At 49.9% G+C, this 115,343-nt stretch carries 112 protein-coding genes, 2 tRNA genes, 1 other RNA gene, 3 pseudogenes and 1 other annotated feature (2 of these 119 running past the window's edge); of the genes and pseudogenes, 62 read left to right on the top strand and 56 right to left on the bottom strand.

The features are described from left to right. The 3 genes from rluB to rnm form a co-directional block, all read right to left on the bottom strand. Positions 1 to 150: the start of a 23S rRNA pseudouridine(2605) synthase RluB gene (rluB, locus tag OGV75_RS17345; RefSeq protein WP_006684306.1), read on the bottom strand. Its footprint begins 726 nt before the window's first position; 150 of the gene's 876 nt are visible here — the first part of the coding sequence; the start codon lies at positions 148 to 150; its stop codon lies off the left edge, out of view. A 100-nt stretch (positions 151 to 250) separates the two neighbouring features. After that, entirely contained in the window at positions 251 to 871 is a 621-nt protein-coding gene (locus OGV75_RS17350) for an L-threonylcarbamoyladenylate synthase (protein WP_016153256.1), read from the bottom strand. Continuing rightward, positions 868 to 1,746 (bottom strand): RNase RNM, encoded by an 879-nt coding sequence (gene rnm, locus OGV75_RS17355; protein ID WP_029139558.1) that lies wholly within the window; start codon positions 1,744 to 1,746, stop codon positions 868 to 870. The genes OGV75_RS17350 and rnm overlap by 4 nt, the downstream gene beginning before the upstream one ends. A gap of 135 nt (positions 1,747 to 1,881) precedes the next feature. Here rnm and trpL point away from each other — a divergent pair, with 135 nt between their 5' ends. From trpL to trpA, 6 genes are all read left to right on the top strand, one after another. Beyond that, positions 1,882 to 1,926 (top strand): trp operon leader peptide, encoded by a 45-nt coding sequence (trpL, locus tag OGV75_RS17360; protein WP_012905981.1) that lies wholly within the window; start codon positions 1,882 to 1,884, stop codon positions 1,924 to 1,926. Next, positions 1,903 to 1,997, top strand: a sequence feature (Trp leader region). (Overlaps the previous gene by 24 nt.) 23 nt (positions 1,998 to 2,020) lie before the next feature. After that, positions 2,021 to 3,583, top strand: coding sequence for an anthranilate synthase component 1 (locus tag OGV75_RS17365; RefSeq protein ID WP_016156654.1), 1,563 nt, complete (start codon positions 2,021 to 2,023; stop codon positions 3,581 to 3,583). Beyond that, positions 3,583 to 5,178, top strand: a complete 1,596-nt coding sequence (trpD, locus tag OGV75_RS17370) for a bifunctional anthranilate synthase glutamate amidotransferase component TrpG/anthranilate phosphoribosyltransferase TrpD (RefSeq protein ID WP_286480958.1) — start codon at positions 3,583 to 3,585, stop codon at positions 5,176 to 5,178. Before OGV75_RS17365 ends, trpD begins: the two co-directional genes overlap by 1 nt. A gap of 3 nt (positions 5,179 to 5,181) precedes the next feature. Next, positions 5,182 to 6,540: a bifunctional indole-3-glycerol-phosphate synthase TrpC/phosphoribosylanthranilate isomerase TrpF gene (gene trpCF, locus OGV75_RS17375; protein ID WP_142417601.1), complete on the top strand. Its 1,359-nt coding sequence runs from the start codon at positions 5,182 to 5,184 to the stop codon at positions 6,538 to 6,540. A gap of 10 nt (positions 6,541 to 6,550) precedes the next feature. Then, complete coding sequence (gene trpB / locus OGV75_RS17380) at positions 6,551 to 7,744, top strand: tryptophan synthase subunit beta (protein WP_003020645.1); 1,194 nt, start codon at positions 6,551 to 6,553, stop codon at positions 7,742 to 7,744. After that, positions 7,744 to 8,550 (top strand): tryptophan synthase subunit alpha, encoded by an 807-nt coding sequence (gene trpA / locus OGV75_RS17385; RefSeq protein WP_049269468.1) that lies wholly within the window; start codon positions 7,744 to 7,746, stop codon positions 8,548 to 8,550. The genes trpB and trpA overlap by 1 nt, the downstream gene beginning before the upstream one ends. A gap of 32 nt (positions 8,551 to 8,582) precedes the next feature. Here the strand turns inward: trpA and OGV75_RS17390 are convergent, their stop codons facing one another. The 3 genes from OGV75_RS17390 to ompW form a co-directional block, all read right to left on the bottom strand. Beyond that, on the bottom strand, positions 8,583 to 10,055 hold the full coding sequence (locus tag OGV75_RS17390) for a GGDEF domain-containing protein (protein WP_286480959.1): 1,473 nt from the start codon (positions 10,053 to 10,055) through the stop codon (positions 8,583 to 8,585). A gap of 185 nt (positions 10,056 to 10,240) precedes the next feature. Then, entirely contained in the window at positions 10,241 to 10,516 is a 276-nt protein-coding gene (locus OGV75_RS17395) for a hypothetical protein (RefSeq protein WP_200013655.1), read from the bottom strand. Between the two features lie 132 nt (positions 10,517 to 10,648). Next, complete coding sequence (ompW, locus tag OGV75_RS17400) at positions 10,649 to 11,287, bottom strand: outer membrane protein OmpW (protein ID WP_016153263.1); 639 nt, start codon at positions 11,285 to 11,287, stop codon at positions 10,649 to 10,651. Positions 11,288 to 11,570: 283 nt separating this feature from the next. On the opposite strand from ompW, the pseudogene OGV75_RS17405 reads away from it, so the two are divergent. The 4 genes and pseudogenes from OGV75_RS17405 to yciA form a co-directional block, all read left to right on the top strand. Next, positions 11,571 to 11,657: pseudogene (locus tag OGV75_RS17405) on the top strand (YkgJ family cysteine cluster protein); the annotation flags it as partial. Positions 11,658 to 11,685: 28 nt separating this feature from the next. Next, a complete protein-coding gene (locus OGV75_RS17410; protein ID WP_016153264.1) occupies positions 11,686 to 12,429 on the top strand; it encodes a YciC family protein in 744 nt (247 codons plus the stop codon). Positions 12,430 to 12,483: 54 nt separating this feature from the next. Then, entirely contained in the window at positions 12,484 to 13,023 is a 540-nt protein-coding gene (locus OGV75_RS17415; protein ID WP_019076883.1) for a septation protein A, read from the top strand. A 165-nt stretch (positions 13,024 to 13,188) separates the two neighbouring features. Then, the gene (gene yciA, locus OGV75_RS17420; RefSeq protein WP_016153266.1) at positions 13,189 to 13,590 is read left to right on the top strand and encodes an acyl-CoA thioester hydrolase YciA; all 402 of its coding nucleotides are present in this window, start codon (positions 13,189 to 13,191) and stop codon (positions 13,588 to 13,590) included. A 75-nt stretch (positions 13,591 to 13,665) separates the two neighbouring features. Here the strand turns inward: yciA and tonB are convergent, their stop codons facing one another. Continuing rightward, on the bottom strand, positions 13,666 to 14,382 hold the full coding sequence (tonB, locus tag OGV75_RS17425) for a TonB system transport protein TonB (RefSeq protein ID WP_016156660.1): 717 nt from the start codon (positions 14,380 to 14,382) through the stop codon (positions 13,666 to 13,668). A gap of 90 nt (positions 14,383 to 14,472) precedes the next feature. On the opposite strand from tonB, the gene OGV75_RS17430 reads away from it, so the two are divergent. Continuing rightward, positions 14,473 to 15,993 (top strand): recombinase family protein, encoded by a 1,521-nt coding sequence (locus OGV75_RS17430; RefSeq protein WP_250791632.1) that lies wholly within the window; start codon positions 14,473 to 14,475, stop codon positions 15,991 to 15,993. Between the two features lie 31 nt (positions 15,994 to 16,024). On the opposite strand, the gene OGV75_RS17435 is transcribed toward OGV75_RS17430, so the two are convergent. From OGV75_RS17435 to OGV75_RS17470, 8 genes are all read right to left on the bottom strand, one after another. Beyond that, a complete protein-coding gene (locus OGV75_RS17435) occupies positions 16,025 to 16,795 on the bottom strand; it encodes a phage baseplate protein (protein WP_250791630.1) in 771 nt (256 codons plus the stop codon). A gap of 181 nt (positions 16,796 to 16,976) precedes the next feature. Next, on the bottom strand, positions 16,977 to 19,052 hold the full coding sequence (locus OGV75_RS17440; protein ID WP_250791628.1) for a tape measure protein: 2,076 nt from the start codon (positions 19,050 to 19,052) through the stop codon (positions 16,977 to 16,979). Positions 19,053 to 19,211: 159 nt separating this feature from the next. Further along, positions 19,212 to 19,427: a hypothetical protein gene (locus OGV75_RS17445; protein WP_250791626.1), complete on the bottom strand. Its 216-nt coding sequence runs from the start codon at positions 19,425 to 19,427 to the stop codon at positions 19,212 to 19,214. Between the two features lie 16 nt (positions 19,428 to 19,443). Then, a complete protein-coding gene (locus tag OGV75_RS17450; protein ID WP_250791625.1) occupies positions 19,444 to 20,169 on the bottom strand; it encodes a transposase in 726 nt (241 codons plus the stop codon). A 607-nt stretch (positions 20,170 to 20,776) separates the two neighbouring features. Further along, a complete protein-coding gene (locus OGV75_RS17455) occupies positions 20,777 to 21,097 on the bottom strand; it encodes a hypothetical protein (protein WP_250791623.1) in 321 nt (106 codons plus the stop codon). Between the two features lie 146 nt (positions 21,098 to 21,243). After that, positions 21,244 to 21,459 (bottom strand): hypothetical protein, encoded by a 216-nt coding sequence (locus OGV75_RS17460; RefSeq protein WP_250791621.1) that lies wholly within the window; start codon positions 21,457 to 21,459, stop codon positions 21,244 to 21,246. After that, on the bottom strand, positions 21,459 to 21,680 hold the full coding sequence (locus OGV75_RS17465) for a hypothetical protein (protein WP_250791616.1): 222 nt from the start codon (positions 21,678 to 21,680) through the stop codon (positions 21,459 to 21,461). Before OGV75_RS17465 ends, OGV75_RS17460 begins: the two co-directional genes overlap by 1 nt. After that, entirely contained in the window at positions 21,680 to 21,970 is a 291-nt protein-coding gene (locus OGV75_RS17470) for a hypothetical protein (protein WP_250791609.1), read from the bottom strand. Before OGV75_RS17470 ends, OGV75_RS17465 begins: the two co-directional genes overlap by 1 nt. A 137-nt stretch (positions 21,971 to 22,107) precedes the next feature. Here OGV75_RS17470 and OGV75_RS17475 point away from each other — a divergent pair, with 137 nt between their 5' ends. Beyond that, the gene (locus OGV75_RS17475; RefSeq protein WP_250791602.1) at positions 22,108 to 22,293 is read left to right on the top strand and encodes a hypothetical protein; all 186 of its coding nucleotides are present in this window, start codon (positions 22,108 to 22,110) and stop codon (positions 22,291 to 22,293) included. A gap of 25 nt (positions 22,294 to 22,318) precedes the next feature. Here OGV75_RS17475 and OGV75_RS17480 read toward each other — a convergent pair whose 3' ends face one another. The 3 genes from OGV75_RS17480 to OGV75_RS17490 all read right to left on the bottom strand — a co-directional run bounded on the left by OGV75_RS17480 (position 22,319) and on the right by OGV75_RS17490 (position 25,758). Then, entirely contained in the window at positions 22,319 to 22,609 is a 291-nt protein-coding gene (locus tag OGV75_RS17480) for a hypothetical protein (RefSeq protein WP_250791593.1), read from the bottom strand. Next, entirely contained in the window at positions 22,609 to 23,556 is a 948-nt protein-coding gene (locus OGV75_RS17485; protein ID WP_286480962.1) for a helix-turn-helix domain-containing protein, read from the bottom strand. The genes OGV75_RS17480 and OGV75_RS17485 overlap by 1 nt, the downstream gene beginning before the upstream one ends. 1,524 nt (positions 23,557 to 25,080) lie before the next feature. Beyond that, positions 25,081 to 25,758, bottom strand: a complete 678-nt coding sequence (locus OGV75_RS17490) for a hypothetical protein (RefSeq protein ID WP_250791584.1) — start codon at positions 25,756 to 25,758, stop codon at positions 25,081 to 25,083. Positions 25,759 to 26,110: 352 nt separating this feature from the next. On the opposite strand from OGV75_RS17490, the gene OGV75_RS17495 reads away from it, so the two are divergent. After that, entirely contained in the window at positions 26,111 to 26,407 is a 297-nt protein-coding gene (locus tag OGV75_RS17495) for a YciI family protein (protein ID WP_003020675.1), read from the top strand. A 51-nt stretch (positions 26,408 to 26,458) separates the two neighbouring features. Here the strand turns inward: OGV75_RS17495 and OGV75_RS17500 are convergent, their stop codons facing one another. Continuing rightward, positions 26,459 to 26,632, bottom strand: a complete 174-nt coding sequence (locus OGV75_RS17500) for a YciY family protein (RefSeq protein ID WP_016153268.1) — start codon at positions 26,630 to 26,632, stop codon at positions 26,459 to 26,461. Positions 26,633 to 26,774: 142 nt separating this feature from the next. Between OGV75_RS17500 and cls the strand changes: the two genes are divergently transcribed. Both cls and OGV75_RS17510 read left to right on the top strand, forming a co-directional pair. After that, positions 26,775 to 28,235: a cardiolipin synthase gene (gene cls, locus OGV75_RS17505; protein ID WP_016156727.1), complete on the top strand. Its 1,461-nt coding sequence runs from the start codon at positions 26,775 to 26,777 to the stop codon at positions 28,233 to 28,235. 34 nt (positions 28,236 to 28,269) lie between these two features. Further along, the gene (locus tag OGV75_RS17510; protein WP_003020691.1) at positions 28,270 to 28,599 is read left to right on the top strand and encodes an HI1450 family dsDNA-mimic protein; all 330 of its coding nucleotides are present in this window, start codon (positions 28,270 to 28,272) and stop codon (positions 28,597 to 28,599) included. A gap of 36 nt (positions 28,600 to 28,635) precedes the next feature. Here the strand turns inward: OGV75_RS17510 and OGV75_RS17515 are convergent, their stop codons facing one another. The 7 genes from OGV75_RS17515 to ychE all read right to left on the bottom strand — a co-directional run bounded on the left by OGV75_RS17515 (position 28,636) and on the right by ychE (position 36,561). Next, the gene (locus tag OGV75_RS17515) at positions 28,636 to 29,472 is read right to left on the bottom strand and encodes an ion transporter (RefSeq protein ID WP_049269434.1); all 837 of its coding nucleotides are present in this window, start codon (positions 29,470 to 29,472) and stop codon (positions 28,636 to 28,638) included. Positions 29,473 to 29,518: 46 nt separating this feature from the next. Further along, the gene (gene oppF / locus OGV75_RS17520) at positions 29,519 to 30,523 is read right to left on the bottom strand and encodes a murein tripeptide/oligopeptide ABC transporter ATP-binding protein OppF (RefSeq protein WP_016156729.1); all 1,005 of its coding nucleotides are present in this window, start codon (positions 30,521 to 30,523) and stop codon (positions 29,519 to 29,521) included. Beyond that, a complete protein-coding gene (gene oppD, locus OGV75_RS17525) occupies positions 30,520 to 31,533 on the bottom strand; it encodes a murein tripeptide/oligopeptide ABC transporter ATP-binding protein OppD (RefSeq protein ID WP_003833364.1) in 1,014 nt (337 codons plus the stop codon). Before oppD ends, oppF begins: the two co-directional genes overlap by 4 nt. An 11-nt stretch (positions 31,534 to 31,544) precedes the next feature. Then, positions 31,545 to 32,453: an oligopeptide ABC transporter permease OppC gene (oppC, locus tag OGV75_RS17530; protein ID WP_003020701.1), complete on the bottom strand. Its 909-nt coding sequence runs from the start codon at positions 32,451 to 32,453 to the stop codon at positions 31,545 to 31,547. A 14-nt stretch (positions 32,454 to 32,467) separates the two neighbouring features. Continuing rightward, the gene (gene oppB / locus OGV75_RS17535; RefSeq protein ID WP_003020708.1) at positions 32,468 to 33,388 is read right to left on the bottom strand and encodes an oligopeptide ABC transporter permease OppB; all 921 of its coding nucleotides are present in this window, start codon (positions 33,386 to 33,388) and stop codon (positions 32,468 to 32,470) included. A gap of 121 nt (positions 33,389 to 33,509) precedes the next feature. Beyond that, positions 33,510 to 35,141 carry an oligopeptide ABC transporter substrate-binding protein OppA gene (oppA, locus tag OGV75_RS17540; protein ID WP_016153271.1) on the bottom strand — a complete coding sequence of 544 codons (1,632 nt, stop codon included), beginning with the start codon at positions 35,139 to 35,141 and terminating at the stop codon, positions 33,510 to 33,512. Positions 35,142 to 35,913: 772 nt separating this feature from the next. Next, positions 35,914 to 36,561: an NAAT family transporter YchE gene (gene ychE / locus OGV75_RS17545; RefSeq protein WP_003020714.1), complete on the bottom strand. Its 648-nt coding sequence runs from the start codon at positions 36,559 to 36,561 to the stop codon at positions 35,914 to 35,916. 487 nt (positions 36,562 to 37,048) lie between these two features. Here ychE and adhE point away from each other — a divergent pair, with 487 nt between their 5' ends. Then, the gene (adhE, locus tag OGV75_RS17550) at positions 37,049 to 39,727 is read left to right on the top strand and encodes a bifunctional acetaldehyde-CoA/alcohol dehydrogenase (protein ID WP_016153272.1); all 2,679 of its coding nucleotides are present in this window, start codon (positions 37,049 to 37,051) and stop codon (positions 39,725 to 39,727) included. A gap of 236 nt (positions 39,728 to 39,963) precedes the next feature. Here adhE and tdk read toward each other — a convergent pair whose 3' ends face one another. Next, positions 39,964 to 40,581, bottom strand: coding sequence for a thymidine kinase (gene tdk, locus OGV75_RS17555; RefSeq protein WP_019076935.1), 618 nt, complete (start codon positions 40,579 to 40,581; stop codon positions 39,964 to 39,966). Between the two features lie 623 nt (positions 40,582 to 41,204). On the opposite strand from tdk, the gene hns reads away from it, so the two are divergent. Beyond that, a complete protein-coding gene (gene hns / locus OGV75_RS17560; RefSeq protein ID WP_003020723.1) occupies positions 41,205 to 41,618 on the top strand; it encodes a histone-like nucleoid-structuring protein H-NS in 414 nt (137 codons plus the stop codon). A gap of 137 nt (positions 41,619 to 41,755) precedes the next feature. Here hns and galU read toward each other — a convergent pair whose 3' ends face one another. The 3 genes from galU to rssA all read right to left on the bottom strand — a co-directional run bounded on the left by galU (position 41,756) and on the right by rssA (position 44,884). Next, a complete protein-coding gene (galU, locus tag OGV75_RS17565; RefSeq protein ID WP_016153274.1) occupies positions 41,756 to 42,664 on the bottom strand; it encodes a UTP--glucose-1-phosphate uridylyltransferase GalU in 909 nt (302 codons plus the stop codon). A 204-nt stretch (positions 42,665 to 42,868) separates the two neighbouring features. Further along, positions 42,869 to 43,882 carry a two-component system response regulator RssB gene (rssB, locus tag OGV75_RS17570; RefSeq protein ID WP_016153275.1) on the bottom strand — a complete coding sequence of 338 codons (1,014 nt, stop codon included), beginning with the start codon at positions 43,880 to 43,882 and terminating at the stop codon, positions 42,869 to 42,871. 90 nt (positions 43,883 to 43,972) lie between these two features. Continuing rightward, a complete protein-coding gene (rssA, locus tag OGV75_RS17575; protein ID WP_016156731.1) occupies positions 43,973 to 44,884 on the bottom strand; it encodes a patatin-like phospholipase RssA in 912 nt (303 codons plus the stop codon). A gap of 111 nt (positions 44,885 to 44,995) precedes the next feature. Between rssA and OGV75_RS17580 the strand changes: the two genes are divergently transcribed. The 5 genes from OGV75_RS17580 to OGV75_RS17600 all read left to right on the top strand — a co-directional run bounded on the left by OGV75_RS17580 (position 44,996) and on the right by OGV75_RS17600 (position 46,887). Next, positions 44,996 to 45,451, top strand: coding sequence for a YchJ family protein (locus OGV75_RS17580; protein ID WP_029139563.1), 456 nt, complete (start codon positions 44,996 to 44,998; stop codon positions 45,449 to 45,451). A 55-nt stretch (positions 45,452 to 45,506) separates the two neighbouring features. Continuing rightward, positions 45,507 to 46,349, top strand: a complete 843-nt coding sequence (purU, locus tag OGV75_RS17585; protein ID WP_016153278.1) for a formyltetrahydrofolate deformylase — start codon at positions 45,507 to 45,509, stop codon at positions 46,347 to 46,349. 156 nt (positions 46,350 to 46,505) lie between these two features. Then, positions 46,506 to 46,590 (top strand) — tRNA-Tyr (locus OGV75_RS17590). 36 nt (positions 46,591 to 46,626) lie between these two features. Further along, a tRNA-Tyr gene (locus tag OGV75_RS17595) sits at positions 46,627 to 46,711 on the top strand. A 44-nt stretch (positions 46,712 to 46,755) separates the two neighbouring features. Beyond that, positions 46,756 to 46,887, top strand: a non-coding RNA gene (locus OGV75_RS17600) — RtT sRNA. A gap of 166 nt (positions 46,888 to 47,053) precedes the next feature. On the opposite strand, the gene narI is transcribed toward OGV75_RS17600, so the two are convergent. The 5 genes from narI to OGV75_RS17625 form a co-directional block, all read right to left on the bottom strand. After that, on the bottom strand, positions 47,054 to 47,731 hold the full coding sequence (gene narI, locus OGV75_RS17605) for a respiratory nitrate reductase subunit gamma (protein WP_016153281.1): 678 nt from the start codon (positions 47,729 to 47,731) through the stop codon (positions 47,054 to 47,056). Next, positions 47,731 to 48,441 carry a nitrate reductase molybdenum cofactor assembly chaperone gene (gene narJ / locus OGV75_RS17610; protein WP_016153282.1) on the bottom strand — a complete coding sequence of 237 codons (711 nt, stop codon included), beginning with the start codon at positions 48,439 to 48,441 and terminating at the stop codon, positions 47,731 to 47,733. The genes narI and narJ overlap by 1 nt, the downstream gene beginning before the upstream one ends. Continuing rightward, entirely contained in the window at positions 48,438 to 49,976 is a 1,539-nt protein-coding gene (narH, locus tag OGV75_RS17615; RefSeq protein WP_286480963.1) for a nitrate reductase subunit beta, read from the bottom strand. The genes narJ and narH overlap by 4 nt, the downstream gene beginning before the upstream one ends. Continuing rightward, on the bottom strand, positions 49,973 to 53,716 hold the full coding sequence (locus OGV75_RS17620) for a nitrate reductase subunit alpha (RefSeq protein ID WP_047358964.1): 3,744 nt from the start codon (positions 53,714 to 53,716) through the stop codon (positions 49,973 to 49,975). Before OGV75_RS17620 ends, narH begins: the two co-directional genes overlap by 4 nt. A gap of 395 nt (positions 53,717 to 54,111) precedes the next feature. Beyond that, entirely contained in the window at positions 54,112 to 55,503 is a 1,392-nt protein-coding gene (locus tag OGV75_RS17625) for a NarK family nitrate/nitrite MFS transporter (RefSeq protein ID WP_016153284.1), read from the bottom strand. A gap of 340 nt (positions 55,504 to 55,843) precedes the next feature. Between OGV75_RS17625 and narX the strand changes: the two genes are divergently transcribed. Then, positions 55,844 to 57,640 carry a nitrate/nitrite two-component system sensor histidine kinase NarX gene (gene narX / locus OGV75_RS17630; RefSeq protein WP_016156734.1) on the top strand — a complete coding sequence of 599 codons (1,797 nt, stop codon included), beginning with the start codon at positions 55,844 to 55,846 and terminating at the stop codon, positions 57,638 to 57,640. After that, a complete protein-coding gene (gene narL, locus OGV75_RS17635; RefSeq protein ID WP_003020756.1) occupies positions 57,633 to 58,283 on the top strand; it encodes a two-component system response regulator NarL in 651 nt (216 codons plus the stop codon). The genes narX and narL overlap by 8 nt, the downstream gene beginning before the upstream one ends. Before the next feature lie 21 nt (positions 58,284 to 58,304). On the opposite strand, the gene OGV75_RS17640 is transcribed toward narL, so the two are convergent. Next, entirely contained in the window at positions 58,305 to 59,690 is a 1,386-nt protein-coding gene (locus OGV75_RS17640; protein WP_286480964.1) for a YchO/YchP family invasin, read from the bottom strand. 175 nt (positions 59,691 to 59,865) lie between these two features. On the opposite strand from OGV75_RS17640, the gene OGV75_RS17645 reads away from it, so the two are divergent. Beyond that, positions 59,866 to 60,219, top strand: coding sequence for a DsrE/DsrF/TusD sulfur relay family protein (locus OGV75_RS17645; RefSeq protein WP_049042858.1), 354 nt, complete (start codon positions 59,866 to 59,868; stop codon positions 60,217 to 60,219). A gap of 262 nt (positions 60,220 to 60,481) precedes the next feature. Then, positions 60,482 to 60,727 (top strand): DUF1883 domain-containing protein, encoded by a 246-nt coding sequence (locus OGV75_RS17650; protein ID WP_286480965.1) that lies wholly within the window; start codon positions 60,482 to 60,484, stop codon positions 60,725 to 60,727. A 54-nt stretch (positions 60,728 to 60,781) separates the two neighbouring features. Here the strand turns inward: OGV75_RS17650 and OGV75_RS17655 are convergent, their stop codons facing one another. Together OGV75_RS17655 and chaB are read right to left on the bottom strand one after the other, a co-directional pair. Then, positions 60,782 to 61,477, bottom strand: a complete 696-nt coding sequence (locus tag OGV75_RS17655) for a gamma-glutamylcyclotransferase (protein ID WP_016156738.1) — start codon at positions 61,475 to 61,477, stop codon at positions 60,782 to 60,784. Positions 61,478 to 61,673: 196 nt separating this feature from the next. After that, positions 61,674 to 61,904 carry a putative cation transport regulator ChaB gene (gene chaB / locus OGV75_RS17660; RefSeq protein ID WP_016153288.1) on the bottom strand — a complete coding sequence of 77 codons (231 nt, stop codon included), beginning with the start codon at positions 61,902 to 61,904 and terminating at the stop codon, positions 61,674 to 61,676. A 275-nt stretch (positions 61,905 to 62,179) separates the two neighbouring features. Here chaB and chaA point away from each other — a divergent pair, with 275 nt between their 5' ends. Beyond that, positions 62,180 to 63,280, top strand: coding sequence for a sodium-potassium/proton antiporter ChaA (gene chaA, locus OGV75_RS17665; RefSeq protein ID WP_049269389.1), 1,101 nt, complete (start codon positions 62,180 to 62,182; stop codon positions 63,278 to 63,280). A gap of 152 nt (positions 63,281 to 63,432) precedes the next feature. On the opposite strand, the gene kdsA is transcribed toward chaA, so the two are convergent. The 6 genes from kdsA to hemA are packed head-to-tail and all read right to left on the bottom strand — an operon-like array spanning position 63,433 to position 68,737. Further along, positions 63,433 to 64,287, bottom strand: coding sequence for a 3-deoxy-8-phosphooctulonate synthase (gene kdsA, locus OGV75_RS17670; protein WP_016156739.1), 855 nt, complete (start codon positions 64,285 to 64,287; stop codon positions 63,433 to 63,435). A gap of 35 nt (positions 64,288 to 64,322) precedes the next feature. Beyond that, positions 64,323 to 65,132, bottom strand: coding sequence for an invasion regulator SirB1 (sirB1, locus tag OGV75_RS17675; RefSeq protein ID WP_003020775.1), 810 nt, complete (start codon positions 65,130 to 65,132; stop codon positions 64,323 to 64,325). Between the two features lie 2 nt (positions 65,133 to 65,134). Next, the gene (gene sirB2, locus OGV75_RS17680; protein WP_053389598.1) at positions 65,135 to 65,527 is read right to left on the bottom strand and encodes an invasion regulator SirB2; all 393 of its coding nucleotides are present in this window, start codon (positions 65,525 to 65,527) and stop codon (positions 65,135 to 65,137) included. Continuing rightward, positions 65,524 to 66,357, bottom strand: a complete 834-nt coding sequence (gene prmC, locus OGV75_RS17685) for a peptide chain release factor N(5)-glutamine methyltransferase (RefSeq protein ID WP_286480966.1) — start codon at positions 66,355 to 66,357, stop codon at positions 65,524 to 65,526. Before prmC ends, sirB2 begins: the two co-directional genes overlap by 4 nt. After that, entirely contained in the window at positions 66,357 to 67,439 is a 1,083-nt protein-coding gene (gene prfA, locus OGV75_RS17690; protein WP_101700523.1) for a peptide chain release factor 1, read from the bottom strand. The genes prmC and prfA overlap by 1 nt, the downstream gene beginning before the upstream one ends. Positions 67,440 to 67,480: 41 nt before the next feature. Then, complete coding sequence (gene hemA, locus OGV75_RS17695) at positions 67,481 to 68,737, bottom strand: glutamyl-tRNA reductase (protein WP_016153294.1); 1,257 nt, start codon at positions 68,735 to 68,737, stop codon at positions 67,481 to 67,483. Positions 68,738 to 68,948: 211 nt separating this feature from the next. Between hemA and lolB the strand changes: the two genes are divergently transcribed. From lolB to dauA, 4 genes are all read left to right on the top strand, one after another. After that, positions 68,949 to 69,572: a lipoprotein insertase outer membrane protein LolB gene (gene lolB / locus OGV75_RS17700; RefSeq protein WP_053389608.1), complete on the top strand. Its 624-nt coding sequence runs from the start codon at positions 68,949 to 68,951 to the stop codon at positions 69,570 to 69,572. Continuing rightward, entirely contained in the window at positions 69,569 to 70,420 is an 852-nt protein-coding gene (ispE, locus tag OGV75_RS17705) for a 4-(cytidine 5'-diphospho)-2-C-methyl-D-erythritol kinase (RefSeq protein WP_047498056.1), read from the top strand. Before lolB ends, ispE begins: the two co-directional genes overlap by 4 nt. Positions 70,421 to 70,637: 217 nt before the next feature. Next, positions 70,638 to 71,585 carry a ribose-phosphate diphosphokinase gene (gene prs, locus OGV75_RS17710; RefSeq protein WP_001518537.1) on the top strand — a complete coding sequence of 316 codons (948 nt, stop codon included), beginning with the start codon at positions 70,638 to 70,640 and terminating at the stop codon, positions 71,583 to 71,585. Between the two features lie 124 nt (positions 71,586 to 71,709). After that, positions 71,710 to 73,392 carry a C4-dicarboxylic acid transporter DauA gene (dauA, locus tag OGV75_RS17715; protein ID WP_029139565.1) on the top strand — a complete coding sequence of 561 codons (1,683 nt, stop codon included), beginning with the start codon at positions 71,710 to 71,712 and terminating at the stop codon, positions 73,390 to 73,392. 97 nt (positions 73,393 to 73,489) lie between these two features. Here dauA and OGV75_RS17720 read toward each other — a convergent pair whose 3' ends face one another. Then, entirely contained in the window at positions 73,490 to 74,953 is a 1,464-nt protein-coding gene (locus tag OGV75_RS17720; protein ID WP_016156743.1) for a pyridoxal phosphate-dependent decarboxylase family protein, read from the bottom strand. Positions 74,954 to 74,968: 15 nt separating this feature from the next. Beyond that, complete coding sequence (locus OGV75_RS17725) at positions 74,969 to 76,354, bottom strand: diaminobutyrate--2-oxoglutarate transaminase (protein WP_286480967.1); 1,386 nt, start codon at positions 76,352 to 76,354, stop codon at positions 74,969 to 74,971. A gap of 611 nt (positions 76,355 to 76,965) precedes the next feature. Between OGV75_RS17725 and lysC the strand changes: the two genes are divergently transcribed. Next, positions 76,966 to 78,327 carry a lysine-sensitive aspartokinase 3 gene (gene lysC, locus OGV75_RS17730; protein ID WP_181599191.1) on the top strand — a complete coding sequence of 454 codons (1,362 nt, stop codon included), beginning with the start codon at positions 76,966 to 76,968 and terminating at the stop codon, positions 78,325 to 78,327. A 124-nt stretch (positions 78,328 to 78,451) separates the two neighbouring features. On the opposite strand, the gene ychH is transcribed toward lysC, so the two are convergent. Then, a complete protein-coding gene (gene ychH / locus OGV75_RS17735; protein ID WP_016153301.1) occupies positions 78,452 to 78,733 on the bottom strand; it encodes a stress-induced protein YchH in 282 nt (93 codons plus the stop codon). Positions 78,734 to 79,007: 274 nt separating this feature from the next. On the opposite strand from ychH, the gene pth reads away from it, so the two are divergent. The 3 genes and pseudogenes from pth to OGV75_RS17750 form a co-directional block, all read left to right on the top strand. Further along, positions 79,008 to 79,592 carry an aminoacyl-tRNA hydrolase gene (gene pth, locus OGV75_RS17740; RefSeq protein ID WP_046275292.1) on the top strand — a complete coding sequence of 195 codons (585 nt, stop codon included), beginning with the start codon at positions 79,008 to 79,010 and terminating at the stop codon, positions 79,590 to 79,592. A 115-nt stretch (positions 79,593 to 79,707) separates the two neighbouring features. Next, on the top strand, positions 79,708 to 80,802 hold the full coding sequence (gene ychF, locus OGV75_RS17745; RefSeq protein ID WP_016153303.1) for a redox-regulated ATPase YchF: 1,095 nt from the start codon (positions 79,708 to 79,710) through the stop codon (positions 80,800 to 80,802). Between the two features lie 221 nt (positions 80,803 to 81,023). Beyond that, positions 81,024 to 81,686: pseudogene (locus OGV75_RS17750) on the top strand (tyrosine-type recombinase/integrase); the annotation flags it as partial. A gap of 646 nt (positions 81,687 to 82,332) precedes the next feature. On the opposite strand, the gene OGV75_RS17755 reads toward OGV75_RS17750, so the two are convergent. Both OGV75_RS17755 and OGV75_RS17760 read right to left on the bottom strand, forming a co-directional pair. Next, positions 82,333 to 82,728, bottom strand: a complete 396-nt coding sequence (locus OGV75_RS17755; protein WP_047358262.1) for a VOC family protein — start codon at positions 82,726 to 82,728, stop codon at positions 82,333 to 82,335. A gap of 668 nt (positions 82,729 to 83,396) precedes the next feature. Beyond that, the gene (locus tag OGV75_RS17760; RefSeq protein WP_286480968.1) at positions 83,397 to 84,446 is read right to left on the bottom strand and encodes an alpha/beta hydrolase; all 1,050 of its coding nucleotides are present in this window, start codon (positions 84,444 to 84,446) and stop codon (positions 83,397 to 83,399) included. Between the two features lie 219 nt (positions 84,447 to 84,665). Between OGV75_RS17760 and OGV75_RS17765 the strand changes: the two genes are divergently transcribed. From OGV75_RS17765 to OGV75_RS23565, 13 genes are all read left to right on the top strand, one after another. Beyond that, a complete protein-coding gene (locus OGV75_RS17765; protein WP_016156746.1) occupies positions 84,666 to 85,346 on the top strand; it encodes a heavy metal response regulator transcription factor in 681 nt (226 codons plus the stop codon). A 15-nt stretch (positions 85,347 to 85,361) separates the two neighbouring features. Next, positions 85,362 to 86,831 (top strand): heavy metal sensor histidine kinase, encoded by a 1,470-nt coding sequence (locus OGV75_RS17770; protein WP_286480969.1) that lies wholly within the window; start codon positions 85,362 to 85,364, stop codon positions 86,829 to 86,831. A gap of 70 nt (positions 86,832 to 86,901) precedes the next feature. Continuing rightward, a complete protein-coding gene (locus OGV75_RS17775; protein ID WP_046275297.1) occupies positions 86,902 to 87,552 on the top strand; it encodes a flavodoxin in 651 nt (216 codons plus the stop codon). Positions 87,553 to 87,603: 51 nt separating this feature from the next. Continuing rightward, a complete protein-coding gene (locus tag OGV75_RS17780) occupies positions 87,604 to 88,251 on the top strand; it encodes a DUF4405 domain-containing protein (RefSeq protein WP_286480970.1) in 648 nt (215 codons plus the stop codon). 107 nt (positions 88,252 to 88,358) lie between these two features. After that, on the top strand, positions 88,359 to 88,838 hold the full coding sequence (locus OGV75_RS17785; RefSeq protein ID WP_016153327.1) for a (R)-mandelonitrile lyase: 480 nt from the start codon (positions 88,359 to 88,361) through the stop codon (positions 88,836 to 88,838). Beyond that, complete coding sequence (locus tag OGV75_RS17790; RefSeq protein ID WP_286480971.1) at positions 88,816 to 89,577, top strand: carboxymuconolactone decarboxylase family protein; 762 nt, start codon at positions 88,816 to 88,818, stop codon at positions 89,575 to 89,577. Before OGV75_RS17785 ends, OGV75_RS17790 begins: the two co-directional genes overlap by 23 nt. A gap of 135 nt (positions 89,578 to 89,712) precedes the next feature. Next, complete coding sequence (locus OGV75_RS17795; protein ID WP_047389853.1) at positions 89,713 to 90,777, top strand: alpha/beta hydrolase; 1,065 nt, start codon at positions 89,713 to 89,715, stop codon at positions 90,775 to 90,777. A gap of 364 nt (positions 90,778 to 91,141) precedes the next feature. Further along, a complete protein-coding gene (locus tag OGV75_RS17800) occupies positions 91,142 to 91,789 on the top strand; it encodes a thermostable hemolysin (protein ID WP_065554730.1) in 648 nt (215 codons plus the stop codon). Beyond that, positions 91,779 to 93,215, top strand: a complete 1,437-nt coding sequence (locus OGV75_RS17805; RefSeq protein WP_065554729.1) for an AMP-dependent synthetase/ligase — start codon at positions 91,779 to 91,781, stop codon at positions 93,213 to 93,215. The genes OGV75_RS17800 and OGV75_RS17805 overlap by 11 nt, the downstream gene beginning before the upstream one ends. Before the next feature lie 2 nt (positions 93,216 to 93,217). Beyond that, positions 93,218 to 93,883 carry an iron-containing redox enzyme family protein gene (locus tag OGV75_RS17810; protein ID WP_047416676.1) on the top strand — a complete coding sequence of 222 codons (666 nt, stop codon included), beginning with the start codon at positions 93,218 to 93,220 and terminating at the stop codon, positions 93,881 to 93,883. Continuing rightward, on the top strand, positions 93,846 to 94,676 hold the full coding sequence (locus OGV75_RS17815) for an SDR family oxidoreductase (protein ID WP_233618770.1): 831 nt from the start codon (positions 93,846 to 93,848) through the stop codon (positions 94,674 to 94,676). The genes OGV75_RS17810 and OGV75_RS17815 overlap by 38 nt, the downstream gene beginning before the upstream one ends. After that, positions 94,673 to 95,206 (top strand): tetratricopeptide repeat protein, encoded by a 534-nt coding sequence (locus tag OGV75_RS17820; protein ID WP_286480972.1) that lies wholly within the window; start codon positions 94,673 to 94,675, stop codon positions 95,204 to 95,206. Before OGV75_RS17815 ends, OGV75_RS17820 begins: the two co-directional genes overlap by 4 nt. Positions 95,207 to 95,574: 368 nt before the next feature. Then, the gene (locus tag OGV75_RS23565) at positions 95,575 to 95,748 is read left to right on the top strand and encodes a transposase (RefSeq protein ID WP_353622582.1); all 174 of its coding nucleotides are present in this window, start codon (positions 95,575 to 95,577) and stop codon (positions 95,746 to 95,748) included. Here the strand turns inward: OGV75_RS23565 and OGV75_RS17825 are convergent. Next, positions 95,691 to 95,903: pseudogene (locus OGV75_RS17825) on the bottom strand (LacI family DNA-binding transcriptional regulator); the annotation flags it as partial. The gene OGV75_RS23565 and the pseudogene OGV75_RS17825 overlap by 58 nt on opposite strands. Before the next feature lie 395 nt (positions 95,904 to 96,298). Between OGV75_RS17825 and OGV75_RS17830 the strand changes: the two are divergent. Together OGV75_RS17830 and OGV75_RS17835 are read left to right on the top strand one after the other, a co-directional pair. Beyond that, positions 96,299 to 97,150, top strand: a complete 852-nt coding sequence (locus OGV75_RS17830) for an aldo/keto reductase (protein WP_142417387.1) — start codon at positions 96,299 to 96,301, stop codon at positions 97,148 to 97,150. A gap of 26 nt (positions 97,151 to 97,176) precedes the next feature. Beyond that, positions 97,177 to 98,166, top strand: coding sequence for an aldo/keto reductase (locus OGV75_RS17835; RefSeq protein WP_286480973.1), 990 nt, complete (start codon positions 97,177 to 97,179; stop codon positions 98,164 to 98,166). Positions 98,167 to 98,190: 24 nt separating this feature from the next. On the opposite strand, the gene OGV75_RS17840 is transcribed toward OGV75_RS17835, so the two are convergent. Further along, the gene (locus OGV75_RS17840; protein ID WP_286480974.1) at positions 98,191 to 99,084 is read right to left on the bottom strand and encodes a LysR family transcriptional regulator; all 894 of its coding nucleotides are present in this window, start codon (positions 99,082 to 99,084) and stop codon (positions 98,191 to 98,193) included. A gap of 148 nt (positions 99,085 to 99,232) precedes the next feature. On the opposite strand from OGV75_RS17840, the gene OGV75_RS17845 reads away from it, so the two are divergent. Continuing rightward, the gene (locus tag OGV75_RS17845; RefSeq protein ID WP_286480975.1) at positions 99,233 to 100,024 is read left to right on the top strand and encodes an SDR family oxidoreductase; all 792 of its coding nucleotides are present in this window, start codon (positions 99,233 to 99,235) and stop codon (positions 100,022 to 100,024) included. 142 nt (positions 100,025 to 100,166) lie between these two features. On the opposite strand, the gene OGV75_RS17850 is transcribed toward OGV75_RS17845, so the two are convergent. The 5 genes from OGV75_RS17850 to ycgZ form a co-directional block, all read right to left on the bottom strand. Further along, a complete protein-coding gene (locus tag OGV75_RS17850) occupies positions 100,167 to 100,718 on the bottom strand; it encodes a LuxR C-terminal-related transcriptional regulator (protein ID WP_142417390.1) in 552 nt (183 codons plus the stop codon). Beyond that, entirely contained in the window at positions 100,718 to 100,963 is a 246-nt protein-coding gene (locus OGV75_RS17855; RefSeq protein WP_016156767.1) for a hypothetical protein, read from the bottom strand. The genes OGV75_RS17850 and OGV75_RS17855 overlap by 1 nt, the downstream gene beginning before the upstream one ends. A gap of 128 nt (positions 100,964 to 101,091) precedes the next feature. Beyond that, positions 101,092 to 101,358 (bottom strand): biofilm development regulator YmgB/AriR family protein, encoded by a 267-nt coding sequence (locus OGV75_RS17860; RefSeq protein WP_016153343.1) that lies wholly within the window; start codon positions 101,356 to 101,358, stop codon positions 101,092 to 101,094. 34 nt (positions 101,359 to 101,392) lie between these two features. Beyond that, positions 101,393 to 101,665: a hypothetical protein gene (locus tag OGV75_RS17865; protein ID WP_047358278.1), complete on the bottom strand. Its 273-nt coding sequence runs from the start codon at positions 101,663 to 101,665 to the stop codon at positions 101,393 to 101,395. Between the two features lie 42 nt (positions 101,666 to 101,707). Then, positions 101,708 to 101,944, bottom strand: a complete 237-nt coding sequence (gene ycgZ / locus OGV75_RS17870; RefSeq protein WP_016153345.1) for a regulatory protein YcgZ — start codon at positions 101,942 to 101,944, stop codon at positions 101,708 to 101,710. Positions 101,945 to 102,262: 318 nt separating this feature from the next. On the opposite strand from ycgZ, the gene OGV75_RS17875 reads away from it, so the two are divergent. The 11 genes from OGV75_RS17875 to OGV75_RS17925 form a co-directional block, all read left to right on the top strand. Further along, a complete protein-coding gene (locus OGV75_RS17875; protein WP_049282651.1) occupies positions 102,263 to 103,474 on the top strand; it encodes a diguanylate phosphodiesterase in 1,212 nt (403 codons plus the stop codon). Positions 103,475 to 103,695: 221 nt separating this feature from the next. Next, positions 103,696 to 104,427 (top strand): MerR family transcriptional regulator, encoded by a 732-nt coding sequence (locus tag OGV75_RS17880; RefSeq protein WP_032931597.1) that lies wholly within the window; start codon positions 103,696 to 103,698, stop codon positions 104,425 to 104,427. Positions 104,428 to 104,747: 320 nt separating this feature from the next. Beyond that, a complete protein-coding gene (locus OGV75_RS17885; protein WP_016153348.1) occupies positions 104,748 to 105,278 on the top strand; it encodes a Csu type fimbrial protein in 531 nt (176 codons plus the stop codon). A gap of 14 nt (positions 105,279 to 105,292) precedes the next feature. Next, entirely contained in the window at positions 105,293 to 106,015 is a 723-nt protein-coding gene (locus OGV75_RS17890) for a fimbrial biogenesis chaperone (RefSeq protein ID WP_115190519.1), read from the top strand. Positions 106,016 to 106,070: 55 nt separating this feature from the next. Further along, on the top strand, positions 106,071 to 108,356 hold the full coding sequence (locus tag OGV75_RS17895) for a fimbria/pilus outer membrane usher protein (protein ID WP_115190518.1): 2,286 nt from the start codon (positions 106,071 to 106,073) through the stop codon (positions 108,354 to 108,356). A gap of 13 nt (positions 108,357 to 108,369) precedes the next feature. Then, entirely contained in the window at positions 108,370 to 109,338 is a 969-nt protein-coding gene (locus OGV75_RS17900; protein WP_049269127.1) for a Csu type fimbrial protein, read from the top strand. Between the two features lie 321 nt (positions 109,339 to 109,659). Further along, complete coding sequence (locus OGV75_RS17905; RefSeq protein WP_016153352.1) at positions 109,660 to 110,934, top strand: Glu/Leu/Phe/Val family dehydrogenase; 1,275 nt, start codon at positions 109,660 to 109,662, stop codon at positions 110,932 to 110,934. 325 nt (positions 110,935 to 111,259) lie between these two features. Next, positions 111,260 to 112,330 carry a dihydroxyacetone kinase subunit DhaK gene (gene dhaK, locus OGV75_RS17910; RefSeq protein WP_016153353.1) on the top strand — a complete coding sequence of 357 codons (1,071 nt, stop codon included), beginning with the start codon at positions 111,260 to 111,262 and terminating at the stop codon, positions 112,328 to 112,330. Positions 112,331 to 112,341: 11 nt separating this feature from the next. Further along, the gene (gene dhaL / locus OGV75_RS17915; RefSeq protein ID WP_016153354.1) at positions 112,342 to 112,974 is read left to right on the top strand and encodes a dihydroxyacetone kinase subunit DhaL; all 633 of its coding nucleotides are present in this window, start codon (positions 112,342 to 112,344) and stop codon (positions 112,972 to 112,974) included. Positions 112,975 to 112,984: 10 nt separating this feature from the next. After that, a complete protein-coding gene (gene dhaM, locus OGV75_RS17920) occupies positions 112,985 to 114,415 on the top strand; it encodes a dihydroxyacetone kinase phosphoryl donor subunit DhaM (protein ID WP_286480976.1) in 1,431 nt (476 codons plus the stop codon). Between the two features lie 171 nt (positions 114,416 to 114,586). After that, on the top strand, positions 114,587 to 115,343 hold the 5' end (the start) of the coding sequence (locus OGV75_RS17925) for an alpha,alpha-trehalase (RefSeq protein ID WP_286480977.1). It continues 956 nt past the right edge of the window; the window shows 757 of its 1,713 coding nt (coding positions 1-757); it begins with the start codon at positions 114,587 to 114,589; the stop codon falls past the right edge of the window.

Below are 115,343 nucleotides of genomic sequence, written 5' to 3' on the forward strand. Positions count from 1 at the left end.
GATTTTCAGACCCGGCGTAACTTCAACGCGATCGCCGAGCGTGGCAATTTTGCCATCAACGCTCACGCGACCCGCGGCAATTATGGATTCAATTTCACGGCGAGAACCGTGGCCAGCGCGCGCCAGCACTTTTTGTAACTTTTCGCTCATAGAGCTTCCTTTAGATGTCGCCTTCACAGGCGTCGAACAGGAGAATCAACGGCGCCAGTCAGCGCCATTTTAAGGCCGCGTAGTATAGCGGTTCGCGCCCTTATAAGAAAGGTTTAACGTCGCCGACGCCTTCGCGCAATACCACCGGGGAATCATCGGTTAAATCAATGACCGTGGTTGGCTGCTGACCGAGATATCCACCGTGGATAATCAAATCCACCACTTTCTCCAGACGATCTTTGATTTCTTCCGGATCTGACTCGGTAAATTCGCTGCCCGGCAGCATCAGTGATGTAGAGAGCATAGGCTCGCCCAGCGCTTCCAGCAGCGCCAGCGCAATCGGATTCGAGGGTACACGCAAACCAATGGTCTTACGTTTTTCCTGCAACAGTCGACGTGGTACTTCTTTCGTCCCCTTCAGGATGAACGTGTAGTTGCCCGGCGTGTTGTTTTTAATTAAACGGAAGGCCACGTTGTCGACAAACGAATAGGTCGACAGTTCGGACAGGTCACGACACATCAGCGTAAAGTTGTGCCCGTCCGGCAGGTGACGGATGCGACAAATGCGCTCCATTGCGCCTTTATCTTCAATTTTGCAACCCAACGCATAGCCGGAATCAGTTGGATAGACGATCACCCCTCCTTTACGCACGATTTCAACGGCCTGATTGATCAGTCGCTGCTGTGGGTTTTCGGGATGAATATAAAAAAACTGGCTCATACTTTCCTCTCTGTGGTCTCGGGCTGTTCCCAAAGTTGCCAGACGCCTTCTACGCCTGCGGGCAACCAGAGTTTACGACCCAGCTCAATCCATGGGCAGGGTAGATGAAAATCAGACCCTTGCGATGCCCACAGTTGATGCTGACGCGCAAGCGTCGCCAGATGGGTGCGTTCATTGGGAGACTGCTGGCACTGTGCCACTTCCATCGCGTCGCCGTGATGTTCAGCAAAATGCGCAACCAGTCTTTTCAGCCACTTAGCGCTAAGATCGTACCGCCCAGGATGAGCCAGAACCGCCTTACCGCCAGAATGATGAATGACATCAATAGCTTGTTCTATTGTACACCACTGTGGCGGAACGTAACCGGTTTTCCCACGAGCAAGATATTTTTTAAAGACATCCGCCATGGTTGTGGCTTTTCCGCACTCCACCAGGAAACGCGCGAAATGCCCCCGAGTGATCGCCCCGCCATCAGCCAGGCGTAATGCCCCTTCCCACGCGCCGGGAATATGCGCTTTGTCGAGTCGTTCAGCAATCAGGCGCGCGCGCTGCTGACGACGTTCCGTTTGCTGCGCCAGAAATTCGCACATCATTGGATGGGCGATATCAATGTTCAGACCCACGATATGGATCTCATGGTTTTCCCAGACTGTTGATATCTCGACGCCAGGGATCAAATTTAACGCTAAACCCGCACGTGAAATTTCTTCTCTTGCCGCCGCAATACCCGCCGTGGTGTCATGATCGGTGATCGCCAGTGTACCGACTCGCATCTCTACCGCACGGTGTACTAAGGCTTCTGGCGTTAATCGCCCATCGGAGGCTGTAGTATGACTGTGCAGGTCATAAATCACTGCGTAATTCGTGTCGCTCAATGCGGCTCCCGTTTCACTAAATGTCTTAACCCGCCCATCATAGCGGTTTAGACAAATATACTGAAATCAGGTGTTGACTTTATTCCATCGAACTAGTTAACTAGTACGCAAGTTCACATGAAGAAGGTATCTGAGATGAAAGCAACATTTGTTCTGCACGGTTGGTGGCGCACTTCCTGATTTCGGGCAGTGTCTTACGTCTGCAATATGCAACCAGATACCCGGCCCGCCAAATGAGCGGGCTTTTTTTTGAACAAAATTAATGAGAATAACGATGCAAACACAAAAACCGACACTCGAACTGCTTGCCTGCGATGCCGCCTACCGTGAAAATCCGACGGCGCTGTTTCATCAGGTGTGTGGCGCACGTCCGGCAACGCTGCTGCTGGAATCTGCCGATATCGACAGCAAAGACGATCTGAAGAGCCTGCTGCTGGTCGACAGTGCATTACGCATTACCGCCATCGGTGACACTGTCACCATTCAGGCATTATCCGCTAACGGCGCATCGCTGCTGCCGCTGCTGGATGCTGCCCTGCCAGCGGGTGTTGAGAACAAACAACAGCCGAATGGTCGCCATCTGCGATTCCCTGCCGTTAGCCCGCTGCTGGATGAAGACGCCCGCTTATGTTCCCTTTCCGTATTTGATGCCTTCCGTTTATTGCAGGAGCTGGTTAATGTTCCTGCGCAAGAACGTGAAGCGATGTTCTTCGGCGGTCTGTTTTCCTACGACCTGGTTGCCGGTTTTGAAGATTTACCTCAGCTTGAAGCGGGCAACCGTTGCCCTGACTACTGCTTCTATCTGGCAGAAACGCTCATGGTCATCGACCATCAGAAGAAAAGCACCCGCATTCAGGCCAGCATATTTACCCCCAGCGATGCAGAAAAACAGCGTCTTAATGCCCGTCTGGCGCAACTGAGCCAGCAGCTTACCGAACCTGCGCCGCCGCTGCCCGTCACTGAAGTTCCACACATGCGCTGCGAATGCAATCAGAGCGATGAAGAGTTTGCCGCCGTGGTTCGTGGTATGCAAAAAGCCATTCGCGCTGGCGAAATTTTCCAGGTGGTTCCATCCCGTCGTTTCTCGCTGCCCTGCCCGTCACCGCTGGCGGCCTACTATGTGCTGAAGAAAAGTAACCCCAGCCCGTACATGTTTTTTATGCAGGACAACGATTTCACACTGTTCGGCGCCTCTCCGGAAAGCTCGCTGAAATACGATGCCACCAGCCGGCAGATTGAAATCTATCCGATTGCCGGGACCCGCCCACGCGGTCGTCGTGCGGACGGTTCGCTGGACCGCGATCTCGACAGCCGTATTGAGCTGGAGATGCGTACCGATCATAAAGAGCTTTCCGAACACCTGATGCTGGTAGACCTGGCGCGTAACGACCTGGCGCGCATCTGCACGCCTGGCAGCCGCTACGTTGCTGACCTCACCAAAGTGGATCGTTATTCCTTCGTTATGCACCTGGTTTCCCGCGTAGTCGGCGAGCTGCGTAGCGATCTGGATGTGCTGCATGCTTACCGCGCCTGTATGAACATGGGTACGCTAAGCGGAGCACCGAAAGTTCGCGCCATGCAGCTTATCGCCGAGGCCGAAGGCCGTCGTCGCGGCAGCTATGGCGGTGCAGTAGGTTACTTCACGGCCCATGGCGATCTGGATACCTGTATTGTGATTCGTTCCGCCCTCGTGGAAGACGGTATTGCCACCGTACAGGCTGGCGCCGGAATTGTTCTGGATTCCGTTGGGCAGTCAGAAGCCGATGAAACCCGTAATAAAGCGCGTGCGGTTCTGCGTGCTATCGCCACCGCACACCACGCACAGGAGACCTTCTAATGGCTGATATTCTGCTGCTCGATAATATCGACTCTTTTACCTATAACCTGGCAGATCAGCTGCGTACTAACGGTCATAACGTGGTGATTTACCGCAACCATATTCCGGCCCAGACATTAATAGACCGCTTAGCGACCATGAAAAATCCGGTGCTGATGCTCTCTCCAGGTCCAGGTGCGCCAAGCGAAGCGGGCTGCATGCCGGAGCTGTTAACCCGCCTGCGCGGCAAGCTGCCAATCATCGGCATTTGTCTGGGGCATCAGGCCATTGTCGAGGCCTATGGTGGATACGTGGGACAGGCTGGGGAAATCCTGCACGGCAAAGCGTCCAGCATTGAACACGACGGTCAGGCAATGTTCGCCGGTCTGGCAAATCCGTTGCCGGTGGCGCGCTATCACTCGCTGGTTGGCAGCAACGTTCCGGCCGGATTGACCATCAACGCCCACTTTAACGGCATGGTGATGGCGGTACGTCACGATACCGATCGCGTATGTGGCTTCCAGTTCCATCCAGAATCCATTCTGACCACCCAGGGCGCACGTCTGCTGGAGCAAACGCTGGCCTGGGCGCAACAGAAACTCGAACAGACTAATACGCTGCAACCTATTCTGGAGAAACTGTATCAGGCCCAGACGCTGTCTCAGCAGGAAAGCCACCAGCTGTTCTCCGCCGTGGTACGCGGTGAACTGAAGCCGGAACAACTGGCTGCGGCGCTGGTGAGCATGAAAATTCGCGGCGAGCACCCGAATGAAATTGCCGGTGCGGCAACCGCGTTGCTGGAAAACGCCGCCCCGTTCCCGCGACCTGATTATCAGTTTGCCGATATTGTCGGTACCGGCGGGGATGGCAGCAACAGTATCAATATTTCCACCGCCAGCGCCTTTGTGGCGGCCGCTTGCGGACTGAAAGTCGCCAAACACGGCAACCGCAGCGTCTCCAGCAAGTCGGGCTCTTCGGATCTGTTAGCGGCTTTTGGCATCAATCTGGATATGAACGCCGATAAATCCCGTCAGGCACTTGACGACCTCGGTGTGTGTTTCTTGTTTGCGCCGAAATACCACACCGGTTTTCGCCATGCCATGCCGGTACGCCAACAGTTGAAAACCCGTACGCTGTTTAACGTCCTCGGCCCGTTGATTAACCCGGCACATCCGCCGCTGGCGCTGATCGGCGTTTACAGTCCGGAACTGGTGCTGCCGATTGCCGAAACGCTGCGCGTGTTGGGGTATCAGCGGGCAGCCGTGGTGCACAGCGGCGGCATGGATGAAGTTTCCCTGCATGCACCGACCATTGTGGCAGAGCTGCATGATGGCGAAATCAAGAGCTATCAACTGACGGCGGAAGACTTTGGCCTGACGCCTTACCACCAGGAACAGCTGGCTGGCGGCACGCCGGAAGAAAACCGTGACATTCTTAGTCGCTTGTTACAAGGTAAAGGTGAAGCCGCTCATGAAGCTGCTGTTGCCGCGAATGTCGCCATGTTAATGCGCCTGCACGGTGAAGAAGATTTAAAAGCCAATGCGCAAACCGTGATTAATGTACTGCGCAGCGGTGCGGCCTATGACCGTGTCACTGCACTGGCAGCAAGAGGGTAAATGATGCAAACCGTTTTAGCGAAAATTGTCGCAGACAAGGCGATTTGGGTAGAAGCCCGCAAACAGCAACAACCGCTGGCCAGCTTTCAGAATGATGTTCAACCCAGCTCTCGTGATTTCTACGATGCGCTGCAAGGAGCACGTGCCGCCTTTATTCTGGAGTGCAAGAAAGCGTCTCCGTCAAAAGGCGTGATCCGTGATGACTTCGACCCGGCACAGATTGCGGGCGTATATAAACAATATGCTTCCGCGATTTCCGTACTGACCGATGAGAAATATTTCCAGGGGAGCTTTGATTTCCTGCCCATCGTCAGCCGCATCGCACCGCAGCCGATTCTGTGTAAGGACTTTATTATCGATCCTTACCAGATTTACCTGGCGCGCTTCTATCAGGCGGACGCCTGTCTGCTGATGCTGTCGGTGCTTGATGATGAGCAATATCGTCAACTCGCCGCCGTCGCCCACAGTTTGAAAATGGGCGTACTGACCGAAGTCAGTAACGATGAAGAGCTGGAGCGAGCTATCGCACTGGGCGCCAAAGTCGTCGGTATCAACAACCGTGATTTACGCGACCTGTCGATTGATCTGAATCGCACCCGCCAACTTGCGCCGCGACTGGGTCATGGCGTAACCGTCATCAGCGAGTCCGGTATCAATACCTATGGTCAAGTGCGAGAACTCAGCCACTTCGCCAACGGTTTTCTGATTGGTTCCGCGTTGATGTCGCATGATGATCTGCATGCTGCCGTGCGTCGCGTTCTGCTCGGCGAAAATAAAGTCTGCGGTTTAACCCGGCCTCAGGATGCAAACGCGGCATACGAAGCGGGTGCCATATACGGCGGGTTGATTTTTGTGTCCACATCGCCACGCGCGGTCAGCGTTGAACACGCGCGCGAGGTCATGACCGGCGCACCGCTGCAATATGTCGGGGTGTTTCGCAACGCAGAGATCACCGACGTGCGCGAAACAGCGGCGGCTCTGGGGCTAACAGCCGTGCAATTGCATGGTAGCGAAGACCAGGCCTATGTTGACGCCCTGCGCGACGCGCTCCCCGAACAGGTGCAAATCTGGAAGGCGTTAAGCGTCAGCGAAACATTGCCAGCCCGTGATTATCAGCACGTCGATAAATACGTATTCGACAATGGTCAGGGCGGCAGCGGTCAACGCTTCGACTGGTCACTTTTAGGCGGACAATCGCTGGATAACGTTTTACTGGCTGGCGGACTCGGCGCTGATAACTGCGTTGACGCGGCAAAAACCGGCTGTGCCGGTCTCGATTTCAATTCTGGCGTAGAGTCACAGCCGGGCATCAAGGATGCACGTCTTTTGGCTTCGGTCTTTCAGACGCTGCGCGCATATTAAGGAAAAGGACATGACAACATTACTCAATCCGTATTTTGGTGAATTTGGCGGTATGTATGTGCCACAGATTCTGATGCCTGCCCTGCGCCAGCTGGAAGAAGCTTTTGTCAGCGCGCAAAAGGATCCTGAATTTCAGGCGCAGTTTACAGACCTGCTGAAAAACTATGCTGGTCGTCCAACTGCCCTGACCAAATGCCAGAACATTACTCAAGGCACCAACACTACGCTGTATCTCAAACGTGAAGATTTGCTGCACGGCGGCGCGCACAAAACCAACCAGGTGTTGGGCCAGGCGTTGCTGGCGAAGCGTATGGGGAAAACGGAGATCATCGCCGAAACCGGCGCGGGCCAGCACGGTGTTGCATCGGCTCTCGCCAGCGCACTGCTGGGGCTGAAATGCCGTATTTATATGGGTGCAAAAGACGTTGAACGCCAGTCGCCAAACGTTTTCCGTATGCGTCTGATGGGGGCTGAAGTTATCCCGGTTCACAGCGGTTCTGCAACGCTGAAAGATGCCTGTAACGAAGCGCTGCGCGACTGGTCTGGCAGCTACGATACCGCGCACTATATGCTTGGTACGGCGGCGGGTCCACATCCCTTCCCGACCATTGTTCGTGAATTTCAGCGCATGATCGGCGAGGAAACTAAAGCGCAGATCCTTGAAAAAGAAGGTCGCCTGCCGGACGCGGTTATCGCCTGCGTGGGCGGCGGTTCTAACGCCATCGGTATGTTCGCGGACTTTATTAATGAAACCAGCGTCGGTCTGATTGGCGTCGAGCCTGGCGGCCATGGGATTGAATCAGGGGAACATGGCGCACCGTTGAAGCATGGTCGTGTCGGGATTTACTTCGGCATGAAGTCCCCGATGATGCAGACCGAAGAAGGACAGATTGAAGAGTCTTACTCTATTTCCGCGGGGCTGGATTTCCCGTCTGTCGGGCCGCAGCATGCGTATCTGAACAGCATTGGTCGCGCCGATTATGTTTCGATCACCGACGACGAAGCGCTCGAGGCCTTCAAAACGCTGTGTCTGCACGAGGGGATTATTCCGGCGCTGGAGTCCTCCCATGCCCTGGCACACGCATTGAAAATGATGCGTGAAAACCCGGAAAAAGAGCAGTTACTGGTGGTTAATCTCTCCGGTCGCGGCGACAAAGACATTTTCACCGTACACGATATTCTGAAAGCGCGAGGGGAAATCTGATGGAACGTTACGAAAACCTGTTTGCACAGCTGAAGGACCGCAAAGAAGGTGCTTTTGTCCCCTTCGTAACCCTGGGCGATCCGTCTGTTGAGCAGTCACTGAAAATCATTGATACGCTGATTGAAGCCGGTGCTGATGCCCTTGAGCTCGGTATTCCGTTCTCCGATCCGCTGGCTGACGGTCCAACCATTCAGGAAGCCACCCTGCGTGCGTTTGCCGCCGGCGTCACGCCGTCGCAATGCTTTGAAATGCTGGCGCTGATTCGCCATAAGCACCCTACGATTCCCATTGGCTTGCTGATGTATGCCAACCTGGTGTTTAGCAAGGGCATTGACGAGTTTTACGCCCAGTGTGAAAAAGTGGGCGTGGATTCCGTGTTAGTGGCCGATGTTCCCGTTGAGGAGTCCGCGCCATTCAGAGCTGCGGCGCTCCGCCACAACATCGCGCCAATTTTTATCTGCCCACCGAACGCTGATGAAGAACTGCTGCGCCAGATAGCCTCTCATGGCCGCGGCTATACCTATTTGCTTTCGCGTGCGGGCGTGACCGGTGCAGAAAATCGAGCGGCATTACCGCTGCATCACCTGGTCGAAAAGTTGAAAGCATATGATGCTCCGCCTTCTTTACAGGGGTTTGGTATCTCTGCACCTGAACAGGTAACCGGCGCGATTGACGCTGGCGCTGCTGGCGCTATTTCCGGCTCGGCAATTGTGAAAATTATTGAGAAAAATGTTGCGGCACCGGAACAGATGCTGGCTGAGCTGAAAGCTTTTGTCAGCGCGATGAAAGCCGCCACCCGGCAGTAAGCTAAATCAACCGCCAGAGACTTCTGGCGGTTTTACGCTTCTTTCGTGTGCTTCATTTTATACATGGCGCTATCTGCATTCTGAATAGCCACATCCAGTTCACCGTTCACCTCTGCAATCCCCCACGATACTGACAATGGCACGGTATGACCGTCCACTACAAACACATGACTGGTCACCTGCCCGCTGATACGTTGAGCAATTGCGATGGCATCAGTTGCCTGCGAGCGAAACAGCAGGATCATAAATTCATCCCCGCCGGTACGAATCACAATATCGTGGCTGGTGCGGGTGTTTGATAACATCCTGTTGGCTATAATTTGCAGCGCACGATCGCCTGCCGCGTGACCCCAGGTATCATTGACGGCCTTGAACTTATTGCAGTCCAGTAGCACCACCGAACAGTGTGATAAATCTCGGCGCTTGATGATGTCGAGTATTCGGCGATTAAAGCAACCGGTCAGGGTGTCTATATAAACCTTCAGGTCGCTTTCGTTCAGCCATGATTTTAGCGAGAAACTAATCATGATGAAAAAGAACGGCGCCAGCAGGATCACGATCCCGGCATGGGTATCGCGCGTCATAAAACGGCCTAATGAAAGCGAATAGTGCAGCGCATATTTCTCCGAAAAATTGCGCACTAAAAAACGGGATTGACCTGTACATTTACCGGGTAAACAAAGACTTTCATTGTTGGTCAAATTTACCAATTCCACATTCAGCTCTGGTGGGAGTCGGTAGTCAAATGCTTGAGCCAACGCTTCCTGCAATTCGGGCTTTGAATGGTCATAAACCAGATAGGCCACGATTTGGTCTGATATCTCTTTGCCAGACAGATCGTAGATATAGCTCACCACGCTGTAAGCTTTTTCACCGGTAATTTTATCGGTATAGAAGTTCGTTGAACTAAGGGCTTTGTTTTTGACGTTTTTTTGCAACAGTCGGGTATAGAAATCGACCGGCGGATAGAAAAAGTTGGTGAGATCCCGCGCCATTTCAGAATTTGAGAAACTGAAGTTGCGCGAATCGGAAGCCATAAACCAGTAAAAATAATCTGAATTTTTGGCGATAATATAACGATGTGCATCGAAGCTGCCCGGATTTAGCTCATTAACCATACCGCGAATAAACTCCGCCGCCGTATACATACACAGCGCGTTGTGGCTGGCTTGCTGGGCAATAATTGTCCCCGTTACCGAATGCAGACGCTTTGGGTCGGCGTTAATTCCCCATTCAATCTCATTGCGGGGAACAAATTGTGAAATATCGCCACATTGCTCACCCGATTTAATATGGTGATAGCGCTCACCAATCGCATCGGCGATCAGCTCGTTATCGTTAAAAATGTCCATCATGCGCGCTTGCATGCGGTTAACACCGTCACTGACTGCAGCCATCCGCTGCTCATAAATTATAAACAGAAACAACGACGTAAATATCAACGTAATGAGCCCTGATACCAGCAGTGCTTGCCTGTTTCTGAGCTTGTCCTGCACAATCTTCACGAGTTCACCCTGATAGTTAACATATTGCCAAACCGGTTACCCGTTTCTGTCGTTGCATAACTGCGCTGTATGTTGATTGAGAATGTTAACCGTCCCTAAGCTGATGCCTTAGAAGCCCGCCATTGTGTGCGCTAAAGTTACAGACTTATACAATAAAAGCACATTTTTGTTAACATAAATGCAAACTAATCATCACCATCAATCGGATACCCTGCCCGACGAATGGCCTCACGACAATCGCTCACGCCTGCGGCATAGCCCGCTTCAATCTCACAAACAGGACTGGCGCTGCAATAAGGTAGTTTAACCGGAGTCGCAATGCGTTTCTCCAGCACTTCAATTTTATCCATAAAATTCAATAAATCACGCGCGGCACTCACGGCGAACTCTGCCGTTTCATCTCCGGTGAATAGTTCCAAAAGTGTGATTTTTTGTTGTAGCAGGTGGCGAGTCAACATCATCGTCAATACCCTCAAAGCCAGTTTGCTTAAAGAGTAGCATTACATCGACGGGGAGAAAGGCAGGAAGAAATAAACTGGTAATAAAAAAGCTGACCGTGGAGCGATCAGCTTTTCAGTATTTTAATCACGGACTTAGAAGCGATAACCCGCGGAGAACATAAACACCCACGGATCGAGGCGTACGCTGTCATGCTGCTGCGCGCCAGCCAGTTTGTAGCTCGCGGTGGTGTCGATATCCATGTACCAGACCGACATGTTAATCAGCCAGTCGCGGTTAATCAGATAGTCCATACCCACTTGCCCTGCTGCGCCCCAGGAGTCTTTCAGGCTCAGGTCAGATAAACCGGTTTCTTTGCCGTTATTGTTAAAGCCTTCGTCAAAGAAGGTGGTGTAGTTCACACCGACACCAACGTACGGACGCAGTTTGCTGCTGGAATCGCCGAAATACCACTGTGCCATTAAGGTTGGTGGTAAATGGTGAACGGTCGCAATATCACCTGTTGTGGCAGTGCCAATTTTATGGCGGAACGGCGTGGCTGCCAGTAATTCAACACCGATATTGTCGGTTGCCATGTAGGTAAATGTCAGACCCAACTGCGTGTTATTGCTGACATCAAAGCCACCCAGGCTTCCCAGCGTACCACCCGCGCCTTCCGTCGGTCTGACGGTGGCAGAACCTGCACGAATAAAGAATTCTCCGGCCTCATGCGCAAATACGTTACCAGAGAGAAGAGTTGTTAAAGCCACTGCTGCAACTGTTAATTTTTTCATGTCCGCTCCATCGTTATGGTTATAAAAGCGGAACGAATATACCCACATTGGAGTAATAAGTGATCTAACCTGGATCACATTGACTTTGATAATTTAACATTTATTGATCCAGATTAAGTTAGAACTTGCATTCAAAATCCTGGTTAACCTAACTCAGATCAATTTTGATATATTTTCGCCACGCAAGTACCTGACCTCCGTTGCAGAATAGCGATGATTATTTGTTCGTGATGCGCAGAGAACAACCAACGTTCTTGCATGACGCTGAAGTCATAGTCAAAAATTACCGGGGCTTTACAAAGATATGCTTTTCCATACACCGCGCGATGCTGCCACTGTAGAGTTATCCAGGGTACAATTGCCCACAAATGAACACCTGCAAAACTCAAGGAGAGTGCATGTCTATCACGGCGAAATCCGTTTACCGTGACACGGGAAACTTTTTCCGTAATCAATTCATTACCATCTTGCTGGTATCGTTGTTGTGCGCGTTTATCACAGTGGTGTTAGGGCATGCCTTTTCTCCCACCGACGCACAAATTGCGCAACTCAGTGAAGGCGATCAGTTAACCAGCAGCGTGGGATTGTTCGATCTGGTGCAAAACATGACCCCGGAGCAACAGCAAATTTTGCTACGCGCTTCCGCGGCGTCGACGTTTTCCGGTCTGATTGGTAATGCCATCCTCGCCGGGGGTATTATCCTGATGATTCAGCTGATTTCAGCCGGTCATCGGGTCAGCGCGTTACGCGCCATCGGTGCCAGCGCGCCGGTTTTGCCGAAGCTGTTTATTCTGATTTTTCTGACTACTCTGCTGGTGCAAATCGGTATTATGCTGGTTGTGGTACCCGGTATTCTGCTGGCTATCCTGCTGGCACTTGCGCCGGTGATGTTAGTACAGGACAAAATGGGTGTCTTTGCCGCGATGCGCAACAGTATGCGTCTGGCGTGGTCGAATATGCGCCTGGTTGCACCAGCAGTGATCGGTTGGCTGCTGGCAAAAACGTTGTTGTTGCTTTTTGCGCCAAGTTTTGCGGTACTTACGCCAAATGTAGGCGCGGTATTGGCGAATACGCTGAGCAATATGATCTCCGCCGTATTGCTGATCTATTTGTTCCGCCTGTACATGCTAATTCGCCAATAAACCCTGAACGCATTCCGGGCTTGTACCCGGTGCTTTTGATGACGGAATCGAAGAATGAAGCAGTTTCTTGATTTTTTACCGCTGGTTGTCTTTTTTGCTTTTTATAAGCTCTATGACATCTACGCGGCGACCTCGGCGCTGATTGTTGCGACGGCTGTGGTTTTGATTTACAGCTGGGTCCGCTATCGCAAGGTCGAGAAGATGGCATTGATCACTTTTGTTCTGGTAGCCGTGTTCGGTGGCCTGACCATTTTCTTCCACAATGATGAATTCATTAAGTGGAAAGTAACGGTGATTTACGGGCTGTTTGCCGGTGCGCTGCTGGTTAGCCAATGGGTAATGAAAAAGCCGCTGATTCAGCGCATGTTAGGTAAAGAGCTGAGCTTGCCACAGCCGGTTTGGATAAAACTTAACTTCGCCTGGGCCGTCTTCTTTATCCTGTGCGGTCTGGCGAATATCTATATCGCGTTTTGGCTACCGCAGAATATTTGGGTCAACTTTAAAGTGTTCGGCCTGACCGCCCTGACTTTACTATTTACGTTACTGAGCGGAGTCTATATTTACCGCCACCTTCCGCAGGAAGATAAATCGTAATAAATGCTCGCCAGATCTCCGGATCTGGCGAATTTTTATCCCTTCGAGTTCCTTGTTGCCATCAACCTGGCTTACTTCCGCCCCGCAGGCCGCATCCCCTCTGTTCTCAGCGCGTAAATTCTAGTAGCATCGCGCCTGTAATCTTTCTCTATAGTCGGTTCTACAATGACAACAACGAATAACACTCCCCAGGGCGAACTGGTTTTACGCACTCTGGCTATGCCTGCCGATACCAACGCGAACGGTGATATTTTTGGCGGCTGGCTGATGTCGCAAATGGATATAGGTGGCGCTATTCAGGCCAAAGAGATCGCACATGGTCGCGTGGTCACGGTGCGGGTTGAAGGAATGAGCTTTTTGCGCCCGGTTGCCGTGGGCGATGTGGTTTGTTGCTATGCACGCTGCGTGAAACGCGGGACGACCTCGATCAGCATTAATATTGAAGTCTGGGTGAAGAAAGTCGCTTCAGAACCTATCGGCCAGCGCTATAAAGCTACCGAAGCCCTGTTTATCTACGTTGCCGTTGATAAAGACGGTAAACCGCGGCCGATTCCCTCCCTGGCCTGATAGCACGCCCAAGCATCGCCATCCGGCAATCATTCTGCCGGATTTGGCGGCGTAACGCCAAATCCGGCCTGATGCTTACTCGATCTGTGTTGTGCCGTTCAGGCGGAAAACAATATTCACCACCAGCCCGGAACCTGGCTTACCGGCTTCATAACGCCATCTGCGCATCGCATTTTTCACTTCACGCTCAAACATATTTGCAGGCTGTGCGGACAGAACTTCCACATTTTCAACCCGGCCATCCGAGGTCACGTCAAATTTGACCTTCACACGGCCTTCAATGCGCAACGCCTGTGCACGTGCCGGATATTGAGGCTGATTACGACTTAAGGCTCGCGGACCCGATGGAGCACTCACCGCCGGTTTAGTGGTTGCCGGAGCGGTACTGGTTGTTGGACGCGCAGGCGCCGTATTTTCAAACGGGGACGTCGGACGCGGCTCTGCTGGTTTAACATCACGCTTCGGCTGCTCTTCCACCTTTTTCACCGGTTTTGGCTTCGGTTTAGGCTTGGGCTTCGGTTTCTCAATCACTACCGGCGCTTCTTTTGGCGGTTCGGGGATCGGTTCTGGCTCCGGTTCAGGCTCGACGACGGGTTCCGGCGGCGGCTGAACGGCCTGAGGCGGTTCAAGATCGGCAGGCGCAACCATCGTAACGGAGATCGGCTGCGCTGGCGCAGGCAGTTCAATAACCTGATGTACCGAGGTATACAGCAAACCTGCCACTACAGCACCATGAATGCCGACAGAAAGTAACGTAGGCCAGGGAAAGCGACGAGGTAAATCAAGGGTCATTGTATTGTAGCTATTCGGCATTGTAGCATTAGCCATAACGTTTATAAGTTCATCTTTAAATGATAATCAATTGCATGAGAGTTTATCACCATGAGAAGCGTAATAACATACTTGAGATTCTCATCAGCCATACAAGGTGCTGAAGGTGCTGATTCAACCAGACGACAAAATGAGCTATTCAAACAGTGGTTAAGGAAGAATAGCGATGCTCAAGTAGTAGCATCTTTCAATGACGAGGGTCTATCCGGTTACAAAGGTAAACACTTATCAGGGCAATTTGGGGATATGCTTTCCCGTATTGAGTCTGGGGAATTTCCAGAAGGGACAATTCTACTAGTTGAAGCTATCGACCGCATAGGCCGTCTTGAGCATCTTGAAACAGAAGCCTTGATGAATCGCATTATTGCTCATGGTATCGAGATTCACACTCTACAGGATGGTTTAATCTACACAAGGGATGCTCTATCCGATGACCTTGGGATAAGTATCATCCAGCGCGTTAAAAGCTACATAGCGCATCAGGAGAGTAAGCAGAAGAGTTTCCGTGTTAGTCAGAAATGGGAACAACGTGCAAAACTTGCCCTTGCTGGTGAACAACGTTTAACAAGAAATGTTCCCGGATGGATTGACCCTGAGACTTTTAAACTCAATGAACATGCTGAGACTGTAAGACTGATTTTCAATCTACTGTTAAGCGGTGAAAGTCTGCATAACATTGCACGTCACCTTCAAAGCAACGGTATAAAGTCTTTTAGTCGCCGTAAAGATGCTAATGGGTTCTCTGTTCACTCTGTACGTACCATCTTAAGGTCAGAGGCAACGATAGGCACGTTACCAGCATCACAGCGTAATGAACGCCCCGCTATACCGAACTACTACGAAGCCGCTATAGATGCTTCAACGTTCAATAAAGCTCAAGAGATTCTTGATAAGAATCGTAAAGGCCGTACACCTGCAAGTGATAACCCACTAACGATTAACATCTTCAAGGGATTATTCCGGTGTCAGTGTGGGGCTAGTGTCCATCCTACCGGAACCAAGAATAAGTATGCTGGGGTCTATAGGTGTAATAACCATCTAGACGGTCGCTGTGATGCTCAACCGTTGAAGCGTAAACCGTTTGACCGATGGATGATTGATAATTTTCTGGGGATGATTAACGTGGGGAATGATGGAGAATCAGAGAGGAAGGTTGCAGCGTTACAGCATGAGGTTGAAATTGTCACAGCCAGAATCAAGAAAGCTACCGCCCTACTTCTTGAGATGGATGATATTACAGAGTTGAAAACACAGGTGAAGGAACTTAACCAGAAGCGCACAGAACTACAGACTACTATCGACACACTGAAGCGTAAAACTTCACTCAGTGACAAGGGATTACCCCAACTCAAAGATATTGACCTTACGACTAAAGCGGGTCGTGTTGAGTGTCAGTTGATTTTGTCCAAGCATCTAAAGGGGCTGACATTGGGTAAGGATTCGGTAACTGTAACGCTACAGAACGACACTGAAATAATCATACCTACAGACCCGCTACCACTAAATGATGGAACATCAATCCTTGAAATTGCCGAGAAAGAGTTACTAGGAATAGATGCTTATCAACTGTAACTTTCAGGGGCTATGAAGCCCCTTTTCATTTCTAGTAAGTCCCCTTCTTGTTAGGGTTCACGCTGTACTTCTTCAAAGTACTATTAAGCGCCTTTGTAGCTCCAGCATTAGCGGAGTCTGAGAAGGTGCTTTCACCATCTTTTACCGTAACGTTCCTAGAGCAATTAAGACGGGCTTTTAACTGTTCGTTGGTAAGTTCACTTGAAGAACAGTTATAAAGCTCTTTACAAGCCAGCATAGGCGTATTCTTGCTACGGTCTGTTGTCGTGTTACCAATGCTCTTTTTGGAGGTTACACCGTCATCTTTAGTAGTTGCTGTTTTACCAGTTGCTGCACTCACATCTGTTGTCCCTAGCACAGCTTTAAAATCCACACCTTGGAAGGTCATCTGAATACGAAGACCATTAGTAATAGTGTGTTCTTTAGATGCCTTAAACTGTGTAATAACAGCATCATCAATCTTGATTCCATCCTTACAGACAATGGTAATAATCTGTTTCTGGTCTCTCCATGTTTCTACTGTGCTAATAAAGTTCTCTACCAGTTGCCCTTGTCGGGTTCTTAAAATAGAACCGCTTGAATCAACTACAACAACACCTGAGATAGTGATTGTTTTAGGTGCTCTTTGAACGTTATCTGTAATTGTTTGTCCAGACTGCATAGCCTGAGTTGTCACCATCATAGGGGAATCATATTCCATGTTCTCGGTTGCTGATAATGACAGAAAGTTATCTGGGTTACCTTGCAGATGGAAATAAACTCCATCTTTCCCACTATATCTAAGTTGTTTTGTGTCAAACATTGTTGTTATTCCTATTCTGTTATGAGATAGATTCTATCGAAGTCTATTAAGCGTTAGCTACGTGAAATCTATTTTTTGATGTTGGTATCTGTTCAGAAGAAATCACGTAGCAAACTGTTAATTCATTAGATAAAGATTAATAGATTGCCGTGTATGGCAATAAAGATTAGTAGCTCTAACATTATTCCCCCTCTGGGTAAGCTGAGTTAATCAGGGTATCTTCCTGCATACGGTTGATATGTGATGTAGTTCTTTCATCAATTACTTTCCCATCAAGTACCGTTTGAGTAGTGATATTGATTGTCTGAGGCTGAATATTTACCGATGGTCTGATAGTTTTAATATCCTGTGTAAATACCTCTACACGGCTTTTAAGATTGTTTAGTGCTTCTGGTGAAATAATCTGCTCAGGTGCTTTTGATTTACCCTGAAACATAGCCCACAATACAGCGACTAAAGAGTTCATATCACCCGTTAAAGCTTGGTCTGTAGGCTCTGCTTTAGACCTTACTTTATCCATAGGGTCACCAGATTTATTCATCTGACGTTCATAGAGTGGTTTAACAATGGAGTTAATAACATCAGCAGACATACCGACCACCATCACTCTTGTAATTGCATCAGCTACAGATAACTTCCCTTTACCACCTTCAACACTACCAGTACCAGAACGTGAATTAATTCTTCCTGCTGCTGTATTTGCTACAGTTCCAAGGTTTGAAATAGCTCTGGTTAGATTTAAAATACCACCTACAGCACCAATCCCAGACCTTACAGCGACAATACCAGCAAGCCCCTTTAAGGAACTTAACAGACCATTAGCAAGACCATCAGCTAAAGCTTTTTGAGTATCGTTTAATTCTCGGTAGATTAACGTCACCCTGTCAAAGTATCCCTGAACCCGATAGCTAATCGTTGTTAAATCATCAACACCGTTTGACATGCTTTTCATCAGGTCACCAAGAGATTCACCAAGACTTTTAGATGTACCACCTAGCGAACCAAGTAAATTAGTTAGTGACCTTGTAAAGTCTGTCAGACCTTCCTGTGAACCGTCGAACATAAGAGCTAGATTGTTATTCCATGAATTAGAAAGGCGTCCCAACTGTGTCTGAGTGGAGTTAATAATTTTTTCCCATCCACCTGCCTTAGCAATCATATTACCCATTTCAGCGGATACTTTAGGAAGAACATCTTTAGAAAGAACTTTACCGTCTTTCATAGCCTTGTCTAATTCTTCCGTAGTCATTCCAAGACTTCTGGCAAATAACTGAAAAGCACCTGCCATACGGTCACCTAATTGACCACGAAGTTCTTCAGCCTGAATCTTTCCTTTAGATGCCATCTGTTCGAAAGCTTTTAGAATCCCGTTAATCTCTTCTGTGTTCAGTCCCATTAGTCTGGATGTGCCAATCACATTACTAAATAAGGATTCTTTCTGGTCTGTATTCATATCACCAGCACCAGCGGAAAACTTAGCAAAGCTACTTAATGTTTCAATCTGGTCTACACCTGTGCTATCAGCAAGATTTTTAACGAAGTCTGTAGCTCGTTTAGCACCTTCATCACCTAAAACAAATTGTGCTGCTCGTTGTGATGCTTCTTTTTTCAGACCAATTTCCATAACTTTCTTGTAGGCTTCTAAGGCTGTCTGAAAACTATAAATGGCTGTCCCTGCTTTGATTGCACTTGTAGCTAATACATCCAGACCATTCGAAGCATTTTCACTGTGATTATTTTTGCTGGTGGTTTTATTAAACTTAGACAGTGTTTCACGAAGAGATTGATTTAACTTTGCTAGCTCACGATTAAAAGCCTCATTACCAAGCTTATTAGCTCGATTACTTAAACTGTAATACTGAGACTTGAACATCTTAGCTAATAAAGGGTCAGCGTTACCAAGCTTAGACATATTCACACTATGTGCTGCTGTGATTGCTCTGTTACCGCTAATTCGTGGTTGTCTTGCTGCTTTAACAGTTTCTTCAATCTGAGCCTTAAAACGAAATGCTTTCGTAGATTTAGCTCTTGCCTCTAAGCGGTCAAAAGTCTGGTTAATCTTCTTTTCCATATTCCCTAAAGAGGCTGCTAAATCCTTATCCATGCTCTTTGGGTTAACTTTAAACGCCTTATTTAAATTACGTTCAATCTTTGTAGCTGACTGCATAGCGAGTTTTTCAACCCTTTGCAACCCCTTAATAACGTTTTCATTGAAGCCTAACTCAACGATAAACGAATCAACTTTAAACTGTGCCATTACATATATTTCACCTCTTTAAGCGTGTTGTACGTGAATTCTATTTTTCAGTGTGGGTATTAGCTTTACAGATTTCACGTAGCACACATACAAAAAAAGGAGAGTTACCCAGATAACCTAGATAATCTCTCCTGTGTTTATTACCCCACTAATCTCATATCAATGGTAAACGTAAGTGTGAATCCCATCTTCACCAAGAATCTGTGCGTCACATGGTAACTTATCCAAGCACCATGAAGGAATCTTACGTACCTTTGCTTTATGTGAGGTGATGACCTGACGTTTACTCTTAATTCTTAACTCTGGTTTAGTCTGAAGCTTTAAACTCTCACAAACCGACTTAATAACTTCATAGCGTTGCTGTAAATCAATCATTCACCACCCCTTTTAATTAAATAGCTTTTACGTATTTCCCTGAAAGCTTCACTAACTGCTCAATATCAGCCTGTAGAGCAACCTTCTTAGCGTCTTCATATTCACCAACAAGCGTCTTCATAGCTTTAAGCTGATTAGCAAGTTCTTGCTTGGCAGTATTAATAACCTTGTTACGTGATGCCAGGATATTCTGTTTAGCAACTTCACAGAGTTCTTCATCGGTTTTGTTAGTCATGTAAATGAAGGAACCATTACCACGAGAAGCTTTAACAATCTTCACCACCCTAGAATCAGCAGGAAGGCTATTAATCACATCTGGGATTTGCTCAGGGAAAGTACCAAAGCCATCATTGTCATTATAGTCAAAATAGACAAATGGTCTCTGTGATAATTCGTCCTGAATCTCAAACTCAGTAGGTTCAATAGCTGCTTGCATTTGAGTAACTTTGTGATAAGACCTATCAAGTTCAATTCTTTGTGCTTTCAGCAATGGATAATATTTCTTCTCAAGCTCAAGTAATGCTTCACTCTTACAAATATCAGGTAACTCAGTTGGCTCAGGGTAAACAGTGATAATTTCACTTGGGACTCTTGTTTTCTTTCCCCATTCTTCCTTAGCAATCATATCAGCAAACTCTTCTTGCTGCTTATGTAACGGATGTGCTTTACCACCACTCAGTTTAACTCTTTCAAAAGCTAGTGGCTTATTATTAATTTCTTTTTCATGTTCGTCTCTAATCATTGGTTATTTCCTTCTAAGTGTGTTTAAGTTTTCGTGAAGTACACTCAATAGCCACACTCAGAAGATAACTATGATTATTCAAAAGCCACCAAGTGTACTTGACGAAAAAGCCCTAAACATTTCTGTGAAGGGCTGGTATTAGAAAGTTTCAATTCAGGTGAAATACTTTCTTCAAAGACTCTCTGACAAAAGCCCTTGAAGAAATGCCCTAAAATTAATTAGGGCGAATAAGGATAATGAGGTAGATTCTATGAGGGTAATTCATTACCTGAATCACCTACCGAATCCACTTACCTGTAAGGATATTAGGAGTTAAAGCTTCTTAGAATAGCCTCTCAAGCGTGGGACTCGAAAAGCTATGGTTAAGCAAGCATTGCACTTACCGGAATATTTCCACCAGATGTAGAATGATTAAAATTAAGAGAGAGATGATTCGGATAAGAATTATCCTCATAGAACTGCTCTCCCATATATACAATCTTACTATGTTTAAGGTTATTTGTCAACACCTTTTTAACATTCTGATAACATCAATTCTTATTAATGGTGTTGTTAATCCAGCAACCAATAAATAAACCAAGTAGAGTCCAGAGAATAATCAGCGTCATTAGTGAATCCTCATAGAATCTGTCACCAATACATTATCAGAATGCAAAAGTGCTATAGCTGCTTTGAGATATTTTTCAGGACTAACACTGTATTGGTTTGTTTCCTCGATAATTAAGCGCTTCATGTTGCTATCTGTAATTGGTAACATCATTCGTGGCTCGTCACACTCTATCGACTGAATAAAGTCAGAGATACTTTCCGCATTATCAGCCATTAACTCCAGCAATCTGTCAAAGTCAATTGCTACGCCGGAATCAGTGAAAGCCTGAATCATGGTCATGGTGTCAGTATCAACAAAAATCTGTAATGGAAAATTCATTTTTAAATTCCTTCCTGTATCGCATTCTAAGCGTTTTTAACCCCTTTTTTAGACCGCTTAAGGCGATTCCCTTAATTACCCTTATTAGAGGCTTAAAAACGTTTCTGGTGCGTCTGGTAAAGCCTGAGAGATATGTTTTGCTGTTTTTAGCTCAAGTCTGAGACTAATAAGCCCATCTGGTAACCATAATCTTTTAACCAGCTACGTTTAACCGGAGTCTTCAAAGAATAGTTAGGGGCTGATAGCTGAAGATAAATATCATCCTTGCTGTGGATGCTTCCCCATCCTTCATATAACTCAAGCAAGTTTTCAAAATAACGAAATGCTTTATTAGTCTGAAGTTGTACTGTGATAGTTTTCATCAAGCACCCCATTCAGAGATAAGCTTAATTCCCTGCTCAAGTTGTTCAGGGTCATTATAGTTGAGTGTCGCCAGTGGATTTAATTCGTGTTTAAGCTGGTGGATTTGAGAGGGTTTTAATCGCTTGCTTGCTTTGAGGGTCACATCTTCAAATTCAGCATCTGCTAAATTCTGTCTGATTAGATGGCTACCAAGTTTGAAATATTGAAACCTGTAACACATTAAACGTCCAGTTTATCGGCCAGCCTGCAAACCTTGTCACTTAGGATTTGAATCATTGTGCATCCGGTCACCTTAGCTTGTGCCCTCAGTTCATCCAATTGCTCTACGGTGATGCGGATAGCCTTAGAACCCTCTGCAACGTCCTTGATAGCGTCAAACGGTGTAAGGGCTGTGTGTTCCTTCAGAATCTCACCAACAAGCGCTGTGTGACTCATAGCCGGATATTTGTCTTTGATTGCTGCCAGTCTAGAATATGCCTCTGGCAAAAGGCGTGTAACTGTGTGTCTCATTAAAATTTTCCTTCTAAAAATCTTTGACTTATAACTAACTTTAACATATTTGTAACATGTTGTCAACAATTCATTTACATGCTAATATGGTTATATAGCTGATACAGACCATTCCCCTGATTTAATAAGGGGTCTGAATGGACTTACTAAAATTAATTGCTGAATCTCACAGATTCGCGGGTTTGGGGTTTGTTGTGCTGGTGGTGCTATTGGTTTATAACCTTCTCCGGTTGATTATTTCCAAAACCAGTCGCTTCAAATTAACCGTTAAATTTTTCAATACTGAAATTTCTGCTTCAGCGGATAATGAGGATAAATCATAGTGATGATAAATTTGCTGGTGGTTTGTCACCAGCGTTTTTCAATGATATTAGTTACCCTCAGATTATTAGGGTCACCATCCTTAAGCTTAAGCTGTTTCGTAACCCACAAGTCATAATGATGTAATACAGCGAACTTCAAAGCACCAACCTTTAAACTCGTCACGCCATCATAAAAGAAATACTCTTTTCCTTCCTTCTTCGGTCGAATCCGGTAAACCTCCCCATGAGTATCTTTCATAAGATAACCTTCACGAGAAATGCTGTAACGCTTTAATAGATAATCTTTGTATCGTTTTTCACCGTGATATTCTTTCATTAGTGCATACCTCCAGCATAAACACGTCTGACTTTAACTTTTTCTTTCTTTGGTTCAGTGTGGGTTTTATTTCTTGGTGTGAAAGCAAAGTCGTCTCCGTCACTATCATCAAAATCATCCAGTTCATTAATCTTATTCTTTAGTTTTGCCAGTTCAAATCTCTTTCTCTTTTCTGCTTTATGTTGCTCACGTTTCAATTCCTCTTCAGGGCCTTCTTCATCATCAAGGTCAACGTCTGGTAGCTCATCATCGTCAGTTGATTCGAAGCGGGGGCAAGGTGTATCTTTCTGGTCACTAACTTCATTCACATCAGAGTTTCTGTCTTCCTCTAAGTCAGATGTTTTAGAAGTCTCTTTAGTAGCTTCACTATCAAGGTCAGATTCATTCATAGAGAGAAAATCATTTAATTCATCCAAAGAAAGAAAATCATCTTCATTAATACCATCATTAAGTTCAGCGTCTTTACTCTTATCTGTAATATTATTATCTAATGTTTTATCTAATAACTTATCTAACACGGGTGACATTTTGTCACTACCCCCATGACATTTTGTCACTGGTAGCGGTGTTATTTTGTCACTGGTAGTGGTGTCATTTTGTCTTACTGATGCTGCAACTTCCTGTGATGTGGGTCTTACAAGTAATTCCGGTTTATCATCCAGTGTGAATACACGATAAGTACTTTGACGCCCTTGATTCTTTTGCACCTGAATTAAACCATGCTTCTCAAGTGCCTCAATAGCTCTGATTGCTGTTCTCTTTGAGACACCAGCCATATAAGCGAGATGGTCAATACTTGGTGAATATGCTTTGTACTTCTCTTCATAGAAATCACAGCTATGAACCATGACCATATAAATTAATCTTGCTGTTGCGTTAATTTCTTCTGAAAGCTGAGAGATTCGCACATCAAATTTATAAAACTGATTTGGATTATATTTGCTCATTCATAAAACCTCATACGTGAAAAGGCCAACCGGATAAAACCGATTAGCCTGTGTGATTAAAATATCTGGGGATTAATGGACTGATAAAGAAGCCCATGTCTGAAATAGTGTGATGATTATGACGCTGAGGTAATTACCCTGAATGAGAGGTCTTGTTGACGTCAACCATCTGACACCTCCCCAAGTGCTACCACTTCAAGACATGAACTTTTTTATCAGCCCATATAGAAACTATACCAGGCGTGATTATATATTGCAACAACTATTTCACAATGTAACTACTGTTTGCCTATAAATTAAGCAATCAAACTAAAGGGTATTGACAAGGGTCTTGACAATATTTTACCCTTTTAAAAGATACTTAAAAGACCCCGTTAAACAGACTCATCTTTCTGGGGTTCTTCCCTCTTCTTAAAAGCCTCTTAAGAGTTCTATATGGATACTCAGCCTCAGACTTCATAGAAAAACTCTATGAGATAGTCTTCTATCGAATCCTATAAAACATACCTCTCTGGCTTCACCAGACGCATTCTAAGCCCCTGTATCGGGTAACTTAGGCAATCACCTTAAGCACTCTGAAAATAGCCTCAAAACGTCTCTGAAGGCTTCCTGTGCAACCTGAACCGGCTGACAGGTCTGATTAAAATTTATACAGACAATATCCAGCCTCTAAATTTTTTATAAAATCGTAGCAGCCCTCTTCAGATTCCCTTCACCGATAATCTTTCGAAAATATCTATGAGGGTCTATGGGTGTTAAGTACCCCAGATTCACGATATAGCACCCCCTTTGCAAAAGGAAATAAAATATCATTGACATTCTTCATGGCTTGCTGTATGTGGCCCAGCAAATCTCATATTCACACTTCGCATCATCTATCAAGAAGTTCTAACCTATCAATAGCTGTAACATTTTAGGGTTCTGTGAAGACCTCTTCAGTTTTCCCTGTAACAGCTACAAACTTATGTTGCCTTATATATCAATGACTTACAAGACATGCTCTCAAGGTTCTGTATAGCCTCTTATCTGCAAATACACAAAACCCTTATAAATCAGTACTGATATAAACACAGTGTGTTTTTAACATAATGACTCTTTTGCGTACCAAGAAGCATCTACGTGAATTCTACATAGCTAACAAGATTACCTTTCACGATTTTTTAAGGATGGAGTGCGAAGATTTGACAAGGTAACTACAACCATCGCTTTCTAACTTTCACGCAGGAAATCATTAAGTGGTTTGATAGTCACTTTGAGAGAGTATTGGTAGTGACCAAACATCTAGATAGCGTTGTATAGACCTGTATATAGCACTTTTCTAGGAGTCGAGAGAGGGATGACTGATACGACACAGTTTACCCTAAACAGAGGTTGTACAGATTCTCAATAGATATCAATAAGTTATGCTGGAAAGAGACTGTGTGGTTACTGCATGAAATCTGTGTAGAACTGCATAGATACTTAGGAATCTACCGTTAAGTTGCATAGGCATTCACCTGATAATGCCTGTAAATAACAGGTAACTCAAAATTGACGTAACCGCTCCTTCAACCTAACCAACACACTACTCATAGAGTCATAAATCCTCATAAAAGGTCTAGGGTTTGAAAGTGTGTAGAAGTCTTTAAATTTAATCTTCTTCAACTCAGCATTGATATCCATAGAAGCATCGAGAGTTATGTACACCATATTATATCTAATTGTCACTTCATCCCTTACACGCAGCATGTCTTCAGACAACACGCCACGCCTAACAATCTCAGATATTGCGTTGTTAAACTCTCTTGCATTTTTCCAAAATTCACTGTGTGCATTCATCTGCTTCTCAACCAGTTCAGCGGAGGCTGGGCTTAACTTAATATTCATGGCATCCATAAGCAGATATGAGGATACAAAATGGTCAAACTCTTCTTTGGTCTTGTAGAGATTTGCTTTCACTTCCCAGAATTGCTCATTACTTGTGATTTCAGGGTTAGGTGACCTAAGACCTTCCTGATTCTGGAATACTCGATTCGACTCTTCAGCGTAACGCAGGATTTGTGAGTATCTTTTATGCAGGTCATGAACCTCTCTAAAAAAAGATTCAGCATTATCCAATCCTTTATTTTTAAACCAATCATTAGCTTTGAATGCAGCCCATACAGCAGTACCAGCCATCGTGATATCAGCTAACATGCTGAAGAAGTCAGTTGTGTCACTCATCCTGTCATACCCTGAAAACTCAATCGGTTAACTATCTTAACGCTCTGGGGGGTTGTAAGGAACATCAATTGAAGAAGATGTAAGGTGAACATCTAAAGAAAACCGAATAGACTTAAATCAATGGTCATTGAAGTCATAATCGTTTCAGTAAAAAAACCAGGCCCTGATTTTAAATGCAAATAGCAATCATATTCAATAAGACCGTGAAGCTAACTGGCATTTAAAACGCGATTTTATGATAAAAAACCATTTTCAAAGTATGGTCTTAACATATTAGTTATCTTTCCGTTGCAGTTACCAGGCCTTTCCAATAACGTAAATATGACCTTTTACCGTTCAAGGAGCTCTACCCGTGCTGTACGTTATTTACGCTCAAGATATCGCAGACTCTCTCGAAAAACGTCTTTCCGTACGCCCTGCTCATCTGGCTCGTCTGCAACTCCTTCATGACGAAGGCCGTTTGCTCACGGCGGGTCCCATGCCAGCGGTTGACAGTAACGACCCGGGCGCCGCAGGCTTTACCGGCTCAACGGTGATCGCAGAATTTGAATCTTTAGAAGCCGCGCAGGCGTGGGCGGAAGCCGATCCCTACGTGGCGGCAGGTGTTTACGCGCAGGTTTCAGTAAAACCGTACAAAAAAGTATTTTAAAAACAAAACGAAAAGCAGACATTGGGCACCGACAGCGGTGCCCTTTTGAGATCAGATGTTGTGGATCGCAAACAGCAACGAGTTACGTTGATGGTTGAGAATACACTTTCTGATGGTATGGATACGCATATTACGGCGCGATTGTCCTTCAAGCCAACGTGCTTTACGGCGGCTAGCCTGACGCAGCATCCGCCAGCGTCCCACTTCCGTTCTACTACGCTTCATGTTTACTACTCTTTCAGTCACTGAGCGGCCATTATAACGCCACACCGAATGCAGACCAGTGGTTTTCCCGTGTTTTTATTTGCCAGATTAATCCTGATGCGTAAACTCTTAACAATACGCTTTCAAAAGGATTTTTAAATTTATGACAACCTTCTACACCGTGGTGAGTTGGCTGGTCATTCTGGGTTACTGGGTACTCATTGCTGGCGTAACATTACGCATTCTAATGAAACGACGCGCAGTGCCCTCCGCAATGGCCTGGCTTTTGATCATCTATATTCTGCCATTGGTAGGGATCATTGCTTATCTGTCCTTCGGTGAGCTCCACCTGGGTAAACGTCGCGCCGAACGCGCCCGGGCAATGTGGCCGTCAACGGCCAAGTGGCTGAACGATCTTAAAGCCTGTAAGCATATTTTTGCGCAGGAAAACAGCAGCGTCGCGTCATCCTTATTTAAGCTGTGCGAGCGTCGTCAGGGAATCGCTGGCGTTAAAGGGAATCAATTGCAGTTGCTCACCAGTTCAGAGGACGTGATGCAGGCATTGATCCGTGATATTCAACTGGCGCGTCACAACATCGAGATGGTGTTCTACATCTGGCAACCAGGCGGTATGGCCGATCAGGTCGCCGAGTCATTAATGGCTGCCGCAAGGCGTGGAATTCACTGCCGCCTGATGCTGGACTCCGCGGGTAGCGTGGCGTTCTTTCGCAGCCCATGGGCCGCGATGATGCGTAACGCGGGTATCGAGGTTGTTGAAGCGCTGAAAGTAAACCTGATGCGTGTATTTTTACGCCGTATGGACCTGCGTCAGCACCGCAAAATGATCATGATCGATAACTATATTGCTTATACCGGCAGCATGAACATGGTCGATCCGCGTTTCTTCAAACAAGATGCAGGCGTCGGGCAATGGGTGGATTTGATGGCGAGAATGGAAGGCCCGGTAGCCACCGCTATGGGCATCGTCTATTCCTGCGACTGGGAAATTGAGACCGGCAAGCGCATTCTGCCCCCGCCGCCAGACGTCAATATCATGCCGTTTGAGCAGGCCAGCGGCCACACCATTCACACAATCGCTTCGGGACCTGGTTTCCCTGAAGATTTGATTCATCAGGCGCTGTTAACCGCGGCTTATTCGGCGCGTGAATATTTAATTATGACCACGCCCTACTTCGTTCCCAGCGACGATCTGCTGCACGCGATCTGTACAGCGGCGCAGCGCGGGGTCGACGTCAGTATTATTCTTCCACGCAAGAATGATTCCCTGCTGGTTGGCTGGGCAAGCCGGGCCTTTTTCACTGAGCTGCTGGCGGCTGGCGTTAAAATCTATCAGTTCGAAGGTGGCTTACTGCACACCAAGAGCGTACTGGTCGATGGCGAGCTGAGTCTGGTCGGTACCGTTAACCTGGATATGCGCAGTCTGTGGCTCAATTTTGAAATCACGCTGGTAATTGATGATGCCGGATTCGGTGGTGATCTCGCGGCAGTACAGGATGATTATATTTCGCGTTCTCGTCTGCTTGATGCCCGTTTGTGGGTAAAACGACCACTCTGGCAGCGGATCGCTGAGCGACTGTTTTACTTCTTTAGTCCGTTGCTGTAAAACGTGCCCATCAGACAGTAAACAGGTAGTCATTATGGATATGGATTTGAACAATCGCCTGACTGAAGACGAAACGCTTGAGCAGGCTTACGATATTTTTCTTGAACTGGCTGCGGACAACCTGGATCCAGCCGACATCATTCTGTTCAATTTACAGTTTGAAGAGCGCGGTGGTGCCGAGTTATTCGACCCGGCAGAAGACTGGCAGGAGCATGTTGATTTTGACCTGAACCCTGACTTCTTTGCCGAAGTGGTGATTGGTCTGGCAGATACAGAAGACGGCGAGATTAACGATATTTTTGCGCGCGTTTTATTATGTCGCGAAAAAGATCACAAACTCTGCCATATTCTTTGGCGCGAGTAACAAACAAAAAAGCTGCTCTCGCAGCTTTTTTCATTTTTATCCCGGCAGTTTACTTCCGCAGCGGTTACAAAACTGCGCACTATGTTCATGCTGCGCCTGCTGACACTGTGGGCATCTACGCTGATATCCGCGCTGTTGGAACGCACTGCTCATGTGTGTGGTTATCAATCCGGTCGGTATCGCAATCACAGAGTATCCAATCAGGATAAGCACTGACGCCACCATGCGTCCCAACGGCGTGTGCGGTGTAATGTCACCGTAGCCGACGGTGGTGACCGTAACAATAGCCCAATACACAGACGCATTCAGCGTAGTAAAGCCATATTTGGGCCCTTCTATCAGATACATCATCGCGCCGAAAACAACCATCAGAATGGCAATAAAGGAATAGAACAACATCAGTTGATGACGGGCGCTTTTTAACGCATTCCAGAACACTCGCAGAGAAGGCATAAAACGCAGCAGCTTGAGAATACGCAAGACGCGCAGGACACGCATCGCTCGCCAGGCGAAGACATAGCTCAGACTAATTTCAGGCCATAGCCACATCACGTACAGCGGTAGAATGGTGGCCAGATCGATAATCCCCCAGAAGCTAAACACATATTTAGCGGGATTGGCCCAGCTGCATAAGCGAAGAAAATATTCGAGGGTAAAGACCAGAGTAATAAAGATCTCCAGCCAGACAAAAATGCGCCATTCCTCGAAGGTTAAATGGTATTGCGTCCCGACGCCGGACTCAATGAAGATAACAATAACGCTGAGCAAGGCGAACAGCGCACACATACCTTCAAAGCGACGCCCTGAACGGGTGTTTAAATCGAATAATTTGCGATAGAGCGCGCGGCGGACAGAAGAGACTAAACCTGACACATATACCTCACCAAAAAGAAGGGCTGACCTTTGTCAGCCCTCAGGATTATAGCGGGTCTACTTTCAGGCAGGAAACTGCGTGACGGAAACTTCCTTCGAGAACCGGGCGGGTTTTTGCGCATTCCGGTCCGGCAATCGGGCAGCGCGTACGGAACACGCAGCCGGAAGGAGGGTTAATCGGCGACGGCAATTCGCCTTCGAGCAACTGGATAACCTTGTTCCTTTCCTGATCCGGGTCGGGAATCGGCACTGCAGACATCAACGCTTTGGTATAAGGGTGCAGCGGATTATGGTACACCTCATCATAAGTCCCTAATTCCACCGCGTGTCCGAGATACATGACCAGCACGCGATCGGAGATATGTTTCACCACCGCCAGGTCGTGAGCAATGAAGATTAACGATAATCCCATTTCACGCTGGAGCTGTTGTAACAGGTTCACCACCTGGGCCTGAATGGATACGTCCAGCGCCGAAACCGGTTCATCGCAAATAATCAGCTTCGGCTCGAGGATCAGCGCCCGGGCAATACCAATACGCTGACACTGACCGCCGGAAAACTCATGCGGGTAGCGGTTAATCAGATTTGGCAGCAACCCCACCTTCATCATCATCGCCTTCACACGGTCGCGGACTTCCTGACCAGACAGGTTCGGATGATAAGTCCGCAGCGGTTCGGCAATGATTTCACCGATGGTCATGCGCGGATTCAATGATGCCAGCGGATCCTGGAAAATCATCTGAATATCGCTACGCACTTCCCGCCACTCATCGGGTTTCATGCCCAGCAAATCTTTACCCAGCCAGGCGACTTTTCCATCGGTGGCTTTCACCAGGCCAATAATCGCACGGGCAAAAGTCGATTTTCCACAGCCTGATTCGCCGACCACGCCCAGGGTTTCACCTTCATACAGTCGCAGAGTCACGCCATCAACCGCTTTCAGGGTTTTAGACGGCTGCCAGAACCACTGCTTGCCGTCTTTAATGTCGAAATGGACTTTAAGATCGGCAATTTCAAGGAGCACTTTTCGTTGTTCGGTGACCGCATTCATACCAGTTCCTCCACCGGTTTAAAGCAGGCGCGCAGGCGGCCCGGACTAAACTCTTCCAGTGGCGGAGCACTGCTACAGATTTCCATCGCATGCGGGCAACGCGGCTGGAATGGACAGCCTTTTGGTAGACGCAACAGGTTCGGCGGGTTGCCCGGGATAGTCAGCATCTCTTCCCCTTCGGCATCCAGACGAGGTACGGCATTCAGCAAACCAATCGAATACGGATGAACGGGCTTATAAAAGACATCCCGCGCACTGCCATATTCCATGGTACGTCCGGCGTACATCACCAAAACTTTATCGCAAATACCGGCAACTACTCCCAGATCGTGGGTGATCATGATAATCGCAGTGTTGAATTCGCTTTTCAGTTCATTCAGCAGGGTCATGATTTGCGCCTGTACCGTAACATCGAGCGCAGTAGTCGGCTCATCGGCTATCAGTAATTTAGGCCTGCACAACAGTGCCATGGCGATCATTACACGCTGACGCATCCCGCCGGAGAATTCATGCGGATACATTTTCATACGCTTACGCGCTTCCGGCATTTTCACCGCATCCAGCATTCTTACAGATTCTTCAAAGGCTTCCGCTTTGCTCATGCCTTTATGCAGCATGAGAACTTCCATCAACTGCTCGCCGACTCGCATGTACGGATTGAGAGAGGTCATCGGGTCCTGGAAAATCATCGAGATTTGCTCGGCGCGCAGTTTGTTCAACTCTCGTTCCGGTAAATTCAGAATTTCACGTCCGTTGAAGGTTGCGGAACCTCCGATACGGCCATTTGCCGCCAGCAGGCCCATCAGGGCAAAAGCCGTTTGCGATTTCCCTGAACCGGATTCCCCAACAATACCCAGCGTTTCTCCAGCTCGCAGAGAAAAGTTTAAATCGTTTACCGCAGTCACATCGCCGTCGGGGGTGGCAAACGTCACGCGCAGATCTTTAACGTTCAGCAGTGCGTTAGCCTGTTGTTGCGCGAGCGGCGCGGTTGAGGTTTCAATTACGCTCATGGCTGCACTCCTTAACGGTCTTTCGGGTCGAGGGCATCACGCAGGCCATCGCCAATAAAGTTAAAACAGAACAAAGTAACCACCAGGAAGCCTGCCGGGAACAGCAGCAGCCATGGTGAGACTTCCATCGAGTTAGCACCATCACTCAGCAACGCCCCCCAGCTACTTAACGGCTCCTGCGTCCCTAATCCCAAAAAGCTCAGGAAGGATTCAAACAGGATCATGCTGGGCACCAACAACGAAGCGTACACCACCACCACGCCCAGCACGTTCGGCACAATATGACGGATAACGATGCGCACGGTAGATACCCCACCCACTTGCGCTGCTTCAATAAACTCTTTGCGCTTGAGACTCAGCGTTTGTCCACGCACGATACGCGCCATATCCAGCCAGGATACCATCCCAATAGCGACAAAAATCAGCAGGATATTTTGCCCAAAGAAAGTGACCAGCAGAATCACGAAGAACATGAACGGGAAGGAGTTGAGGATTTCCAGCAGACGCATCATCACGGAGTCGATTTTACCGCCGAGGTAGCCCGACAGAGAACCGTATAGCGTGCCGACAACTACCGCGACCAACGCCGCGGCAATGCCGACCATCAACGAGATGCGACCGCCAATCGCCACACGAACCAGCAGGTCTCGACCTGACGAGTCGGTGCCGAAATAGTGTCCAGATTCCGTATCCGGCGCGCTGGACATCATACCCCAGTCGGTATCGAAGTAGGTAAACTGCGACAGCATCGGCGCCAGCGTCACAAACAGCGCAATAATCACCAGCACGACCAGGCTTGCTACCGCTGCGCGGTTATGCATAAAGCGTCGACGCGCGTCCTGCCACAGACTGCGGCCCTCGACCTCCAGCTTTTCACTGAAATTCTCCAGCGCTTCGCTGTTTTTCTTACTTAACATCATAGCGAGCTCCAGTATCAGTAACGAATTTTCGGGTCGATAACGGCATACAGCACGTCAACAATCGCGTTAAACACGATGGTCAGCGTCCCTACCAGTATGGTGAGGCTCAGGACCAGCGAATAGTCGCGGTTTAACGCGCCATTGACGAACAGTTGGCCAATGCCCGGCAAACCATAGATGGTTTCAATCACCATCGAACCGGTGATAATGCCGACAAATGCTGGTCCCATATAGGACAGCACGGGCAACAGCGCAGGTTTTAACGCATGGCGGAAAATGATCCGCCGCATCGGCAACCCTTTAGCGCGCGCGGTACGAATAAAGTTAGAGTGCAGCACTTCAATCATCGAACCGCGGGTAATACGGGCAATACTGGCGATATAAGCCAGCGACAAGGCCACCATCGGCAGGATCATAAATTTCAACGCCCCGCCATTCCAGCCGCCTCCGGGCAGCCATTTCAAGGTTATGGCAAATATCATGACCAATAAGGGAGCGACTACGAAACTGGGGATAACCACCCCGGTCATTGCCACCCCCATCACAGTGTAGTCCCAGCGCGTATTCTGTTTCAGCGCGGCTATCACCCCAGCGCTAACGCCAACGAGGACCGCCAGAATAAAGGCCGCAGCTCCCAGCTTCGCAGAAACCGGAAAGCTCGATGCCACAAGGTCGTTTACCGTATAGTCTTTATATTTAAAAGATGGCCCAAAATCGCCATGCGCCAGCTGCTTGAGGTAGCTGAAGTACTGCGTCGAGATAGGATCGTTAAGATGATATTTCGCTTCGATATTAGCCAGTACCTCTGGCGGTAACGCGCGTTCCCCGGTGAATGGACTTCCCGGCGCAAGGCGCATCATAAAGAATGAAATCGTAATAAGTATAAACAGCGTCGGAATCGCTTCCAGACAGCGACGTAATATAAATTTTAACATTGCCCGTACCTTCTGGCGTGTGCCTTTACACCTCTTCTACCCCGACGTTCAGGTAAAGCGGTGTTAATAGTTCGAAGAAAAAAGACACTGTGGGGCAAAATGATTGCCCCACGTCTTGCCATTAATGCTTGATAATATACAAGTCTTTAACGTGGATATTATCCATCGGGTCTTTACCGGAGTATCCGCCAACCCATGGTTTTACCAGGCGGGCGTTAACATAGTAATAAACCGGTACAATCGCAGAATCTTTATCCAGCTGCTGTTCCGCTTTCGAATACAGTTCGCTGCGCTGCGCTTCATCAGTCACTTTCAGCGTATCCGCAATCAGCTTATCAAACGCCGGGCTCTTATAGTGGACGGTGTTGTTGGAGCTGTCAGACAGCACCATATTCAGGAAGGATGTTGGTTCGTTGTAATCCGCACACCAGCCTGCACGCGAAACATCATAGTTACCCTGATGGCGCGTATCGAGGAATGTTTTCCATTCCTGGTTTTCCAGCTTCACGTTGGCGCCCAGATTTTTCTTCCAGATAGATGCCGCAGCGATGGCCAGCTTTTTATGCAGATCTGAGGTGTTATACAGCAGGTCAAAGGTCAACGGTTTTTCAGCGGTATACCCGGCTTCAGCCAGCAGTTTTTTCGCTTCTTCATTGCGTTTTTCCTGAGACCATTTGAACCACTCTGGTTCAACCAGTTTCGCGCCATCGGTGTAAGGAGGGGTAAAGCTATACGCCGGCAGGTCCCCCTGGTTTTTAACTTTGTTGACGATAATGTCACGATCCAACGCCAGTTTCAGGGCGGTACGAACACGAACATCGTTGAACGGTGCTTTCTGGTTGTTGATTTCGTAATAATAGGTGCACAGATACGGGTCAACGTGAACTTCGTTCGGGATCTCTTTTTTCAGTTTCTGGAATAACTCGATCGGCATGTTGTTATAGGTCATGTCGATTTCGCCGCTGCGATAGCGGTTAACGTCAGTCACTTCAGAAGAAATTGGCAGGTAGGTAACCTGGTTAATAACCGTTTTGGCGTTGTCCCAGTAGTTGGTGTTACGCTCAAGTACAATGCGCTCGTTGACCACCCAGTCTTTCAGCTTATAGGCGCCGTTGGTAACGATGTTAGCGGGCTGGGTCCATTTCTCACCGTATTTTTCAACCGCTGCTTTAGGAACCGGAGAAACGGATGAGTGCACAAGCAATTTGTAGAAATAAGGAACCGGCTCGCTCAGGGTGACTTCAAATGTATGATCGTCGAGAGCTTTGACACCGAGATCGGTGATCGGCTTTTTGCCGGCGATAATATCGTCAATATTGACAATGTGACCGTACTGTAAATAACTGGCGTACGGTGACGCGGTATTTGGATTAGCCAGGCGTTGCCAGCTATACACGAAATCTTGCGCGGTAACAGGCGTGCCGTCAGACCATTTAGCGTCTTTACGCAGATGGAATGTCCACACCTTAAAGTCTTTATTTTCCCACTTTTCAGCCACGCCAGGCGATGGTTTGCCATCGACATCGCTGATTAATAAACCTTCAAACAGGTCACGGTTGATATTGGATTCAGGTACACCTTCGATTTTATGTGGATCGAGTGACTGAACTTCCGAACCGTTATTACGCACCAGAGTCTGCTTTTCAGCAAGCTGCACACCTGCTGGCACAACTGCCGCCGTAGCAACATTCCCAGCGATTAGCGCAGTTAGGATCCCCGCAGCTACTAAACTTTTTTTAGTGATGTTAGTCATTGTGTTTGTACTCCCTCATTATTATGGCTGGTTTTTTAACCAGACTGTTAATCCTGTCAGGATCCCTGTACGGCACCGGAGATTTTCTGCCGTCAGGTAGTTTCTTGTTTTACTGCTTGCTATCACCGACTTTATTTATTTCTGGCGATTCGTATGACCGCCTTGCGTCGATTATCTACGTGCCTCCCCTGCCGGAAACACGTTATTACCCTGTTGAGAGAAACTAATTGAAAATGATTCTCATCAACGTGAATTCTTCTGCATAATACCTGGCCGGAAAGTATCAAATGCGTTTCTTAACCGCCAATACATTTTACAAATTTGTTAACCAATTCTCTTTTATTGGAAATAAATCTCACTAAAAAAGTCTTACGAATGAAAGGTTGTGACAATAAAACGATAAAAATCAATATATTGCATCACACGCAGTGTTAACCCCCCAGTCCTGTGTCAACACCACGCCAAAATGCACATAAATTTAACAATTGGTTATTAATTAGCACATTCATCTAAAAAAAACGCTGAAATAACTAATAACATTTCGATAATCCTTCAGCAAGCCCCAGAGTATGATGTTAATAAAATAACAGTGACATCGGGATCCCTCTGGTGGACCATTGAGTGTTATATCCATAAAATCAATGAATAAATTAATGAATAACCATCAGATCTTTTTATATTTCTATGCTGATTTTCAACTTTAGTGAGAAGTTTTACTAATAACGAAAGGAAACGGAGCCGAAAGAGGCTCCGTTGATGCCGAAGAGGAATATCAGGCAAGCAAACCGGGGAAAATGGACTTGATTCCAGTCACAATGAATTCGATCCCTAAGGCCATTAACAACAACCCCATAATACGCGTAATGACGTTGATACCGGTTTGGCCTAGCAGCCGTACCAGCCACGGTGCCATGCGAAACAGTCCCCAACAGCACAGGGCAAACAACGCAATCGCCACAAAAAAACCAAACAGGTTAATCGCACTGTGATAGCGCGTACCCCAAACGATAGTTGAGCTTATCGCCCCTGGCCCCGCCATTAGCGGCAATGCCAGCGGCACTACGCCGATACTTTCGCGGATTGCTGTTTCTGATTTTTCCTGTTTGTTTTGCTTATCTTCGCCCAGTTTTCCGCTAATCATCGACATTGCGATAGTCACCACCAGAATGCCGCCGGCAATCCTGAACGAATCTATCGAGATACCGAAGAGCTGCAGAATACCGTCACCAAGGAACAGCGAAGTCCACAGGATGATGGCAACCGACAGGTTTGCCGTAAGGTTGGTTTTATTTCGCGCAGCAGCCGTTTGATAGCTGGTCATACTGATAAAGACTGGGATGATCCCGACCGGGTTAACCAATGCGAATAACCCAATGAAAAATTTAAAATAGACAGGAAAATCAAATAGCGTTTGGATCACGGTTAGCTCCGAAGCGTTAGCCGGATAAAATGAGTCATAAAAATTGATAAAATCCGCGCTGAAGATACGCCTTTTGTCAGCATACTTCACCTTCTATCTGTGTATATCTACGTAAATACACTTCCAATACTTAGTGTTATTAATATGTATTAAATATGCTAATGTTAATAGCATTCACCCCACCAATTCATTAACACTTACCGATAAACGCTAAAAGGGCCTGCTGAAAGGTGTCAGCTTTGCGAAATTTTGATCCAGATCACGCAATTACTACTCAGAAGTGAGTAATCTTGCTTACGCCACCTGGAGGTAGCGCGTTAGAATTAAGTGGCGCTAGCGTATAAGCTCTTTTAGTAAATCAAGGTAAAGTGGACGTTAATTAACCGTTTGATTTTCAAAACGTTACACAAATTTTCGTCGATCTGTCTATACTCTCGTATCGAGCAGATGATTTACTAAAAAAGTTTAACATTATCAGGAGAGCATTATGGCTGTTACTAATGTCGCTGAACTTAACGCACTTGTAGAGCGCGTAAAAAAAGCCCAGCGTGAATATGCCAGTTTCACTCAAGAACAGGTTGACAAAATCTTCCGTGCCGCCGCTCTGGCTGCTGCAGACGCTCGAATCCCTCTCGCGAAAATGGCCGTTGCCGAATCTGGCATGGGCATCGTCGAAGATAAAGTGATTAAAAACCACTTTGCTTCCGAATACATTTATAACGCATATAAAGACGAAAAAACCTGTGGTGTGCTGGCTGAAGACCACACTTTCGGTACCATTACCATCGCTGAACCGATTGGTATCATCTGCGGTATCGTTCCAACCACTAACCCGACTTCTACTGCAATCTTCAAATCACTGATCAGCCTGAAGACGCGTAACGCCATCATCTTCTCTCCGCATCCGCGTGCTAAAGATGCCACTAACAAAGCGGCTGATATCGTTCTGCAGGCAGCAATTGCTGCTGGCGCACCGAAAGATCTGATCGGCTGGATCGATCAACCTTCCGTAGAACTGTCAAACGCGCTGATGCACCACCCGGACATCAACCTGATCCTTGCGACCGGTGGTCCAGGCATGGTTAAAGCAGCATACAGCTCCGGTAAACCGGCAATCGGTGTAGGCGCAGGTAACACCCCTGTGGTTATCGATGAAACCGCTGATATCAAGCGTGCTGTTGCATCTGTTCTGATGTCTAAAACCTTCGATAACGGCGTAATTTGTGCTTCTGAACAGTCCGTTGTTGTCGTTGACTCTGTATACGACGCAGTACGTGAGCGTTTCGCGACTCACGGCGGCTACATGCTGCAAGGCAAAGAGCTGAAAGCCGTTCAGGACGTTATCCTGAAAAATGGCGCGCTGAACGCGGCTATCGTTGGTCAGCCGGCATACAAAATTGCTGAACTGGCAGGCTTCTCCGTACCAGAAACCACTAAGATTCTGATCGGTGAAGTGACAGTTGTTGACGAAAGCGAACCGTTCGCTCACGAAAAATTGTCTCCGACGCTGGCAATGTACCGTGCGAAAGACTTCGAAGACGCCGTTATTAAAGCTGAAAAACTGGTTGCGATGGGCGGTATCGGTCATACCTCTTGCCTGTACACCGACCAGGACAACCAGCCAGAACGTGTTGCTTACTTCGGTCAGATGATGAAAACCGCACGTATCCTGATTAACACCCCAGCTTCTCAGGGTGGTATCGGTGACCTGTACAACTTTAAACTCGCGCCTTCCCTGACTCTGGGTTGTGGTTCCTGGGGTGGTAACTCCATCTCTGAAAACGTTGGTCCTAAGCACCTGATCAACAAGAAAACCGTTGCTAAGCGAGCTGAAAACATGTTGTGGCACAAACTTCCGAAATCTATCTACTTCCGTCGTGGCTCTCTGCCAATCGCACTGGATGAAGTGATTACCGATGGTCACAAACGTGCGCTGATCGTGACCGACCGCTTCCTGTTTAACAATGGCTATGCTGACCAGATCACCTCCGTGCTGAAAGCTGCTGGCGTTGAAACCGAAGTGTTCTTTGAAGTTGAAGCTGACCCAACTCTGACCGTTGTACGCAAAGGTGCTGAGCTGGCTAACTCCTTTAAACCAGACGTGATCATCGCGCTGGGTGGCGGTTCCCCGATGGACGCCGCGAAAATCATGTGGGTTATGTACGAACACCCAGAAACCCACTTCGAAGAACTGGCACTGCGCTTTATGGACATCCGTAAACGTATCTACAAGTTCCCGAAAATGGGCGTAAAAGCGAAGATGGTTGCCGTCACCACCACTTCCGGTACTGGTTCTGAAGTTACTCCGTTTGCGGTTGTTACTGACGATGCAACTGGTCAGAAATACCCGCTGGCAGACTATGCGCTGACTCCGGATATGGCGATTGTTGACGCCAACTTGGTGATGGATATGCCTAAGTCCCTGTGTGCGTTCGGTGGTCTGGATGCCGTCACTCACGCCCTGGAAGCTTACGTATCCGTGCTGGCTTCTGAGTTCTCCGACGGTCAGGCTCTGCAAGCGCTGAAACTGCTGAAAGAAAACCTGCCAGCGTCCTACCACGAAGGTTCTAAGAACCCGGTAGCGCGTGAGCGTGTACACAGTGCAGCAACCATCGCCGGTATTGCGTTTGCTAACGCCTTCCTGGGTGTATGTCACTCAATGGCGCACAAGCTGGGTTCTCAGTTCCACATTCCTCACGGTCTGGCGAACGCCCTGCTGATCAGCAACGTTATTCGTTATAACGCGAACGACAACCCGACTAAACAGACTGCATTCAGCCAGTACGACCGTCCGCAGGCTCGTCGTCGCTACGCTGAAATCGCAGACCATCTGGGTCTGAGCGCACCGGGCGACCGTACTGCTGCAAAAATCCAGAAACTGCTGGGCTGGCTGGACGAAATCAAAGCTGAACTGGGTATTCCTAAGTCTATCCGTGAAGCTGGCGTTCAGGAAGCTGACTTCCTGGCACACGTGGACAAACTGTCTGAAGATGCGTTTGATGACCAGTGTACTGGTGCTAACCCGCGTTACCCGCTGATTTCTGAACTGAAACAGATCCTGATGGATACCTACTACGGTCGTGAATACAGCGAAGATCAAACCGCCGTTAAGACTGAAGCCGTAGCAGCGCCGAAAGCTGAGAAGAAAGCGAAGAAATCCGCTTAATTCATCCAGATAAGTTTTAGTTTCACCATAAACGGTCCCAAATTGGGGCCGTTTTTTTGCATCTTACGTTATCAGAATCGAAACATGACCAATTCAGCGACGTTTAAAGGATGGACCTGTAAAAGGATGCTTAGGAGGATGCGAGAATAGCGTCAGGAGAGTGTCTGACAGGGTAGCGAACATTAGCGAATGTCACAGCCTACCCTGTGCTAATAAGCGCCCAGAAGCGCGTAGAGTTAATCGTGGTTGTGTCGTTCTTGTATCGCCGTCAGAGAGCCCTCAGACTGTGCTTGCTTATAATGTTTACGGCATACCGATACATAGCGTTCGTTCCCGCCAATCACCACCTGTTCGCCCTCGTTATAAGGTCGTCCTGCCTGATCAAGACGCAACACCATGCTGGCCTTACGCCCACAGAAACAAATGGTTTTTAATTCAACCAGTTTATCTGACCATGCCAACAGGTATTCGCTGCCGCCAAATAACTCACCACGAAAATCGGTACGCAAGCCGTAGCACAACACGGGAATATCCAGTTGATCGACAACTTCAGATAATTCATAAACCTGCTGTCGAGTCAGAAACTGCGACTCATCAACCAGTACACAGTGAATTCTTTGCTGCTCATTCTCAGCCCGAATCTCTTCGAACAATGATGAATTTTGGTTAAACAATTTTGCAGGTGACGACAGACCTATACGCGAACTTACTTTTCCAGCACCAAAGCGGTCATCAATTTCCGCTGTATATACCACGGCACGCATCCCACGTTCCTGATAATTGTACGAAGATTGCAGCAATGCAGTCGACTTACCGGCATTCATTGCAGAATAGTAAAAATATAGCTGTGCCATTGACCGTAGGCCCTCACCCGGGGAAATAAATATGGGCAGGATTGTACCATATTTCACGAACGTGTCGGTGTAGCGTTGCCTGCATAGGCGTATAAATAGGCGTTCAGACTCGCTCAGTGTCGCCTAAATAACCGATCCTTTAAGTGACACGGGAGCGTGAGTACACTCCAGCCATGGCCCAGGTAGCCTGAAACTCGATGGGTATATACACACTCTTTCACAAATAGTGCTCATGAAATTTATCCATACCTCTTATCTTCTTACGGCAATAAAGAAACCCTTCCCTTATTGTTATTGAATCTACCCACTGTCGCCATGTATTAGCGAATTCATGTAAGCAAAACTAATACAAAAGGTTGAAATCACTGCAAAGAGATACTATTTGAACACCATAAAATGTGACCTGAATCTTGAATTTTTACTCTCAGCCGCTGAGAAGCCCCCTCACCAATAAGCCTTTTTTATGCCCAACGTCGCGGTGAATTTAAGACAGATGAATTAATTCTGATACTAAATAAAGCGCAATTTTGAATTCCTTACATTCCTGGCTATTGCACAACTGAATTTATCGCTCTATTATTAGCTCAACAAACCACCCCCAATATAAGTTTGAGATTACTACAATGAGCGAAGCACTTAAAATTCTGAACAACATCCGTACTCTTCGTGCGCAGGCAAGAGAATGTACTCTGGAAACGCTTGAAGAAATGCTGGAAAAATTAGAAGTTGTTGTTAGCGAGCGCCGTGAAGAAGAAAGCGCTGCAGCTGCTGAAGTTGAAGAACGTACTCGTAAACTGCAACAATATCGTGAAATGCTGATCGCTGATGGCATTGACCCGAACGAACTGCTGAATAGCATGGCTGCTGTTAAATCTGGCACCAAAGCTAAACGCGCTGCACGTCCGGCGAAATATAGCTATGTTGACGAAAACGGTGAAACTAAAACCTGGACTGGTCAGGGTCGTACACCGGCAGTGATCAAAAAAGCGATGGAAGAACAAGGTAAACAACTGGACGATTTCTTAATCAAAGAATAATTCAGAAATAGTTTGCTTAAAATCCCGCCAGTGGCGGGATTTTTTTTACCTGTACTTCGCACAGTCCCTACCCAGTTCAGGTATAAAAAAACGGTGCTGGATTAACAGCACCGTTCAGACCTGATAATACCAGCAGGTTACTTCTTAATACCCATCTCATCTTCCAGCCAGGCTTTAAATTCAGCGCCGAGAGTATTATGGCGAATACCATATTCAACGAACGCCTGCATATAGCCCAGCTTATTACCACAGTCATGGCTTTTGCCCTTCATGTGATAAGCTTCAACCGTTTCTTTTTCAATCAGCATATCGATAGCATCAGTCAGCTGAATTTCGTCACCGGCTCCCGGAGGCGTTTTTGCCAGCAGGGGCCAGATATCCGCGCTAAGGACGTAACGCCCCACGACGGCCAGATTAGATGGCGCCACATTCGCTTTCGGCTTTTCAACAACGCCAACCATCGGTACGCTTTCGCCCGGCGCTAATTCAACGCCTTTACAATCAACAACACCATAAGCGGTAACATCTTCTACCGGCTCAACCATAATCTGGCTGCTGCCTGTTTCATCGAAACGATGAATCATTTCGGCAAGGTTGTCGCGTGATAAATCAGATTCGTATTCGTCAAGAATGACGTCCGGCAAGATAACCGCAACGGGCTCATCGCCAACCACCGGGTGCGCGCACAATACCGCGTGGCCCAGACCTTTGGCCAGTCCCTGACGCACCTGCATAATAGTGACATGTGGCGGACAAATAGATTGCACTTCTTCCAGAAGCTGGCGTTTTACACGTTTTTCCAGCATAGCTTCAAGTTCAAAGCTGGTATCGAAGTGGTTTTCAATCGAATTTTTAGACGAGTGAGTTACAAGTACAATTTCAGTGATGCCCGCAGCAATACATTCGTTTACGACGTACTGAATTAATGGCTTATCAACCAACGGTAGCATCTCTTTCGGGATTGCTTTCGTAGCCGGTAACATCCTGGTTCCTAATCCCGCAACCGGGATAACGGCCTTTTTGACTTTTGAATTAAGGGCAGCCATTTAAAACTCTCCTGGACTGTTCATGTATTGAACGTGTTCATCAATCTGTATCGCATCCAAGTATATCAGTACCGCGACAAGCTTCTGGTCTGAAAAGGACGCGCGTCGGTATAATTAAGATAAATACGAATAAATCTGGCGCTGATAGTAGCACTCACAGCATGAGTGGAGTGAGTCAATTTCATTCTCACTCCACTCGGTTGTTCATTCTGCAGACAACATCAGGCGCAGCCGACCACCGGCCCCCCAAATTTGGCATTGCCAGGATTCGCAACGTTGGCTCAGTTGATTAAGATACGCATTCCCTAAGGTTCCCAACGGAACACCATTGCTGATTTGTACATTGTGGGAACCTGTATTTAATGTCGCATTCAGCCCTGCTGATACCAGAATCAGGTTTTTTAATCCGCTGTGGTAATAACCCACCAGCAGAGGGAATTGTCCGGGCAAATTAGCCTGGCGCAATAAATGGTTAACCTGTTTCAATAACGCACCGAGCTCCGGCAAACGTTGATTTTGATGCGCGAGCTGTTCCTGCAGCAAACCGTTAAATAGCGCCCGCAGTAACAATGCTGCCAGAACACCATTATCCCCTGCCCGCGTCACATCCAGACAATAAAACGCAAGGTCATGGTCCGATAGCGGTGCAATATCCAGTACCAGCCCCGGCTGATCGGCAGCCACCAATTGACGATAGTTGATCCGACATCGTGAAATAACTTGCGACACAGGAGGCTGTAATTCTTGCAACAGCTTCGCTGCAGCGGCGGGATCACCAACCATCGCATCCCAGTCGCGAAACAGCCGCTCTTCTTCTTCCACGCGTGAATTAAACATATTCGGATACAGACACGCAAAGACGGTTTCGCGCAGGCGGTTCAGGTCCTTTACCGGCTTTAGCAGCACATCATCCACACCCAATCGCAGTGCTTTGGCTATATCAGACATGTTTTCCGTCGCTGATATCACCAGGATTGGGGTCTGATCGCCACGATTACGCAGATACTCTACTAGCTTAAGGCCGTTCATACGTGGCATAGCCAGGTCGCAGATAATCAGGTCGGGGTTAAAGTGCCCGAGTAATTCAAGTGCTTCAAGTCCATCGCCAGCTACCGCCGTTGTCGCTCCCAAAGAGGAAAACCATGAGTCCATGAGTGAGCGAAATACCGGCTCATCCTCAACGATAAGAATCTGTTTTCCGACCAATGGCTGCGTCATATTCTCCCCCCTGACTGGCTTTAGTAAATAGTGGCATGCTATTGCTACTCACGCCTGTCAGAATTTGCTTAAGTGTTGATAAAAAATGCGTTAGATGTTGGTTTTCACCAGGGGTAGAAGCTCATCCATTTTCTTCTCGACCGCCAGTTGTCCAGCAGCAATTGCTGCGCTGGCGCGGTGAAAATCCAGCGTGGATATTTGCGGACAAAACGGCTGGATCAGGATATCTGGCGGGTCACCGGCCATGCGGTTACGTTTCAGACGGTTTTCCAGAACCTGAATAGAAGTCGTCATGATCTCCATCGCCGTCGGCGCGGTTACCGCACGCCTGGCCGTTATGTTGCTCAAGCGCTCTTTCAGTCGGGCACGCCATGAAAGCGCGTCGACATCATCACCCGTTTCGGCATCACTGCTGACGTTGAAGGAGAGTAAATCTTGCTGCATAAGATGCGCATCGTGTTGCAGATCAACGGCAATAACGATGTCAGCGCCCAGCGCGCGAGTTAAGGATACAGGAACGGGATTCACCACCGCGCCATCGACCAGCCAGTAACCATTATGCGCTACAGGGGACATCAGACCAGGAATACTGCAGGAGGCCCGAACAGCCAGGTGCAAATCACCTTCCGTGAACCAGAGCTCCCGACCCGTACTCAGATTAGTAGCCACAGTTGCGAAACGGCGAGTGCATTGCTCAATTGCTTCTACCGGCATGACATTACGGTACTGATTGAATACCCGTTCACCACGCAGTAAACCGCCCCTGCGCCACGAGAGATCCATCAGACGTAAGACATCCCAATAGCTGAAAGAACAAACCCATTGTTCGAGAGCAGGTAACTTATTGCATGCGTAGGCTGCACCAACCAGCGAACCAATGGAGCACCCTGCCACAATATCAACATCAATGCCCATATGCTTTAGGGCTTTAATAACGCCAATATGCGACCAACCTCGCGCCGCGCCGGAACCTAGCGCCAGCCCAATTTTTATTTTTCTCATTGTACGTACAAACTTCCCCTGGCTTGCAGACGTAGCAACATCGCTACCGCTCAGTTAACATAGTGCTACCCTGGCGTTTTTACGCCGTTTTTTTATTCCAGGGAGTACTTTGTGTCTCAGCTTTGTCCCTGTGGTAGCGCTGTCGAGTATAGCCTATGTTGCTACCGTTATGTGTCCGGCGCGCAAGTAGCACCTACGCCGTCACATCTCATGCGTTCTCGTTACTGTGCTTTTGTGATGAAAGACGCAGATTACCTTATCAAGACCTGGCATCCGGACTGTCATGCAGCCGAGTTTCGCGACGACATTATCGCAGGATTTAGCCACACCGAATGGCTCGGGCTGACCGTTTTTGAACAACAAACGGCAGACACAGAAAATATCGGCTATGTCAGCTTTGTTGCGCGATTTTCTGAACAAGGTAAAACAGGTGCAATTATCGAGCGCTCTCGTTTTTTAAAAGAAAACGGTCAGTGGTACTATATAGACGGTACACGCCCTCAAATTGGACGAAACGATACCTGCCCTTGTGGCTCCGGTAAAAAATTTAAAAAGTGCTGCGGCTAATCAACGCCCGACAGCATCAATTTTGCAAACATTCTCAACAGGATCACCGCTGCAAATGCATTCATTACAACGAAAAGTGCTGCGTACTATTTGTCCGGACCAAAAAGGTCTGATCGCGCGCATTACGAATATCTGTTACAAGCATGAACTGAACATCGTGCAGAACAATGAGTTCGTGGACCACCGGACCGGGCGCTTTTTTATGCGTACCGAACTGGAGGGTATTTTTAACGACGTCACGCTGCTTGCCGATCTGGATAGTGCCCTTCCAGATGGCTCCATTCGTGAATTAACACCAGCAGGACGCCGCCGTATCGTCATTTTGGTCACCAAGGAGGCACATTGTCTGGGTGACCTGTTAATGAAGGCCAATTATGGCGGGCTGGATGTTGAAATCGCCGCTGTGATCGGCAACCACGAGACGCTGCGACCTTTGGTTGAACGGTTTGATATCCCATTTGAGCTGGTCAGCCACGAAGGTTTAACGCGTGACGAACATGACCTGAAAATGGCCGACGCTATCGACGCGCACCAACCTGACTATGTCGTGCTGGCAAAATACATGCGCGTTCTGACGCCAACATTTGTTTCACGCTTCCCGAATAAGATTATCAATATTCACCATTCATTCCTGCCAGCGTTTATTGGCGCTCGCCCTTACCATCAGGCTTATGAGCGCGGTGTGAAGATCATCGGTGCGACAGCCCACTACGTGAATGATAACCTCGATGAAGGCCCAATCATTATGCAGGACGTAATTCATGTGGATCACACCTACACCGCGGAAGACATGATGCGTGCGGGCCGCGACGTTGAGAAAAATGTATTAAGCCGCGCGCTGTATCAGGTTCTGGCTCAACGCGTCTTTGTTTACGGTAACCGAACGATTATTCTGTAATCGATTGATAATTGAATTGGTTACCTTTACATCTTTACGCGTAAAAATCAGGCAACCAGTTCTTTTTTATCAACGGAATACTTTACAGGGGCGCATCATTTGATATGATGCGCCCCGCTTCCAACGGAAGCAGGCCAGTAACTAGCATTACCCCGTGGTGGGGTTCCCGAGCGGCCAAAGGGAGCAGACTGTAAATCTGCCGTCATCGACTTCGAAGGTTCGAATCCTTCCCCCACCACCATTCATTCCGATTGATTCATAAAATTAGTATACCCCTGGTGGGGTTCCCGAGCGGCCAAAGGGAGCAGACTGTAAATCTGCCGTCATCGACTTCGAAGGTTCGAATCCTTCCCCCACCACCATCACCTCATAAAGCACCTATATCAAATCCATCTGTTATGCCTCATATTCTGCCCAGACGGGAAGGATGAGAAGCTTCGACTAAGGTTCGATTCGAGCGTTAGCGAGAAAGCGTTGCCGCAGGCAACGACCCGAAGGGCGAAGCGCACCGCGCTGAGTAATCCTTCTCCCACCACCATCACCTCATAAAGCACCAGCATCCCATCCATCTGTAATGCCCCATACCCGACCCTCGATCAAGCCTCAATTCGGGTCGGCAATTTGCCTGATGCGCTATGCTTATCCGGCAATTAGTCGTAAAAAAACCCCGCCGGAGCAGGGTTTTGTCTTACACAGATAACCGATTAATGACGCGCACGAACAATCTGGTATTTGCGCGTCAGATATTCGACCGGAACGCTCCAGATGTGCACCAGACGCGAGAACGGGAACAACAGGAACAGCGTCATACCCAGGACCAGGTGCATACGGAAAATGAACGCGACGCCATCCAGATATTGAGATGCACCACCCTGGAAGGTCACCACTGTCTGCGCCCAGTTCACCAGCTTCATCATCTCGCTGCCGTCCATATGCTGGGCGGAGAACGGAATGGTCAGCAGGCCCAGCGCACACTGGATCACCAGCAGGGAGAGGATCAGAATGTCCGCTCCGGTAGTGGTCGCCCGCACACGTGGGCTGAACAGGCGGCGTTTCAGCAGCAGAACGCCGCCAATCAAACACATCACACCACTGGCACCACCCGCAAACATCGCCATCTTTTGTTTCACTTCAAGCGGCAGCCACGCTTCATACATCCAGTGTGGTGTCAGCATGCCAAGGAAGTGCCCGGCAAAAATCCCCAGGATCCCGATGTGGAACAGGTTTGACGCCAGGTTCATCCCTTTGCGATCCAGCATCTGACTGGAAGCCGCGCGCCAGGTATACTGCCCATAGTCATAACGCAGCCAACTGCCAATCAGAAAGACAGAACCCGCGATGTACGGATAGATGTCAAAGAAGAACGTATTCAGGAAGTGCATTATTGCTGTCCTCCGGTGGTGATATTCAGATACTGCGGCGCAACGGCCCCGGCAAAACGACGCTGGTGAGCGGAAATTTCCGACTCACCACACCCCTGATCGGCGAAGAATTTCACCTGCTCTTCTTCCCAGACCGCATCCAGGGCTTGTGGGGTATCGTCACGCGCTTCATCTGCAATTTTTTCAGCCACTTTATCGCTGTCGATAACGGTATTCGCCAGTTTTAACAGCAGATCGAACAGCACTGCATAACGGCTTTCACGCTGTTGCAAGCGAGCGCTGAGCAGCGCCAGAATCGGCGCGATATCCTGTAACCCCCCTAATGCTTCGCTTTTCGGCAACTGCGCAAGGTATTCCAGATACAGCGGCAGATGATCGGGAAGTTCGCGGCTGTCGAGCTGCAGACCGTGCTGTTCATACTGCGCCATCAGGTCAACCATAGCCTGACCACGATCGCGGGACTCGCCGTGTACATGTTCAAACAGCAACAACGAGGTGGCGCGGCCACGGTCAAACAGTTCGCTATAGCTTGCCTGCACATCCAGCATGTCCTGCGCGGTGAGATCGCGCAGGAAAATGCCCAGAGTCTGGGCATCCTCTTTATCCAGGTTCTCAGATGACGCGAGTGCATCGAAAAGTTCCTGCTGATGCTGCCACAAGGCAGCATCCGGGTACTCGAGCAGACGCGAAACAATGACAAGTTCAATCATTGGTGCGGCTCCGTTTTGCTGGTCACATCGACAGCGTCGATGCGGCGGCTGTTGAACAGATTGAATTTAGTATCAGAACCGTGGCAACCGTCACCGAAGGTAAAGCCACAACCGCTTTTCTCCGGGAACGCGTCACGCGCCAGTTCACGATGGCTGCTCGGTACCACGAAACGATCTTCGTAGTTAGCAATTGCCAGATAACGATACATTTCCTGTGCCTGCGCTTCGCTTAAGCCCACCTCTTCCAGCGCACGGGTATCAACTTTACCGTCAACGGTTTCCGCACGTTTGTAGTGACGCATCGCCAGCATACGTTTCAGCGCCAACAGTACCGGCTGAGTGTCGCCTGCGGTCAGCAGGTTCGCCAGGTACTGAACCGGGATACGCAGACTGTCAACGTCCGGCAGAATACCGTTGCTGCCCAGCTCGCCCGCATCGGCGGCAGACTGGATCGGTGACAAAGGCGGCACGTACCAGACCATCGGTAGCGTGCGGTATTCCGGATGCAGCGGCAGCGCCAGCTTCCAGTCCATCGCCATTTTGTAAACCGGCGACTGCTGTGCAGCATCAATGACGCTCAGCGGAATACCATCTTTCAGCGCTTGTTCAATAACAGCCGGATCGTTTGGATCGAGGAACACGTCCAGTTGACGCTGGTACAGATCTTTCTCGTGCTCCGTGCTTGCCGCACTTTCGATCGCATCTGCGTCATACAGCAGTACGCCGAGGTAACGAATACGGCCTACGCAGGTTTCGGAACAAACGGTCGGCTGACCGGCTTCGATACGCGGGTAGCAGAAAATGCACTTCTCAGATTTCCCGCTCTTCCAGTTGAAGTAGATCTTCTTATACGGGCAGCCAGTGATACACATACGCCAGCCGCGGCATTTCTCCTGGTCGATCAGCACGATGCCATCTTCTTCACGCTTGTAGATAGCGCCGCTTGGGCAGGTCGCCACGCACGCCGGGTTAAGGCAATGCTCACACAAACGCGGCAGATACATCATGAAGGTATTTTCGAACTGACCGTACATCGCCTTCTGCATGTTTTCGAAGTTTTGGTCTTTGGCGCGTTTTTCGAACTCGCCCCCCAGAATTTCTTCCCAGTTCGGACCGCTGGTGATTTTATCCATCCGCTGACCGGTGATCAGCGAACGCGGACGCGCAATCGGCTGCGCCTTACTGTCTGCTGGGGCGTTGTGCAACGTTTGGTAGTCAAAATCAAACGGCTCATAGTAATCATCCATGCCCGGCAGATGCGGGTTAGCAAAGATTTTACCCAGCAGCAATGCTTTGTTACCCATGCGCGGCTGCAGCTTGCCATTGATTTTACGGATCCAACCGCCCTTCCATTTTTCCTGGTTTTCCCAGTCGTTCGGGAAGCCAACGCCAGGCTTACTTTCGACGTTGTTGAACCAGGCGTACTCCATACCCTCACGGCTGGTCCAGACGTTTTTACAGGTCACTGAACAGGTGTGGCAGCCGATGCACTTATCGAGATTCAGCACCATGCCGACTTGTGAACGAATTTTCATTTTACGCTCTCCTGTACCTGGTCATTGCCTTCGCCATCCAACCAGTTAATGTTCTTCATCTTACGTACAACTACGAACTCATCGCGGTTTGAACCGACGGTACCGTAGTAGTTAAAGCCGTATGCCAGTTGCGCATAACCACCGATCATGTGAGTTGGTTTCGGCGTAATACGGGTTACCGAGTTGTGGATCCCGCCGCGCTGCTGGGTGATTTCAGAACCCGGCAGGTTAACAATACGTTCCTGCGCGTGGTACATCATGGTCATCCCGGCCGGCACACGCTGGCTGACAACTGCACGCGCCGTCAGCGCCCCGTTGCTGTTGAAGACTTCGATCCAGTCGTTATCTTCGATACCCAGATCCTTCGCATCAACTTCACTCATCCACACAATCGGACCACCGCGAGACAGCGTCAGCATCAGCAGGTTGTCGCTGTAGGTGGAGTGGATCCCCCATTTCTGGTGCGGCGTCAGGAAGTTGAGCGCTTTTTCCGGGTTACCGTTAGACTTCTCGCCGATCACCGCTTTCACCGAACGGGTGTCGATTGGCGGACGATACACCAGCAGGCTCTCACCGAAGTCACGCATCCACTGGTGATCCTGATACAACTGCTGGCGACCAGACAGCGTACGCCATGGGATCAGCTCATGAACGTTGGTATAACCGGCGTTATAAGACACATGTTCATCTTCCAGACCTGACCAGGTCGGACTGGAGATAATTTTGCGCGGCTGCGCCTGGATGTCGCGGAAACGAATTTTTTCGTCTTCTTTATTCAGCGCCAGATGCGTATGGTCACGACCGGTAAATTCACTCAGCGCCGCCCAGGCTTTAACGGCAACCTGACCGTTAGTTTCCGGAGCCAGCGTCAGGATCATCTCAGCAGCATCAATTGCGGTATCCAGCATCGGTTGGCCTTTCGCCGGACCGTCAGCCTTGGTGTAGTTGAGCTTACGCAGCAGATCCATTTCGCTCTGGGTGTTCCAGGCAATCCCTTTACCGCCGTTACCGATTTTTTCCATCAGCGGACCGATGGAGGTGAAACGCTCGTACGTTGCCGGATAATCACGCTCAACGGTCATGATGTGCGGTGCCGTAACACCTGGAATCAGGTCGCATTCCCCTTTTTTCCAGTCCTTCACGTCCAGCGGCTGCGCCAGTTCAGCGGCGGAGTCGTGCTGAATCGGCAGCGTAACGACGTCGGTTTCTTTACCGAGGTGGCCCACACAAACTTCAGAGAATTTCTTGGCGATGGCTTTATAGATTTCCCAGTCGCTCTTCGATTCCCAGGCCGGGTCAACGGCCGCAGACAGAGGATGAATAAACGGATGCATATCCGAGGTATTCATGTCGTCTTTTTCATACCAGGTAGCGGTCGGCAGCACGATATCGGAATACAGACAGGTACTCGACAGGCGGAAGTCCAGCGTAACGACCAGATCCAGTTTGCCGTCCAGTCCGTTATCCTGCCATTCCACTTCTTCTGGCTTCACGCCGCTCTGCTGGCCGAGATCTTTGCCCTGAATACCATGTTCAGTACCCAGCAGATACTTGAGCATGTACTCGTGGCCTTTACCGGAAGAACCGAGCAGGTTTGAACGCCAGATAAACAGGTTACGCGGATGGTTTTTACCGTTTTCCGGCTGCTCTGCCGCAAAGCGAATAGAACCTTCTTTCAGGGATTTAACGGTGTAGTCTACCGGCGTCATACCTGCTTTCTGCGCTTCTTTCGCGATATACAGCGGGTTAGTCCCTAACTGCGGCGCCGACGGTAACCAGCCCATACGTTCAGCGCGAACGTTAAAGTCAATCAAATGACCGCTATAGCGGGATTTGTCTGCCATTGGGGACAGCAGTTCCTGCGCAGTCACCGTCTCATAGCGCCATTGGCTGGAGTGGTTATAGAAGTAGGAGGTACTGTTCATATGACGAGGCGGACGCTGCCAGTCAAGAGCAAACGCCAGCGGCTGCCAGCCGGTTTGCGGACGCAGTTTTTCCTGCCCTACGTAGTGGGCCCAGCCGCCGCCGCTCTGGCCGATACAGCCACAGAACACCAGCATATTGATCAGGCCACGATAGTTCATATCGAGGTGGTACCAGTGGTTCAAACCGGCGCCGACGATAATCATCGAACGACCGTGCGTTTTATCTGCGTTATCCGCAAATTCACGGGCGATGCGTACAATCTGAGAACGTGATACGCCTGTAATTTTTTCTGCCCACGCTGGCGTGTACGCTTTCACGTCATCGTAACTGGTCGCGCAGTTTTCATCGTTCAGACCACGTTCCAGGCCGTAGTTGGCCATAGTCAGATCGTAAACGGTGGTCACCAGCGCCGTAGATCCATCGGCCAGTTGCAGGCGTTTAACGGGCAATTTATGCAGCAGAATGTTTTCCAGTTCGACTTTACTGAAGTGCTCGGTGCCTTCGCCACCAAAGTACGGGAAGCCCACTTCAGCGATATCATCCTGGCTACCCAGCAGGCTGAGCTGCAGTTCAGTTTCATCACCGGACGTGCCATCGCGCTGCTCAAGGTTCCATTTGCCTTTTTCGCCCCAACGGAAACCAATTGAACCGTTTGGCGCAACCATTTCGCCGTTGCTGTTAATAGCGACAGTTTTCCATTCCGGGTTATTTTCCTGGCCCAGAGAGTCAACCAGATCCGCAGCACGCAGCATACGACCAGCAGCATAGTAGCCGTCGCGCTCTTCGAGCATCACCAGCATTGGCATGTCGGTATAACGACGAACGTAGTCGGTGAAATATTGGCTCGGGTTATCGAGGTGGAACTCGCGCAGCATGACATGACCCATCGCCATTGCCATCGCCGCATCGGTTCCCTGCTTCGGAGCCAGCCACAGGTCGCACAGTTTGGCGATTTCTGCGTAGTCCGGGGTAATTGCTACTGTTTTGGTGCCTTTGTAACGAACTTCAGTAAAGAAGTGCGCATCCGGGGTACGGGTCTGCGGTACGTTAGAGCCCCATGCCAGAATGTAGCTGGAGTTATACCAGTCGGCAGATTCCGGTACGTCGGTCTGCTCGCCCCAGGTCTGCGGGGAAGCTGGCGGCAGGTCACAGTACCAGTCATAGAAGCTCAGGCAGGTCCCGCCAATCAGCGACATATAACGTGCGCCGGACGCATAAGAAACCATCGACATCGCGGGGATCGGCGAGAAGCCTGCGACGCGGTCAGGACCATAGGTTTTGATGGTGTAAACGTTAGATGCGGCAATCAGCTCATTCACTTCCTGCCAGGAAGAACGAACGAATCCACCACGACCACGCGCTTGTTTGAAGCTTTTTGCTTTATCGGCGTCTTCGATAATGGATGCCCATGCATCTACCGGATCGCTGTGCAGTCTTTTTGCTTCACGCCACATCTTCATCAGACGTTTACGCATCAGCGGGTATTTCAGACGGTTAGCGCTGTAGAGATACCATGAATAGCTTGCACCACGCGGGCAGCCGCGAGGCTCGTGGTTGGGCATATCTGGACGAGTGCGTGGGTAGTCAGTTTGCTGGGTTTCCCAGGTCACCAGACCATTTTTCACATAGATTTTCCAGCTGCATGAGCCAGTGCAGTTTACACCGTGGGTTGAACGCACGATTTTGTCATGCTGCCAACGCTGGCGGTATCCATCCTCCCAGTCCCTGTTGGTATTGAGAAGCTGGCCGTGCCCATCGGCAAAGGTTTCGCCCTTCTGCTTGAAGTAGCGAAACCGGTCCAGGAATTTACTCATCGGTTTTCTCCTGTAGGAGCCTGACGGCTCTCTGATAAATCGACATTGCTTGATTGAGAGCGAAGGTAACGCTCTGAAAGGGCGTGAGAATTGATAACGATCAAGGCAGGCAGGGATGAAAATTAAGGGTCGATTTTCACATACCCCCTTAGTGGGATATCGATAAATCAATCAACATATTGAATTTTATTGAGTTTTTTAAACTCACTTATCATACAAATGTTAAATTCTTTATAAGTGGGTATTAAGGGGTATCCCCCCTGTTTAGCATATTACGAGCACCGTTCTAACAGGCTGTTGTCGCGTCACAATATAAAAGTATGTTGTAACTAATGGCGGGCAAAAAAAAGCGCGGTCTAACACCGCGCAATGGATAATCAACAGTTACTACTTTTTTACTTTTTAGAATGACGTCCGTACACCGCCCAGGTGATAACCACACAGGCGACATAGAAGATCAGGAATACTTTCATCGCATCGACCGGAGAGCCAGTTAATGCCAGGGACGTACCGAATGCTTTCGGGATAAAGAAGCCACCGATCGCACCAATAGCTGAGATAAAACCCAGCGCCGCCGCGGTGTCGGTCGCCGCCTCGCGCATCGCTTTCTCTTCTGAACCGCCTTCAGCTTTCACTCTGTCCATCGTCAGCTTGCGAAAGATAACAGAGATCATCTGGAAGGTTGAACCACTCCCCAGACCAGCCGTCAGGAACAGCGCCAGGAATACCGCAAAGAAGGCGATAAAGTTGCCACCGACACCGTTTGATGGCAGCGTCAGGAACAGTAAGGCACTGAAAATAGCCATCAGCACGAAGTTCACCAGCGTTACGCGGGTCCCCCCCAGTCGGTCAGAGATTGCGCCGCCTGCTGAACGTGCCAGGGCGCCAATCAACGGTCCAAAGAAGGCGTAATGCAGGATCTGTACCTCAGGAAACTGCGTTTTTGACAGCATCGCGAAACCGGCAGAGAAACCGATAAATGAACCGAAGGTTGCCAGATACAGCAGGCTCATAATCCACAGGTGCCCGCGTTTCAGCACCGGCAATTGCTCTTTCAGCGAAGCTTTTGAGGTTGCCAGTTCATTCATACCAAACCATGCGGCCAGCGTTAATACAGCCAGGAACGGGACCCAAATCCATGCGGCGTTTGCCAGATACAGCTGCGTACCATCCGGTTGTTCAACACCCTGGCTGCCAAATGCGGCAAAGATTGACAGTGAAACCACCAGCGGAGCGACTAACTGCATCACGCTGACGCCCATGTTACCCAGACCACCGTTCAGACCCAGCGCGCCGCCCTGTTTCTGTTTTGGAAAGAAGAAGCTGATGTTTGCCATGCTGGAGGCAAAGTTCGCACCGGCAAAACCGCACAACAGCGAGATAATGATAAAGGTACTAAATGGCGTGGAGGTATCCTGCACCGCAAAACCTAACCATACGCAAGGAATGATCAGGATACCGGTGCTGAACGCCGTCCAGCGACGTCCACCAAACAGGGGGACCATAAAGGAGTACGGTACACGCAGCAGCGCGCCGGACACCGAAGGTAATGCCGTCAGCATGAACAGTTGTTCAGTGGTGAAATCAAATCCGACTTTCGGTAAGTTCACCGCCACGGCGCTAAATAACATCCACACGCAAAACGCCAGCAGCAAGCAAGGGACGGAAATCCACAGGTTACGGCTGGCGATTCGATGACCACGCTGCTGCCAGAAGGCGGGATCTTCCGGCCGCCATTCAGTAATTACAGCTCCAGATGCCCTTTCCGGGGCAGATGAGTGACTCATAGACACCTCTGATACTTGTTTCGATGCCTGCCACATTAGGGTTTACAGCTGGAGGTAAGTTGATATAAATCAAAGGAAAAGGTGTCATTATTGATGCCTGAAATTTATCATCATCCTAAATGAGTACATAACTTCGATAAAAAAGATGTGGTTTTTCACGCTTCTGTCGTCCCCTACTCCCCCTCGTTTAGGATCTCTCCCTCTGGCGGCAATTAAGGGGTAGCCCGTTTGAGGTATGGGTATACTCCAGTGTATCGCCGAGAATAACGCCACTGCCTGCAGCAGAATCGTCATTCAATAAGGTTTTCGGTTTTACGAAAACCCGAAGGAACAAGTCACCATGTTTAAACGTTGTCTTTCCCCGCTTACGCTGGTCAACCAGGTGGCGCTGATTGTTTTATTGTCTACTGCCATCGGCGTGGCGGGTATGGCAGTCTCTGGCTGGCTGGTTCAGGGCGTTCAGGGTAGCGCGCATGCAATCAACAAAGCGGGATCGCTACGCATGCAAAGCTATCGCCTGCTGGCGGCCATACCGCTGGACGCCAACGATCAACCATTGCTGGATGAAATGGAGCAAACGGCGTTTAGCCCGGAATTGACGCGTGCCGCGCAGCGTGACGGACAACAGGCGCAGTTAAAAGCCTTACAGGATTACTGGCACACCAAACTTGCACCGGGGCTTGCGCATGCGCAAACGCCCGATGCGGTAGCGCAGGATGTCAGGCGCTTTGTGGGCGGACTGGATAAGCTGGTCACCGCCTTTGACCATACCACCGAGTTACGCATTGAACGCGTCGTTCTGCTGCATCGCCTGATGGCCGTATTTATGGCGTTGCTGCTGGTCTTCACCATTATCTGGCTGCGCGTGCGCCTGTTACAGCCGTGGAAACAACTGCTGGCGATGGCGCGAGCCGTCAGTCAACGTGATTTTACCCAACGCGCACATATCAGTGGACGTAATGAGATGGCAGCGCTGGGCTCGGCGCTGAATAATATGTCGGAAGAACTGGCCGAAAGTTACGCGGTGCTGGAACAGCGGGTACAGGAGAAAACGGCGGGTCTGGAGCACAAAAATCAGATCCTCTCTTTCCTGTGGCAAGCCAACCGCCGCCTGCACTCTCAGGTGCCGTTGTGCGAACGCCTCTCTCCGGTACTGAACGGTCTGCAAAATTTGACCCTGCTGCATGATATTGAACTGCGGGTCTATGACCTGGAAGATGAAGATAATCATCAGGAATTTACCTGCCAGTCCAATGTCAGCTGTGATGAGAAAGGCTGCCATTTGTGTCCGCGCGGTACGCTACCCGCCATTGACGGCGGTATCACACTGAAATGGCGGCTAACCGACGCCCATACTCAGTATGGTATCCTGCTCGCGACTTTGCCGTACGGACGCCATCTCAGCCACGATCAGCAGCAACTGGTTGATACCCTGGTTGAGCAACTGACCGCAACGCTTGCACTCGACAGGCATCAGGAGCGTCAGCAGCAGTTGATCGTGATGGAAGAGCGTGCCACCATTGCGCGCGAACTTCATGATTCTATTGCACAATCGCTCTCCTGTATGAAGATGCAGGTGAGCTGTTTGCAGATGCAGGGCGATGCGCTTTCAGATAACTGCCGCGAGCTACTCAGTCAGATTCGTAACGAGCTAAACGCTTCCTGGGCGCAACTGCGCGAACTGTTAACGACCTTCCGTTTACAGCTGACGGAACCTGGATTGAGACCGGCGCTGGAAGCCAGCTGTCAGGAATACAGCGCGCGTTTTGGCTTTACGGTTAAGCTGGATTATCAGCTGCCACCGCGTCTGGTCCCTTCGCATCAGGCGATTCACCTGCTACAAATTGCGCGCGAAGCCCTGAGCAACGCCCTCAAACACTCTCAGGCCGATGAAGTAGTCGTGACGGTGGTGCAAAATGGTAAGCAGGTCAAACTAACAGTGCAAGATAACGGCTGCGGCGTACCGGAAAACGCCGAACGCAGTAACCACTACGGCATGATAATCATGCGCGACCGTGCGCAGAGCTTGCGCGGCGATTGCCGTGTACGCCGTCGCGAGACAGGCGGTACTGAAGTTGCTGTCACTTTTATTCCCGAAACAAACTTCACAGAAGTCCAAGGAGATACCCATGAGTAATCTGGAACCGGCAACCATCCTGTTGATCGACGATCATCCGATGCTGCGAACCGGTGTAAAACAGCTTGTCAGCATGGCGCCCGATATCACCGTTGTCGGCGAAGCCAGCAATGGTGAGCAGGGTATCGAGCTGGCAGAATCCCTTGATCCCGATCTGATCCTTCTTGATCTCAACATGCCCGGCATGAACGGTCTGGAAACACTCGACAAGCTGCGTGAGAAATCACTGTCAGGCCGTATCGTCGTGTTTAGCGTATCCAACCATGAAGAAGACGTGGTTACTGCACTGAAGCGCGGTGCCGACGGTTATCTACTGAAAGATATGGAGCCGGAAGATTTGCTGAAAGCATTGCAGCAAGCGGCTGCCGGTGAAATGGTGCTGAGCGAAGCCTTAACGCCGGTTCTGGCCGCCAGCCTACGCGCCAATCGTGCAACGTCCGACCGTGATGTTACCCAACTGACGCCGCGCGAACGCGATATTCTTAAGCTCATCGCCCAGGGCCTGCCTAACAAGATGATCGCCCGCCGCCTGGACATCACCGAAAGCACGGTAAAAGTTCACGTGAAGCATATGCTGAAGAAAATGAAGCTCAAATCACGTGTTGAAGCCGCGGTATGGGTGCACCAGGAACGTATTTTCTGATAACGCGCGCATGCGTCATTGTTAACGAGGATCATTTTCCGAAACGGTAGTAAACGGTTCGGTCAGTGATAGCGTGATCTCATTGGAAGAGACACGCTGGCCCTGCTCATCTTCTACCACCACAGACAACCGCCAGCGGTTCGTCGCACCTTCTCTGCTGTCCCACTTCGGCATAATAATCGTCCAGCCCTGCGCGCTTCGGTTATTGCTGCCAGCCGTTAAGCTCAACGCCTGAGGATCGCCCTGCCAAGTCAGGTGGCGGATCCCATGCAAACTACGCACCTGCAGCTTCAGCGCCACCGTCTCTCCCGGTTTGAGATCCCAGGGCGGCGTGGCCAAAAATACCGACAGCGTTTTACGCTGGCGATACTCCAGCGTCGGCAAATTGTTACGCTGCGGATCGTCATAACGACTGCCGCGCAGTGAACGGCTGTTCGCCACCTCACTGACCATCAACTGTTTTTTTAACGGCACGCCAAAACGGTAACTAAGCGTTAAGCCGAGGTTATTCTGGCTAATGCCGCTTTCACCCTGCTTATGCTGCGCTGTCACCGTGATTAGCGGCACCGGTGTATAGCTCAGCCCGAGGTTCACCGCCACCGGATTGTGATACCCGGTTCCCGAATGAAATAGATCCACCCGGTCGCCAAAATACTGTTCCACGCTGACGCTGGTATTGAGATGTTGATAGAACGGCATCCGCATTTGCGCGGTCAGATCGTAGCCGCGGGCCATCCGTTGTTGCTGGGTTGCAAAACGATCCTGCCAGGAAGACAACGGTTGATAATAGTTAGCGGATAAGCGCAAATATTCGCCCCATGCCTCCGCGCCGAGGCCTCCCCGGGGCAGATTTTCATCCAGTAAGTTGTCATAAAAGGTGTTGTAACCCAGTAACCAACCGTCGCGTACCCAACGTTGCCCAATCCCCGCATTACTGACTAAGCCGTCGTCCTGTTGCGTCACTCCTAGCTGGCTCCAGGTAAGATAACGTTGGTTGTCCTGCCACGGCACAAACCAGCTTCCCCGACTCCCGGTAAAACTGCCTTCGTTATCAACTTGCAACCCGATGCTGGCGTTTCCCCAGGGAGAGAGCCAGGATTCCAGTTGCTGATTCACCTGTTCGCTGACCGTATCTCGCACCTGGCCAAACGCGAACTGCTTCGCCTGTTCACCGGTATCAAGCCCGTTATCAGTCATGCTGGCTTCACCAAACGCTTTGACCATTTCGGCAAAATGCTTTTCGCCTGCCCGCGACTCCGGGGCCATGCCAAGATCGGGCAAGCCATCACTATTGTTATCGAAAGGGTTTTCAGCCTGGTGCACAAAGGACGACTGCACGTTAGCAGTACCGCCTGCCAGCGGCAAGAGTGCGAATACAGCAAGAGAAGAACAGATAATACGGCTCAAATCGTTAGTGGTTTCTTACATCAATTAGCCACAGTGGCATACTTATCTTAAACCATAACGTTTTCAGCGTTGATTTTCAGCCCCTCCCCCTTTTTTCGGCATTATCCTGGCATTGAGAAATAGGTGTAACATACGTGTCGGTTATTAACGCTTACATGCAGTAACAGGAGTAAAAATGCAAAAGATAGTGATCGTCGCGAACGGAGCGGCTTATGGAAGCGAATCGTTATTTAACAGCCTGCGTCTGGCTATCGCCCTGCGCGAACAGGAAGCCGCTCTCGACCTGCGTCTGTTTTTAATGTCTGACGCCGTAACCGCAGGATTACGTGGTCAGAAACCCGCGGAGGGCTACAATATTCAGCAAATGCTGGAGATCCTGACAGCGCAAAATGTTCCGGTAAAACTGTGCAAAACCTGCACCGATGGTCGTGGGATCACGGCGCTGCCGTTAATTGATGGAGTGGCCGTCGGCACGCTGGTAGAACTGGCTCAATGGACGCTGGCTGCAGATAAAGTGTTGACCTTCTGATATACCGTTTTCAGGCAAGCGCACTGAAAGTGTCGATAATTTCCGGATTTAATATTTGATGGGCGCGGTTTCGTTGAACGTTAGCACGCCCGTTCAACCCTTTTGAGGTGTTTTGTCACTTTTGTTTAATCGTTATGCCATTTTTTGATCAAAATCAGCATCCTGTTGCTCCCCCTTTGGTGTTATGCAATGAGTGAAATGTGAACAACATCACGCAGCACTTTCGACAGAAAGTACGTTGTTTTCAAGAACGGGGTGAAAAATGGCATTAGTGAAGGCAAGTTTAAAGTTATTTGGTGGCGATACGGTGGTTGTGCGCTGTTCCGAGCGCTGTCACATCCATCTGATGAGCGAAAAAAAACACGTCAAAGACACGCAGTCCGACATCTTAAGCGTGCAGGATCGTGATAATGCATGGTTGACCGTGCCCTATACCGGCGTCTGGAACGTGCTGATCGACAGCCACAGTCAGTCGCTTGAGCATTCGATAAGTTATATTGCAGCCTAAGCGTGACATGCCCGAAAAGCACCTGGCTTTCGGGCATACAATTCCACGCCGGGTTCAGGCAAACCCTGGCCGCATAACGCCTTCCGGCAGGTTCTCTCCCAACAATCGTTTGACCGTGATCACCAGATCATTAAGACAATCATCCTGCATCCCCAGCTTGACCAGCTCTTGTTCCAGCGAGAACAGATACTGGGCATTGGTGCCTAAAGGTCCGCTGGCCGCGGCAATAAGCGGCGCGATCACCTGCGCGCGCGTGTCTGACTCAAACAGCGGATGGCGCGGATCCATAATAAACACCAGCGCGTTCACCGTACGGCCGTCATCAAGCGCCAGCTGGCACCAGGTCGGCAGATAGCATCCGGTGATCATTTCTCGCTTCCACAACAGAGAAAGCTCTTGTTCCAGCGACGCGTCCGGCAAGCGGTAGGCCACACCGGTGGTACGTCCGCCCTCTTTCAGGGCCAGCATGCGGCCTGGCTGACACGCCGTTCCTCGCCCCGCCGTCAGGCGCAGACAAAATGCACGGTGCCAGCCGACTAATGTGCCGGTACAGGACTCTTCAAACTCTAAGGCCGGGTTCCACATCAACGATCCATAACCGAAGATCCACACCGGTCCATCATCTGGTCGACAAGCGAGCGTAGCGGCCAGTGAGGCTGCACGTTGTTCCGCTGACCAGAGTAGTGATTCTTCAATAGCACCAAATGCCGTCTTACAGTCGGCATTCAATAAAAAATCACGCGTTAACACCTTACACCTCCGCCACTGCTGCTTCCCTGCGACAACTTTTTTGACGCCTTCCGGGCTTTTTTACTGCTCATTTTGAAACCAATAGCTGGACAATAGGCAATTCACCGCTCGCTTGCAAGCCAGTAACCGCGCGGCGTAGCACGATTCGCTAACGCCTGATGCAAGCGAGTTTATAAAGGCATTATAATTGATACTGTTACGTCTTTTTATGCCATTTACCATCATCACCTTTTTGGTAATCATTTTTAACCGCGGCCCACGCGACCTTATGTGCAGTCTCTTCTCGGGTGGCATCGTCACGTCGATCAGATTTGTCTTTATACTGTTCCCAGGCGCTGTTGAAAGCTTCTTTATAAATGTCCTGAGCATGGGCTGGCAGAACGTGCTGCACGCTGTCAGGCAGATCGCTTTTAGATTTATAAGGCATTGTGAACTCCTCTTTTTAGGCTAAACCTTAAGTGTGGTTAACAATGCGGCGAGACGCCAATAATGGACATTTTTAGAAATTTTCTTTACCTAACCCTTTGTTAATTAAACAGTCTATAAACAAGAAATTGGTTTTTGGCCGCTTTGAGAGGGAAAACAGGTGATGTAGTAAAATTTCGTAAAATGTCACCTACAAAACCACGTTTTCTGTTATTTTTTACATTCTTTAATACTTTTTATAATTATAAATACCTGCAGAGATGGAGAATTAATGCAATGACACAAGCACATGAGGCGGTAAAAACCCGCCACAAGGAGACCTCTCTCGTCTTCCCGATTTTGGCGCTGGTAGTCCTGTTCTTCTGGGGGAGCAGTCAGTCACTACCAGTGGTCATCGGTATTAATGCGCTGGCCCTTATTGGTATATTAAGCAGCGCATTCAGCGTTGTCCGTCATGCGGACGTATTAGCGCATCGACTTGGCGAACCCTACGGGTCGCTGATCCTCAGTTTGTCCGTTGTTATTCTTGAAGTCAGCTTAATCTCCGCATTAATGGCAACCGGCGATGCCGCACCTACGCTCATGCGCGATACGCTGTATTCAATCATTATGATCGTAACCGGGGGTCTGGTCGGTTTTTCATTACTATTAGGTGGCCGTAAATTTGCCACTCAGTATATGAACCTATTTGGTATTAAGCAGTATTTAATCGCCCTGTTCCCACTGGCCATTATTGTACTGGTATTCCCGATGGCGTTGCCGGGGGCAAATTTCACTACCGCGCAGGCGCTGTTGGTGGCGTTAATTTCTGCGGCGATGTACGGCGTATTTTTGCTGATTCAAACTAAAACGCACCAAAGTCTGTTCATTTACGAGCATGAAGACGAGGGTGACGACGACGACCCGCATCACGGTAAGCCGTCAGCGCACAGCAATATGTGGCACGCCGCCTGGCTTATCATTCATCTGATCGCTGTTATCGCCGTGACCAAGATGAACGCCAGCCCGCTTGAGACCTTGCTGACTGAACTGAATGCGCCAGTCGCATTTACGGGTTTCCTGGTCGCGTTACTGATCCTCTCGCCTGAAGGACTGGGCGCACTGAAAGCGGTTCTGAGCAATCAGGTACAGCGGGCAATGAATTTATTCTTCGGTTCGGTATTAGCCACAATTTCGCTGACCGTACCGGTGGTGACGCTGATTGCATGGGCAACCGGGAATGATTTGATGTTTGCGCTGGGTGCGCCAGAGATGATTGTGATGGTTTCATCACTGGTTCTGTGTCAGATCTCTTTCTCCACCGGACGCACCAATGTGCTTAACGGTGCAGCGCATCTGGCACTGTTTATCGCCTATCTGATGACAATATTTGCCTGATTATTATTTTAGACGTACCCCACGGTCCTCTTCAGGGCCGTTTTCTTTTCTGTCGATATAACACAATCGATGGCGCGTCTGGTGCCTGACGGCGACCTTTATACCCTTTTCAAATAGCAGGCCGGAGGGAAATTCCGGCCTGTCACATTCTCTTAGTTCTCGGTATCCAGCTCGTCGAAGCTTTTCACCAGGTCATCAATCGCTTTAATCTGCGTCAGGAACTGTTCCAGCTTCGCCAGCGGCAGCGCGGATGGGCCATCGCATTTCGCATTGGCTGGATCCGGATGCGCTTCAATAAACAGACCTGCCAGACCAACCGCCATACCGGCACGCGCCAGTTCGGTAACCTGCGCACGACGACCGCCGCTTGCTGCGCCAAACGGATCGCGGCACTGCAGCGCATGGGTAACGTCAAAAATCACCGGTGAGTTGCCGGAGACTTTCTTCATCACGCTGAAGCCCAGCATGTCCACAACCAGGTTGTCATAACCAAAGTTCGCACCACGGTCGCACAGAATAACCTTATCGTTGCCGCCTTCATGGAATTTATCCACGATGTTGCCCATCTGAGCTGGGCTGATGAACTGCGGTTTCTTCACGTTGATTACGGCACCGGTTTTCGCCATCGCTTCCACCAGATCGGTCTGACGAGCAAGGAATGCCGGAAGCTGAATCACATCCACCACATCAGCAACAGGCTGTGCCTGGCTGGCTTCGTGAACGTCGGTGATCACTTTTACGCCAAAAGTCTGTTTCAGTTCTTGGAAGATTTTCATCCCTTCTTCAAGGCCCGGTCCACGGTAAGAGTGGATGGAAGAACGGTTGGCTTTATCAAAGGAGGCTTTAAACACGTAAGGGATACCCAGCTTTTGAGTAACGGTTACGTAGTGCTCACAAATGCGCATCGCCAGATCGCGGGATTCCAGCACGTTCATTCCGCCAAACAGCACGAACGGCAGGTCATTTGCCACGTTGATGTCGCCAATGCTAACCACTTTTTGTTTCATAGGATCGCCTTAAACGGTAGGTAAAGTGTGATTAATCAATGCAATACAATTTGTTTGTGCGAAATAGTATTAATTTGCGCACGAATCATTTCGCTGATCGGGTCTTCCGGACACTGTTCAACGAAATAACTTAAATCTGTCAGCGCAACATGTTCGCACTCGAGTTGCGCGTATATTAAACCACGATCGCGAATTTCATACGGATCTTCAGGATTAAACTGCAATAGTGCTTCACTGGCACGCAGCGCCAGCTCCATTTGCCGCTCTTCCATCAGTGATGATTTCAGCGTGTCGAGCAGTTTGCGGATCACTTCCGCGTTATCCGCCTCATCCAGGTCTTCGTTAAACAGCTCCGCGACCGGGCTGATGTTCCCCTTCAACCACACTTCCAGCGTGTGCTCATTTAACGTTTCGCCATTGAATGGATTGATTAGCCACATTTCACCATCGAGCGACTCAATACGAAGGATCAGTTGCGTCGGGAAAATCACCGGTACCAGCGGCAGCTCCAGTCTGTTGGCAATCCACAATAAGATCGCCCCCAGAGACACGGCGCTGCCCTGCCGATTTTTCAGTACCTGGTCAAGCCAGAGTGCATCAGAAAGACGATAGACGCCGTGGGTATCCGTAAATCCCCATTCGCCGTAAAAAAGTGCCAGCAGTTTTTCCAGTTGCTCATCCTGAGACAGGAGCTGGCTAATTTCTTCTTGCGCCAGACTGACCAGACGTTCCAGTTCGTCGTAGACAGTTTGTGTTGGAAAATCCAGACGGATAGACTCCGACGCCAGGATCATCCCATCACACAATGGCGCTTTATTAAATTCGAAATCAGCTAACGACCTCATGCTTACCCCAGTAACGGTATTTTTGTGGTGGCGAGTTTAATGATGATGTACAGCACCACCAGCGCCAGCGGAAATGCGACTAATCGCGCCTGCTGACTGCGCGCCCGACGATTATCGAGCGCAATAAAACCCAAAACGATGTAAATGATAACCCCAAACAGCTTTTCAGTCAGCCATGTCCCGTGCTCAGTGAATGGCAGGATGTGCGCTTTAACCATTAGCGCCACGCCGCTGAGTAATAAAACGGTATCCACAACCGGTGGCACAATGCGCGTCCAGCGTGCGCAGGCAAGACGCGAGTCGGTGTAACGCCACCAAAAACGCAGCGTCAGCAAGCCAACGGAAAGCGCAATACTGATGAGATGAATGTTGAGTAACACACTGAAGGTACTCATGATGGGATGCGTCCAAGCGTAATTCGCTCGTTGCCGCCATAATCACGGCAGGTTTCAACCGCCTGGTAACCCGCACGAGTAAAGACGTCCCGGACGGCCTGCCCCTGCTGCCAGCCATGTTCCAGCAACAGATAGCCGCCGGGCGTTAACACGCGCTGAGACTGGTCAATGATATGCACAATATCCGCCAGTCCCCGATCGCCCGCCACCAGTGCCGACAAAGGTTCAAAGCGTACATCGCCTTGCGCCAGGTGCGGATCCTGTTCGTCGATATACGGCGGATTACTGACAATCATGTCAAACTGCTGTCCCTGCAAAGCGCTGAACCAGTTGCTTTGCAGCACGCAAACATTGTCGATGCCGAGATGCTGTTTGTTGCGAGTGGCCAGCGCAACAGCATCCGGCATGCGGTCAACCGCCGTTACTGCGCAATCCGGACGCTCGGTTGCCAGCGCCAGCGCAATGGCGCCCGTGCCGGTTCCCAAGTCGAGAATGCGGCACGCTGAGGTCGGCAGGCGAGCCAGCGCCTGTTCCACCAGACACTCAGTATCCGGACGAGGGATAAGCGTAGCCGGAGACACAAACAGCGGCAGCGACCAGAACTCCCGCACGCCGGTTAAATGCGCCACCGGCTCACCCTGCAGACGGCGCTCCAGTAATGTGTCGAGCTGTTGACGCTGCGCCTCGGTTAATACCGTTTCACCGAAAGCCAAAATAAAGGTGCGTCCCTTACCGGTAACAAACTCGAGCAAAATCTCGGCGTCACGGCGCGGGCTTTCACTTGCCTGTAATTGACTTATCGCTTCACGCAGCCAGTGCTGATAATCCATTAATCCTGCTCGGACAACGCCGCCAGTTGGTCGGCCTGGTATTCCTGGACAATTGGCTCAATGAGCATATCCAGTTTGCCTTCCATCGCTTCATCCAGACGGTAGAGCGTCAGGTTAATGCGGTGATCGGTCACGCGACCCTGCGGGAAATTATAGGTACGGTTGCGATCGCTGCGATCGCCACTGCCCAACAGATTGCGACGCTCAGAGGCTTCTGCCTGTTGACGTCTTGCCACTTCGGCGGCACGAATTCGCGCCCCCAGCACCGACATCGCTTTCGCTTTGTTTTTATGCTGCGAACGTTCGTCCTGGCATTCCACTACGATACCGGTCGGCAAGTGGGTAATACGGATTGCGGAGTCGGTGGTGTTAACGTGCTGACCCCCTGCGCCTGATGAGCGGAAGGTATCAATACGCAGATCGGCCGGGTTGATGTCCGGCAGTTCGGCATCTGGTAGTTCCGGCATGACCGCGACCGTACAGGCAGAAGTGTGAATACGGCCCTGTGACTCCGTCGCAGGTACGCGCTGCACACGATGCCCACCGGACTCAAATTTCAGTCGACCGTACACGCCTTCACCGCTAATTTTGGCAATGACTTCTTTAAACCCGCCATGTTCGCCTTCGCTGGCGCTCATGATCTCTACCCGCCAGCGACGCGATTCAGCGTAACGGCTGTACATGCGGAACAGATCGCCGGCAAACAGCGCGGCCTCATCACCACCGGTTCCCGCACGCACTTCGAGGAAGGCGTTACGTTCGTCATCAGGATCTTTAGGCAACAGCAGAACCTGCAGATGTTGCTCCAGCTGCTCGCATTTATCTTTTGCTTCACGCAGTTCATCCTGCGCCATTTCACGCATTTCAGGATCGTCGAGCATCATCTGAGCCGTCTCGATATCTTCCTGAACCTGTCGCCAGTCCGTAAAACAGCGAGATACATCGCTTAATTGCGCATATTCGCGCGACAGTGCACGAAAGCGTTCCTGGTCTGCGATAGTACCCGCATCCCCGAGCAGCGCCTGAACTTCTTCATGGCGTTCATGCAGGGCTTCCAGTTTGGCAACGATAGAAGGCTTCATAGGCGTAAATGCACCCTGTAAAAAATAAGATTGGTGTGCTGCTACTCCAGCCCGAGGCTGTCGCGCAGAATATTCAGGCGTTCACTATCCCCGTCACGGGCGGCCTGTTGAAGTGATTTGGTTGGTGCATGGATCAAGCGGTTGGTCAGTTTCCAGGCCAGATCCTGCATAATGGCTTGCGCATCACCACCCTGTTGAAGAGCAGCCAACGCTTTGGCAGTCAGTTCATCACGGATCTGTTCTGACTGACTGCGATACTCGCGGATAGTTTCACTTGCGCCCTGAGCGCGTAGCCAGGCCATAAATTCGCTGGTTTCCTGCGCCACAATGGTTTCGGCTTCCACGGCCGCCGCTTTGCGCTGGGCCAGGTTATGCGAAATGATGCTTTGCAGGTCGTCAACGCTGTACAGATAGGCGTTGGACAACTTACCCACTTCCGGCTCGACATCGCGCGGTACGGCGATATCCACCAGCAGCATAGGTTGATTACGGCGATTTTTAAGCGCGCGCTCCACCATTCCTTTGCCGATAATCGGCAGCGGGCTGGCGGTAGAACTGATAATAATATCGGCATCCTGTAAACGCGCGTCGATATCACTCAGCGAAATCACTTCGGCGCCGACTTCATCCGCCAGCACTTGCGCCCGCTCGCGGGTACGGTTGGCGATGATCATCTTCTTCACTTGATGCTCACGCAGGTGTCGCGCCACCAGCTCAATGGTTTCGCCTGCGCCCACTAACAGCACGGTCACCGTGGAGAGCGATTCAAATATCTGCCGCGCCAGCGTACAGGCGGCAAAAGCCACGGACACGGCGCTGGCACCGATGTCTGTTTCTGTACGTACACGTTTAGCGACAGAGAATGATTTCTGGAACATGCGCTCCAGCGCACTGGCGTTCAGGTGACCTTTTTGCGAATCCGCAAAAGCTTTTTTCACCTGCCCCAGAATCTGCGGTTCACCAAGCACCAGCGAATCCAGACCGCTGGCAACACGCATCAAATGGCTGACGGCGTCGTTGTCCTGGTGCCAGTACAGGCTATTGCGCAAGTCTTCTTCATTAAGATTATGGTAATCGCACAGCCAGCGAACCAGCGCTTCTTGCAGGTTATCCTGCTCTTCAACGCTGAGATACAGTTCCGTACGGTTACACGTCGACAGCACCACCCCGCCCTGCACCATTGGCTGCGCAAGCAGGCTGTCCAGCGCCTGATCGAGCGTATCCGGCGAAAACGTTACGCGTTCTCGCAGCGATACAGGTGCCGTTTTATGGTTAATACCAAGCGCTAAAAGGGTCATGTGTGCGGGAATAGTACCAGCGTTGATAAGGTTAGACTGGGTGCATCATACAGGATGCGTGCGGTCAATAAAAGAGACTGCCCCCTTTTGGAGTAATAGCTTAGTGCACAAATTTGAGCGATTTAAGATAACTTGAACGTAGACGATGTATGATGGCGGCGCTAGCATTAAGAGTTATAACTGCAACGTATCTCAAGGATTTGTCATCATTATGACCCTGCCTGATTTTCGCCTGATTCGCCTGCTGCCGCTCGCGGCCCTGGCTCTTACCGCCTGTACGCTCAACGCGCCGAAAGGTCCCGGCAAAAGCCCTGACTCTCCACAATGGCGCCAGCACCAGCAGGAAGTACGCGCCCTGAACCAATATCAGACGCGCGGTGCGTTTGCGTATATTTCCGATCAACAGAAAGTCTATGCCCGCTTTTTCTGGCAACAAACCGGACAAGATCGCTACCGTCTCCTGCTGACCAATCCCCTGGGCAGCACTGAACTGGAACTCAATGCCCAGCCGGGCAACGTCGAACTTGTCGATAACAAAGGCAAGCACTACACCGCTGACGACGCCGAAGAGATGATTGGTAAGTTGACCGGCATGCCTATTCCATTGAACAGCCTGCGCCAGTGGATCCTTGGCCTGCCGGGAGACGCCAGCGATTACAAACTCGACGACCAGTATCGTCTGAGTGAAGTGAACTACAGCAAAGACGGTAAAAACTGGAAAGTGGTCTATAGCGCCTACGACAGCAAAATTCAGCCTGCGATGCCGGCAAACATGGAACTGTCTGACGGCGATCAGCGTATTAAGCTGAAAATGGATAACTGGATTGTGAAATGATGACCCACTGGCCCTCTCCGGCAAAACTGAATCTGTTTTTATACATCACCGGGCAGCGTGCGGACGGTTATCACACTTTGCAAACGCTATTCCAGTTTCTTGATTATGGCGACACGTTAGGTATTGCGCTGCGTGGCGACGGCGAAATCCGCCTGTTAACGCCGGTGGAAGGCGTTGCACATGAAGACAATCTCATTGTCCGTGCGGCGCGCTTGCTGATGAAGGCGGCGTCTGAAAGCGATCGCCTTCCCAAAGGGAGCGGCGCCGACATCAGTATCGAAAAACGCCTGCCGATGGGCGGCGGTCTTGGCGGAGGTTCGTCGAATGCGGCTACCGTCCTGGTGGCGCTGAATCACCTTTGGCAGTGCGGACTTTCGGTTGATGAACTGGCAGGACTCGGCTTAACGCTGGGGGCGGACGTTCCCGTATTCGTGCGCGGCCATGCGGCCTTTGCTGAAGGCGTAGGTGAAATTCTGACCCCGGTCGAGCCAGAGGAAAAATGGTATCTGGTCGCCCACCCGGGAGTCAGTATTCCGACGCCGGTGATTTTTAAAGATCCCGACCTCCCGCGCAACACGCCAAAAAGGTCAATAAAAACGTTACTAAAATGTGAATTCAGCAATGATTGCGAGGTTATCGCAAGAAAACGTTTTCGCGAGGTTGATGCGGCGCTTTCCTGGCTGTTAGAATACGCGCCGTCGCGCCTGACTGGTACAGGGGCTTGTGTCTTTGCTGAATTTGACACTGAGTCTCGTGCTCGCCAGGTGCTTGAGCAAGCCCCGGAATGGCTCAAAGGCTTTGTGGCGAAAGGTGTCAACCTCTCCCCATTGCACAGAGCGCTACTCTAAATCGTTCGGGTTTCAGGAAGATGGCAAAATATGCCAGCATACATGAAACGTGAAAGATGACGAGTAAGCCGGGCAAGCTGAGTTGCGGTGACAACGTCACCCTGTTCCAGACGTTGCATCGCGCTCTTTAATACACCGCATGGAGAGGATACTGCCTGGCCCGCACAGTTTTCGGCAGATTCTTTCCACCAATGGACGCATGCCTGAGGTTCTTCTCGTGCCTGATATGAAGCTTTTTGCTGGTAACGCCACCCCGGAACTAGCACAACGTATTGCCAACCGCCTGTACACTTCACTCGGCGACGCCGCTGTAGGTCGCTTTAGCGACGGCGAAGTCAGCGTACAAATTAATGAAAATGTACGCGGTGGTGATATTTTCATCATCCAGTCCACTTGTGCCCCTACTAACGACAACCTGATGGAATTGGTCGTTATGGTTGATGCGCTGCGCCGTGCTTCCGCAGGCCGTATCACCGCCGTTATTCCTTACTTCGGCTATGCACGTCAGGATCGTCGCGTACGTTCCGCTCGTGTACCGATTACTGCTAAAGTCGTCGCTGATTTCCTGTCCAGCGTTGGCGTTGACCGCGTCCTCACCGTTGACCTGCATGCTGAACAGATCCAGGGCTTCTTTGACGTACCGGTTGATAACGTATTCGGTAGCCCGATCCTGTTAGAAGACATGCTGCAGCTGAATCTGGACAATCCGATTGTGGTTTCTCCGGACATCGGTGGCGTCGTGCGTGCCCGCGCTATCGCTAAACTGCTGAACGATACCGACATGGCTATCATCGACAAACGACGCCCGCGCGCGAACGTTTCTCAGGTGATGCACATTATTGGTGACGTTGCAGGTCGTGACTGCGTGCTGGTTGATGATATGATCGATACCGGCGGTACGCTGTGTAAAGCAGCAGAAGCACTGAAAGAACGTGGTGCAAAACGCGTATTTGCTTACGCTACCCACCCGATCTTCTCAGGTAATGCGGCAAACAACCTGCGCAATTCAGTGATTGATGAAGTCGTTGTCTGTGACACGATTCCACTGACTGACGAAATCAAAGCACTGCCAAACGTGCGTACATTGACCCTGTCGGGTATGCTGGCCGAAGCGATTCGTCGTATCAGCAACGAAGAATCCATCTCTGCTATGTTCGAGCATTAATCGAGCCCGGCTCAAAAACCCGCTGCGGCGGGTTTTTTTATCTGCAACATCTATTTGTATGACTTATGCCTCCTTCACCTGCCATTTAGTTGACAGATGATGCGCTCATGGATGAAACATTATTGTGAACAGATTATTTTCCTCACATGTGATGCCTTTCCGCGCCCTCATCGACGCTTGTTGGAAAGAAAAATATACCGCTTCTCGCTTTACCCGCGACCTGATCGCTGGGATAACCGTTGGGATCATTGCCATTCCGCTGGCGATGGCCCTGGCAATAGGCAGTGGCGTGGCGCCGCAGTACGGCTTGTATACCTCAGCCGTGGCTGGGATTGTTATCGCCCTTACCGGGGGTTCACGTTTTAGCGTATCTGGACCAACCGCCGCTTTCGTGGTGATTCTGTATCCGGTGTCGCAACAGTTTGGGCTGGCAGGCCTGCTGGTCGCAACGCTAATGTCCGGGATATTTCTGATCCTTTTCGGCCTCGCCCGTTTTGGTCGCCTGATCGAATATATCCCGGTATCCGTTACGTTAGGTTTTACATCGGGTATTGGTATCACCATCGGTACCATGCAGATTAAAGATTTTCTCGGTCTGCAAATGGCCCATGTCCCGGAGCACTACCTGCAAAAGGTCGGCGCGCTGTTTATGGCCCTGCCAACCCTCAACGTTGGCGATGCCGCAATTGGCGTGGTGACGCTGGGGATCCTGATTTTCTGGCCGCGTCTGGGGATCCGACTGCCGGGCCACCTTCCTGCGCTGCTGGCAGGCTGTGCGGTAATGGGGATTGTGAACCTGACCGGCGGCCATGTCGCCACCATCGGTTCTCAGTTCCACTACATTCTGGCTGATGGCTCGCAGGGTAACGGTATCCCGCAATTGCTGCCGCAACTGGTATTACCGTGGGACATGCCGGAGTCAAACTTTACCCTGAGCTGGAGTTCGTTACAGGCGCTGTTACCAGCCGCCTTCTCCATGGCGATGCTCGGGGCGATTGAATCTCTACTGTGCGCCGTCGTACTTGATGGGATGACTGGCACCAAGCATAAAGCCAACAGTGAGCTGATTGGCCAGGGCCTGGGTAACATCGTGGCACCGTTCTTCGGTGGTATCACCGCCACGGCGGCAATTGCCCGTTCTGCGGCAAACGTCCGCGCCGGGGCGACCTCACCAATTTCAGCGGTCATCCACGCGATTCTGGTGATCCTTGCCCTGCTGGTGCTTGCGCCGCTGCTTTCCTGGTTACCGCTTTCCGCCATGGCCGCCCTGCTGCTGATGGTGGCATGGAACATGAGTGAAGCGCATAAAGTGGTGGATCTGCTGCGTCATGCGCCAAAAGACGACATCATTGTCATGCTTATGTGTATGTCGCTGACGGTGCTATTCGACATGGTGATCGCCATCAGCGTCGGTATCGTTCTCGCCTCCCTGCTGTTTATGCGTCGTATCGCGCGCATGACGCGTCTGGCGCCGGTCAACGTAGACGTACCTGACGATGTGCTGGTACTGCGCGTTATTGGCCCACTTTTCTTTGCCGCTGCGGAGGGATTATTTACCGATCTCGAATCACGTATCGCAGGTAAACGTATCGTGGTCTTGAAGTGGGATGCGGTCCCGGTACTGGATGCCGGTGGTCTGGACGCTTTCCAGCGTTTTGTAAAACGCCTCCCGGAAGGATGTGAACTGCGGATCAGTAATCTGGAATTCCAGCCGTTACGTACCATGGCGCGCGCGGGCATTCAGCCGATTGCCGGACGCCTGACGTTCTTCCCGAATAAAGACGCCGCGCTGGCAGATATCAGCTGACGTGTAGCCCAGCCAGGCGAAGCGCCGCCGGACTACAAATGACAGGCAAAAAAATGGCTTCCGTGTGTGGGAGCCATTTTTATAATCAGCTTATTGCTTACGCGTTCAGCAGTTGCTCAGCTGTCGCTTTCACGCTTGCCAGCAGGACTTTGACATCCTCCAGACACACCGTTGGGTTCAGCAGCGTCAGCTTCAGGCAGGTTACGCCATCTGCTTCGGTCACGCCAACATTGGCGCTACCAGAAGCCAGCAGAACGTCGCCAATACGCTGGTTCAACAGCGCAACGAACGCCATGTCGTCACTGTGCGGACGGAAACGGAATAGCACGCTTGCCAGCTGCGGCTCCATCACCAGTTCCAGGTGTGGCTGAGTTTTCACAAACGCAGCCACATCACGCGCCAGCGTTACGCCGTTATCAATGATTTCGGCATACTGCTTTTTGCCCAGCGCTTCGAGACCCATCCACAGCTTCAGCGCGTCAAAACGGCGCGTGGTCTGCAGCGATTTCGACACCAGATTCGGTACGCCCGCCTCTTCATCGAAATCAGAGTTCAGGTACGCCGCCTGGTAACGCATCAGCTCGTAATGACGCGCGTCTTTCAGCAGGAACGCGCCGCAGCTGATGGTCTGGAAGAACTGTTTGTGGAAGTCCAGCGTCACGGAATCCGCCAGTTCAAGGCCGTTCAGGAAGTGACGATACTGCTCAGAAAGCAGTAACGCCCCGCCCCATGCTGCATCCACATGCATCCAGATCTGGTGTTCTGCCGCCAGCGCCGCAATGTCCGCTAACGGGTCGATTGCACCCGCATCGGTAGTACCAGCAGTGGCGACAATCGCCATCACCTGTTCGCCGTTGGCTTTCGCCTGGGCCAGCTTGTCTTTCAGGTCAGCCAGATCCATGCGTGAGAACGCATCGGTCTTCACCTGGGTGACGGAACGGTAACCCAGCCCCATCAGCGCCATGTTCTTCTGTACGGAGAAGTGCGCGCTTTCAGAGCAAAATACTTTGATTTTGCTCAGGTCGCCGGTCAGACCATTCTGCTGAATGGAATGCCCCTGGCGGGCAAAAAAGGCGTCGCGCGCCAGCATCAGGCCCATCAGGTTGCTCTGGGTGCCGCCGCTGGTGAACACGCCCGCGTCGCCTGCCGCATAGCCCACCTGCTCACGCAACCATTCGATCAGTTTGATCTCAATGATGGTCGCCGACGGGCTCTGATCCCAGGAGTCCATACTCTGGTTGGTGGCGTTGATCAGCACTTCTGCCGCCTGGCTAATCACCAGGCTCGGGCAGTGCAGGTGCGCCACGCACTGCGCATGGTGAACCAACAAGCTGTCTTTCAGAAAGTATTCAACCGCACGCTCAATAGCGGCCTGGTTGCCCAGGCCCTGAGACGTAAAATTCAGGTTGATACGTTCGCGCAGTTGCTCAACGGTTTTGCCCTGATACATCTCAGGTTGCTTCAACCATTCAACGACCGCTTGCGTACTCTGCTCGATAGCGTCCTGGTAGGCAGCGATGCTTTGTGCCGAGCCGGACAGAATCGGGTTTACGTCTGACATTCGATCCAACTCCGTTTAAACCGGCTTCACGCCAGCGCCCAGCAGGGCATTTTCGAATTTATCGAGGAAAATCTCCAGCTCTGCGTTGGTGATCAACAGAGACGGCAGCAGACGCAGTACGCAACCGTTACGGCCGCCACGCTCCAGAATCAGGCCGTTTTCGAAACATTTTTTCTGCAGCAGCGCGGAAAGCTCGCCATCGGCCGGGTAGCAGCCCATGTGATCCTGCGCTTCGTTCGGCTTAACGATTTCCAGACCAATCATCAGGCCCAGACCACGTACCTGGCCGATAACCGGGTAACGTTTCTGCAGGTCAGTCAGTTTGCCTTTCAGCCACTCGCCCTGGGCAGCAACTTTATCGGCAATCTTGTCGTCTTTGAGGATTTTCAGCGTTGTCAAACCGGTCGCCATCGCCAGTTGGTTGCCGCGGAAGGTGCCAGTGTGATGGCCCGGAGCCCACGCATCGAACTGCTTTTTAATGCCCAGTACCGCCAGTGGCAGACCGCCGCCAACCGCTTTGGACATCACGATGATATCCGGCTCAATACCGGCGTGTTCGAAGGCGAACAGTTTACCCGTGCGCGCGAAGCCAGCCTGAACTTCATCGATAATCAGCAGAATGCCGTGTTCCTGGGTCACTTTACGAATACGCTGCAGCCACTCGATCGGAGCCGGGTTTACCCCGCCTTCGCCCTGCACCGCTTCGAGGATCACGGCAGCCGGTTTACGCACGCCGCTCTCAACGTCGTTGATCAGGTTTTCGAAGTAGTAGGTCAATGCTTTGACGCCAGCGTCGCCGCCGATACCCAGCGGGCAACGGTACTGATGTGGATACGGCATAAACTGCACTTCCGCTATCATGTTGCTGACGGCTTCTTTCGGCGACAAGTTGCCGGTCACGGACAGCGCGCCGTGGGTCATCCCGTGGTAGCCACCGGAGAAGCTGATGATGCTGGAACGGCCGGTAACTTTCTTCGCCAGCTTTAGCGCCGCTTCAACGGCATCGGCACCGGACGGCCCGGTGAACTGCAGGCAATACTCTTTGCCCTGGCCCGGTAATAAAGAAAGTAAATACGATGAGAATTCATCTTTTAACGGTGTGGTAAGGTCAAGCGTATGTAACGGTAAGCCGCTTGTGATGACACTTTGAATGCTCTGCAGCACTTCAGGATGATTATGACCAAGCGCCAGGGTTCCGGCACCTGCCAGGCAATCAAGATATTGATTATTTTCTACGTCAGTAATCCAGACGCCCTGCGCTTTAGCAATCGCTAATGGCAGTTTACGTGGATAGCTGCGGACATTAGATTCAAACTCAGCCTGTCTTGCTAAAAAGGTATCATTGCTCTGTGGTAATGAATTAGCACTTAAAGTATCAATACGGACTTTATCCGTCATCATATCACTCCTACAACCAGGTGTAGATTAACGCCTGATTGAATAAATGGTTATAAGGGTTACCTGTAAAAAAGCGCGGCTAATATATGTTGTTTTAGCCCTGGACTCAATCATTTATTTTTCAACACATTTAGCGGGTGTTTTTTCTTTATAATTCAAAGTGTAACAGCCACTCTTCATTACGAAATCCTAAAGAAATATATCTATTTAATTAACAATTACCGTAGCCAATTGCAACGCATACGATGTTATAAAAACCATGGAATTTTCATGCTTTTATTATTTTTTTACACGTTTTTACCATTAATAATGTACGCGTTTTCTTGTTACGACATGATTTTTCACTTATTTGTCGATAAATCGAATAAAAAAGTCGATCCCTAAATATAAATCACTTAGTATGGCGCGCTTATTTGCAGGCTATGTAAATAAAATTAATGCGCAGCACCCGGTAACGCGTACAGGCGACACGCGTTTTCGACAACAGGAATTCCCTGGGTTGTCAGCAGAAATGTTCGCGGGCGGACATTTCGTAAGGCGAACACCGTTTCCCCTTATGCCGAGAATGAAAATTTTCTAGCCATACTTTTATGGCGCCCTGATATGAGATTGTTATGACTCGCATTTATCCACCATCCGTCGTTGCCAAATTTGGCGGCACCAGCGTCGCTGATTTTGATGCGATGAACCGAAGCGCCAGCATTGTCCTTGCTGATCAAGATGTCCGTTTAGTCGTACTGTCTGCTTCAGCAGGCGTTACAAACTTACTGGTCGAGCTTTCTGAAGGTCTGGAAACGCATCAACAATTAGATAAGCTTGAGACCTTACGCGCCATCCAATACAACATTATTTCCCGCCTGAAGCAGCCGTCCGTTATCAGCACGGAAATCGATAATCTTCTCAACAACATCCGCCATCTTGCACAAACGGCGACCGTTTCACCGTCTGATGCGCTAAGCGATGAATTGGTCAGTCACGGCGAGCTGATGTCCTCTTTACTGTTTACTGAAGTCTTACGTGAACGGCATGCCGAGGCCGGGTGGTTTGACGCCCGCAGCGTGATGCGTACCAACTCGAGTTTCGGCTGCGCCGAACCCGAACTCAGTACCCTGCACCACCTGGTGGAGACTCACCTGCGCCCTCGTCTTGAGCAAGCGATTATGGTGACCCAGGGGTTTATCGGCCGGGATGCCGCAGGGCATACCACTACGCTGGGACGCGGTGGTAGTGATTACACGGCGACGCTTCTCGGTGAGGCGCTTCACGCCGCACGCGTGGACATCTGGACCGATGTCGCAGGCATCTACACCACCGATCCGCGCATTGCGCCGCGGGCCAAACGGATTGACCACATCTCATTTTCCGAGGCCAGCGATATGGCCGCCTTCGGTGCGAAGGTCCTCCACCCGGCTGCGCTGCTTCCGGCAATGCGTAAAAGCATTCCGGTCTTTGTTGGCTCAAGTAAGGATACGGCTGCCGGTGGTACGCTGGTGCATAACACCACCGACAACCCACCTCGCTATCGTGCGCTTGCCGTGCGCCGTAAACAGACGCTGTTGCGATTACATAGTCTGGAGACACAACCGTCCGGTTCTTTCCTGGCGCAGTCCTTCGCCATTTTAGCTCGCCACGCGGTCACGGTGGATTTGGTTACAACTTCAGAGAACAGTATTGCGCTGGCGCTGGACGCGACTCACGCAACCTCAGGTGAAGATCATATACTGACCAGCGCATTGTTTACCGCATTGTCCTCCCACTGTCGTGTGGAAGTGGAAACCGGACTGGCATTGGTGACTTTGGTGGGGAATCGGCTGACTCAGGCGGCGGGAGTTTGCAAAGACGTTTTTGCCTGGCTTGAAGGGCAAACGGTGCGAATGATTTGCCACGGAGCGTCAAATGACAACCTGTGTTTCCTGTTGCCCGCTGAAGACGCGGATAGCGCGGTTAAAACGTTACATTATCGGTTATTCGAATAACGTTTCTTATATTCCGTAGCGAATATAAAAGTGCGTTCTATGCAAGGATAATGAACAAGCAGAGTCCTGGTTTTTCAACCAGGACTTTGTATTCAAACCGCAGCCCTCTCTGCCGGGAAACGATTTAGTTATGACGATGAGTGGTATCACCGCGACGACAGCGTTTGTCATAATGGCGTACCCACCAGTAACGGTCACTGATTTGCTCGTGCCCGCCCACTCTGGCTCCCGCCAACCACAGAACACCACCTACAAAAATACTGAGCACGGCACCATGTGCGAAAAACTGTGGCAGATTAAATTGCGGCAATTGGTTTAAAATAGAGTAACCAACCCCCCCCACCATCACCACCAACCCTAAAGCCATGAGCACGTTACCGAGTAACGAAGCGTTTTTGCGTTTCATGTGTCACCTCCGGAACTTTGGGTTGCTACAGGGAATACCCCTAATCCTTATGTGTAAAGTATAGACAACACTGCCGTTCGCAAGTGCGGGAGCGATCACAATTACAAACACTCGCGCAACAAAACTTTACAAATAAGCTACTGAACATACTCAATTTCTAATAGTCCATTTGTGCAATTATTCAGTTTTTGGCGATTAGAACGCAGTTTTTTGTCAAGAGCAGCGTCAGACAGTAAACTACACGTCGTTTATGGAAACACTCAGGACAAAACACGTGACGATTAAATTGATTGTCGGCCTGGCGAACCCCGGCGCAGAGTATGCGGCAACGCGACATAACGCAGGCGCATGGTATGTCGATTTACTGGCAGAGAGATTACGCGCGCCCCTGCGTGATGAGCCGAAATTCTTCGGCTACACCTCCAGAGTAACGCTCGAAGGGGAAGATGTCCGTTTGCTGGTACCGACCACATTTATGAATCTCAGCGGCAAGGCAGTGAGTGCGATGGCCAGTTTTTATCGTATCAACCCCGATGAAATTTTGGTCGCGCATGACGAATTAGACCTGCCGCCTGGCGTGGCAAAATTTAAGCTCGGTGGCGGTCATGGCGGACATAATGGCCTGAAAGACATCATCAGCAAGTTGGGCAATAACCCCAACTTTCATCGTTTACGCGTGGGAATTGGTCATCCGGGTGATAAAAACAAAGTTGTCGGATTTGTTTTAGGCAAACCGCCTGTTTCAGAACAGAAGTTAATTGATGAAGCAATTGACGAAGCGGCACGTTGTACCGAGATTTTATTCAAAGATGGCCTGACCAAGGCAACGAGCCGGTTACACACCTTTAAAGCGCAATAAGCAGCGATGTGCGGCATTTTTCTCGCGTGCTGTGTATAATAGGCAGAGTTATTTACTTTTCTACAATCTGTTTTCCATAACAGGTTGAATATCAAAAGATTAAGGTGATTTAAACATGGGATTCAAATGCGGTATCGTCGGTTTGCCAAACGTAGGCAAATCCACCCTGTTCAACGCGCTCACAAAAGCGGGTATTGAAGCGGCAAACTTCCCGTTCTGTACTATCGAGCCGAACACAGGTGTTGTCCCGATGCCCGATCCGCGTCTGGATCAGTTGGCCGAAATCGTCAAACCGCAGCGTATCCTGCCAACAACGATGGAATTCGTCGACATTGCCGGTCTGGTAAAAGGCGCGTCCAAAGGCGAAGGTCTGGGTAACCAGTTCCTGACTAACATCCGTGAAACCGAAGCTATCGGCCACGTGGTTCGCTGCTTTGAAAACGACAACATCATCCACGTTAATAACAAAGTGGATCCGGCTGACGACATTGAGGTTATCAATACCGAACTGGCGCTGTCTGACCTGGATACCTGTGAGCGCGCTATCCATCGCGTACAGAAGAAGGCTAAAGGCGGCGATAAAGACGCTAAAGCGGAACTGGCTGCACTGGAAAAATGCCTGCCACAGCTGGAAAACGCTGGCATGCTGCGTGCGTTGAAAACGCTGACCGATGAAGACAAAGCGGCTATCAAATACCTGAGCTTCCTGACGTTGAAGCCAACGATGTATATCGCCAACGTCAACGAAGACGGTTTTGAAAACAACCCATACCTCGATAAAGTGCGTGAAATCGCCGCAGCTGAAGGCTCCGTGGTTGTTGCAGTTTGCGCTGCCGTTGAAGCTGACATCGCAGAACTCGATGATGCTGACCGTGAAGAATTCATGGCTGAAATGGGTCTGGAAGAACCTGGTCTGAACCGCGTTATCCGCGCTGGTTACGAACTGCTGAACCTGCAGACCTACTTCACCGCTGGCGTGAAAGAAGTTCGTGCATGGACCATTCCTGTTGGCGCAACGGCTCCGCAGGCGGCGGGTAAAATTCATACTGACTTCGAGAAAGGCTTTATCCGCGCACAAACCATCGCGTTTGAAGATTTCATCACCTATAAAGGTGAACAAGGCGCGAAAGAAGCCGGTAAGATGCGTGCAGAAGGTAAAGATTACATCGTTAAAGATGGTGATGTGATGAACTTCCTGTTCAACGTCTAAATAAAACTTCTCGTCTCATGAGGTTTCATCAAATCTCATGAATATCGAAAAAGTCTATAAAATCCACGCAATTGCGTGGATTTTCTCATTTCATAGAGTGTAAATCCATCTCGTAACGACACAGTCAAAAATGAGTACGTGGATGAGCACAACATTCTGCCATCTTCATTTTTAGTGGATACGATAACGGTATAATAAACAAACAAGGCTCGTTAGGTTCACTGATACGCACTGCCAAGCCTAAAGAAAAACTCTATCGTCTCAATGACTTCAACGGTCTCTACCTCGAAGTGAAACCCAATGGCAAAAAGGCATGGTGCTATCGGTTTAGACTCAACGGTAAATCCAGCATGTTTGCGCTAGGTGAGAACCCGACAGTCAAACTTGCCGAAGCCCACGAGAAATGCGAGCAAGCGCGAAAGCAGGTCGCGGATGGAGTTAGCCCAACACAGGCTCGTCAGTTAGATAAGATTCGCAAGGTCAACGACGCATCCAACACCTTTGAGCTAATCGCAAAAGAGTGGTTGCAGATGAAAGACTGGGCCGAAATCACCAAAACGCGCCGACTTGATATGCTTGAACGAGTAGTTTTTCCCGCAACCGGTAAGCTCCCAGTCAGAGAGATCACTCCACACCACATCCTTAAAATTCTTCAGGAAACGGCTAAGCGCGGCGCTCCGACCGTTGCCGCTGAAGCTCGTCGAACCATTTCATCAGTTTTCGAGTTAGCAGTCGCGACACTTAGAGCTGATAGTGATCCTGTCTGGCCTGTGCGCAAGGCCCTCCCCGCCAATAAGACACAGCACAAACAGGCACTGAATCCTCAGCAAATCGGAAAGTTATTAAGCTGTTTTGACGATATCATAGGGTCAAAGACCATAAGCCTCAGCGAGCTTCTCGCTGGCCCAAAATAAGCGTAGCGTTCACGGGTGATGGTCAGTGCACGTTCAAAAAAGCCTGACGGTTACCTGGTTGGCAGCGGCGACGGTTAAATACGAGTGTCTTAATCAATGGGAAACCGGTCACAACAGCTCTGTTCGTGTTTATGTAATCTCATTCTTGAATTAAGACGTTATTAAGCGTAAGCAAAGAATATAATGGGATGCGCATCAATCACATCATTACAATTCACCTTTAGTAGAAATAAAAGGGATTTTGCGAATTTAGCTAAAGGTGGTTAAGTAATAAGTGAATTAGCTCAGTTATATTATCAGGTGATAATAACCATTATTTGCAAGTAAAGAGTTAAAGTCGAAATTGCAATTTTCTGCAGGTAGACCAATGACGCTTTCTTTTGGCATCCGAAATTTTTATATTTCCGATCCAGAGGGGAATCTACTTGAAATAGGAAGCACGAATGAGAAGTTAGGGGGCACATGACGGAGCAGTTGCAGGCATGCTGACCTCAGCTATACAGAGGTGTCATATATGCGATAGCCAAAACGTCTGCAGTCCCCAACGAGTTTAGTGTTGGTCCGGATAACCGTGTATCAACAGTCGGGTGTTATGCCTCAAGTAATGACACCCCTGTTAGCCTCCAAGCGGCGTAAATAACTCAATCAAGTTTTCCTCCGGATCGTACAGATGAACCACTCTCACACCCCATTCTGGCATATCCATTGGCTCGTTAATGAATTTAATCCCTTTTAACGAATAGGCCTCAAAGCTTTCATCTACATTATCAACCTCGAAACAAACCATTGATTTTTCGCGATATATTATCGATTTATCTCTGTCAGCATTTCCAATAATTGGTGCCATCAGATCAGAAGTAAAGATAGCAAGGCCTTCTATACCTTCAGCGACTTTGAAGCTGGCATAGCAATCTTCAATATCCCAGACAGCTTCCAAACCAAGCTTCTGGGTGTAGAAATTGAAACATTTGCGGTAATCTTTGACTAACAGTCTTACATTGTTGAATTTCATATATTTTCCCTTATATATTACATAAACCACAAAACGCAAGTTTGAGCATCTGAGCGTGACTATTAATTTGGCTTATCAGAGATAAGCTCTGTCAAAATTCAGATATATCATCCTGGTGCTCCTTTGTATTCCTGAAAGTGCGATTATTCCAGTTCTGTTCCTGTATATTCTCTCATTGAGCTTATAGTTTGCGTTGACGACATCAGATTATAGCTTTTCTTAGCAAGTTAAAAGGTGTGTATCTGACTAATAGCACAAACGTGTTTGCATTTTCCCGCTGTGACCGTCCTGCAAGTAACCTGAAAGGCGTCGGGCATTAGTACTTAACGCCTTTAGTATTATTTTAAAGTTTTTTCCGACGAACAAGTCGCTTGAAGAGGAGAACGCCCGCCTCAAGAAGCTGCATGCTGAAGCCATGCTGGATAAGGAGGCACTCAATGCCGTAATGCTAAACCTAAAGTTGGCCTGTACCACGAAGTAAAACCTTACAGGAAAAAAATAATCCTCAGATGTCCCTGCCGTTTTATGAATTTCATTCATAGCGGCTATTTAATGTGCGTAATTATCTTTCCTCCCGACTTCGTTAGTCTTGGTCACATGCGGACACACTCATTATGTCCTGATATGACCAGCCTGAGTGGCTGGCCAAAGGTATCGTCTGATAGGGGTTAAATACTCTTATCGAAGAAGACGTCTAACTTTTGCAAAGCCTTGTCGACGTACTCAGGAACCCAATACGTCTCGATATGGGTAGCGCCATCGATCAGGAAGAGTTCTTTGTCTTTTGTACCGGTGGCTTTCGCAAACGCATCTTCCGTCATATAGAGCGTATCGGCTTTTGTACCAGCAATCATCAGCAGCGGTTTATTGATGAGATTGATATGGTCCGTAACGTCAAAACTCATCAAATCTAACAGGCTGCTTGTCGTGTATTTAAACGTAGAGTTCGGGTGCGCGTGAGTTTTCCAGTAGTACTCATAGCCCTGTCGATATAAGGCAAAAGGCAACTTAGCGATCTGTTCATCAGTCAGATTGGCATCACCGGAGTACAGGACTTCGCCTCCGGAAGCTTCCTGAGCACGTGCGTCAGAAGCCTGCTGAAGACGCTGCTGAATAGTATCCAGCTGTGAGTCCTGAAAACCGTTGCGGCGCACCAGGCCTGAATTAAACATGCTGATGGTTGCAATCGATTTAAACCGTTGATCCGTTTCGGCCGCAACAAGTGAATAACCGCCGCCTCCGCAAATACCCAGCAGACCGAGGCGGGAAGTATCCACTCCCGGATACTGGCTGATGTAGTCAGCCATGCCGTGGATATCCTCGATGCGATTAGCGGGTTTATCCACGCTGCGAGGCATCCCACCGCTCGCGCCCTGATAAGCCGCGTCGGCAGTAATCGTGATGTAGCCCTGCTCGGCGAGACGCTGGGCATACAAGCCTGCGACCTGCTCTTTTACGCCGCCATTCGGATGTGCAACCACCACGGCAGGGTATTTTTTGGCGGGATCGTAGTTAGCAGGGTTATAGACATTCGCAGCTATCTGAATGCCATGCAGATCGTACTTCACCGGATGAATGTTGACCTTGCCTTTGACGTTCTCAGTGATGGCACCGTCATAGGCCAGGGTGAATGGATTTTTTTTGTAATCAGCCGCATTGACTGAGGCGGCCCCGGTTATTGCCGTGAGCAGTATTGCAGTTAACAGATTGAATTTCATGGTCTCTCCCGATGAGTTTCAGGCTTGCGGATTTAAATGTGCAGACTCAGGTTAGAGAGAGAGGCCTGTCAGCATCGTGACAGGTAAATAACATTTTTGTCAGCAAGCAGGCAGAGATGGCTTCATGTTTCTGACAATGCTGTCAGGTAAGCGTCAGCTTTATGTTGGCAATCAAGAGGCAGAATAAGCCCGATTGAACAGTTAAGAGGAAATCCCGTTATGCGCCTGTTGCTAGTCGAAGATGAAGAAAAAACGTCAACCTATCTCAACCGTGCGTTGAGTGAATCGGGATTTACGGTAGATGTCTCTGCAGATGGCGCTGAAGGTCTTCATTACGCACTGGAGCTTGACTATGACGCGATAATCCTTGATGTGATGCTGCCGGGGATGGATGGCTACCGGGTACTTGAGGGGGTGCGAGCCGTCAAACAGACGCCGGTACTAATGCTCTCGGCCCGCGGTTCGGTCGACGAGCGCGTCAAAGGGCTTCGACTTGGCGCTGATGATTATCTCCCTAAGCCCTTTTCGCTGATTGAACTGGTGGCGCGCATTCAGGCACTGGTGCGTCGCCGCGCTACGGATGGCGCAGACATCACCCAGCTGCAAATTCACGATCTGCATCTCGACCTGCTGGCCCGCCGCGTATTTCGCGCCGGAACGCGACTGGAGTTGACCGCAAAAGAGTTTTCCCTGTTAAGTCTTCTCGCCCGGCATCAGGGGGAGATCCTGTCAAAAATGATGATTGCTGAGCAGATATGGGACATGAATTTTGACAGCGATGCCAATGTGGTTGAAGTCGCCATTAAACGTCTGCGAGCCAAAGTGGATACCCCGTTCGACGTCAAACTGTTACATACCGTTCGTGGCATGGGGTATGTCCTCGAAGTCCGGTCGGAATAAATGAAGAGGCTCAGCATGCCTAAACGTTCCATCTCCGTTCACCTGGCGCTGATGTTTGCCTTATCCGCGCTGCTGATTGTGTCCATTATCGGTATCTTGCTCAGAAGCTCCTTACATGACTCTTTGCAAAAGCAGATGCACAACGAACTGTTGTTCCGGGAATCATTAATGAGTCCGTGGATCGCCGCACGAACCTCGGCTGACGGCTGGTCGACGTTGGCTAATAAATTTACTCTGCTAACCAATTCTGAAGGTGAGCGCGTTCGCTACTGGATAGTGAGCGATAACCCGCGCTTTAGCATGGGGGGAATACCACCGGTGGGCGTTCAGTGGTCTTCTTTGCAGGAGGGATTTAATAAAGTGCCCGGCGCATCGGAAGGTGCATGCTCACTGTTCCTGTTAGTGAAAACCATCCCCGCCAACGGTGAAAGGCCTGAGCTGCGCTATGTGGTTGCCATCGACTCTACGCCGTATATGGGCACACTTGATGCGTTCACACGAACGCTGCTGATTATTGCCGCGCTGGGCGTACTGATTGTCGCCTTACTGGGATACGTTGTTTCACGGATTGGCCTGCGTCCGGTGGGCATGCTCAGTCAGCAGGCACAACACCTTGCACCAGGTGACCATGGCCAGCGCCTGAATACCTGCGCGTTGCCCGTAGAACTGCAGCAACTGGCATCATCATTTAACGGTGTGTTAGAGCGTCAGGAAATCGCCTGGCGACAGCTCGAGAGCTTTAATGCCGATGTTGCGCATGAACTTCGTACCCCGCTGACTAACCTGATCGGTCAGACGCAACTCGGGCTATCACGCCGACGTTCACAAGATGAACTGGAAGAGTTATTGGGTTCAAACCTTGAGGAACTTGAACGCATGACGTCGATAGTTAACGACATGCTGTTCCTGTCTCATGCGCACGCGGGTGAACATGCTTCCCAGCTTACGCAGGTGTCCCTGCGAGAAGAAACCCTGAAAACAGCGGAATATGTTGAACCCTCTTTTGCTGAAAAACAGCTTTTGCTGGAGGTTCAGGGCGACGTCACGGCGCATATCGACAGGCGGCTGTTTCACCGTTCACTGGCTAATTTGCTGGAAAATAGCGCCAGGCATTCCCCCTCCAATAGCACGGTTACGGTGCGCTTAAGCGAAAAAGGCAATCAAGCTTGTGTAGACGTTTCTAACCCTGGCGATCCGATAGCGCCAGAGCACTTACACCGGCTTTTCGAACGGTTCTATCGTGTTGACACCTCCCGAGCCAGGAGTGATACCCATCATGGGCTGGGCCTGTCGATTGTCCGTGCCGTCGCCATTATGCACCGGGGAGATGTCTTTGCCCGTAGCGAGAACGGTATCAATACCTTTGGCCTGACGTTTGCTAAACAGCCTGACGCTATCCGAATCGGGAGACTGATTTCAGAGACAAAATCGGGATCTCCGCGCGCAAAGACTTCTGACAAAATTGTCAGAGAGTCGTCAGTCTGATGTCAGGCTATCTGCGCCAGAATCACTGCTGATACTCACCACGGCTGATTGAAGGAATGAAACAGTGAGAATGAAAAAGGTATTTAGCGGGTTTCTGGCGATGATGGTCATGGGGCTTCTGGGGCAGCCCGCGTTCGCATCAGAGGATTCATCCGCACACGCCCGCACGCTGATTATCTACTTTTCACAGCCAGAGGAGATGAAACCTGGTGCCGTGGATGGTTTTTCCGGGGCCAGCGTATTACAAAAAAATACGCCGGAGACCGGCAGCACGCAGTTTATTGCGCAACTGATTCAGAAGCAGACTCACGGCGACCTGTTTCGCATTGAAACCGCCACTCCCTACCCTCGCCAGCATGATGCACTTTTGCGCGTTGCCGAAAAGGAACAGCAAACGAAAGCCAGACCCTCGCTAAAAACGCCGCTCCCTGACCTGAGCAGTTACGACACCATTTACGTCGGCTACCCCATCTGGTGGTATACCATGCCAATGGTGATATACAGCCTCTTTGAGCAAAATGACTTTGCAGGCAAAACGGTCGTTCCCTTTACCACCCATGGTGGCAGCAGGTTAGCCGACTCCCTGCGAGAAATTGCTCGCATGCAGCCACAGGCCAAATTAGTCACTCGTGCGCTCGCGATCTCGCGCAACGATATTTCAGCTCCTGACGTACCCGCGCAGGTTGAGCAATGGGTAAAACAAGTCCAGCCACAGCGTTAATCCCTCGACATGAAGAAAATTTATATTTTCCAGGTCATGCAGGATGCGCTGATGACGTTACTTCTGTTGGTATTGATGGGATTTCACCTTCACGGTGAAATTGTGCATGAATGGGCGGGTATTATTTTTACGCTGCTCATCATGCTGCATTTATATCTTAACCGGCATCGCTTGTGGTCACTGTCGCCCAATATTCCGTTAACCATGCTGGTAGTTAACAGAATCATTAATGCAGTGACATTCGTTGTCATTCTGACCGCGATTGTCTCGGGCATGATGCTGTCCCGACATATCCTTCTGGACCAGGCGTTCCACAACCCGGCGAGCTGGGTCAGGAAAGTACACATGACGTCGGTCCACTGGGGAATGCTCATTCTGGCGCTGCATATCGGGTTGCACTGGAAAATGCTGGCGACTTTTTTCTGCCGGGTCCTGAACATCTCCAGCAATTCATTCTATGCAAATGTCATGATGCCAGGAGTTTTTTCGCTAATCGCTCTACTGGGATTGTACGAATTACTAAACCGGGACTATCTCGATTATTTGTTGATAAAGGTCGATTTCTCCTTTTTCGATTACGATGAATCTGCCCTACTTTTTTATCTACGCTACCTGGCCATTATTGTTTTATTTTCATTAATTACACGGTTTTCGCTTTGGTGCCTTATTTTTAGAAAAGACAAAGCAGCGTCACCATAATAAGGGTTAACTGACAGAATTGTCAGGCTGGCGTCAGTCTGACGACATCTCCCCCTGATTAGAATCATTGCAGACCCTCTCCATCATTGTAGATAAGGACGCTTTGCATGATCAGACATTTACGTTACCTCGGGCTGTTACTGCCCCTCTTTACGTTTTCATCCTGGGCGGCGGAGCAAAATCCCGCTGTCCATATCGCCACCGCCGGAAGCCAGAATGCGGTGTACGGGGCAGCAGAGAACTTTACCGGTCGCGTCCGGGTTGATCCTCTCTTCAAACCAGATAACGAAATTAGCGTTTCCGGGGCTTATGTCACCTTTGAGCCAGGTGCTCGTTCCGCCTGGCATACGCATCCGGCAGGCCAGCGGCTGATTGTGACCTCGGGAGTTGGGCTTACCCAACAAGAAGGCCAGCCGGTGCAGGTCATCCGCGCTGGCGACGTTGTCTCTTGCCCGGCGGGCGTCAAACACTGGCACGGGGCGGCACCCGGCAGCGCAATGACGCACCTGGCGATAACCGGGATTGTGGATGGCAAAAGCGTTAACTGGATGGAGAAAGTGACAGATGAACAATACCACGCCCATTAAGGCATTAACGGCAGCGGTACTGCTGACCTTTGGTTTGGGTCTCACGGCACATGCTGCGCCCGTCAATAAAGGAGCCTCAGAAATGAACCACGAACAAACGGTTTCAGATACGCTGTCAGCTCGCCAGCAAGCCATCCCGTTGATTGCGGCATCAATGGCCAGCAGTCAGATGGATAAGCTGAATGCGGCACTGAATCAGGGGCTTGATGCAGGACTCACGATAAACGAGACCAAAGAGATTCTCGTCCAGCTCTATGCCTATACGGGATTTCCCCGTAGCCTGAACGCGCTGAATGAACTGATGAAAGTCGTCGAAGCACGTAAACAACGTGGCGTTGAAGACGTTGAAGGTAAAGAGCCGGTCGCCGCCATCCCTGTCGGAGATGAGCTTCGCCGTGTCGGTACCGCAAACCAGACTAAAATCTCCGGCGCCCCCGTCCAGGGACCTCTGTTTGATTTTTCCCCGGTCATTAATCAATTCCTACAAACGCATCTGTTCGGCGACATTTTCGCCCGCGATAACCTCGACTGGCAAAGCCGCGAGCTGGCAACGGTTGGCGCATTAGCCGCCACGCCGGGCGTTGAAGCTCAGCTGTTATCGCATACGCGAGCCAGCATGCGAGTCGGCCTGACGGCAGCGCAACTGCGCCAACTGGCACAAGTTCTTCGTGAAAATGGCGAAGAAGATGCGGCTACGCGGGCGGAACAGGCGCTGCAACGGGCGTTAGCAAACAGTTAGGCGTTGGTTTGAGACGATACGGTGCTAATCCTCCGCATTCATGAGTCTGCCAAATAAGGGCAATCAAAGGTGCTAAATAATTCACGCTGACAACTCAGATATGATTGAACGGCAAACATAACAGAGGATGTAATCTTGAAAACTGTCTTAAAAACGCTGGCCATCTGCGCGATGGCGGGTGGCATGGTGGCTCAGTCGGTATACGCCGAGCCGCTGGTCATTCAGGAACAGGGGAGCTTTTCTGCTGGTGGCACAATCATCACCGCACCAGGGAAATTTGACGCGAAAACGCCGCTGGACTCTGCGGGTCAAACCTGGCATGGCGATCATGCGTCTGTGTTCTACCAAATTCCGGAAAATCCGCATAAATACCCTATCGTCATGCTGCACGGCGCAGGTCAGTTCTCCCGCACCTGGGAAACCACGCCGGATGGCCGCGAAGGGTTCCAGAACATATTCCTGCGTCGTGGATTCTCAACTTATCTTGTCGATCAGCCACGTCGGGGCAGCGCCGGGCGCACGACGGTAGAAGGTACGGTTACGCCTAAACCGGATGAACAGATGTGGTTTAACCAGTTCCGCGTTGGCGTGTGGCCGGAGTATTTTAAGGGCGTTCAGTTTTCTCACGACAAAGAAGCCCTGAATCAGTATTTCCGTCAGATGACCCCGAATACCGGGCCGTTTGATATCAATGTTATCTCTGATGCGATGTCCGCCGTCGTGGATAAATCCGGCCCGGCTATCCTTTTCACCCACTCCCAGGGTGGCGGACCAGGCTGGTACACGGCGATGAAAAATGACAAGGTCAAAGCCATCGTCGCCTTCGAGCCTGGTAGCAGCTTTGTCTTCCCGGAGAAAGAGCTCCCTGCCCCAATGCCAAGCGCGTTCGACACGCTGAAGGGTGAACCGGTGCCGATGGAGCAGTTTATGGCACTGACTAAAATTCCGATTCTGATTATTTACGGCGATAACATCCCTGATAAACCTGTCGCCATGCCCGCGCAGGACAGCTGGCGCGTACGTCTGGCAATGGCTCGCGAGTGGCGTGACGTGGTGAACAAGCATGGCGGGGATGTCACTGTGACGCATCTGCCTGAGGAAGGAATCAAAGGGAATACCCACTTCCCGTTCTCGGATCTGAATAACGTGCAGATTGCTGATATGGTGAGTAAATTCCTGGAGGAAAAAGATCTACAATAGGAAGAGCTAGTATTGAGCCTTCATTATTGAGGGCTCAATACAATCATCAGTTATATCAAAAAAAATAAAATGGGGGAGCGAAAGTCTTCTATAAGGGAGAGGCAGAATTTTGCTTCCCGCTAATTTCACATTATATTAAGGATAGCATCCCAGTTGGTGTTCTTTCACCATATACCCGAGCATAAATACCGGTATTTACTTCTAAAAAAGGGGCATGTCGTAAAGCCGTTAACGAAAGTGATGAATTATAGATAGAAAACCTTAAAGTTTTATTAAATTTGGAAAATTTAAATAATCAGTCATCTTAAGGTTAACATAATAATATCTCCCCATTATTGATAGGACATCTGTGAGAGGTCTTATCATGCGAATAATCTCGCCCTACACATTAAAATGGCTACATGGCGGAAGCGAACATAATGATATTTCTGCATTAATACGCGAAAACTATCATCAGGTTTACCATGCTTCACTTTCCCGCTGTATGCCCTGGCTTCTTGGTATGTATGACGCCAACGGTGAACTTAAAGCCGCATGCGGCGTCCAGGTGGCATCTCATGGAACGTTATACCTGGAACAATACCTTGATACTCCAATTGAAACGACATTATCGTCGCGGCTGGAACTGCCTGTTCCGCGTGAAGCAATTGTCGAAATCGGCAATTTCGGCGCGCGTGATGGTGCCAGCGCGCGGATTATGTATGCCGCCCTCTGTCTGTTACTTAATCAATATCACTACGGATGGATCGTGTTTACTGGTACGAAGAAAATCCGCAACACCTTCTACCGTCTGAATCTACATCCCATTCAGTTGATGTCTGCTGATCCTGGCAGACTGGGCGATGCGGCCCTGGAATGGGGTGAGTACTACCAACATGATCCACAAATAATGGCAGGAGAACTGACTGGCGGATACACAGCGCTGAGTCAGAACACCATGCTGTTAGCCCTGTTTACGCCATTACCAGATGCCCCATGGACTGATCTTTCAGGAGGACGCCATGTTTCTTAACGCGCTTGAGCAGCAGGCTCGTCTACATCCCGATAGCGTAGCCCTGCAAGGAGAAACCCGGTTCTGGAGCTGGCGGCAATATCATGAAACCGTGATTGACACCGCAACACGATTACAGTCACTCGGAGTTAAATGTCTGGCGCTGGAAGCCGACAACAGCCCGGAGTGGGCGATCATCGATCTCGCCTGTCTGGCTTGTGGGATCATTATTATCCCTGTCCCCGCCTTCTTCACCGACGCACAAAAAGAGTGGGTACGCGCATCGGCATCGGTTGATGCGCAAATCGGCGGCGAGTTGATGGTCGGCTGGCTGAGGCATGATTTCCCATTCGGCAGACTGCAAACTCGCCAGATTACTGCTCCAATGCCCCTGCCTGCCGGGACGGCCAAAATAACGTATACCTCTGGCACTACAGGTGAACCTAAAGGCGTCTGTCTGAGCCAGGAAGGGATGTTCTGGACTGCACAAACGCTGGCCAGGGCCCTGCAGAATATCAATTCGCAAAAGCATCTGGTCACACTACCGCTCAGCATTCTGCTGGAGAATTTGTGCGGAATCTATATCCCTATGTTGCTGGGCGCACAGACAGTGGTACTGCCCTCTGCACAGATTGGATTCGCAGGTTCCAGCCAGTTTAATCCCTCTCAGTTTTTCCACGTGTTGATGAAATGGCATCCACAAAGTCTGGTGTTGGTGCCAGAACTGTTACGGGCGCTGCTCCACCTGCACCAGCAGATCCCCGAAAGCACGCAATCCTTGCGCTTTATCGCCGTCGGCGGTGGAAAAATCTCAACCCAGTTGTTGGCATTGGCGGGACAAAGCGGTCTACCGGTGTTTGAAGGGTACGGCCTTTCGGAATGTGGTTCCGTTGTGGCACTGAATCTGCCTGATGCGGCAAAAGCGGGCAGCGTCGGCAAACCGTTACCGGGTATCAAGGTATCGGTTGATGCCAGTCAGCAACTGTATGTAAACAGCCCGGCCAATGCGCTGGGCTATCTGGGGACTGAACCACCCTCGCAGAATGTTGCGACTGGCGATCTCGGCAAAGTGGATGAAGAAGGATTTATACATCTTCATGGGCGTCTAAAAAATATTCAGATAAATGCTTTTGGTCGCAATTTCTCGCCAGAATGGCCGGAAGCTGAAGCAATGGCATGTTCGGCGGTCCGACGTATTGTGATCTTCGGCGAGGGATTGCGACGCAATGTTGCCCTGGTTGATGTCTTTGAAGGTCAACAGGAACTGGCCCGTGAGCAACTTCAGGCCCTCTCCGCTCGCTTGCCTGACTATGCCCGGTTCCATCGACTGCTTTTTACTTCAGTCCTGTCATCTCCCGATATGTTTACCGCCAATGGGCGTCCCCGGCGGAGCGCCATCTGGCACTCCCTGAAACAAGATATTCTCACCTGCAGTGAGGAGGAATAATCATGAGTTTTTATCAGGAACTGCAAAAACAAACCGCTGAGGACCGTCAGCGGTTACTGGCATCGCCAATCATCGCCCGCTGCCAGCAAGGCGATATTTCCCGCGCAATGTATATCCACTTTCTGACGCAGGCATATTACCACGTCAGCCATACCGTGCCGCTGCTGATGTGCGCCGGCAGTCGTCTTGGTGCTTCACATGAAGCAGTGCGAGGAGCCATTGCCGAATATATTGATGAAGAGTACGGACATCAGGAATGGATCCTCAATGATATTCGCACCTGTGGTGGCGACGCGGAAAAAGTCAGAAATGGAACGCCTGGGCTGCCAATCGAAATGATGATCGCTTACCTCTACTATCGTATTGAACGAATCAATCCAATGAGCCTCTTTGGCATGGTCCAGGTACTGGAAGGTACCAGCGTGTCGATAGCATCAGCCGTTGCCGCACAAGTTGAGCATACGCTGGCGCTACCTGAGCAGGCTACCACTTATCTGCGTTCACATGGCGAGCTTGATCAGGGACATTTGCGATTTTTTGCATCTCTGATGGATACCATCACCGATAAGGACGATCAGACTGCCATTATCCACACCGCCCGTCGTGTTTATAACTTGTATGGGCAGATGCTTGAGCAACTGGGAAATGACGCAAATGAACCTGCATGACAAGACGGTTTTACTCACCGGCGCAAGCGGGGGTATCGGTCAATCGCTGGCACTGTCGCTGGCGAAAAAAGGGGCACGGCTTTGCCTTGTCGGGCGCAACGAACAGGCAATGAAGCTTCTGCAACAGACACTTCCCTATGCGGAGCGGCACAGCATCGCGCTAATGCGTAATTATTCTGATGATGAAATCAACGCGCTGGCCGCACGATTTAGCCAGGATGGTGGGCTGGATATCCTGATAAACAATGCGGGAAGTAGTCGCTTTGCGTTGTTTGAACAGCAATCTTTTGACGATATTCGTGAGCAGATCCGCGCCAACATTGAGATCCCGGCCTTACTCACCCGTGCTTTAATGCAAAAGATGAATACACCAGGGATCGTGCTCAATATAGGGTCTATCTTTGGGGAAATTGGTCATCCAGCCTGGAGCGTTTACAGTGCGACCAAAGCAGCGACACACCGTTTTTCTGAAGCATTAGGGCGTGAATTACAGGGTAGCGGCATCACGGTACTGTATGCCGCTCCGCGTTCAACAGAAACCTTGCTGAACAACGAACATGTGTATGCCCTGAATCAGAAACTCGGCAACAGTAGCGATTCCCCCGACTTTGTTGCCGCGCGACTCACCCGTCTACTTGAAACTGAACAGAAACGCTACCGCTTTGGCGTGATGGAACGCCTGTTTGTCAAAATCAATGCCTGGTTTCCCACCGTCATCGATGGGGCATTAGGAAAGAAATTACCTGTGATTCAGTTATTTGCCAGAAAACCGCTCAAGGGAGAACATAAATGAGAATTCTACATGTACTCATTATTGCGACAGTGATACCTGTCTCTGCAATGGCGAATACGACGCTGGAAGATTTACAGCATGAGTGGTCCATTTGCCAATATCAGACGTTAGCCGCGAAAAAAGAGAGTTGTTTCAGTGCGCTCAGCCAAAAGACCCACAATGCTATTCAAGCTCACAATACCGATGCACCGTTGTTAATCTGGTCAGGTATCATTGACAGCAGTTGGGCTGGCGCCAAAGGCGGTCTTGGCGCGCTGAGCCTTGTTAAACAGGCGCGCAGTAATCTGGAAAAAGCCATTGAGATTGATCCAGGCGCATTGCAGGGGTCAGCCTGGACTAGCCTCGGTGCGCTGTATTATCAGGTACCAGGCTGGCCGATTGGTTTTGGTGATAAAGAAAAAGCCGAAGAAATGTTAAAGAAAGCGCTGGCGATCAATCCTGACGGTATTGACCCTAACTATTTTTATGGTGACTTTCTATTGCAGGAGAAAAAAACCAGGACGCGAAGCGCTATCTGGATAAAGCACTGAAAGCTCCGGCGCGCCCAGGACGAGAGATTGCTGATAATGGACGCCGTCGTGATATTGCGAAGGATCTGGCCAGTATTAAGTAAAAAACCAGTACCCGCAGAATATACTGTGCCGCCCACTGTTCCCTGTGAACGGTACAGATATTCCCTTTTTCCTTTGACGAGAATAGCCATCACTGTGGTGATGCCTTCGTCTTTTTCAGGCTTGTCATCCACACCCAGCTCACCTATTGTAGGCGTCATTTCAGCACCGTCTGGCAGACTCTCAATTTTCTGACAGCATAGCGGACACCAAATATGATGGGCGCTATCCATGAAATTGTTAACTACAGTGCGTAAAAAAGCCCTAATTATCTCGTTGAGTTCAAAATCAAAATGGTTGAACGCTCAGATCGACCAGAGATCTCCGTGGCGAAACTCGCTCGTGAGCATGGAATCAACGATAATCGGCTGTTCAAGTGGCCAAATGAACTGTGCCACTACAGATTGACCAGGTTCGGCAACACGACGGCGATGAGGCCTGAACATTTGCCGCTCAGTTGAATCGCGCTTTTACTGGGCACATAACACAGGAAATCCATTGCATCACGTACCGCCTGACGCGTTTCAGGCACTACGCTGGGATGATTGTTAAGCACCCGCGATACAGTAGCCGTTGATACTCCTGCTTTTTTTGCAACATCTTTAATGGAAGCCATGATGATGAAATGTGTCCTCTAAAAAGTAATGTCACTATAAAGTGTGATAGAGGTCAAAGATGTAAGCCAGTTCACATGTTGTTGCGTTACATGAAACCCAGTTCGCGCTCTCACTTCCATTGGCGTTAGCGCCGCAAAAAATTCAATCCCCGCGAGTTTGCTGATTTACGAGGTATTATAGGGTCTGAGGTGCGACGGGCAGCTGCATGGACTGTCTCCCGACGGATAAATGCCTTTCCTTAGTGTTTAAAACGTTCATTTCTTACACAAAGCCGCCCATCAGCCCTCCTCAAAATTAATGAACACATCTAATAAACCCTAGCTAATTACCCCATCTAATCGAATAAATAACTTTGCGTTATGCTTTTCCTCGACAACAGCCAAAGGATAACGTCATGCAAACTGTAAAACTGAACAACGGTATTGAAATGCCCCTGCTGGGCTTTGGTGTGTTTCAAATGTCTGATGCCGCTGAATGCGAAAGAGCCGTGATTGATGCCATCGATACGGGATACCGCCTGATCGATACCGCCGCGTCTTACCAGAATGAAACCCAGGTCGGGAACGCTCTGAAACAAAGCGGTATCGACCGTAACGAACTCTTTGTAACGACCAAGCTGTGGCTGCAGGATACTAATTACGAAGGCGCTAAAGCCCAGTTCGAACGCTCCCTGAATCGTCTGCAACTTGATTATGTTGACCTGTATCTGATTCACCAGCCTTACGGTGATGTTCATGGGGCATGGCGTGCCATGGAAGAATTACAACAGGAAGGAAAAATTCGCGCCATTGGCGTCAGCAACTTCCATCCTGACAGACTGGCCGACCTTATCGCCTTCAACAACGTTGCCCCTGCGGTAAACCAGATTGAAGTTAACCCCTTCAACCAGCAGCTGCATGCCGTTCCCTGGAATCAAAGCCGTGGCATTCAGCCGGAAGCCTGGGCTCCGTTTGCTGAAGGGAAAAATGGTCTGTTCCAGCATCCCGTATTAACGGCAATTGGTCAGAAGTACGGCAAAAGCGTGGGCCAGGTTGTTCTGCGTTGGATCTTCCAGCGAGGCATCATTTCACTGGCGAAATCGGTGCGCAAAGAACGCATGGCAGAGAACATTAACATTCTCGATTTTGAACTCAGTTCTGAAGATATGCTGCAGATTGCTGCCCTCGACACTGCAACCAGCGCCTTCTTCTCTCACCGCGATCCGGCGATGGTGGAATGGCTGACCGGCCGCAAACTTGATGTTTAAGTCGCGATAAAAGAGGTATTCATTCAATGCAAAAACGTTATCTGGGTAAATCCCGACTCGAAGTATCCGCGCTTGGGCTCGGCTGCATGGGCTTAAGCCATGGCTACGGTCCGGCGACCGATACCCGTCAGGCTATCGAGCTCATTCGCGCTGCGGTTGAACGTGGCGTCACCTTCTTCGATACCGCTGAAGTGTATGGCCCCTTTCTTAATGAAGAGGTTGTAGGCGAAGCCTTAAAACCGTTTCGTGACCGTGTGGTTATTGCCACCAAGTTTGGTTTTACCTTCGGTGCGGACAACAAGCAGCAGATTTTAAACAGCCGTCCGGAGCATATCCGTGAAGCTGTGGAAGGATCATTACGCCGCCTTAAGACTGATGTCATTGATCTGCTGTATCAACACCGTGTCGACCCGGATGTCCCCATTGAAGATGTCGCGGGAACTGTGAAAGACCTGATAGCGGAAGGCAAAGTCAAACATTTCGGTCTGTCCGAAGCGGGCGCACAAACCATTCGTCGTGCACATGCCGTACAACCGGTCACTGCGCTGCAAAGCGAATACTCTCTGTGGTGGCGCGAACCTGAGCAGGAAATCCTGCCGTTACTGGAGGAACTGGGTATTGGTTTCGTTCCCTTCAGCCCATTAGGCAAAGGCTTCCTGACGGGATCGATTAAGCCAGGAACCACTTTTGGCAAGGACGATTATCGCAGCACCGTGCCGCGTTTCGCCGAGCAGGCGATTGAAGCCAATGAAAAGCTGGTCTCCTTGCTGGGTGAACTGGCGGCAGAGAAAGGTGTGACGTCTGCACAAATCGCGCTGGCATGGCTGCTGGCACAAAAGCCGTGGATTGTTCCTATCCCTGGTACCACCAAACTACACCGGCTGGAGGAAAACCTGGGGGCTGCCGACATCATTCTTTCACCGAAGGATACGCAGCAGATAACCCAGGCGCTGGAAACGATTAACATCGTCGGTGAACGTTACTCTCCTGAGCACCAGGCCCGCGTAGGCCGTTAATATCCGAACGGGTCTACGGACCCGTTATTGGGCGTAGCGAAGTGCATCGATCATCAGCGCAAATGCAGGCGGGTGCTGCTTACGGCTCGGGTAGTAGAGATAATAGCCGGGAAAAGATGGACACCAGTCCTGCAGAACCTGAATAAGCTCTCCTGACTTTATATAATCCTGCACCCTGTCTTCAGGCATACAGGCAATGCCAAAACCGTATAAAGCAGCATCAATCCTTTCTGCCTGCTGATTAAACGTTACCTGCCCTTCCACTCTGACCCGTAACGGTTTCCCTTCCTTCTCAAACTCCCAGTGATAAAGCCCACCGGCAGTCGGCAGGCGCATATTGATGCACCGATGATTTTGTAGCTCGTGCGGCGTTTCAGGTGCAGGGTTTGCCGCGAAGTAAGACGGTGCTCCCACCACGGCCATGCGCATGTCCGGGCCAATTCTTACAGCAACCATATCCTTATCCACGCTTTCGCCCAGGCGGATCCCGGCATCAAAACGGCCCTCAACAATATCGACAAAGCCGTTATCAACCACCAATTCGAGATTAATTTCCGGATATTCCCTGAGGAAAGGTTTTAACTTTGGCCATACCAGACTTCGCGCGGCATGCTCCCCAGCAGATAAGCGGATATTGCCGGAGGCAGTGCCGTTCAGTTGAACCAGCGATTCCAGCTCCTGTTCAAGATCGGCAATACGCGGTTCAAGGCAGGCAATAATTCTCTCACCGGCCTCTGTAGGGGCAACGCTTCGGGTCGTACGGGTCAGAAGGCGGATATTGAGCCTTTCCTCCAGCGCCTTCATCGCATGGCTGAGTGCAGACTGAGATACACCCAGTTTGCCCGCTGCTTTGGTAAAACTTCGCTCCCTTGCCACCACCAGAAAGATTTGCAGTTCGTTGAAGTTTTCTTTGAGCATCGGCGATTTCCTTATGGTGGCATTCCCTTCATCGCGCACTCATGAAGGGTGTTCATAGACACAATCATTTTAGCCCTATTACTGACAATAATGATAATTGATATTCTGGCTGTAGAGAAAATAAGTCTGAATTATCAGAAGGTTTATCATGAAAATACTCATTGCAGGCGCGACCGGAAGTATTGGTCTTCATGTCGTGAATACCGCTATCGAAATGGGTCATCAGCCCGTGGCGCTGGTCAGAAATAAACGGAAAGTAAAATTACTTCCGCGTGGAACGGATGTTTTTTACGGCGATGTTTCAATGCCTGAAACACTTACCGATTTGCCGAAAGATATTGATGCCATCATCTTCACTCTCGGTTCCGATGGCCAGGGGCGTATTGGCGCCAGAGCGATAGATTACGGCGGTGTGCGTAACATTTTACGACTCTTCAGGGATACACCTGTACGCATCGGTTTAATGACCACGATTGGCGTGACTGAACGACTCAGTACCTGGAATCAACGCACTGAGGTTCATGACTGGAAAAGACGTGCCGAACGTCTGGTCAGAGCGAGTGGTCACCCCTATACCATCGTCAGACCCGGCTGGTTTGATTACAACAATGATGATGAACACAGAATTGTTTTGCTCCAGGGGGATCGTCGCCATGCAGGAACACCAGAAGATGGTGTGATATCAAGGCAGCAAATCGCCCAGGTTCTGGTCAGTGCCCTGACCAACGAGGCAGCAAAAAATAAAACGTTTGAGCTGGTGGCCGAACGAGGCGAAGCACCGCAGGATCTTACTCCACTGTTTGCAGACCTGCAGGCTGATGATCCACAAAAAAATGATGGCGTTTTAGATATAGACAATATGCCTCTGTGTGAAGAACCTGAGTGCATTATTAACGAGCTGAACCGCACGGGGTTGCTGAAATCTATAAATAAATCATAAGCATCCCGACAAGGCTATATCATCGCCCTCTTATAATGCGCGTTAATTTATGTTCACAACAGAAGACATCATCGATGAGATAACCCGAGCGATTGATTTAAACTTACACAAATCGCTGAAGGTAAGTTTAGCGTATCGATGATCAGGCATGCTTCAGCCAGTTCCGGAATATTTGCGCTTGCAGTATTCCCTGAAAATCAATCAGCCCTGAGCAACCAAGTTTCTTGATCAGATTCTGCCTGGCCTGGTAAATGGTTTTTAAGTGTAGATTTAACATGGCAGATATCTCAAAAACAGTTCGCCCCTCCCCTAGCTGCGTTAAAATATATTTATCTCGCGCAGTCAAGGAGATATTGAGTTCCGATTGATGCTCGTGCTTTCCACCAGCACGAGTAATATCAATAATAAATTGCTTGATTGAGGCAACATCGCTATCTACTGGCAGTCTGTAAAGTGAGATGTCATTGAGATACTGATACAGATGGCCATCAATCAGCAGCACCAGGCGATATGTATTCAGATCGTAATTTTGCTTTTTTACCGCGTCAAAGTGATTAGCGGTGAAGAAAACAAGTCGCGCCTTGTCATCTTCAAAAACGATATCTGCAAGGATATTCTTTAACCCTTGCCTGATATAGATATCATCAATCCATAAAACTGTGTTTCCAGCATGTTCCTGCATGATGTTCATCATTATGACCTCAACGAAAAATCACCATTGACCTCACCGGGCTGCGAAGTTTTATCGAGTTGAAGATGTGCCAGAATCTGTGAATAGAGATCGGTCAGTATCACATTCTTCTCATTCTTCAACTGCGTGCTGAATGCCTGAATAAGAACATCATTACTGATACAACCCTGTTTTAACATGACATTACGCTCTATATCCTTATACAAAGCGCAGCGGAAAATAAAATCTTCCGGAATTGAATTAGCCATATCAACTCCATAATATGCAGTCATAAAAATAAGAGGATGCTATGTATAGTCTTAATCCAAACAGCGAAGCGACAGAACTTACATCATACAATAATTGTGCTGTGTATTTATATTAATGTGCTATCTCATTAGACGTCATCAGCCGTATAACGTAACACTATTTCCAGGGTTTTTCTGATAATGTCTGCCTTGACAACGTCAGTTGTTGACTCCAGAGAACTAATCAGGCTTAAAATGATGTTTTTATTATTAACATTATCACCTGCCAGAATTACATTTGTCACCGCCTGCCCCAATACCACTGACTCATCTGCTAATAGTTCACCTGCATTATGGAAGTAACTTGATAAAGCTTTATCCGTCATTACACTGTGGACATTAATTTCATGAAGCATGGTAACCTCGCTTGTATAGTCTGGAGAATTATCTTTAATGTAATTTAGGGTTTTTGCTGGCACTGAAAGCACTCTCATCTCTCGTTTGTTCCGGTTTTCTGCTTATCTTCCCCGGATTAACATTTGTGAAATCATTGATAACGCTGTCAATTAATTGTTTACGTGTACCATCCATTTCACTGGCATGCATAAGCCGCAATTGCTTAATCAGTGCAGCTAACGAAACGTCTTTATGCATTCGCAAAATTTCTAGCACAGCCAAACCTGTAATTTCATGTTTCAAGCGTTCACTGTCAGGTTTCTTCATAACTCCTTCACTACTTACCCATTATCATAGTAGGGCTTTATTTTATTCGAAAAGCAGGCCGATTAACGCATTGTAATGTTTCTGTTCATTCTCACCTGATGCATTTTCAAGACGGTGCAGAAGTTTGGTACACAGTGATTTGCGACTGAGATTGCGCCCATCTTTTAGTATCTCAGTCACGATTTCGCCCAACGTTTCCTGTTGGGTTGGCAGATGCGCTTTAGCAAAGTAACGAGAAATCGCGCTTGCAGAATCAGTGCGAACGGTATGCTGCTGCATGGAGTGCTCCTGTAACAAAATGCTGGTGAATATTAAGTTTTATAACAGTAGCAAAGCTGTACCGAAAATGTGTACAACATAGCACGCTAATTTTTAGCAAAAAATGCTAAATTAATTAAATCATGTAGTTACGATAGTTCAGATCTATATGAAATCCAATTTCTTTGTACAAATCACTTTGTGTTATCAATGAAATTGATCTGTATTAGCCCGCTTACTTGTAAAGACAAAGTTAGAATTATGTATTAAAATCAGGGCGTAACCTGGTTTGTCTGATACTGACCAGACCTCTTCTCCTTCCTTGATCCCGGACTGTCCATGCTCACGACCATTATTTACCGTAGCCATCTACGTGAAGACGCCCCTCTCAAAGCGCTTGAGGATATGGTGACAGCCGCAAATATCAAAAACAGGCGATCAGATGTTACGGGGATCTTACTCTTTAACGGCCATCACTTTTTCCAACTGCTTGAAGGCCCAGAGGAGCAGGTAAAAGAGATCTATCGTTGTATTTGTAACGACCCCCGGCACCACAATATCGTTGAACTGATGTGTGATTACGCGCCTGCGAGAAGATTCGGAAAAGTAGGGATGGAGTTATTTGATTTACAAAAACATGAACGGAATGACGTCCTGCAAGCTGTACTCAATAAGGGTACGTCCAAATTTCAGCTCACGTATGATGACAGAGCATTACAGTTTTTCCGCACATTTGTCCTCGCCACGGAAAAATCGAGCTATTTTGAAATACCTGCGCCTGATTACTGGAGTTTTATAACCGACAATACCTGTACCATCCTGGATGAAAGCACACTCCCGTCAGATACAGATTTCAGCTTTGCTTTTCAACCAATTATCGATCCTATGTCACAGCGCGTCATTGCGCTGGAAGCCCTTATTCGCGGTAAAGACGGTGAAACGCCCGCTACGTATTTTGACAAATTCAAACCTGAAGATGTGTATACCGCTGATCTGCAGAGCAAAAAGACTGCATTTGCAATGGCAAGCGCACTGGGACTTAATCACAAAATGCTGTCGGTTAATCTGTTACCCATGACCCTGGTAAACAGACCCGATGCAGTCAGCTTTCTTATAAACGAAATCGCGGCGCATGGACTGGTGCCTGAACAAATCATCGTAGAGTTTACCGAAAGTGAAGTTATTTCGCGTTTTGATACGTTCGCGCAGGCCGTGAAGTCACTCAAGGCAGCGGGAATATGTGTGGCGATAGATCATTTCGGGGCAGGTTTTGCCGGGCTTCAGCTTTTGTCTCGCTTTCAACCGGACCGAATTAAGATAAGCCGCGAACTCATCACTGATGTGCATAAAAGTGGACCACGGCAGGCCATCATTCAGGCCATAATCAAATGCTGCGCTTCACTGGAGATTATGATTTCTGCGGTCGGCGTCGAAAAACCTGAAGAGTGGATGTGGCTTGAATCCGCGGGTATTGAGATCTTCCAGGGTAACCTGTTTGCAAGAGCCTGCCTGAATGGTACTCCGTCTGTCGCGTGGCCAGAGAAAAAATGATTTCTCAGCGTTACAATAATTAACGTATTGTTATTACACAATAATCCCGCCACCTCTTTTATGCTGAACATAAAAATTCAGCATTTACTCCCTACGTGATAGTAAAGTAAATCTTAATTTTGCTAGAATCCTATGTATGTTTTGTACAATTTGATGCATGTTGTACAAAGTAGCAGGAACCGCATATCGGTGACGGAGAATCAGGAGTGTCTGGGGGAATTATGGCTTATTACAGCATTGGGGATGTCGCAGAACGTTGCGGGATAAATCCTGTCACCCTTCGGGCATGGCAACGACGTTACGGTTTACTCAAACCTCAACGCAGCGAAGGTGGCCACCGACTCTTTGATGAAGAGGATATTCAACGTATTGAAGAAATAAAACGTTGGATTAGCAGTGGCACACCCGTTGGCAAAGTTAAAGCATTGCTGGAAACCAGTACCCGTGAAACTGACGACGACTGGAATCAATTGCAAGAAGAGATGATGGGCATTCTTCGTATGGCGTATCCCCCGAAGCTGCGAGCCAAAATTATCGCACTCGGTCGCGCCTACCCCGTAGATGCGTTGATTGATCGCGTTTATCTTCCTGTGCGTCAGCGGTTGATACTTGACCATAATACATCCCGTATCATGAACAGTATGCTTGATGGCGCATTGATTGAATATGTAGCCACCCTGCTGTCTGAAACGCGGCGCAAATCAGGGAAAGATGCCATCCTGATGGCCTGGGATGTTGAAGACCGAACCCGTTTATGGCTCGAAGCCTGGCGTTTATCGCAATCGGGCTGGCATATTGCCGTGCTTGCTGAACCCATTGAATCGCCAAGACCTGAACTTTTCCCCGGGCAAACGCTTTTTGTCTGGACTGGTATTACGCCAACCCGCAGACAAAATGAACTTCTACAACACTGGAACGAACAAGGTTATAAAGTCATTTTTCACAGCCCGTAACCAACATGTATCGCAGTAATGAGCTGAGTGAGATAAATCTTACTAATTCTCATTTTTTGGGTGGTTATTTTGAATGCCATCCAATGAATCTGTGTTCACCACCAGCCTGACTTAATACCCGCAGTAGCATAAAAACAAAACAATATACTCACCCGTGGGTATTATTTTTTTGCAAACGACATCACCTTTTTCCTAAGTAAAATTTATTAGATCAACTGGCGCACGCCTAATACTTATTCTAGGGTTAAACCATGTCTTCTTGTACCACATTATTGTTTTTCTAAAGTAATAAATGTGGTTATTTGAAAAAGGTAAAGGATATGGCTCTAGTCTTAGACAAACGCTTAATTCTTTGTTGCTGCGCCTTTTCCATTATTCCCGTGGCAAATGCAGCAACCGTTAACGGAACATTTCAGGTACTGATGACGATTCAAAAGGCCTGTACCGTGACTGCCGGTTCGGCTTCAAATATCACGCTTGGGCCGGTGAATACCACGGCAACAAATACCAATGCAAGCAACACGATTTCGATTAATTGCTCAAAAACCACGCCCTATTTTATCGGTCTGGCGCCGTCGGCCGCCAATGGGGGGACGACGACGGGCTCAGGCGCCATGTCCTCCGTGGCTAACGCTGCCACCAATACCGATAAAGTGCCCTACCAGCTAAATCGAACATCAGCAACAGGTCCGGTGTGGGGGAACACCGCCACCGACACCGCGCCTGGAAACGGCGTAGCGGCGACGGGGACCGGGCTGGTGCAAACGTTTACGGTTTATGCCACCGCACCGAGCGCCAACTTCACTCCTGACGACTATGCCGACACGGTAACGGTTAACGTTAACTACTAACTTCAGGAAGCCACATGAGAGTAAAACTGCCTGTTCAGCAGTGTGCCTGCGCATGCCTGTTAGGGATGGTTGCGAGCCTCAACCCTGCCGCCGCCAGCGGGCTGCAAATCGCCCCGGTCACATTAACTTTGCTCGCGACGCAAAATGCCGATGGTATCTGGCTTAGTAATGCGGGTGAAAATGTGCTCAATGCCCAGGTTCGGGTTTTTCACTGGAGCCAGAGCGCTTACGGCGACAAACTTTCCCCCTCTCAGGGGCTGGTCATTAGCCCGCCGATGCTGGCATTAGCCCCTGGAGAACGTCAGTTGATTCGCGTTATTCGGACCGGCCCACCTTCGGCAAATGCTGAAGACGCTTATCGGTTATCGATAGATGAGTTACCGCCTGCAAAAGTAGAAAAAAATAAGCTTCAGTTTGTGCTGCATTATTCCGTCCCCGTTTTCATTCAACCAACATCAGCGGCGCAAACGCAGGCAAAATTGCAATGGAAATTACAACAGCTTGATGGCAAAAAATTTATTGAAGTGAGTAACCAGGGAAATGGGCATGCACAATTATCTGCTGCAACATTTATAAGCCCTGACGGTGCTAAAAAGGTTATTACGCCCGGACTGTTAGGCTACGTTTTACCCGGCTCAACGATGCGCTGGATAGTCTCTCCGTCGGCCAGTAATACTCATGATGGCGGGAAAGTTGAAGTCACAATCAATGGCCAAAAAACAGTACAAGATCTGTAACAGATCCTGGCTTCTGGTGAAATATTGCTTTCTCAATGGAGTATTAATATCGGGAATGGTTTGCGCACAAACGCTGAATAATAACCTGAACGACGATGGTGTTATTAATGGCGCAGCGCAGCTCGTGGGGGTCAATTTGTATCTCGACGTCACCTTAAATGGGAATCCCGTTGGGCTGGTGCATTTGGGTTACGATAATGGAAAGCTCTATGCAGGGGCAGATACCCTGCGAAAAATGGGCTTTCGCTTTGCGCCTGACGCCACTCACGCCGTCTGCCTGAACGATATCCCCGAGCTAACCATTGACTATAACGTTCAGTTGCAAACGCTTTCGCTTACTGTGCCACTCAGTTCACTCGATCTTGCGACCACGCAGCTTAACTCCCCCGTAGAGACCGCGCCGACGGCGACAACATCACGCGGAGCGCTGCTCAATTACGATATCTATACCCAACAGGGGGATGAAAGCGCAATAAATACCTTCAGCGAACTCCGCGCTTTCAATGCTGCAGGCGTGCTCAGCACCACCCAGTTGACGCAGTACTCCACCGAGGAAAATGCGGATAACAGCGTTGAGCGACTCGATACCAGCTGGCGTACGTCATTTCCCGAAACGATGCTGGCGGTAACCGTTGGCGATACCCTGACCAGTTCACTTATCTGGTCCCGACCGACGCGTATCGGCGGCATTCAGATAGGAACCGATTTTGGTTTGCGGCCCTATATGCCAACCACCCCGCTCCCTGCATATCTTGGCTCCGCGACGTTACCGTCAAACGTTGAGCTGTACGTCGACGGCGTCAGGTACTACAACGGAGAAGTCCCCGCGGGTAGCTTTCAGATCAACACAATGCCGAACATCAGCGGCGCGGGAACGGGTCAGGTGATGATGACGGATGCGCTGGGCAGAACGAGCGTACAAAATTTTTCGTTCTACAACGATCAGCAACTCCTGCGGGAAGGATTAACTGCCTGGTCTGCAGAACTGGGTACGGTACGCGAAAACTATGGTTACTCCTCTTTTGATTATGCCAGCGCACCGGTACTGAGCGGTACATGGCGTCGTGGGTTTAGCAATACGTTCACCGCCGGGACTCACGCTGAAACCAGCGATGGACTGATTAACGCGGGCTTCAGTAACGACTGGATCCCAGGCACCCGCAGCGGCACGTTTTCGACCTCAATTGCCGCAAGTACCGACGCAGGAAAGAACGGTTTTCTGTACAGTTTTGGTTACCGTTGGTCCGGCGAACGGTTTAATTTCAGTACCAGTACGACGGCCACTTCCGGTGATTATCATGATGTCGCCACCCATTATGGCGAGCCGCCACCGACGCTTAACAGCAATACGGTCATTGGCTATTCGCTGGAAGCTGCCGGTAATGTCAGCCTGAGTTACCTGCAGTTTCGTTATCCGCACGAAAATGCGGTGCGCTACGCCAACGCCAGCTGGTTCAAATCGATTACCGACAACATTTCACTGAATGCCGGATTCAACCAAAACATCGACGATAACCGCGATCGCAGTCTCTATTTGATGGTGACAATAACCACTGATAATAATCTAAGTGCCAGCAGCACCCTACAACGCACCAATGATGAGACCGGCTACCAGCTCAACGCCAGCCTGACGCCTCCTGCCGACGGCGGCTGGGGCTGGAATCTGGCCGCCAGTCAGCAGGCTTCCCGGCAAAGCGGTCAGGGAGAAGTGGGATATCTGGGGCGTTATGGTAAAGCATACGCGGGATTCAGCCGTTTACCGGATAACCATTACGGCTACGCAGGCGCCACCGGATCGCTTGTTACCATGGGCGGCGGCCTGTTTGCAGCACGAGAAATCAACAATGGCTTTGCCGTCGTATCAACTGACGGCGTTCCTGACGTCCCGATTAAATTACAAAATAACCTGATTGGTCGCAGCGACGACCAGGGGCTATTGCTGGTCACGCCGCTGAACAGTTATCAAAAAAACCTGATCAGTATTGACCCTATGGATCTCCCCGCCAATATGCGGATCGCGCGCGTTGAGACGAATGCAACGCCTGCCGATCGTTCCGGTACATTGGTTAGCTTTGGCATTACCCCGGTGCGCGCTGCGCAGGTCATCCTCGTCGACAATCAGGGTAAACCCATTCCCGAAGGCAGCATGGCATACGCCATCAGCGGAGCAGGACAATCGTCTGTCGTTGGTTTTGATGGGATGACCTGGTTCGACACGCTGGAACAGCACAACGCGCTACGCGTTGAGACAGACACCGGCAGTTGTCGCGTGCAATTTGACTATCCCGCTTCCGCAAAGGGGATTGTGCAAATAGGTCCACTGGTTTGCCGGCCACACTAACAGGAGTGCGCTCATGAGGTTAAGGCATCTGTTACTCATCGCAGCCGTACTCTTTTGTCCGGCGATTAGCCATGCCGTAACCTGTTCGGTGAGCAATGTACAACCCATAAATTTGGGCTCAGTCAATCCGCTGTCTGCGACAGGCGCAACGTCATCAATGACGTTCAACTACACCTGCACCAAAGAGCTTGGCGACGTGCTGGCAGGGATCAACCTCTGTTTTAATATTGGCGCCTCAGCCGTCAGTGGCCAGGTGACACCTCGAAATATGTCATTAAACGGAACACCTGCCAGAACGCTGGCATACCAGCTTTACCAGGATGCCGGGCACACTAAAGTCTGGGGGAGTCAGTATCAGTCGGGAACAACTTTTCCAATGGTACAGCTTAACCTGCTGAATCTGACGCCAGTGACGGGCTCACTCACGGTATCAGCACAGATTGTCACGCCACAAACCTCAGCGGTCCCCGGAAGCTATCAGGATAGCTATACGGCGGCGACAGCCCTTGTCACCCTCAATCCTGGATTGCTTTTCCCGCCGACCACCTGTGGCGATACCGTTGCCGCCAGGCTTCCCTTCACCGTATCGGCGACGGTCAGCAAACAGTGCAATATCACCTCTGCAACCAATATTAGCTTTGCGCCCGCCGGGGCGACCGGGCGTAACCTAACGGCTTCAAATACCGTGGGCGTAGCATGTTCCAATAACACGCCTTACACCATCGGACTTCAGCCCTCTAACGGCAATACGGCAGGCAGCGGCGTGATGGCCGGCACGGGGTCAAATACGGACAAGGTCCCCTACCAACTTAGCTCGACGCCAGGGCCGTCCGGTACGGTTTGGGGCAATTCATCGCTCAATACCGTCGCGGGCAACGGTACGGGAACCACCACCACCTACCCGGTTTACGCCACCGTTCCCAGCGCGAACTACACGCCTGACAACTATGCTGATACCGTTACCATCGCCGTGACCTACTGACCCCAGCTTAATCGCAATAAAGCAAATACATTTTATTATCATATTATTTACTTTTAGAGGTGCGTCATAAATCTGACAAATTGCGATTTTTATAAATCATGCATATTAAATTACCCAGCCAGCAAAATTACCGAAATATCAGCACAATCAGAGAATAACTATTCACCTCTCGCCCAAAGCCCACACGCTTCATGCCGATAAACCGTGTTAGCCGGACAGGCCATTCTATGAAATAAATGTTAAATTTAGGTTCATATGGTGTGATTCACTGTATACCACGGCCAAATTAAGAACATATTACTTTTATAACTAAGGTTTATCATGGATAAGTTATCTTACGCTTCAGATAGCAGCACATCTGCCTGGAATACCTACCTGCAACAAATCGAGCGTGTGGCCCCTTACCTGGGCGAACTTTCCCATTGGGTGGATACCCTGCGCCACCCAAAACGCGCGCTGATTGTCGATATCCCGGTGCAGATGGATGACGGTACTATCCGTCATTTTGAAGGGTATCGCGTGCAACATAACCTCTCCCGCGGGCCGGGCAAAGGCGGTGTGCGTTATCATCCTGATGTTGATCTTAATGAAGTGATGGCCCTGTCCGCATGGATGACCATCAAATGCGCAGCGTTGAACCTGCCGTACGGCGGTGCGAAAGGTGGCGTGCGCGTCGATCCGTTCTCGCTTTCCGAAGGTGAACTGGAGCGTTTAACACGCCGTTATACCAGCGAAATCGGCATTATCATCGGGCCGCAGAAAGACATTCCTGCGCCGGATGTGGGGACTAACGGAAAGGTAATGGCCTGGATGATGGATACCTACTCCATGAACCACGGCACCACCGTGACCAGCGTGGTCACCGGTAAACCTATTCACCTCGGCGGCTCGTTAGGTCGTGATAAAGCCACCGGTCGTGGTGTTTTCGTCAGCGGTCTGGAAGTGGCGCGTCGTGCCAACATAGACGTTGAAGGCGCTCGCGTAGCAGTGCAAGGTTTTGGTAACGTCGGCAGCGAAGCCGCCCGCCTGTTCGCGGCAGCAGGAGCACGCGTGGTCGCGATTCAGGATCATACCGCAACGCTGTTTAACTCAACGGGTATCGACATGGCCGCGTTGTCTGCCTGGCAACTGGAGCACAAACAGATTGCCGGTTTCCCGGGCGCTGAAACCATTGCCAGCGAAGCCTTCTGGAGCCTGGAGATGGATATTCTGATCCCGGCCGCGCTCGAAGGCCAGATCACCCGTCACCGCGCGGAAACGCTGACCTGTAAACTGGTACTCGAAGGCGCTAACGGCCCAACCTATCCGGACGCCGACGACGTTCTGGCAAGCCGCGGTATCGTGGTTGTCCCAGATGTTGTTTGTAACGCCGGCGGCGTAACCGTCAGCTACTTCGAATGGGTTCAGGACATGGCTAGCTTCTTCTGGAGCGAAGAAGAGATTAACAATCGCATGGACAAAATCATGACCGATGCGATGGTACACGTGTGGGAAAAAGCGGCAGAGAAATCCTGCTCACTGCGTACGGCAGCCTACATTGTTGCCTGCGAACGCATTCTGCTGGCACGTAAAGATCGCGGAATTTATCCGGGCTAACGCCGAAATCGACCTTGCCTACAAACCACCTGCTCTGCAGGTGGTTTGTTTTCCATAAACACCCGTTAAACAGCTTCCCGGCCAAATACGGCCCAACCTCTCATTTTCGCTGTTTTATGCACCATGACGTTCCAATACGGAACATTATTATGTTGCTACGTTTCGTATTGAAACGCCCATTGCAGCAATTTTCTTTTGCCAACCCGTGTGCAAAATTACCTTATCGGCAGCGAGCAGTCGCCGTGGCGTTGTATAACCCGATACCCTACATCAGATGCCTGCCCGAATCTGGCAGCCATCCAGGACTGTCTGCGGAGCATAAATAATGAAAAAATTGATTAACCGTGTTGAAGACGTACTGACTGAACAACTCGCCGGACTGGCGAAAGCGTATCCTTCCCTGGCACTGCATCAGGATCCGGTATATGTCACCCGCGCAGATGCGCCGGTAATGGGCAAAGTGGCGCTGCTTTCCGGCGGCGGCAGCGGACACGAGCCTATGCACTGCGGCTATATTGGTCAGGGCATGCTCTCTGGTGCCTGCCCGGGTGAAATTTTTACCTCACCCACGCCGGATAAAATGTTCGAATGCGCCATGCAAATTGATGGCGGCGAAGGCGTACTGCTGATCATCAAAAATTACACCGGCGATATTCTTAATTTCGAAACCGCCACCGAGCTGTTGCATGAAAGCGGCGTCAAAGTTACCACCATGGTAGTGGATGACGACGTGGCGGTGAAAGACAGTCTGTATACCGCCGGTCGTCGTGGTGTGGCGAATACCGTATTGATCGAAAAACTGGTCGGCGCTGCCGCTGAACGCGGTGACTCACTGGAAGTCTGTGCGGCGCTGGGTCGTAAACTGAATAACCAGGGCCACTCCATTGGGATAGCCATTGGCGCCTGTACCGTTCCGGCCGCCGGACAACCGTCGTTCACGTTGCAGGATAACGAAATGGAGTTTGGCGTGGGTATCCACGGGGAACCGGGCATTGACCGCCGCACCTTCACTTCCCTCGATCAGACCGTTGATGAAATGTTCGATACCCTGCTGGAAAACGGCAACTACAGCCGTACGCTCCGCCACTGGGACAACGTTCAGGGCGCGTGGCAGGAAGGCAAAGAAAGCAAACGCGCGTTGCAAAGCGGAGATCGCGTCATTGCGCTGGTCAATAATCTCGGTGCGACGCCGCTGTCAGAACTCTTCGGCGTGTATAACCGCCTCGAAAGCCGTTGCCAGGACGCCGGCATCGTCATTGAGCGCAACCTGATCGGTTCTTACTGTACCTCTCTGGATATGACCGGCTTCTCAATCACCCTGTTACAGGTGGATGACGACACGCTGAGCTTATGGGATGCACCGGTTCACACCCCTGCTCTCAACTGGGGTAAATAAGGAGATACATGATGTCCCTCAACAGAACACAAATTGTTAACTGGCTCTATCGCTGCGGTGAGATCTTCACCACCGAAAGTGATTTTCTCACCGGTCTTGATCGGGAAATTGGTGATGCCGACCACGGTCTGAACATGCACCGCGGCTTTAGCAAAGTCGTCGAAAAGCTGCCGTCCATCGCCGATAAAGACATTGGTTTTATTTTGAAAAACACCGGCATGGTGCTGCTCTCAAGCGTCGGGGGGGCCAGCGGTCCACTGTTTGGTACCTTTTTTATCCGTGCCGCCCAGGTGACCCAGGCTCATCAAAGCCTGACGCTTGAGGAGTTGTATCAAATGATTCGTGATGGCGCAGAAGGTGTGATTAGCCGCGGTAAAGCTGAACCTGGCGACAAAACCATGTGCGATGTCTGGCTGCCGGTAGTGGAATCTTTACGCCAATCCTGCGAGCAAAAGCTGAGCGTACAGGCGGCGCTGGAAGCGGCAAGCCAACAAGCGGAAGCAGCAGCGCAAAGCACCATCACCATGCAAGCCCGCAAAGGCCGCGCCAGCTATCTCGGTGAGCGCAGCATTGGGCATCAGGATCCCGGCGCAACGTCCGTAATGTTTATGATGCAAATGCTGGCTCAGGCGTCCAGAGAGTAAGGATAAAGCGATGGTAAACCTGGTTATTGTTTCTCACAGCGCCCAGTTGGGCGAAGGCGTCGGCGCGCTAGCCCGGCAGATGTTAATGGGTGATGGTTGCAAAATCGCTATTGCCGCAGGCATTGACGATCCTGAGAATCCGATTGGCACCGATCCTATCAAGGTGATGGAAGCCATTGAGTCCGTGGCCGATACGGATCACGTGCTGGTGATGATGGATATCGGTAGTGCGCTACTGAGTGCGGAAACCGCGCTGGAACTGCTCGATCCGGCCATTGCCGCCAAAGTACGTTTGTGCGCCGCGCCGCTAGTCGAAGGCACGCTCGCCGCAACGGTTAGCGCTGCCGCAGGTGCTGACATCGAGCGGGTCATCTGTGATGCCATGAACGCCCTCGACGCCAAATGTGAGCAACTGGGTTTACCTTCGCCATCTGCAGCAAAGCCGACATCCGCCGAATTCGCGCCCGATGCAGATGCTCATTCAGTGGCCATTGTGGTGAAAAACCCAAACGGCATTCATGTGCGTCCGGCTTCACGGCTGGTTTCCACGCTGTCTGGCTTTAACGCCGATATGTGGCTGGAGAAAAATGGCAAGTGCGTCGTCCCTGATAGCCTGAATCAGATTGCCCTGCTGCAGGTACGCTGTAACGACACGCTGCGCCTGATTGCCAAGGGCGAACAGGCAGAGGATGCGCTGGCCGCATTCAAACAGCTGGCGGCTGAGAATTTTGGTGAATCACTCGAGCCCGCGCATGCTGATACCGTAGTGACGAAGGTTCCCTCACAGGTCACGGGGACGGCATTCTGTTACACACCGTTCTCACCACAGGTAAGCCAGCAGCCTATAGCCTCACTCCAGATTGAGCAGCAACGGTTACGGGTCGCTATCCAAAGCACGCTGAACGACTTAAGCGAGCTAACCGCGCTTGCAGAAGAGAGATATTCCGCAGATATCGCCGCTATTTTCTCCGGTCACCACACGCTGTTGGACGATCCGGATCTGTTCGATATGGCCTGTGATCTAATGCGTGAAACGCAGTGCAGCGCGGCCTGGGCCTGGCATCAGGTGCTGAGCGATCTCAGCCAGCAGTATTTACAGCTCGACGATCCTTACCTGCAGGCGCGATACATCGATATTGAAGATTTGTTGTCTCGTTCACTGCAGTATTTGACGGGAGAGACTGCACAAATTCCCGCGTTCATCCGCCCCACTATTTTGGTCGCGGAGGTCATCTATCCATCTACGGTGCTGCAACTCGATCCGAAGACCATCAAAGGCATCTGCCTGCGGGACGGGAGCGAAGCGTCCCACCCGGCGATTATCGCCCGTGCAATGGGGTTATGTTGGTTGTGTCAGCAAGGCGAGGCCATCGAGAGTATCACGATGGGTGATACCCTGACCCTTGACAGCGTGGCCCAGCGGATAACCCGCGCGGACTGATGTCGGTTGCACGCCCTTTGCCGACAAAGGGTGTGCATCTTTTCGATTCGCGTCGGGAAATGTCTGTTTATTCGCAAAATGGGGCGTCGATCACGCGCAACGGTCGATCCTGAACTAAGGTTTTCTCATGGTAAATGCCGCTGCTTCGGCACACCCTAAGGAGATTAACCGATGATAACGCCTGCAACTCGCCATCCAGGCCTGCTCTCTGTTGCAATAAAACTGACGCTCGCAAGCACCTTTTTTGCCCTTTCCTCTTTTGCCGTCAACGCCGAGGACGCGCCAACCGCAACGCCTCAGCCGCCTGATATTTTGCTTGGCCCACTGTTTAACGATGTACAAACGGCCAAACTGTTTCCTGACCAGAAAACCTTTGCTGACGCCGTCCCTAACAGCGATCCATTAATGATCCTTGCCGATTACCGGATGCAGAAAAATCAGTCCGGATTCGACTTACGTCATTTTGTGGAAGTGAATTTCACCTTGCCGAAAGCTGGCGAGAAATACGTCCCCCCAGCCGGGCAATCGCTGCGCGAGCATATTGACGGACTGTGGCCGGTACTCACCCGTTCGACAAGTGACGCTGAAAAATGGGACTCTCTGCTGCCGCTCCCGGAGCCGTATGTCGTGCCTGGCGGGCGTTTTCGCGAAATATATTATTGGGACAGCTATTTCACCATGCTGGGGCTTGCCGAGAGCAATCACTGGGATAAGGTCTCCGACATGGTGGCAAACTTTGCTTACGAGATTGATTCCTGGGGACACATTCCTAACGGCAACCGCACCTACTATCTGAGCCGTTCTCAACCGCCATTCTTTGCCTTTATGGTGGAACTGCTGGCGCAGCATGACGGGGATGACGCGCTGAAAAAATACCTCCCGCAGATGCTCAAAGAATACACCTACTGGATGGAAGGCGTCGAAACGC

It is taken from the genome of Citrobacter sp. Cb028 (assembly GCF_030336705.1).
GTDB lineage: Bacteria > Pseudomonadota > Gammaproteobacteria > Enterobacterales > Enterobacteriaceae > Citrobacter > Citrobacter braakii.

What these genes read in the sequence shown, in the direction of transcription:
- OGV75_RS17445 (WP_250791626.1), bottom strand. Translation starts at nt 19,427, where the DNA reads ATGATTGATTTACAGCAACGCTATGAAGTTATTAAGTCGGTTTGTGAG.
- prfA (WP_101700523.1), bottom strand. Translation starts at nt 67,439, where the DNA reads ATGAAGCCTTCTATCGTTGCCAAACTGGAAGCCCTGCATGAACGCCAT.
- OGV75_RS17470 (WP_250791609.1), bottom strand. Translation starts at nt 21,970, where the DNA reads ATGAGACACACAGTTACACGCCTTTTGCCAGAGGCATATTCTAGACTG.
- galU (WP_016153274.1), bottom strand. Translation starts at nt 42,664, where the DNA reads ATGGCTGCCCTTAATTCAAAAGTCAAAAAGGCCGTTATCCCGGTTGCG.
- dhaM (WP_286480976.1), top strand. Translation starts at nt 112,985, where the DNA reads ATGGTAAACCTGGTTATTGTTTCTCACAGCGCCCAGTTGGGCGAAGGC.
- OGV75_RS17805 (WP_065554729.1), top strand. Translation starts at nt 91,779, where the DNA reads ATGTTTCTTAACGCGCTTGAGCAGCAGGCTCGTCTACATCCCGATAGC.
- OGV75_RS17465 (WP_250791616.1), bottom strand. Translation starts at nt 21,680, where the DNA reads ATGTGTTACAGGTTTCAATATTTCAAACTTGGTAGCCATCTAATCAGA.
- OGV75_RS17755 (WP_047358262.1), bottom strand. Translation starts at nt 82,728, where the DNA reads ATGAAATTCAACAATGTAAGACTGTTAGTCAAAGATTACCGCAAATGT.
- OGV75_RS17810 (WP_047416676.1), top strand. Translation starts at nt 93,218, where the DNA reads ATGAGTTTTTATCAGGAACTGCAAAAACAAACCGCTGAGGACCGTCAG.
- OGV75_RS17905 (WP_016153352.1), top strand. Translation starts at nt 109,660, where the DNA reads ATGGATAAGTTATCTTACGCTTCAGATAGCAGCACATCTGCCTGGAAT.
- OGV75_RS17510 (WP_003020691.1), top strand. Translation starts at nt 28,270, where the DNA reads ATGGATATGGATTTGAACAATCGCCTGACTGAAGACGAAACGCTTGAG.
- chaB (WP_016153288.1), bottom strand. Translation starts at nt 61,904, where the DNA reads ATGCCTTATAAATCTAAAAGCGATCTGCCTGACAGCGTGCAGCACGTT.
- rssA (WP_016156731.1), bottom strand. Translation starts at nt 44,884, where the DNA reads ATGAGAAAAATAAAAATTGGGCTGGCGCTAGGTTCCGGCGCGGCGCGA.
- ychF (WP_016153303.1), top strand. Translation starts at nt 79,708, where the DNA reads ATGGGATTCAAATGCGGTATCGTCGGTTTGCCAAACGTAGGCAAATCC.
- ychH (WP_016153301.1), bottom strand. Translation starts at nt 78,733, where the DNA reads ATGAAACGCAAAAACGCTTCGTTACTCGGTAACGTGCTCATGGCTTTA.
- oppC (WP_003020701.1), bottom strand. Translation starts at nt 32,453, where the DNA reads ATGATGTTAAGTAAGAAAAACAGCGAAGCGCTGGAGAATTTCAGTGAA.
- OGV75_RS17830 (WP_142417387.1), top strand. Translation starts at nt 96,299, where the DNA reads ATGCAAACTGTAAAACTGAACAACGGTATTGAAATGCCCCTGCTGGGC.
- trpB (WP_003020645.1), top strand. Translation starts at nt 6,551, where the DNA reads ATGACAACATTACTCAATCCGTATTTTGGTGAATTTGGCGGTATGTAT.
- OGV75_RS17780 (WP_286480970.1), top strand. Translation starts at nt 87,604, where the DNA reads ATGACGTTACTTCTGTTGGTATTGATGGGATTTCACCTTCACGGTGAA.
- prmC (WP_286480966.1), bottom strand. Translation starts at nt 66,357, where the DNA reads ATGGATTATCAGCACTGGCTGCGTGAAGCGATAAGTCAATTACAGGCA.
- rssB (WP_016153275.1), bottom strand. Translation starts at nt 43,882, where the DNA reads ATGACGCAGCCATTGGTCGGAAAACAGATTCTTATCGTTGAGGATGAG.
- OGV75_RS17770 (WP_286480969.1), top strand. Translation starts at nt 85,362, where the DNA reads ATGCCTAAACGTTCCATCTCCGTTCACCTGGCGCTGATGTTTGCCTTA.
- sirB2 (WP_053389598.1), bottom strand. Translation starts at nt 65,527, where the DNA reads ATGAGTACCTTCAGTGTGTTACTCAACATTCATCTCATCAGTATTGCG.
- OGV75_RS17820 (WP_286480972.1), top strand. Translation starts at nt 94,673, where the DNA reads ATGAGAATTCTACATGTACTCATTATTGCGACAGTGATACCTGTCTCT.
- ispE (WP_047498056.1), top strand. Translation starts at nt 69,569, where the DNA reads ATGATGACCCACTGGCCCTCTCCGGCAAAACTGAATCTGTTTTTATAC.
- dhaK (WP_016153353.1), top strand. Translation starts at nt 111,260, where the DNA reads ATGAAAAAATTGATTAACCGTGTTGAAGACGTACTGACTGAACAACTC.
- narX (WP_016156734.1), top strand. Translation starts at nt 55,844, where the DNA reads ATGTTTAAACGTTGTCTTTCCCCGCTTACGCTGGTCAACCAGGTGGCG.
- oppA (WP_016153271.1), bottom strand. Translation starts at nt 35,141, where the DNA reads ATGACTAACATCACTAAAAAAAGTTTAGTAGCTGCGGGGATCCTAACT.
- OGV75_RS17435 (WP_250791630.1), bottom strand. Translation starts at nt 16,795, where the DNA reads ATGTTTGACACAAAACAACTTAGATATAGTGGGAAAGATGGAGTTTAT.
- OGV75_RS17415 (WP_019076883.1), top strand. Translation starts at nt 12,484, where the DNA reads ATGAAGCAGTTTCTTGATTTTTTACCGCTGGTTGTCTTTTTTGCTTTT.
- OGV75_RS17645 (WP_049042858.1), top strand. Translation starts at nt 59,866, where the DNA reads ATGCAAAAGATAGTGATCGTCGCGAACGGAGCGGCTTATGGAAGCGAA.
- OGV75_RS17850 (WP_142417390.1), bottom strand. Translation starts at nt 100,718, where the DNA reads ATGATGAACATCATGCAGGAACATGCTGGAAACACAGTTTTATGGATT.
- OGV75_RS17720 (WP_016156743.1), bottom strand. Translation starts at nt 74,953, where the DNA reads ATGTCAGACGTAAACCCGATTCTGTCCGGCTCGGCACAAAGCATCGCT.
- dhaL (WP_016153354.1), top strand. Translation starts at nt 112,342, where the DNA reads ATGTCCCTCAACAGAACACAAATTGTTAACTGGCTCTATCGCTGCGGT.
- OGV75_RS17760 (WP_286480968.1), bottom strand. Translation starts at nt 84,446, where the DNA reads ATGAAATTCAATCTGTTAACTGCAATACTGCTCACGGCAATAACCGGG.
- OGV75_RS17410 (WP_016153264.1), top strand. Translation starts at nt 11,686, where the DNA reads ATGTCTATCACGGCGAAATCCGTTTACCGTGACACGGGAAACTTTTTC.
- OGV75_RS17845 (WP_286480975.1), top strand. Translation starts at nt 99,233, where the DNA reads ATGAAAATACTCATTGCAGGCGCGACCGGAAGTATTGGTCTTCATGTC.
- oppD (WP_003833364.1), bottom strand. Translation starts at nt 31,533, where the DNA reads ATGAGCGTAATTGAAACCTCAACCGCGCCGCTCGCGCAACAACAGGCT.
- hemA (WP_016153294.1), bottom strand. Translation starts at nt 68,737, where the DNA reads ATGACCCTTTTAGCGCTTGGTATTAACCATAAAACGGCACCTGTATCG.
- OGV75_RS17765 (WP_016156746.1), top strand. Translation starts at nt 84,666, where the DNA reads ATGCGCCTGTTGCTAGTCGAAGATGAAGAAAAAACGTCAACCTATCTC.
- hns (WP_003020723.1), top strand. Translation starts at nt 41,205, where the DNA reads ATGAGCGAAGCACTTAAAATTCTGAACAACATCCGTACTCTTCGTGCG.
- oppF (WP_016156729.1), bottom strand. Translation starts at nt 30,523, where the DNA reads ATGAATGCGGTCACCGAACAACGAAAAGTGCTCCTTGAAATTGCCGAT.
- OGV75_RS17855 (WP_016156767.1), bottom strand. Translation starts at nt 100,963, where the DNA reads ATGGCTAATTCAATTCCGGAAGATTTTATTTTCCGCTGCGCTTTGTAT.
- OGV75_RS17860 (WP_016153343.1), bottom strand. Translation starts at nt 101,358, where the DNA reads ATGCTTCATGAAATTAATGTCCACAGTGTAATGACGGATAAAGCTTTA.
- trpD (WP_286480958.1), top strand. Translation starts at nt 3,583, where the DNA reads ATGGCTGATATTCTGCTGCTCGATAATATCGACTCTTTTACCTATAAC.
- tonB (WP_016156660.1), bottom strand. Translation starts at nt 14,382, where the DNA reads ATGACCCTTGATTTACCTCGTCGCTTTCCCTGGCCTACGTTACTTTCT.
- OGV75_RS17480 (WP_250791593.1), bottom strand. Translation starts at nt 22,609, where the DNA reads ATGAAAGAATATCACGGTGAAAAACGATACAAAGATTATCTATTAAAG.
- OGV75_RS17775 (WP_046275297.1), top strand. Translation starts at nt 86,902, where the DNA reads ATGAAAAAGGTATTTAGCGGGTTTCTGGCGATGATGGTCATGGGGCTT.
- OGV75_RS17460 (WP_250791621.1), bottom strand. Translation starts at nt 21,459, where the DNA reads ATGAAAACTATCACAGTACAACTTCAGACTAATAAAGCATTTCGTTAT.
- OGV75_RS17620 (WP_047358964.1), bottom strand. Translation starts at nt 53,716, where the DNA reads ATGAGTAAATTCCTGGACCGGTTTCGCTACTTCAAGCAGAAGGGCGAA.
- OGV75_RS17835 (WP_286480973.1), top strand. Translation starts at nt 97,177, where the DNA reads ATGCAAAAACGTTATCTGGGTAAATCCCGACTCGAAGTATCCGCGCTT.
- OGV75_RS17900 (WP_049269127.1), top strand. Translation starts at nt 108,370, where the DNA reads ATGAGGTTAAGGCATCTGTTACTCATCGCAGCCGTACTCTTTTGTCCG.
- OGV75_RS17800 (WP_065554730.1), top strand. Translation starts at nt 91,142, where the DNA reads ATGCGAATAATCTCGCCCTACACATTAAAATGGCTACATGGCGGAAGC.
- OGV75_RS17885 (WP_016153348.1), top strand. Translation starts at nt 104,748, where the DNA reads ATGGCTCTAGTCTTAGACAAACGCTTAATTCTTTGTTGCTGCGCCTTT.
- narI (WP_016153281.1), bottom strand. Translation starts at nt 47,731, where the DNA reads ATGCACTTCCTGAATACGTTCTTCTTTGACATCTATCCGTACATCGCG.
- lysC (WP_181599191.1), top strand. Translation starts at nt 76,966, where the DNA reads ATGACTCGCATTTATCCACCATCCGTCGTTGCCAAATTTGGCGGCACC.
- adhE (WP_016153272.1), top strand. Translation starts at nt 37,049, where the DNA reads ATGGCTGTTACTAATGTCGCTGAACTTAACGCACTTGTAGAGCGCGTA.
- trpCF (WP_142417601.1), top strand. Translation starts at nt 5,182, where the DNA reads ATGCAAACCGTTTTAGCGAAAATTGTCGCAGACAAGGCGATTTGGGTA.
- OGV75_RS17475 (WP_250791602.1), top strand. Translation starts at nt 22,108, where the DNA reads ATGGACTTACTAAAATTAATTGCTGAATCTCACAGATTCGCGGGTTTG.
- OGV75_RS17785 (WP_016153327.1), top strand. Translation starts at nt 88,359, where the DNA reads ATGATCAGACATTTACGTTACCTCGGGCTGTTACTGCCCCTCTTTACG.
- OGV75_RS17485 (WP_286480962.1), bottom strand. Translation starts at nt 23,556, where the DNA reads ATGAGCAAATATAATCCAAATCAGTTTTATAAATTTGATGTGCGAATC.
- narL (WP_003020756.1), top strand. Translation starts at nt 57,633, where the DNA reads ATGAGTAATCTGGAACCGGCAACCATCCTGTTGATCGACGATCATCCG.
- OGV75_RS17450 (WP_250791625.1), bottom strand. Translation starts at nt 20,169, where the DNA reads ATGATTAGAGACGAACATGAAAAAGAAATTAATAATAAGCCACTAGCT.
- OGV75_RS17725 (WP_286480967.1), bottom strand. Translation starts at nt 76,354, where the DNA reads ATGATGACGGATAAAGTCCGTATTGATACTTTAAGTGCTAATTCATTA.
- trpA (WP_049269468.1), top strand. Translation starts at nt 7,744, where the DNA reads ATGGAACGTTACGAAAACCTGTTTGCACAGCTGAAGGACCGCAAAGAA.
- sirB1 (WP_003020775.1), bottom strand. Translation starts at nt 65,132, where the DNA reads ATGAGGTCGTTAGCTGATTTCGAATTTAATAAAGCGCCATTGTGTGAT.
- OGV75_RS17895 (WP_115190518.1), top strand. Translation starts at nt 106,071, where the DNA reads ATGGTTTGCGCACAAACGCTGAATAATAACCTGAACGACGATGGTGTT.
- OGV75_RS17840 (WP_286480974.1), bottom strand. Translation starts at nt 99,084, where the DNA reads ATGCTCAAAGAAAACTTCAACGAACTGCAAATCTTTCTGGTGGTGGCA.
- chaA (WP_049269389.1), top strand. Translation starts at nt 62,180, where the DNA reads ATGACACAAGCACATGAGGCGGTAAAAACCCGCCACAAGGAGACCTCT.
- OGV75_RS17365 (WP_016156654.1), top strand. Translation starts at nt 2,021, where the DNA reads ATGCAAACACAAAAACCGACACTCGAACTGCTTGCCTGCGATGCCGCC.
- OGV75_RS17790 (WP_286480971.1), top strand. Translation starts at nt 88,816, where the DNA reads ATGAACAATACCACGCCCATTAAGGCATTAACGGCAGCGGTACTGCTG.
- oppB (WP_003020708.1), bottom strand. Translation starts at nt 33,388, where the DNA reads ATGTTAAAATTTATATTACGTCGCTGTCTGGAAGCGATTCCGACGCTG.
- OGV75_RS17650 (WP_286480965.1), top strand. Translation starts at nt 60,482, where the DNA reads ATGGCATTAGTGAAGGCAAGTTTAAAGTTATTTGGTGGCGATACGGTG.
- tdk (WP_019076935.1), bottom strand. Translation starts at nt 40,581, where the DNA reads ATGGCACAGCTATATTTTTACTATTCTGCAATGAATGCCGGTAAGTCG.
- OGV75_RS17455 (WP_250791623.1), bottom strand. Translation starts at nt 21,097, where the DNA reads ATGAATTTTCCATTACAGATTTTTGTTGATACTGACACCATGACCATG.
- OGV75_RS17875 (WP_049282651.1), top strand. Translation starts at nt 102,263, where the DNA reads ATGCTCACGACCATTATTTACCGTAGCCATCTACGTGAAGACGCCCCT.
- OGV75_RS17865 (WP_047358278.1), bottom strand. Translation starts at nt 101,665, where the DNA reads ATGAAGAAACCTGACAGTGAACGCTTGAAACATGAAATTACAGGTTTG.
- ycgZ (WP_016153345.1), bottom strand. Translation starts at nt 101,944, where the DNA reads ATGCAGCAGCATACCGTTCGCACTGATTCTGCAAGCGCGATTTCTCGT.
- narJ (WP_016153282.1), bottom strand. Translation starts at nt 48,441, where the DNA reads ATGATTGAACTTGTCATTGTTTCGCGTCTGCTCGAGTACCCGGATGCT.
- OGV75_RS17625 (WP_016153284.1), bottom strand. Translation starts at nt 55,503, where the DNA reads ATGAGTCACTCATCTGCCCCGGAAAGGGCATCTGGAGCTGTAATTACT.
- OGV75_RS17880 (WP_032931597.1), top strand. Translation starts at nt 103,696, where the DNA reads ATGGCTTATTACAGCATTGGGGATGTCGCAGAACGTTGCGGGATAAAT.
- OGV75_RS17490 (WP_250791584.1), bottom strand. Translation starts at nt 25,758, where the DNA reads ATGAGTGACACAACTGACTTCTTCAGCATGTTAGCTGATATCACGATG.
- kdsA (WP_016156739.1), bottom strand. Translation starts at nt 64,287, where the DNA reads ATGAAACAAAAAGTGGTTAGCATTGGCGACATCAACGTGGCAAATGAC.
- cls (WP_016156727.1), top strand. Translation starts at nt 26,775, where the DNA reads ATGACAACCTTCTACACCGTGGTGAGTTGGCTGGTCATTCTGGGTTAC.
- purU (WP_016153278.1), top strand. Translation starts at nt 45,507, where the DNA reads ATGCATTCATTACAACGAAAAGTGCTGCGTACTATTTGTCCGGACCAA.
- narH (WP_286480963.1), bottom strand. Translation starts at nt 49,976, where the DNA reads ATGAAAATTCGTTCACAAGTCGGCATGGTGCTGAATCTCGATAAGTGC.
- OGV75_RS17440 (WP_250791628.1), bottom strand. Translation starts at nt 19,052, where the DNA reads ATGGCACAGTTTAAAGTTGATTCGTTTATCGTTGAGTTAGGCTTCAAT.
- lolB (WP_053389608.1), top strand. Translation starts at nt 68,949, where the DNA reads ATGACCCTGCCTGATTTTCGCCTGATTCGCCTGCTGCCGCTCGCGGCC.
- OGV75_RS17890 (WP_115190519.1), top strand. Translation starts at nt 105,293, where the DNA reads ATGAGAGTAAAACTGCCTGTTCAGCAGTGTGCCTGCGCATGCCTGTTA.
- OGV75_RS17350 (WP_016153256.1), bottom strand. Translation starts at nt 871, where the DNA reads ATGAGCCAGTTTTTTTATATTCATCCCGAAAACCCACAGCAGCGACTG.
- OGV75_RS17500 (WP_016153268.1), bottom strand. Translation starts at nt 26,632, where the DNA reads ATGAAGCGTAGTAGAACGGAAGTGGGACGCTGGCGGATGCTGCGTCAG.
- ompW (WP_016153263.1), bottom strand. Translation starts at nt 11,287, where the DNA reads ATGAAAAAATTAACAGTTGCAGCAGTGGCTTTAACAACTCTTCTCTCT.
- OGV75_RS17395 (WP_200013655.1), bottom strand. Translation starts at nt 10,516, where the DNA reads ATGATGTTGACTCGCCACCTGCTACAACAAAAAATCACACTTTTGGAA.
- yciA (WP_016153266.1), top strand. Translation starts at nt 13,189, where the DNA reads ATGACAACAACGAATAACACTCCCCAGGGCGAACTGGTTTTACGCACT.
- OGV75_RS17430 (WP_250791632.1), top strand. Translation starts at nt 14,473, where the DNA reads ATGAGAAGCGTAATAACATACTTGAGATTCTCATCAGCCATACAAGGT.